Annotated in this window: 110 protein-coding genes and 2 riboswitches (2 of these 112 running past the window's edge); of the genes, 73 read left to right on the top strand and 37 right to left on the bottom strand. The window is 43.6% G+C overall.

What is annotated here, in order from left to right:
- From C4B60_RS14515 to C4B60_RS14495, 5 genes are all read right to left on the bottom strand, one after another.
- Positions 1 to 836, bottom strand: the 5' portion of a protein-coding gene (locus tag C4B60_RS14515; protein WP_104058741.1) for an ABC-F family ATP-binding cassette domain-containing protein. The gene continues 712 nt to the left of window position 1, outside the view; only the first 836 of its 1,548 coding nucleotides appear in the window; it begins with the start codon at positions 834 to 836; its stop codon lies off the left edge, out of view.
- Positions 837 to 935: 99 nt separating this feature from the next.
- On the bottom strand, positions 936 to 1,691 hold the full coding sequence (locus tag C4B60_RS14510; RefSeq protein WP_104058740.1) for an energy-coupling factor transporter transmembrane component T family protein: 756 nt from the start codon (positions 1,689 to 1,691) through the stop codon (positions 936 to 938).
- The gene (locus tag C4B60_RS14505) at positions 1,672 to 3,348 is read right to left on the bottom strand and encodes an ABC transporter ATP-binding protein (RefSeq protein WP_104058739.1); all 1,677 of its coding nucleotides are present in this window, start codon (positions 3,346 to 3,348) and stop codon (positions 1,672 to 1,674) included. The genes C4B60_RS14510 and C4B60_RS14505 overlap by 20 nt, the downstream gene beginning before the upstream one ends.
- Complete coding sequence (locus tag C4B60_RS14500) at positions 3,332 to 3,922, bottom strand: ECF transporter S component (RefSeq protein WP_104058738.1); 591 nt, start codon at positions 3,920 to 3,922, stop codon at positions 3,332 to 3,334. Before C4B60_RS14500 ends, C4B60_RS14505 begins: the two co-directional genes overlap by 17 nt.
- On the bottom strand, positions 3,923 to 4,561 hold the full coding sequence (locus C4B60_RS14495; protein WP_104058737.1) for a YkoF family thiamine/hydroxymethylpyrimidine-binding protein: 639 nt from the start codon (positions 4,559 to 4,561) through the stop codon (positions 3,923 to 3,925).
- Between the two features lie 107 nt (positions 4,562 to 4,668).
- A riboswitch (TPP riboswitch) is annotated at positions 4,669 to 4,776 on the bottom strand.
- A gap of 152 nt (positions 4,777 to 4,928) precedes the next feature.
- Here C4B60_RS14495 and C4B60_RS14490 point away from each other — a divergent pair.
- The 3 genes from C4B60_RS14490 to C4B60_RS14480 are packed head-to-tail and all read left to right on the top strand — an operon-like array spanning position 4,929 to position 7,182.
- Complete coding sequence (locus C4B60_RS14490) at positions 4,929 to 5,381, top strand: MarR family winged helix-turn-helix transcriptional regulator (protein ID WP_104058736.1); 453 nt, start codon at positions 4,929 to 4,931, stop codon at positions 5,379 to 5,381.
- A gap of 7 nt (positions 5,382 to 5,388) precedes the next feature.
- Positions 5,389 to 6,771, top strand: a complete 1,383-nt coding sequence (locus C4B60_RS14485) for an MATE family efflux transporter (protein WP_167578676.1) — start codon at positions 5,389 to 5,391, stop codon at positions 6,769 to 6,771.
- 12 nt (positions 6,772 to 6,783) lie between these two features.
- Positions 6,784 to 7,182 (top strand): VOC family protein, encoded by a 399-nt coding sequence (locus C4B60_RS14480; protein WP_104058735.1) that lies wholly within the window; start codon positions 6,784 to 6,786, stop codon positions 7,180 to 7,182.
- Positions 7,183 to 7,259: 77 nt separating this feature from the next.
- Here C4B60_RS14480 and C4B60_RS14475 read toward each other — a convergent pair whose 3' ends face one another.
- The 3 genes from C4B60_RS14475 to C4B60_RS21515 form a co-directional block, all read right to left on the bottom strand.
- Complete coding sequence (locus C4B60_RS14475; RefSeq protein ID WP_104058734.1) at positions 7,260 to 8,015, bottom strand: DUF695 domain-containing protein; 756 nt, start codon at positions 8,013 to 8,015, stop codon at positions 7,260 to 7,262.
- Positions 8,016 to 8,145: 130 nt separating this feature from the next.
- Positions 8,146 to 10,209: a cation:proton antiporter gene (locus C4B60_RS14470; RefSeq protein ID WP_104058733.1), complete on the bottom strand. Its 2,064-nt coding sequence runs from the start codon at positions 10,207 to 10,209 to the stop codon at positions 8,146 to 8,148.
- A gap of 399 nt (positions 10,210 to 10,608) precedes the next feature.
- A complete protein-coding gene (locus tag C4B60_RS21515; protein WP_167578675.1) occupies positions 10,609 to 10,782 on the bottom strand; it encodes an SE1832 family protein in 174 nt (57 codons plus the stop codon).
- A gap of 213 nt (positions 10,783 to 10,995) precedes the next feature.
- Here C4B60_RS21515 and C4B60_RS14465 point away from each other — a divergent pair, with 213 nt between their 5' ends.
- The 6 genes from C4B60_RS14465 (at position 10,996) to C4B60_RS14445 (ending at position 19,586) form a co-directional block, all read left to right on the top strand.
- Positions 10,996 to 12,441, top strand: a complete 1,446-nt coding sequence (locus tag C4B60_RS14465) for a circularly permuted type 2 ATP-grasp protein (RefSeq protein ID WP_104058732.1) — start codon at positions 10,996 to 10,998, stop codon at positions 12,439 to 12,441.
- Entirely contained in the window at positions 12,442 to 13,410 is a 969-nt protein-coding gene (locus tag C4B60_RS21735; RefSeq protein WP_245153991.1) for an alpha-E domain-containing protein, read from the top strand.
- A 60-nt stretch (positions 13,411 to 13,470) separates the two neighbouring features.
- Positions 13,471 to 14,322: a transglutaminase family protein gene (locus C4B60_RS21730; RefSeq protein WP_245153989.1), complete on the top strand. Its 852-nt coding sequence runs from the start codon at positions 13,471 to 13,473 to the stop codon at positions 14,320 to 14,322.
- Between the two features lie 112 nt (positions 14,323 to 14,434).
- On the top strand, positions 14,435 to 15,118 hold the full coding sequence (locus C4B60_RS14455) for an NAD(P)H-binding protein (RefSeq protein WP_104058731.1): 684 nt from the start codon (positions 14,435 to 14,437) through the stop codon (positions 15,116 to 15,118).
- Positions 15,119 to 15,200: 82 nt separating this feature from the next.
- On the top strand, positions 15,201 to 17,036 hold the full coding sequence (locus C4B60_RS14450; RefSeq protein ID WP_425331167.1) for a cation:proton antiporter: 1,836 nt from the start codon (positions 15,201 to 15,203) through the stop codon (positions 17,034 to 17,036).
- Positions 17,037 to 17,408: 372 nt separating this feature from the next.
- Positions 17,409 to 19,586: a DNA topoisomerase III gene (locus C4B60_RS14445; protein ID WP_104058730.1), complete on the top strand. Its 2,178-nt coding sequence runs from the start codon at positions 17,409 to 17,411 to the stop codon at positions 19,584 to 19,586.
- 26 nt (positions 19,587 to 19,612) lie between these two features.
- Here the strand turns inward: C4B60_RS14445 and C4B60_RS14440 are convergent, their stop codons facing one another.
- Complete coding sequence (locus C4B60_RS14440) at positions 19,613 to 21,001, bottom strand: MFS transporter (protein ID WP_104058729.1); 1,389 nt, start codon at positions 20,999 to 21,001, stop codon at positions 19,613 to 19,615.
- A 135-nt stretch (positions 21,002 to 21,136) separates the two neighbouring features.
- Here C4B60_RS14440 and ybaK point away from each other — a divergent pair, with 135 nt between their 5' ends.
- The 5 genes from ybaK to C4B60_RS14415 all read left to right on the top strand — a co-directional run bounded on the left by ybaK (position 21,137) and on the right by C4B60_RS14415 (position 25,487).
- Complete coding sequence (ybaK, locus tag C4B60_RS14435) at positions 21,137 to 21,616, top strand: Cys-tRNA(Pro) deacylase (RefSeq protein WP_104058728.1); 480 nt, start codon at positions 21,137 to 21,139, stop codon at positions 21,614 to 21,616.
- A 74-nt stretch (positions 21,617 to 21,690) separates the two neighbouring features.
- The gene (locus C4B60_RS14430) at positions 21,691 to 22,035 is read left to right on the top strand and encodes a YflT domain-containing protein (RefSeq protein WP_104058727.1); all 345 of its coding nucleotides are present in this window, start codon (positions 21,691 to 21,693) and stop codon (positions 22,033 to 22,035) included.
- Between the two features lie 349 nt (positions 22,036 to 22,384).
- Complete coding sequence (locus C4B60_RS14425; protein WP_104058726.1) at positions 22,385 to 23,038, top strand: YczE/YyaS/YitT family protein; 654 nt, start codon at positions 22,385 to 22,387, stop codon at positions 23,036 to 23,038.
- 98 nt (positions 23,039 to 23,136) lie between these two features.
- On the top strand, positions 23,137 to 24,288 hold the full coding sequence (locus C4B60_RS14420; protein ID WP_104058725.1) for an acyl-CoA dehydrogenase family protein: 1,152 nt from the start codon (positions 23,137 to 23,139) through the stop codon (positions 24,286 to 24,288).
- Between the two features lie 101 nt (positions 24,289 to 24,389).
- The gene (locus tag C4B60_RS14415; protein WP_104058724.1) at positions 24,390 to 25,487 is read left to right on the top strand and encodes a PRK06851 family protein; all 1,098 of its coding nucleotides are present in this window, start codon (positions 24,390 to 24,392) and stop codon (positions 25,485 to 25,487) included.
- Between the two features lie 94 nt (positions 25,488 to 25,581).
- Here C4B60_RS14415 and C4B60_RS14410 read toward each other — a convergent pair whose 3' ends face one another.
- A complete protein-coding gene (locus tag C4B60_RS14410) occupies positions 25,582 to 26,967 on the bottom strand; it encodes a tetratricopeptide repeat protein (protein ID WP_104058723.1) in 1,386 nt (461 codons plus the stop codon).
- Positions 26,968 to 27,231: 264 nt separating this feature from the next.
- Between C4B60_RS14410 and C4B60_RS14405 the strand changes: the two genes are divergently transcribed.
- Positions 27,232 to 28,422, top strand: coding sequence for a glycine C-acetyltransferase (locus tag C4B60_RS14405; RefSeq protein ID WP_104058722.1), 1,191 nt, complete (start codon positions 27,232 to 27,234; stop codon positions 28,420 to 28,422).
- A gap of 41 nt (positions 28,423 to 28,463) precedes the next feature.
- Here the strand turns inward: C4B60_RS14405 and C4B60_RS14400 are convergent, their stop codons facing one another.
- Together C4B60_RS14400 and C4B60_RS14395 are read right to left on the bottom strand one after the other, a co-directional pair.
- Positions 28,464 to 30,050, bottom strand: a complete 1,587-nt coding sequence (locus C4B60_RS14400; protein WP_342365044.1) for a glutathione ABC transporter substrate-binding protein — start codon at positions 30,048 to 30,050, stop codon at positions 28,464 to 28,466.
- 615 nt (positions 30,051 to 30,665) lie between these two features.
- Positions 30,666 to 32,288: a glutathione ABC transporter substrate-binding protein gene (locus tag C4B60_RS14395; protein WP_342365043.1), complete on the bottom strand. Its 1,623-nt coding sequence runs from the start codon at positions 32,286 to 32,288 to the stop codon at positions 30,666 to 30,668.
- Between the two features lie 453 nt (positions 32,289 to 32,741).
- On the opposite strand from C4B60_RS14395, the gene nikC reads away from it, so the two are divergent.
- The 6 genes from nikC to C4B60_RS14365 all read left to right on the top strand — a co-directional run bounded on the left by nikC (position 32,742) and on the right by C4B60_RS14365 (position 39,484).
- Positions 32,742 to 33,647: a nickel transporter permease gene (gene nikC, locus C4B60_RS14390; RefSeq protein ID WP_104058720.1), complete on the top strand. Its 906-nt coding sequence runs from the start codon at positions 32,742 to 32,744 to the stop codon at positions 33,645 to 33,647.
- Between the two features lie 15 nt (positions 33,648 to 33,662).
- Positions 33,663 to 34,610 (top strand): ABC transporter permease, encoded by a 948-nt coding sequence (locus C4B60_RS14385; protein WP_104058719.1) that lies wholly within the window; start codon positions 33,663 to 33,665, stop codon positions 34,608 to 34,610.
- Between the two features lie 34 nt (positions 34,611 to 34,644).
- Positions 34,645 to 35,676, top strand: coding sequence for an ABC transporter ATP-binding protein (locus C4B60_RS14380; protein ID WP_104058718.1), 1,032 nt, complete (start codon positions 34,645 to 34,647; stop codon positions 35,674 to 35,676).
- Entirely contained in the window at positions 35,648 to 36,688 is a 1,041-nt protein-coding gene (locus tag C4B60_RS14375; RefSeq protein ID WP_104058717.1) for an ABC transporter ATP-binding protein, read from the top strand. Before C4B60_RS14380 ends, C4B60_RS14375 begins: the two co-directional genes overlap by 29 nt.
- Before the next feature lie 386 nt (positions 36,689 to 37,074).
- A complete protein-coding gene (locus C4B60_RS14370; protein WP_104058716.1) occupies positions 37,075 to 38,025 on the top strand; it encodes an L-threonine 3-dehydrogenase in 951 nt (316 codons plus the stop codon).
- Positions 38,026 to 38,200: 175 nt separating this feature from the next.
- Positions 38,201 to 39,484 carry an ATP-binding protein gene (locus C4B60_RS14365; protein WP_104058715.1) on the top strand — a complete coding sequence of 428 codons (1,284 nt, stop codon included), beginning with the start codon at positions 38,201 to 38,203 and terminating at the stop codon, positions 39,482 to 39,484.
- Between the two features lie 64 nt (positions 39,485 to 39,548).
- Here C4B60_RS14365 and C4B60_RS14360 read toward each other — a convergent pair whose 3' ends face one another.
- Positions 39,549 to 40,928 carry a YjiH family protein gene (locus tag C4B60_RS14360; RefSeq protein ID WP_104058714.1) on the bottom strand — a complete coding sequence of 460 codons (1,380 nt, stop codon included), beginning with the start codon at positions 40,926 to 40,928 and terminating at the stop codon, positions 39,549 to 39,551.
- A 288-nt stretch (positions 40,929 to 41,216) separates the two neighbouring features.
- On the opposite strand from C4B60_RS14360, the gene sda reads away from it, so the two are divergent.
- On the top strand, positions 41,217 to 41,357 hold the full coding sequence (sda, locus tag C4B60_RS14355) for a sporulation histidine kinase inhibitor Sda (RefSeq protein WP_104058713.1): 141 nt from the start codon (positions 41,217 to 41,219) through the stop codon (positions 41,355 to 41,357).
- Between the two features lie 137 nt (positions 41,358 to 41,494).
- The gene (locus C4B60_RS14350; protein ID WP_104058712.1) at positions 41,495 to 42,364 is read left to right on the top strand and encodes a Cof-type HAD-IIB family hydrolase; all 870 of its coding nucleotides are present in this window, start codon (positions 41,495 to 41,497) and stop codon (positions 42,362 to 42,364) included.
- Positions 42,365 to 42,416: 52 nt separating this feature from the next.
- Here C4B60_RS14350 and C4B60_RS14345 read toward each other — a convergent pair whose 3' ends face one another.
- The 7 genes from C4B60_RS14345 to C4B60_RS14315 are packed head-to-tail and all read right to left on the bottom strand — an operon-like array spanning position 42,417 to position 48,200.
- On the bottom strand, positions 42,417 to 42,764 hold the full coding sequence (locus tag C4B60_RS14345; RefSeq protein ID WP_104058711.1) for a Na+/H+ antiporter subunit G: 348 nt from the start codon (positions 42,762 to 42,764) through the stop codon (positions 42,417 to 42,419).
- Positions 42,742 to 42,972 carry a Na(+)/H(+) antiporter subunit F1 gene (locus tag C4B60_RS14340; RefSeq protein WP_245154006.1) on the bottom strand — a complete coding sequence of 77 codons (231 nt, stop codon included), beginning with the start codon at positions 42,970 to 42,972 and terminating at the stop codon, positions 42,742 to 42,744. The genes C4B60_RS14345 and C4B60_RS14340 overlap by 23 nt, the downstream gene beginning before the upstream one ends.
- Positions 42,973 to 43,031: 59 nt before the next feature.
- Positions 43,032 to 43,517, bottom strand: a complete 486-nt coding sequence (locus C4B60_RS14335; RefSeq protein ID WP_104058709.1) for a Na+/H+ antiporter subunit E — start codon at positions 43,515 to 43,517, stop codon at positions 43,032 to 43,034.
- Between the two features lie 30 nt (positions 43,518 to 43,547).
- Positions 43,548 to 45,029 carry a Na+/H+ antiporter subunit D gene (locus C4B60_RS14330; protein ID WP_104058708.1) on the bottom strand — a complete coding sequence of 494 codons (1,482 nt, stop codon included), beginning with the start codon at positions 45,027 to 45,029 and terminating at the stop codon, positions 43,548 to 43,550.
- On the bottom strand, positions 45,022 to 45,360 hold the full coding sequence (locus tag C4B60_RS14325; RefSeq protein ID WP_104058707.1) for a Na(+)/H(+) antiporter subunit C: 339 nt from the start codon (positions 45,358 to 45,360) through the stop codon (positions 45,022 to 45,024). The genes C4B60_RS14330 and C4B60_RS14325 overlap by 8 nt, the downstream gene beginning before the upstream one ends.
- A gap of 1 nt (position 45,361) precedes the next feature.
- A complete protein-coding gene (locus C4B60_RS14320; RefSeq protein WP_104058706.1) occupies positions 45,362 to 45,799 on the bottom strand; it encodes a Na(+)/H(+) antiporter subunit B in 438 nt (145 codons plus the stop codon).
- Positions 45,786 to 48,200 carry a Na+/H+ antiporter subunit A gene (locus tag C4B60_RS14315; protein WP_104058705.1) on the bottom strand — a complete coding sequence of 805 codons (2,415 nt, stop codon included), beginning with the start codon at positions 48,198 to 48,200 and terminating at the stop codon, positions 45,786 to 45,788. The genes C4B60_RS14320 and C4B60_RS14315 overlap by 14 nt, the downstream gene beginning before the upstream one ends.
- A 234-nt stretch (positions 48,201 to 48,434) precedes the next feature.
- Here C4B60_RS14315 and C4B60_RS14310 point away from each other — a divergent pair, with 234 nt between their 5' ends.
- On the top strand, positions 48,435 to 49,115 hold the full coding sequence (locus C4B60_RS14310; protein ID WP_104058704.1) for a universal stress protein: 681 nt from the start codon (positions 48,435 to 48,437) through the stop codon (positions 49,113 to 49,115).
- A 63-nt stretch (positions 49,116 to 49,178) separates the two neighbouring features.
- Here the strand turns inward: C4B60_RS14310 and C4B60_RS14305 are convergent, their stop codons facing one another.
- Complete coding sequence (locus C4B60_RS14305) at positions 49,179 to 49,718, bottom strand: tyrosine-type recombinase/integrase (RefSeq protein WP_104058703.1); 540 nt, start codon at positions 49,716 to 49,718, stop codon at positions 49,179 to 49,181.
- Between the two features lie 173 nt (positions 49,719 to 49,891).
- Between C4B60_RS14305 and C4B60_RS14300 the strand changes: the two genes are divergently transcribed.
- Complete coding sequence (locus C4B60_RS14300) at positions 49,892 to 50,845, top strand: aminoimidazole riboside kinase (RefSeq protein WP_104058702.1); 954 nt, start codon at positions 49,892 to 49,894, stop codon at positions 50,843 to 50,845.
- Positions 50,846 to 51,212: 367 nt separating this feature from the next.
- Here the strand turns inward: C4B60_RS14300 and bshB2 are convergent, their stop codons facing one another.
- From bshB2 to pdxK, 4 genes are all read right to left on the bottom strand, one after another.
- The gene (gene bshB2 / locus C4B60_RS14295) at positions 51,213 to 51,896 is read right to left on the bottom strand and encodes a bacillithiol biosynthesis deacetylase BshB2 (protein ID WP_104058701.1); all 684 of its coding nucleotides are present in this window, start codon (positions 51,894 to 51,896) and stop codon (positions 51,213 to 51,215) included.
- A 26-nt stretch (positions 51,897 to 51,922) separates the two neighbouring features.
- Positions 51,923 to 52,270 (bottom strand): YojF family protein, encoded by a 348-nt coding sequence (locus tag C4B60_RS14290; RefSeq protein WP_104058700.1) that lies wholly within the window; start codon positions 52,268 to 52,270, stop codon positions 51,923 to 51,925.
- Between the two features lie 167 nt (positions 52,271 to 52,437).
- Positions 52,438 to 52,722 (bottom strand): APC family permease, encoded by a 285-nt coding sequence (locus C4B60_RS14285; RefSeq protein ID WP_104058699.1) that lies wholly within the window; start codon positions 52,720 to 52,722, stop codon positions 52,438 to 52,440.
- A gap of 90 nt (positions 52,723 to 52,812) precedes the next feature.
- Entirely contained in the window at positions 52,813 to 53,658 is an 846-nt protein-coding gene (gene pdxK / locus C4B60_RS14280) for a pyridoxine/pyridoxal/pyridoxamine kinase (RefSeq protein WP_104058698.1), read from the bottom strand.
- A 320-nt stretch (positions 53,659 to 53,978) separates the two neighbouring features.
- On the opposite strand from pdxK, the gene C4B60_RS14275 reads away from it, so the two are divergent.
- The 4 genes from C4B60_RS14275 to C4B60_RS14255 all read left to right on the top strand — a co-directional run bounded on the left by C4B60_RS14275 (position 53,979) and on the right by C4B60_RS14255 (position 56,249).
- Positions 53,979 to 54,620, top strand: a complete 642-nt coding sequence (locus tag C4B60_RS14275) for a DUF4230 domain-containing protein (RefSeq protein ID WP_104058697.1) — start codon at positions 53,979 to 53,981, stop codon at positions 54,618 to 54,620.
- A gap of 18 nt (positions 54,621 to 54,638) precedes the next feature.
- Positions 54,639 to 55,313, top strand: a complete 675-nt coding sequence (locus C4B60_RS14270; protein ID WP_104058696.1) for a uracil-DNA glycosylase — start codon at positions 54,639 to 54,641, stop codon at positions 55,311 to 55,313.
- Positions 55,314 to 55,564: 251 nt separating this feature from the next.
- The gene (locus C4B60_RS14260) at positions 55,565 to 55,861 is read left to right on the top strand and encodes a YwdI family protein (RefSeq protein ID WP_104058694.1); all 297 of its coding nucleotides are present in this window, start codon (positions 55,565 to 55,567) and stop codon (positions 55,859 to 55,861) included.
- A 16-nt stretch (positions 55,862 to 55,877) separates the two neighbouring features.
- Positions 55,878 to 56,249 carry a DUF423 domain-containing protein gene (locus C4B60_RS14255; RefSeq protein ID WP_104058693.1) on the top strand — a complete coding sequence of 124 codons (372 nt, stop codon included), beginning with the start codon at positions 55,878 to 55,880 and terminating at the stop codon, positions 56,247 to 56,249.
- Between the two features lie 76 nt (positions 56,250 to 56,325).
- Here C4B60_RS14255 and gerQ read toward each other — a convergent pair whose 3' ends face one another.
- The 3 genes from gerQ to hemQ all read right to left on the bottom strand — a co-directional run bounded on the left by gerQ (position 56,326) and on the right by hemQ (position 58,879).
- Entirely contained in the window at positions 56,326 to 56,787 is a 462-nt protein-coding gene (gene gerQ / locus C4B60_RS14250; RefSeq protein WP_104058692.1) for a spore coat protein GerQ, read from the bottom strand.
- 42 nt (positions 56,788 to 56,829) lie between these two features.
- Positions 56,830 to 57,252 (bottom strand): cell wall hydrolase, encoded by a 423-nt coding sequence (locus C4B60_RS14245; RefSeq protein WP_104058691.1) that lies wholly within the window; start codon positions 57,250 to 57,252, stop codon positions 56,830 to 56,832.
- An 877-nt stretch (positions 57,253 to 58,129) separates the two neighbouring features.
- Positions 58,130 to 58,879: a hydrogen peroxide-dependent heme synthase gene (gene hemQ, locus C4B60_RS14240; protein ID WP_104058690.1), complete on the bottom strand. Its 750-nt coding sequence runs from the start codon at positions 58,877 to 58,879 to the stop codon at positions 58,130 to 58,132.
- A 228-nt stretch (positions 58,880 to 59,107) separates the two neighbouring features.
- Between hemQ and pta the strand changes: the two genes are divergently transcribed.
- Together pta and lipL are read left to right on the top strand one after the other, a co-directional pair.
- On the top strand, positions 59,108 to 60,079 hold the full coding sequence (gene pta / locus C4B60_RS14235; RefSeq protein ID WP_104058689.1) for a phosphate acetyltransferase: 972 nt from the start codon (positions 59,108 to 59,110) through the stop codon (positions 60,077 to 60,079).
- 142 nt (positions 60,080 to 60,221) lie between these two features.
- The gene (gene lipL / locus C4B60_RS14230) at positions 60,222 to 61,061 is read left to right on the top strand and encodes an octanoyl-[GcvH]:protein N-octanoyltransferase (RefSeq protein ID WP_104058688.1); all 840 of its coding nucleotides are present in this window, start codon (positions 60,222 to 60,224) and stop codon (positions 61,059 to 61,061) included.
- A 54-nt stretch (positions 61,062 to 61,115) separates the two neighbouring features.
- Here lipL and C4B60_RS14225 read toward each other — a convergent pair whose 3' ends face one another.
- Positions 61,116 to 61,877: an RsfA family transcriptional regulator gene (locus C4B60_RS14225; RefSeq protein WP_104058687.1), complete on the bottom strand. Its 762-nt coding sequence runs from the start codon at positions 61,875 to 61,877 to the stop codon at positions 61,116 to 61,118.
- A 206-nt stretch (positions 61,878 to 62,083) separates the two neighbouring features.
- Here C4B60_RS14225 and C4B60_RS14220 point away from each other — a divergent pair, with 206 nt between their 5' ends.
- The 3 genes from C4B60_RS14220 to C4B60_RS14210 all read left to right on the top strand — a co-directional run bounded on the left by C4B60_RS14220 (position 62,084) and on the right by C4B60_RS14210 (position 64,636).
- Positions 62,084 to 62,308, top strand: coding sequence for a YuzB family protein (locus C4B60_RS14220; protein WP_104058686.1), 225 nt, complete (start codon positions 62,084 to 62,086; stop codon positions 62,306 to 62,308).
- A gap of 499 nt (positions 62,309 to 62,807) precedes the next feature.
- On the top strand, positions 62,808 to 64,115 hold the full coding sequence (locus C4B60_RS14215) for an HD domain-containing protein (protein WP_104058940.1): 1,308 nt from the start codon (positions 62,808 to 62,810) through the stop codon (positions 64,113 to 64,115).
- 17 nt (positions 64,116 to 64,132) lie between these two features.
- Entirely contained in the window at positions 64,133 to 64,636 is a 504-nt protein-coding gene (locus C4B60_RS14210) for a YwgA family protein (RefSeq protein WP_104058685.1), read from the top strand.
- A 67-nt stretch (positions 64,637 to 64,703) separates the two neighbouring features.
- On the opposite strand, the gene C4B60_RS14205 is transcribed toward C4B60_RS14210, so the two are convergent.
- The 3 genes from C4B60_RS14205 to C4B60_RS14195 all read right to left on the bottom strand — a co-directional run bounded on the left by C4B60_RS14205 (position 64,704) and on the right by C4B60_RS14195 (position 68,385).
- Positions 64,704 to 65,420, bottom strand: a complete 717-nt coding sequence (locus C4B60_RS14205) for an ABC transporter ATP-binding protein (protein WP_104058684.1) — start codon at positions 65,418 to 65,420, stop codon at positions 64,704 to 64,706.
- A 1-nt stretch (position 65,421) separates the two neighbouring features.
- Positions 65,422 to 67,008, bottom strand: a complete 1,587-nt coding sequence (locus C4B60_RS14200) for an ABC transporter permease (protein WP_104058939.1) — start codon at positions 67,006 to 67,008, stop codon at positions 65,422 to 65,424.
- Between the two features lie 297 nt (positions 67,009 to 67,305).
- A complete protein-coding gene (locus C4B60_RS14195; RefSeq protein ID WP_104058683.1) occupies positions 67,306 to 68,385 on the bottom strand; it encodes a Fe(3+) ABC transporter substrate-binding protein in 1,080 nt (359 codons plus the stop codon).
- Positions 68,386 to 68,819: 434 nt separating this feature from the next.
- Here C4B60_RS14195 and C4B60_RS14190 point away from each other — a divergent pair, with 434 nt between their 5' ends.
- Genes C4B60_RS14190 through C4B60_RS14180 form a run of 3 tightly spaced genes read left to right on the top strand, consistent with a single transcriptional unit; the run spans position 68,820 to position 72,414 of the window.
- Complete coding sequence (locus tag C4B60_RS14190) at positions 68,820 to 69,569, top strand: DeoR/GlpR family DNA-binding transcription regulator (RefSeq protein WP_104058682.1); 750 nt, start codon at positions 68,820 to 68,822, stop codon at positions 69,567 to 69,569.
- Positions 69,566 to 70,486: a 1-phosphofructokinase gene (pfkB, locus tag C4B60_RS14185; protein WP_104058681.1), complete on the top strand. Its 921-nt coding sequence runs from the start codon at positions 69,566 to 69,568 to the stop codon at positions 70,484 to 70,486. Before C4B60_RS14190 ends, pfkB begins: the two co-directional genes overlap by 4 nt.
- Positions 70,483 to 72,414 carry a PTS fructose transporter subunit IIABC gene (locus tag C4B60_RS14180; RefSeq protein WP_104058680.1) on the top strand — a complete coding sequence of 644 codons (1,932 nt, stop codon included), beginning with the start codon at positions 70,483 to 70,485 and terminating at the stop codon, positions 72,412 to 72,414. Before pfkB ends, C4B60_RS14180 begins: the two co-directional genes overlap by 4 nt.
- A 66-nt stretch (positions 72,415 to 72,480) precedes the next feature.
- On the opposite strand, the gene C4B60_RS14175 is transcribed toward C4B60_RS14180, so the two are convergent.
- Complete coding sequence (locus C4B60_RS14175; RefSeq protein ID WP_104058679.1) at positions 72,481 to 74,058, bottom strand: phosphodiester glycosidase family protein; 1,578 nt, start codon at positions 74,056 to 74,058, stop codon at positions 72,481 to 72,483.
- Between the two features lie 99 nt (positions 74,059 to 74,157).
- Positions 74,158 to 74,370, bottom strand: a complete 213-nt coding sequence (locus tag C4B60_RS14170) for a 2-hydroxymuconate tautomerase (protein ID WP_280632279.1) — start codon at positions 74,368 to 74,370, stop codon at positions 74,158 to 74,160.
- Between the two features lie 137 nt (positions 74,371 to 74,507).
- Between C4B60_RS14170 and C4B60_RS14165 the strand changes: the two genes are divergently transcribed.
- The gene (locus C4B60_RS14165) at positions 74,508 to 75,158 is read left to right on the top strand and encodes a site-2 protease family protein (RefSeq protein ID WP_104058677.1); all 651 of its coding nucleotides are present in this window, start codon (positions 74,508 to 74,510) and stop codon (positions 75,156 to 75,158) included.
- Positions 75,159 to 75,177: 19 nt separating this feature from the next.
- Positions 75,178 to 75,693, top strand: coding sequence for a YwhD family protein (locus tag C4B60_RS14160; RefSeq protein WP_104058676.1), 516 nt, complete (start codon positions 75,178 to 75,180; stop codon positions 75,691 to 75,693).
- 198 nt (positions 75,694 to 75,891) lie between these two features.
- On the opposite strand, the gene C4B60_RS14155 is transcribed toward C4B60_RS14160, so the two are convergent.
- On the bottom strand, positions 75,892 to 77,970 hold the full coding sequence (locus C4B60_RS14155; protein ID WP_104058675.1) for a transglycosylase domain-containing protein: 2,079 nt from the start codon (positions 77,968 to 77,970) through the stop codon (positions 75,892 to 75,894).
- Positions 77,971 to 78,252: 282 nt separating this feature from the next.
- On the opposite strand from C4B60_RS14155, the gene speE reads away from it, so the two are divergent.
- The 9 genes from speE to C4B60_RS14110 all read left to right on the top strand — a co-directional run bounded on the left by speE (position 78,253) and on the right by C4B60_RS14110 (position 87,359).
- Positions 78,253 to 79,083, top strand: a complete 831-nt coding sequence (gene speE, locus C4B60_RS14150) for a spermidine synthase (protein ID WP_104058674.1) — start codon at positions 78,253 to 78,255, stop codon at positions 79,081 to 79,083.
- Positions 79,084 to 79,094: 11 nt separating this feature from the next.
- A complete protein-coding gene (speB, locus tag C4B60_RS14145; protein WP_104058673.1) occupies positions 79,095 to 79,967 on the top strand; it encodes an agmatinase in 873 nt (290 codons plus the stop codon).
- A 153-nt stretch (positions 79,968 to 80,120) separates the two neighbouring features.
- A complete protein-coding gene (locus C4B60_RS14140) occupies positions 80,121 to 80,555 on the top strand; it encodes a YwiB family protein (RefSeq protein ID WP_167578674.1) in 435 nt (144 codons plus the stop codon).
- Positions 80,552 to 82,222, top strand: coding sequence for an arginine--tRNA ligase (argS, locus tag C4B60_RS14135; protein ID WP_104058671.1), 1,671 nt, complete (start codon positions 80,552 to 80,554; stop codon positions 82,220 to 82,222). The genes C4B60_RS14140 and argS overlap by 4 nt, the downstream gene beginning before the upstream one ends.
- A gap of 802 nt (positions 82,223 to 83,024) precedes the next feature.
- On the top strand, positions 83,025 to 83,945 hold the full coding sequence (locus tag C4B60_RS14130; RefSeq protein ID WP_104058670.1) for a hypothetical protein: 921 nt from the start codon (positions 83,025 to 83,027) through the stop codon (positions 83,943 to 83,945).
- Between the two features lie 135 nt (positions 83,946 to 84,080).
- Positions 84,081 to 84,722 carry a class I SAM-dependent methyltransferase gene (locus tag C4B60_RS14125; protein ID WP_104058669.1) on the top strand — a complete coding sequence of 214 codons (642 nt, stop codon included), beginning with the start codon at positions 84,081 to 84,083 and terminating at the stop codon, positions 84,720 to 84,722.
- 101 nt (positions 84,723 to 84,823) lie between these two features.
- Positions 84,824 to 85,297 (top strand): S-ribosylhomocysteine lyase, encoded by a 474-nt coding sequence (locus C4B60_RS14120; protein WP_104058668.1) that lies wholly within the window; start codon positions 84,824 to 84,826, stop codon positions 85,295 to 85,297.
- On the top strand, positions 85,298 to 86,221 hold the full coding sequence (locus C4B60_RS14115; RefSeq protein ID WP_104058667.1) for a PLP-dependent cysteine synthase family protein: 924 nt from the start codon (positions 85,298 to 85,300) through the stop codon (positions 86,219 to 86,221).
- A gap of 1 nt (position 86,222) precedes the next feature.
- On the top strand, positions 86,223 to 87,359 hold the full coding sequence (locus C4B60_RS14110) for a bifunctional cystathionine gamma-lyase/homocysteine desulfhydrase (RefSeq protein ID WP_104058666.1): 1,137 nt from the start codon (positions 86,223 to 86,225) through the stop codon (positions 87,357 to 87,359).
- 240 nt (positions 87,360 to 87,599) lie between these two features.
- On the opposite strand, the gene C4B60_RS14105 is transcribed toward C4B60_RS14110, so the two are convergent.
- Positions 87,600 to 88,211, bottom strand: coding sequence for a hypothetical protein (locus C4B60_RS14105; protein WP_104058665.1), 612 nt, complete (start codon positions 88,209 to 88,211; stop codon positions 87,600 to 87,602).
- Positions 88,212 to 88,421: 210 nt separating this feature from the next.
- Here C4B60_RS14105 and C4B60_RS14100 point away from each other — a divergent pair, with 210 nt between their 5' ends.
- From C4B60_RS14100 to C4B60_RS14025, 18 genes are all read left to right on the top strand, one after another.
- Positions 88,422 to 89,372: a type II toxin-antitoxin system SpoIISA family toxin gene (locus C4B60_RS14100; RefSeq protein WP_104058664.1), complete on the top strand. Its 951-nt coding sequence runs from the start codon at positions 88,422 to 88,424 to the stop codon at positions 89,370 to 89,372.
- Positions 89,373 to 89,453: 81 nt separating this feature from the next.
- Positions 89,454 to 89,687, top strand: a complete 234-nt coding sequence (locus tag C4B60_RS14095; RefSeq protein WP_104058663.1) for a hypothetical protein — start codon at positions 89,454 to 89,456, stop codon at positions 89,685 to 89,687.
- Between the two features lie 103 nt (positions 89,688 to 89,790).
- The gene (locus C4B60_RS21860; RefSeq protein ID WP_280632273.1) at positions 89,791 to 89,913 is read left to right on the top strand and encodes a hypothetical protein; all 123 of its coding nucleotides are present in this window, start codon (positions 89,791 to 89,793) and stop codon (positions 89,911 to 89,913) included.
- Between the two features lie 859 nt (positions 89,914 to 90,772).
- Positions 90,773 to 91,285: a hypothetical protein gene (locus C4B60_RS14090; RefSeq protein ID WP_104058662.1), complete on the top strand. Its 513-nt coding sequence runs from the start codon at positions 90,773 to 90,775 to the stop codon at positions 91,283 to 91,285.
- 131 nt (positions 91,286 to 91,416) lie between these two features.
- The gene (locus C4B60_RS14085) at positions 91,417 to 92,388 is read left to right on the top strand and encodes a ring-cleaving dioxygenase (RefSeq protein ID WP_104058938.1); all 972 of its coding nucleotides are present in this window, start codon (positions 91,417 to 91,419) and stop codon (positions 92,386 to 92,388) included.
- Between the two features lie 304 nt (positions 92,389 to 92,692).
- Positions 92,693 to 92,881, top strand: a riboswitch (cobalamin riboswitch).
- 244 nt (positions 92,882 to 93,125) lie between these two features.
- Positions 93,126 to 94,106 (top strand): ABC transporter substrate-binding protein, encoded by a 981-nt coding sequence (locus tag C4B60_RS14080; protein WP_104058661.1) that lies wholly within the window; start codon positions 93,126 to 93,128, stop codon positions 94,104 to 94,106.
- On the top strand, positions 94,069 to 95,124 hold the full coding sequence (locus C4B60_RS14075) for a FecCD family ABC transporter permease (RefSeq protein ID WP_104058660.1): 1,056 nt from the start codon (positions 94,069 to 94,071) through the stop codon (positions 95,122 to 95,124). The genes C4B60_RS14080 and C4B60_RS14075 overlap by 38 nt, the downstream gene beginning before the upstream one ends.
- A 2-nt stretch (positions 95,125 to 95,126) precedes the next feature.
- On the top strand, positions 95,127 to 96,593 hold the full coding sequence (locus C4B60_RS14070) for an adenosylcobinamide amidohydrolase (protein WP_104058659.1): 1,467 nt from the start codon (positions 95,127 to 95,129) through the stop codon (positions 96,591 to 96,593).
- A gap of 1 nt (position 96,594) precedes the next feature.
- A complete protein-coding gene (gene cbiB, locus C4B60_RS14065; protein WP_104058658.1) occupies positions 96,595 to 97,563 on the top strand; it encodes an adenosylcobinamide-phosphate synthase CbiB in 969 nt (322 codons plus the stop codon).
- Complete coding sequence (gene cobD / locus C4B60_RS14060) at positions 97,538 to 98,623, top strand: threonine-phosphate decarboxylase CobD (protein WP_104058657.1); 1,086 nt, start codon at positions 97,538 to 97,540, stop codon at positions 98,621 to 98,623. Before cbiB ends, cobD begins: the two co-directional genes overlap by 26 nt.
- Complete coding sequence (locus C4B60_RS14055) at positions 98,596 to 99,174, top strand: bifunctional adenosylcobinamide kinase/adenosylcobinamide-phosphate guanylyltransferase (RefSeq protein ID WP_104058656.1); 579 nt, start codon at positions 98,596 to 98,598, stop codon at positions 99,172 to 99,174. The genes cobD and C4B60_RS14055 overlap by 28 nt, the downstream gene beginning before the upstream one ends.
- Complete coding sequence (locus C4B60_RS21720; protein WP_245153988.1) at positions 99,171 to 99,689, top strand: nucleotide-binding protein; 519 nt, start codon at positions 99,171 to 99,173, stop codon at positions 99,687 to 99,689. The genes C4B60_RS14055 and C4B60_RS21720 overlap by 4 nt, the downstream gene beginning before the upstream one ends.
- Complete coding sequence (locus C4B60_RS21715) at positions 99,667 to 100,572, top strand: cobyric acid synthase (RefSeq protein ID WP_245153987.1); 906 nt, start codon at positions 99,667 to 99,669, stop codon at positions 100,570 to 100,572. Before C4B60_RS21720 ends, C4B60_RS21715 begins: the two co-directional genes overlap by 23 nt.
- Complete coding sequence (locus tag C4B60_RS14045) at positions 100,569 to 101,375, top strand: adenosylcobinamide-GDP ribazoletransferase (RefSeq protein WP_104058655.1); 807 nt, start codon at positions 100,569 to 100,571, stop codon at positions 101,373 to 101,375. The genes C4B60_RS21715 and C4B60_RS14045 overlap by 4 nt, the downstream gene beginning before the upstream one ends.
- Positions 101,327 to 101,962, top strand: coding sequence for a histidine phosphatase family protein (locus tag C4B60_RS14040; RefSeq protein ID WP_104058654.1), 636 nt, complete (start codon positions 101,327 to 101,329; stop codon positions 101,960 to 101,962). Before C4B60_RS14045 ends, C4B60_RS14040 begins: the two co-directional genes overlap by 49 nt.
- A complete protein-coding gene (locus C4B60_RS14035) occupies positions 101,914 to 102,333 on the top strand; it encodes a bifunctional adenosylcobinamide kinase/adenosylcobinamide-phosphate guanylyltransferase (protein WP_104058653.1) in 420 nt (139 codons plus the stop codon). Before C4B60_RS14040 ends, C4B60_RS14035 begins: the two co-directional genes overlap by 49 nt.
- A 16-nt stretch (positions 102,334 to 102,349) precedes the next feature.
- Entirely contained in the window at positions 102,350 to 102,940 is a 591-nt protein-coding gene (locus C4B60_RS14030; protein WP_104058652.1) for a cob(I)yrinic acid a,c-diamide adenosyltransferase, read from the top strand.
- Positions 102,937 to 103,602 carry an ATP-binding protein gene (locus C4B60_RS14025; protein ID WP_104058651.1) on the top strand — a complete coding sequence of 222 codons (666 nt, stop codon included), beginning with the start codon at positions 102,937 to 102,939 and terminating at the stop codon, positions 103,600 to 103,602. Before C4B60_RS14030 ends, C4B60_RS14025 begins: the two co-directional genes overlap by 4 nt.
- 65 nt (positions 103,603 to 103,667) lie before the next feature.
- On the opposite strand, the gene C4B60_RS14020 is transcribed toward C4B60_RS14025, so the two are convergent.
- The gene (locus tag C4B60_RS14020; RefSeq protein ID WP_167578673.1) at positions 103,668 to 104,864 is read right to left on the bottom strand and encodes a phospholipase D-like domain-containing protein; all 1,197 of its coding nucleotides are present in this window, start codon (positions 104,862 to 104,864) and stop codon (positions 103,668 to 103,670) included.
- Between the two features lie 161 nt (positions 104,865 to 105,025).
- Between C4B60_RS14020 and C4B60_RS14015 the strand changes: the two genes are divergently transcribed.
- The 7 genes from C4B60_RS14015 to icmF form a co-directional block, all read left to right on the top strand.
- Positions 105,026 to 107,134, top strand: a complete 2,109-nt coding sequence (locus C4B60_RS14015) for a (Fe-S)-binding protein (protein WP_104058937.1) — start codon at positions 105,026 to 105,028, stop codon at positions 107,132 to 107,134.
- Between the two features lie 676 nt (positions 107,135 to 107,810).
- Entirely contained in the window at positions 107,811 to 108,995 is a 1,185-nt protein-coding gene (locus C4B60_RS14010; protein WP_104058649.1) for an acetyl-CoA C-acetyltransferase, read from the top strand.
- Positions 108,996 to 109,037: 42 nt separating this feature from the next.
- Positions 109,038 to 109,889, top strand: coding sequence for a 3-hydroxybutyryl-CoA dehydrogenase (locus C4B60_RS14005; protein ID WP_104058648.1), 852 nt, complete (start codon positions 109,038 to 109,040; stop codon positions 109,887 to 109,889).
- Positions 109,890 to 109,968: 79 nt separating this feature from the next.
- Positions 109,969 to 111,105: an acyl-CoA dehydrogenase gene (locus C4B60_RS14000; RefSeq protein ID WP_104058647.1), complete on the top strand. Its 1,137-nt coding sequence runs from the start codon at positions 109,969 to 109,971 to the stop codon at positions 111,103 to 111,105.
- Positions 111,106 to 111,132: 27 nt separating this feature from the next.
- Positions 111,133 to 112,272, top strand: coding sequence for an acyl-CoA dehydrogenase (locus C4B60_RS13995; RefSeq protein ID WP_104058646.1), 1,140 nt, complete (start codon positions 111,133 to 111,135; stop codon positions 112,270 to 112,272).
- Between the two features lie 89 nt (positions 112,273 to 112,361).
- Positions 112,362 to 113,009, top strand: a complete 648-nt coding sequence (locus C4B60_RS13990; protein ID WP_104058936.1) for a TetR/AcrR family transcriptional regulator — start codon at positions 112,362 to 112,364, stop codon at positions 113,007 to 113,009.
- Positions 113,010 to 113,011: 2 nt separating this feature from the next.
- Positions 113,012 to 115,343, top strand: partial view of a fused isobutyryl-CoA mutase/GTPase IcmF gene (gene icmF / locus C4B60_RS13985; protein ID WP_104058645.1) — the 5' portion only. The gene runs 938 nt beyond the window's last position; the window shows 2,332 of its 3,270 coding nt (coding positions 1-2,332); its start codon is at positions 113,012 to 113,014; its stop codon lies beyond the right edge, outside the window.

Genomic DNA, 115,343 nt, shown 5'->3' with positions numbered 1-115,343 from the left:
TTTTTAGCGATAAAGCTTTCCTGCTTTTTAATGAACTCCTGCTGCTTTTCATAGGCATTGATATGCTGATTTTTATTCAGCTCAGCAAGCTCAAGAAATTTTTCATAGGTCGCTGTGTAGCGGTTCATTTTCGTAAATTCCAAATGCAAAATAATATCAACAACGCCGTTCATAAAAGAGGTATCATGCGAAATCAACAGAAAAGCATGAGGGTATTCTTTTAAATACATAGACAGCCAGTGGATGTGTTCAACGTCAAGGTAGTTGGTCGGCTCATCCAAAAGAAGAACCTTAGGCTTTTCAAGTAAAAGCTTTGCAAGCAGGACCTTTGTACGCTGGCCTCCGCTTAAGGCAGCTACATCCCGGTCAAGTCCTATAGCATCAAGACCCAGGCCTCTGGCTACTTCTTCAATTTTAATATCAAGTGTATAAAAATCACCTGCATCCAGGGCATCCTGAATTTCTGCCATATCCTCCAGGAGCTGCTCAAGTTCTTCTGGTGAGGCATCTGCCATTTTACCGGTAATGTCGTTTAACTCCTCTTCCTTTTTAAATAAAGGAAGAAAGGCATCCCGAAGCGTGTCACGCATTGTTCTTCCGGGAGTCAGTCTCGTATGCTGATCCAGGTAGCCGTAATGTGTGCCTGGAAGCCATTCTACTTTTCCTTCATCATGAATTAATTCACCAGTTAAAATGCTCATCAATGTAGATTTCCCTACACCGTTTGCTCCAACAAGTCCCATATGTTCACCGTCTAGTAGACGGAAAGATACATCTTTAAAAAGGGTTCGGTCACCAAATGTGTGCCCAACCTTTACTACGTTTAACAAACTCATGCTAGTCAATTCCTCCGATATCTCATACTCTCCTACCATCATACGGCAAAATGCAATAAAAAAACAGAGACTCTTACTGGGAAGAATCTCTGCTTTCTTCTATAAAACAGCTGAAGCTGCATAAGCGGTGAAAAATAATCCGGCAAGCAGGCAAACGAAAAGGCCGTCACGTTTTCGCAGCGGTATTTCTGTGTACCAATGAGTCCTGGCTTCACCTGTAAACCCTTTGGATTCCATCGCAATCGCCGTTCGCTCAGCTTTCCGGATGGCGCTTGCAAGTAATGGAATAATAAAGCTTTTCCATTGGCGCACCCGTTCTTTTAGCGTACGCGGCCTGCCGACACCGCGAATTTGCTGGGCGCGCTGCATAATTTGAAATTCTTCCTTAATAAGAGGAAGAAACTGATAGCCTGCCATGACACCATAGGCAAGTCTGGTGGGAACCTTTAGCTGCTGCATTAAGCTCAGCATAAAAAGGACAGGCTTAGTCGTCAGTACAAACAGGAGAGATAAAGCAGAAAAGACGATCACCCGCATCCCAAGCCCCGCGCTCCTTGCAAGCGACTCTTCTGTTAAGCGCAGCCAGCCCCATTCAAACAGCATTTGTTCATCGGCTAGCAGTGCTTCATTCGGAAAAAGCATGGCTGTCCAAACATAGCCGATCGCCATGAAAACAAAAGGAGCGGTTAAAAGAGCCCAAATTTTAAAGGATACCTTCGATAAGGTGAAAGTAATGGTGATAATCCCGAGCCAGAAAACAAGATAAAGAACCGGATCCAAAAACAGGGCTAATACAATAATGGTTAAAAGTATCGTGATCATTTTAACGGAAGGATTAATAGTATGAAGCCACATTCCGGCGCCCTCCTATCCATTGCTTAAGTTTTACAGAAGGGGGGAGGAGGAGCCCGTGATTTTTCAAAAATTCTTCTCCAAGCTCCCATAAACCAGAGGTGTGCCCCTGGTATTGAACCTCTCCCTTTGATAGAAGAAGGGTGCGGTCAGCAAGCCGATGAATCAATTCCATGTCGTGCGTGACGAGCAGGGTTGTTTTTTGTTTGTATTTTCTTTCCTCAAGCATGGCTATTAAGCTTTGCATAGACCTCGCATCCTGTCCATATGTCGGTTCATCCAAAAGGAGAACATCCAAGTCATCGATTGTCATACTCGCCACACTTAAGCGCCTTTTCTGTCCCTGGCTTAAGGAGAGGGGATGCCGATCCTCGTAGCCGTTCAGACCAATTGCCATAAGTGTGTTTTCAATTCGTTTTTTAATGTCATCCGCTGTAATCCGTTTGATCTTCAGCCCAAACCCAACATCCTCTGAAACAGTGTGCTCGACAAATTGGTGCTCGGGATTTTGAAACACGTACCCAATTTTGCTTCTGATTTCGGTCATGGATAAATGCTTGGCTGAGTGTCCGCCAAATAGAAGATCACCGCCGGAAGCAGGAAATAATCCTGCCAAAATCAGCGCCAATGTACTTTTTCCGGCTCCGTTATGACCGCAAAAGGCAACCGTTTCTCCTTTAAAAAGGGTAAAGTTGATATCGTTTAAAATCAGCTGTTGATCGATTGCGTATGAAAGGTCTTTTGTCTGAATAACAGGCGTCCCAGGGCTGGAAGGATTTTTTGTGTTCACTAAAGTCTGCTTAAATGCCTTTTCCTGTTCTTCAGTTAGCTGCTCCTTCCAGCTTTCTTCGTTCAGAAGAATCCGCTCGGTGTTCTTCTGGAGCTGGATAAATAGCGGGAGTGCAATCGTCAGCTGTTCGAATTGATCAAAGTGCTCAAAAAGGGCTTCTTCAAATGGTTCATTTACTTTAATGCTGCCCTTTGAATCAAGAAGAAGGACACGGGTTATCCAGTCAGTCCAATCATTTAAATCATGGTCGATAATAATCAGGGTCAACTGTAATAACTTTTTTAGCTCAGCTAAGCACTGTATAAGCTCCTGCCTCGATAAAGGATCGATATTCGCAAATGGTTCATCCAGGATCAGCACCTCTGTTTTCATCGCAAGCAGACAGGCAAGCGCGACCCGCTGCTTCTGACCACCTGACAGGCGCTGAATTGTTCGTTTTTCAAACCCCTCAAGTCCGGTCTGCTGTAGAGAAGAAGTGATGCGTCTTTTCATTTCTTCTTTTGGAATGTGCAGATTCTCAAGACCAAATGCGATTTCCTCTTCAACCGTTGTCATACAAAACTGACTTTCAGGATCCTGAAACATCATACCGATTTTTTTGGATACTTCTCCGCTCTCCCATTTGGAAGAATCTCTCCCAAACCAGCGGATTTCCCCTTCAAGTACCCCGTTTCCATTCGCAGGTAGAATGCCGTTCATCAGCATGGTCAGTGTGCTCTTTCCTGCTCCGCTTGGTCCAGCCAGGAGAATGCTGTCTCCCATATTAATCGAAAAGGATAAATCAGATAGTACTGGAGAAAGCTCTTCTGAATGTCTGTATGTAACACGGTCGAATTGAATTACCGCGTTCAAATCAGGATGCTTTTCCATAGGAAGCCTTCTTTTTGTCCCGCGCAATGGCGTAACTGTTTAATACTCCTGTCTGATAGAGTCCGTCTGTCAGCCATTTGCCAAGCAGGCCGGCAAGAAGTGCACCGCTCACGAGACGAATAGTGAACATGAGCGTAACATAGCCGGGATCAAGTGCCCCGTAGCCTGAGATAAAATAGCCCCAGATAAAGCTTGTGACAGCTGAACCCATTCCTGCGAGCATCAGTACCCACAGGCCCCAGCGTTTATACCGTGTTGCAGCAAATACAGCCTCAGCCCCGGCGCCCTGAATCATAGCGGACACGATCAGCATGGGGCCCATCGCGTTTCCAATTAATACTTCAATCGTTCCGGCAACGGTTTCAGATAAAAAGGCAGCCCCCGGCTTGCGGAGAATATAGGCAGCAATGATTGAAACAATAAACCAAATGCCAAAAATCCATTCATACCCAATCGGGCCCATCATTCCCGCCATCACATTTCCTACCTGAACAAAAGCCAGGTACACAACTGCAAAGACAACAGCCAGTACAGATAAAATGATAATCTCAGATAGCTTCCATTTAGATGTCATTTAGTGTGCTTCCTCCTGATGCGACGGGCTGTTAATGCTCATATTTACCGTCATCACAATATGGGAGCTTTTACCTTCCTGTGCCTGCTTAAAGGCTTCCTCCAGAGTTGTAAAAACATCATGAATATCTCCGTGAAGGCCGCTTGCATAATGAACCCCTTTTTTCAGTGTTCCGTGCTCTTCTGCGAGTCCAACCTGAGCCATTATGGTCGCCATATAATCAGGATCACCCATTGGATAAAGGGCGAATTGAGAGGAAACATATTGTCGCAGTTCGATACTGCCCGGCTCATTTAAACGGATATCGTCTTCAGCCATATACGTATCGCCCTCTGAATCTCCGGGACAGCCGATTGAAAATGTGGCATTGAACGCAACATGTGCCCCGGTTTTAGAGGTGTGAAGCACCATCGCTTTTACCACATCAAAGACATGTGCTTCGCGGCCGCGGACACAGGTGCTTACGTCATCTGTATACCGCCATACTTTGCTAGTGTCCACTGCTTCAATAGCACCCTTTATAAGAGACACAAAATCATTTGTCATCGGGTGAAGTGAAAAGCGGCAGCCGACAATTCTGCTCGTTCCGCAGGCTGCACTTGTTGCTGCCTGCTGAGGTACTGGTTGAGTGTTTGACATACTTAATTCCTCCTTATGATCGGTTTTTGACAAAACAAAAAGCTGCATCCCTGAAAGGAAAATGCAGCTTCGTCATCATCAAAAAGTAAGAAGTTCGTTTAAATGAGTGATGAGTCACCACACTTCCCCACGCCAGTATTACCTGGATCGGGTAATGAGGGATCGGAACGCAATTGTTCTCATCACAGCCCTTTCGAGCACCCCTAGTGTATCGACTTTCATATGCAGTTGATTTGTCACGTTCATCATAAGCCAATCTATGGATCTTGTAAAGATAAAACTATTTCGGAAGTTGGATAGTTGCATCTGCAACTACTTCTCTATATAATCAACTAAGGATGATAATTCGATAGAACTGAGGACAACAATGACAAAAAATCATGGGAACAAATCAGTAGGTAGAATGGTCTCAACTGTTCACCGCTATGGGTATATGCACTTGAGTAAAACCTTTGACCAGTTCGGCTTGGGCAGGGGACAGGTTAAATTTTTGATGGCTTTATTTGAACAAAATGATCAGACACAGGAGCAGATCGCCACTGTTCTTAAAATGGATAAAACGACAACGGCCAGGGCGGTAAGAAAGCTTGAGGATGAAGGATATGTAACCCGACGGCCTCACCCAACAGACCGCAGATCACAAATAGTGAGTCTGACAGAAAAAGCCTTTGAAATGGAGCCATTGATCCGGTCCATTCTAGAAGAATGGACCACAGCCTTAACAAAGGATTTTACTGAGGAAGAAAAAGAATTGGCATTAAATCTGCTCCGTCGGATGGCGGATAATGCTGTGAAGCAGATCCAAAAGAAAGAGGGGTGACGTCAGGTTGAAACAGCAAAGTACACAGATGGGCACTGAAAAAATATCAAAATTAATGGTCAAGTTTTCTGTCCCGGCCTTTATCGGAATGTTTGTTATGGCCTTTTATAATATTGCAGACACTTTTTATATTGCAAGAGGAGTAGGCACACTTGCCGTTGCTGCTCTTTCCATTGCTTTTCCGCTTCAGCTGATCATTACCGCTTTTGCGGCTGCTATCGGGATTGGCGGATCCTCTATTATTTCAAGAAGGCTTGGAGCCGGGAAGCTGAAAGAAGCCAATGAAGTCTTTGGCCATGTTGTGTGGCTTGTAGGTTTGTTAAGCATCATCATGGTGACGATTGCTCTTACATTTTTAGAGCCGATTTTGGTTGTGTTTGGTGCAACGGAGGATGTGCTGCCTTATGCGATGGATTACTTATCCATTATTCTTTATGGATCTTTATTTCAGGCGTTTGCGATGTCGAGTAACAATATCGTCCGCTCAGAAGGCAACGCGAAGGTAGCGATGCTGACAATGATCGTTTCTGCTGGGTTAAATATTATCTTAGATCCGATCTTTATATTTGTACTCGATATGGGGGTCAGCGGAGCAGCGATTGCAACTGTTATTTCCCAGGCAGTTGGAGCCGTTTGGATTCTCCTTTACTTTAAAACAGGAAAAAGCTCTCTTTCCTTTAGATGGATCGGTCTTCTTCCTGATATGAAAGTTGTGAAAGAAATTATCGGAATAGGCTCAGCAACCTTTGTGCGTCAGGTAGCGGGAAGCCTGATGTTTGTGGCCGTTAACTGGATGCTTGTCGTTCATGGAGGAGATACAGCAGTTGCGATTTTCGGGATTATTAACCGAATCATGATGTTTGCCATTATGCCGATGTTTGGCATAGTACAGGGTATGCAGCCGATTATTGGCTACAACTATGGAGCTCAGCTTTACCACCGTGTTAGTGATACCTTAAAGATCGGGATCCTCGTTTCAAGCGGAATCGCCACATTTGTGTGGACGGTTACGATGATTTTCCCTGGTGCAATGATGAGTGTGTTTTCTACAGATCCTGTTGTAATAGACGGAGGGGAGGAAGCGATGCGCTGGATTTTCCTTGTCGCGCCGATCATCGGATTTCAGATGGTCACTGGAGGACTTTATCAGGCGCTTGGAAAAGCAAAAATTTCTTTTATCCTTTCCATGTCAAGACAGCTGCTGTTTCTTATCCCGCTCGTGCTCATTCTTCCGTCCTACTTTGGACTGATGGGTGTGTGGCTTGCGTTTCCACTGGCTGATCTGATGGCTTTTCTGCTTTCACTTTATTTTGTGTGGAGAGACCGCAAGCAGCTATTTCAAAAAACACCTGCCCAGGCCAGGCTGCGTGAGGCCAAGGTCAATGGATGAAGGGGGAATAGGATGATTCATCATGTTGAACTATATGTTGCTGACTTAGCTAAGTCAAAGGACTATTGGGGGTGGCTGCTTTCTGAGCTTGGGTATGAAAAATTCCAGGAATGGGAGCAGGGAGTAAGCTTTAAAAAGGAAAAAGCTTATATTGTTTTTGTTCAGACCGAAGAAAAATACGTAGAAGCCGGCTATCACCGGAAAAGAATCGGCTTAAACCATCTCGCTTTTTGGGCAAAATCCATAGAACAGGTTGATAATTTAGCTGATCAGATGAGAAGCAGGGGAATGAGGCTGCTTTATGAAGATCGGTATCCTTTTGCAGGAGGACGGGATCACTACGCGTTATACGGGGAGGACCCTGATCGGATTAAAGTGGAAATCGTTGCTGAGCACTCTTTAAAGGAATAATTTCATTAATCCACATAAAAAAAGCGATCGTTTATGGCTGGCTGACAGCTTCATAAAACGATCGCTTTTTAAATGTGCTACTTCTGTTCAATAACCATAGTTTCCCAGCCATCGTAATCTCCTTCAAACTTTTCGGCTGTCTCCACTAAAAAATCGGTTATCTCATTAATTGAATCAATGTCCACTAAATCAGTTCTGGAAATCTGCAGCCTGTACCGCACATTTTCTTCCTCTTCCAGAGCTTCCTCTTCAACTTCAAAGCCTTCTTTTTTTATGGCTTTACTAAAGCGTTTCATCATTTTTTTGTCTTCAAAATAAATCCAGTGATCAACATGGCGCGGGTCATCAAGACTGTCCCCTGATTCCTCAAGCATCTCGACAATCTGCCAGTTCCCCATATGCTGCAGCTGGTAGGGGTCAGGATAAAGGAATGTAAAATAAAATGCCCAGGGCTCTTCTTCTTCAATCTCTGTGATTTCATACTCATAGCCTGCAGATTGGAAAAATTGAATGCAGGCTTTATTAATCAATTCAACTTCTTTTAAGCTTGAATACAAAATAATATCCCGGGAGCCATCGGAAGTAATTCGTCCTGCACAGAGAATCTTTTTTGTCTGGATATGCTCAGTAAACGCTTCTTCTATTCCATTCATCTTTTCATTTTCCGTTTCGGAGGGGAAGCCGTTCTCATTCGGCAATTTTATTGGCACACTTACTGCAAAAGCGTACGGGAAGTGCTCCGGATCTACTTCTTCACTGATTTCCATATCTAAAACGACCGAAGCCAGCTTGTCTTCAATATAGCCTGTATAAGTATCCCAATAATCAGACATTTTTTAGCCTCCTATAGTAAACTATGTAAATATTTGCAATCTTTTTAAATAATACCACGAAACACTGAATTAAAACGTAAAAAAGCAGTGCTGTAATGAATCAAATTCATTAAGCACTGCATAAAAATCGTCAGTCGTAATCGCGCCTGAACATTACTTCTTTTGGTACATCTGTTCCGCGTGCACCTCTCAAGTCCGTTTCCCCAATTTCTGTAGGGTAGAAAATAATAAAGCTTTCCGGGTTGGCTTTTGCAAGCTTACCGGGCACCCGTTCAAGTTCGGGGTGCCATGCAATGGTCCCTTTACGTGCACTCATCAAAACAACCAAATCATTTTTCCGAAGTGAACTGACAGGCTGCTTGTACATCTCGTCCCAGGATTCTAGACGATGGAGGAAGGTCGTAACACTCGGTTTAATAGACTTAAATAATTTGTCATACCGTTCAACAGAATCCTTAATGATTAAGCATTCAACCATACAATTTAACTGAGAAGCCATTCCTTTAATAATGCGGATCGCATCATGAATACCTGGCTTATAGTAAGAGCCTTTAGGCAGGATTAAAATAATCCGCTCTGTTGTATTTAAAGGGTGGCCAAGCTTCACAATCATTGCCCGTTCGTTTGTATGGTCAAGAAAATTATCTATAATACCTCCAAAAAGTACGGCCTTTGCCGGTCTGTCTCCATTCCAGCCGGCGATAATGGTTGTAATACGTTCCTCCGCAACTGCGCGTTCAATCCCCCTGCCAATATTCCTGTCGACCTTTATAAGAGATCGGGCAGGAACATTAGCACCTGAAGAATACGCAATAGCCTGCGTCAGCATTTTTTCGGCCATTGCTACTTTTCCTTCCACATATTTAACGTCCTTTTGCACAACCGTCAATGGGTAAAGCGGTTCGCTGGATTGCTTTGCACTTCTCACCACAAAGCCAAGATCCAAGAGGGTAGTGGTGGTGGACGGATTAGCAATTGGAATCAGTATCCGTTCAGGACGGTCATCTTCACCGCCTGCATCTACCGCTTCTGCCACTGCTAAACGGCGGCCGAATTTTTCCGTTAAATAAGGACCGAAAATACAGGTGAGTAAAATCATTACAATCACAGCATTTACAATTGCCTGGTCGAGAAGACCAAGCTCAAAGCCGACAAGCGTAGCTGCAAGTGTTGCAGCAGCCTGTGGAATGGTCAGTCCGATAATGACTTTATTTTCATCCGGTGTGTAATGATAAAGCCTGCTTGTGATCAGGCTGGCAGCACTTTTTCCAATTAAGACTGCACCGATAATGCAGCCCATGATCAGCCAGGCATCAGGGTTTGAGAAAAGAACCGTTAAATCCATCAGCATTCCGACAGAAAGTAAAAAGAACGGAATAAAAAGCGCATTGCCTGTAAACCGGATTCTGTTCATTAAAGGTCCATGATCATAAATATACCGGTTTAAAGCGAGCCCAGATAAAAACGCTCCAATAATCGGCTCCAGTCCTGCAAATAATGCAAGGCTCCCGGCAACAAATAAAATGGTAAGGACAAAATTAAATTCCAGCTGGCCTTCACTGTTGGAATTGCGGAAAAACCAGTTTGCAAGATATGGAGCCCCTACTAATACGATAAGAGCAAAAATCAGTGTAGAAACGATGAGGCGGACCCAAAAGGCGAAGCTGGCATCTCCGGACGCAAAGCCTGCTACAGCTGCGAGAATCAGCATAGCGAATGTGTCAGTGATGAGTGTTCCGCCAATTGCTGTCGTGACGGCTTTGTTTTTGGCAATTCCAAGCCTCGATGCGATCGGGTAGGCAAGCAGGGTGTGGGACCCGACAATTGAGCCGAGCAATATAGCAGCAGCCCAGCTGAAGTCCAAATAGACGGCAACAGACGTTCCGATAATCAGTGGGATAAAAAATGACAGCAGACCAAAGGAAATACTTCTTGTCCGGTATTTTTTAAAGCCGTCTATATCTAACTCAAGGCCTGCAATAAAAATGATAAATAAAAGGCCGACGGTCCCCAACAGCTGAATCGTTTCTCCTCTCTCAAGCAGCCCAAAGCCATTCGGTCCAACGATTACACCTGCAATAATCGGCCCGATAATCCCCGGGATCCGGAGTTTATTCATAAGGATGGGAGAAATTAAAAAAATAATAACCGCCAGCCCAAAAACTAAAACCGGCTCTTGAAATGGAATTGTCATAAAATTCACCTGCCTTAATATTAAAATGGTAGCTGACTTATCAACCTATTAACTCAGTCTTTGTTTTCTTAATGGTCGAATTGATTTCCGTTTCAGGGGAACGCTTTCCGCGGGGCGGGGCTTGAGCTAACTTGCTTTCAGCAAGTGGATCTCAAGCTCCCGCTTCATCCCGCAGGAGTCGTCCCCTTCCACTTCAATCAATACCAATGTAGCTAGTTTGGTGCTTCGGAATTTAAAAGTTACGATGCAATTCTACTAAAAATGAAGTGTTTACATTACTTCCCCGTGCTTCCACTGTAATCAATAAAAATATTTTTAGATTATATCACAGGGCTCCGTGAACTATTTATTAAAGCGTTTTCATTAAAAAAGGCGCCGCATGCTTAGCGGCACCGTGCGTTATTCATCCTGGCTATTCCTCAGTTCCGATAGCTCATTTTCAATCCTTGAAAGCCTCTTTTGGGCTGATGATGGATCAACTCCGACAGACTCCAGCTTCTCCAGGTCATCCTGCGCGCGGATATACTCCATTTTTAACTCACTGATCCGTTCTTCTGCTGCTTTAGAATCCATAAAGAGAACCTCCTCATCCTGATTTGATTTTATAATTTTACCGGGATTTTAAATTTATTGCAAAAATGAGCTGAAAATTATACATATTTTTCAAAGTGCAAGGGTATACAGTAATAATTAATTTTCAGAAAATTTAGAGGTTTATGTAGGGAAATTGTCGAATGAACGTTATAGAGCCTTAATTAACCAGGAAAAGAGGAGGGGTCCCAACGAATGTTTAAAACGTATCAATCACCGAAATTTTACGATGAAATGATGGAGCAGGATGGGTCTGTACGAGATCATTATAGGGAATTTCATAACATGATTAATCAATTTTCTTCTGAGGAATTAAGAGAAAAGCATGAAACCGCTCAGCTTAGTTTTCTTCGACAGGGAATTACCTTCACCGTTTACAATGATAATATTGGCACTGAGCGTACAATGCCGTTTGATTTCATTCCAATCATCATGCCTCCCGCCACATGGGACACAATTGAAAAAGGAATGATTCAGCGTGCGGAAGCTTTAAACTTATTTTTAGAGGACATTTATAACGAGCAGCATATTCTTAACGATGGTGTTATTCCGAGGGAACTAGTGGAACAAAACCCGAATTATTTTAGAGATCAGGTTGGAGGAGTAAAAATTCCTTTAAATAACCATATTTTTCTTGCAGGAATAGATTTAATTAAGGATCAGGAGGGAACCTATAGAGTATTGGAGGATAACCTTCGAAATCCTTCGGGTATGTCTTATGTGTATCAGAACCGGTATGTTATGAGGCAGGTGTACCCGGAGTTTTTTAATCGCCACAGCATTCATTCACTTGAAGAACAGCTTTCCAATATGCAGGAGGCAGTGCTGTCCCATGTTCCTAAACATTGCAGCAAAAAGGCAAGAGCCGTGCTGCTGACACCGGGAATGTTTAATTCCGCTTATTATGATCATGTGTTTTTAGCCCAGCAGATGGGGATCGAGCTGGTAGAGGGGCGCGATCTTAAGGTGCGGAACGGCATTGTTTATATGAAAACAATCAGAGGTCTGCAGAGGGTAGATATCATTTATAGAAGAATTGATGATGACTATCTGGACCCAAAAGCCTTCAAGCCCGACTCAGCGCTCGGGGTAGAGGGGCTGCTTGAGGCTTACAGAAAAGGAAATGTCGCGATTTTAAACGGGATCGGCAATGGTGTTGCTGACGACAAGGCCATGTATGCTTATGTACCGGAAATGATCCGCTATTACCTTGATGAAGAGCCTATTATTCCAAATGTAGATACCTATTTTATGAGAAACGAAGAGCAGCGGAACTGGGCGCTTGAACGCCTGGACGAGCTGGTCGTGAAAAATGTCGGGGCTTCCGGAGGATATGATATGCTGATCGGTCCCCATGCTTCAGAGCATGAAATTGCAGCGTTCAAATCAAAAATCCTGGAGGATCCAAACCAGTATATTGCTCAGCCTACGATCCAGCTTTCCCGTGCGCCTGTTTTTCAGGATGGTGATTTTTATCCCTGCCATGTCGACCTGCGCGTGTTCGTCATGAGAGGGGAGAAAACAAATGTCCTTCCCGGAGGACTTTCCAGGGTAGCGCTTAAAAAAGGCTCACTGGTCGTTAACTCCTCCCAGGGCGGCGGAGGGAAAGACACATGGGTGCTAAAAGGAGGCGAGGGGTAAATGCTTAGCAGAGTAGCAGATTCACTGTATTGGATGTCACGCAATATTGAACGGGCCGAAAACAATGCTAGAGTGCTTGGCGTTCAGCTGATTCAAATGCTTGAAGCTTCGTCAGAGGAATCGCTTGCCAACCACGATTGGGAGACTGTCATAGAAATTTGCGGCTCACTGCAGGAGTTTAATCAATTATATGACAGATTTACGGTCACAAATATCATCGATTATCTTGCTTTTTCCGAGGATAATTTAAGCTCAGTTTTAAACTGCATTAAATTTGCCCGGGAAAATGCGCGTACTACAAGAGACATTATTCCAAATGATTTATTTGAAGTGTGGAATGATCTATACCTCGAGAGCAGCCGGATGTTTATTCCCGAAGGCTCAATAAACGAAGTTCATTCCTTTTTAAAACAGGTAAAGATTGCTTCCCTCACCTCTCAGGGCGTTATCGAATCCTCCATGTCCCGGGGGGTGCCCTACCGATTTATTAAAATAGCCAAGTGGCTTGAAAGAGCAGAAAAAACGGCAAGAATCCTGAATGTTTTAAGCGAAAAATCAGAGAAGGATGCCGAGCGTGCAGACGGCACCAATTATTACTATTGGCGTTCAGCGCTACAGCTGTTAAATGGCTATGACGAGTATCTGAAAAAATATCCTCCAAGAATGAATGAAAAGGATGTTTTAACCTTCCTGCTATCTGATGAGGCATTTCCGAGGTCCATCCAGTACTGCATGGATCATGTGCGTGAAGCGATCATTGCCCTTGAAGGGGCGCGCGTCTCCCACTACTCCTGGAGGATGTATGCTGCTCTCGATCTGCTGATGGAGGAATTTAATGAAGAGCATATCAATAGCCTGCAAGTACATGAATTCAGTTCATTCCTCGATAACTTCCAGGATCGATGTAATGACATTAGTCTGATTTTTTCACAAACCTATTATTTAATCGAGCCCGCCAGTGTACCTTGAAAGAACCGGGCAAATATACTGCATGAAAAGCATGTAAATCAGCGAGGAAGTGACAACGGAATGAAATACGAAATTGAGCATACAAATACGTTTCACTACGAAACGGTAGTGGATCAAAGCATGAATGAAATACGTTTAAAACCTAGAACAGACGAGTGTCAGCGTCTATTACATTATCGGTCTGATATTACACCTGCCTCGTTAACAAAGGAATATATAGATTTATGGGGAAATAGTGTTGAATCATTTTTCATCGCAGATTTTCACCAGTCGCTTGAAGTAAAAACAACTTCAACAGTCAGCATTCAAAAGAGTCCTTTCATTGAAAGAATAGACTATTCACCTGAGATGCAGACGATCTTTCATTCTGATTTATTTAAACGGCATTATCTTGCGTCATTAAATCAAACTGCCTATACATTTGTGGAGCAGCATCAGGTAGACCGCATTCTTCAGGAAATCGGCGACACAGAAAATCCGGTCCGATTTTCACTGGATTTAATGAAATATGTTCATAATATGTTTGAATACAATGGGGAAGCCACAGACGTTAACACGAAAGCCAGTGAGTCCATCGAGGGTAAAAAAGGCGTTTGCCAGGATTACGCTCATGTGATGATTGGTGTCCTCAGAGCTAAAGGGATTCCTGCGAGATACATTAGCGGGTATCTGTATGTAGGAGAAAATTCAGCCCTGGTCGGTGATTCCGCCACACACGCATGGGTGGAGGTAATGGTTCCGGGTATTGGATGGGTCGGTCTTGATCCGACCAATAATGTAGAAGCGCTCGAAAACCATATACGCGTTGGAGCAGGACGTGACTACGCAGACGTAAGCCCTCTTCAGGGAGTCTACAGAGGCGGTAAGCACACACTGGATGTTAAAGTAAGTGTTAAATTAATTGATCAATAAACAAAAGACGCCGGAACGAATTTGTCCGGCGTCTTTTTGCTGTTAGAAAGATTGATTTAAGGGGAATTAAACCGATAGATAAGATAAATCCTATAGAGCGGGAGGGAAGAATATGAAAAAAAGAACAGCACTGGTGGCTGGAGCAACAGGATTAGTCGGGAAAGAAGTTGTAAAAGAGCTTTGCCGACGGGAAGAGTACAGCGAGATCATTGCGATTACAAGAAGCGAATTGAAGCTCGAGCACCCGAAGCTTACAAACAAAGTAATCGATTTTAACTATTTGGAGGGAGTGCATATCGGTCTGGCTGATGATATCTACTGTTGTCTTGGCACCACAATAAAAAAGGCTAAATCTAAGGAAGCTTTTCGTATGGTGGATTTAGATTATCCGTTACAGCTGGCCGTCCTGGCAAAAAAGAATAACGCGCAGCAATTTCTCGTTATTTCAGCAATGGGAGCAAGTCCCTCTTCACGATTTTTTTACAATAAAATTAAAGGGTTAATGGAGGAGCAGCTAAAGGGGCTTGGCCTAACACGTCTTCAGATCTTCAGGCCCTCACTTCTTATTGGAGACAGAGAAGAATTTCGTTTTGGCGAAACTCTTGGCGCTAAGGTAATGTCATTTGCAGGGTGGATGCTTGTGGGACCTTTAAAATCCTACAAAGCCATCCGGGCCGAGCAGGTAGCACTAGCCATGGTCGAAAAAGCACTCACTCCACCAGTTCAAAAAGTAGAGATTCACAAATCAGGGGCAATTGAGCAGGTAGAGAGAACAAAAACAGAAGCGATGGAGTAAAATCATAAGTCAAGAGGACTTATTCCTTCAAATCCTTAAATAGGGCTGAAAGTAAGGGATAGTTTTTTAATGCTGAAGGCAGGTGTTTGCAATTTTTGATTCACTTTTATTTACAATTATGCTGGTTGTTTTTTTAGGAGTTTTATCTCAATGGCTTTCCTGGAGAATTAAGCTCCCGGCTATTGTGGTGATGTCAGTGGCTGGCATTATTGTTGGGCCGGTTTTAGGGATCATTGATCCATCGCAGGAGTTCGGCGATTTATATGGACCAATTATTTCTATGGCTGTTGCGATTATTTTATTTGAAGGAAGCCTTCAGCTGGATTTTCGGGAAATCCGTGATCTTGGCAAGCCTGTTACCAGAATTGTGACCGTTGGTGCGTTTATCGCATGGATCTTGGGCTCACTTGCTGCTCATTATGTAGCAGGTTTATCTCTTCCTGTTGCGTTTGTTATTGGAGGCTTATTTATTGTAACGGGACCTACCGTTATCCTGCCGCTGCTCAGGCAGGCGAAATTAAAGCCCCGTCCATCGAAAATTTTAAAATGGGAAGGAATTATTGTTGATCCTATAGGAGTTTTGCTGGCGTTATTTGCTTTTCAAATTATTCTTTTCTTTATGGATGAGACAGTGTCGCTTGGAAGCCTGCTTATTTTCTTCGCGGCAGCCGGCTTTGCCACTTTGCTTGGCTGGGGCTGCGGGAGAGGCATGGGCTGGATGTTTGAGAAGGGGTATATCCCGGAATATTTAAAATCGCCTGTGCTTTTTTCAGTTGTATTGCTTTGCTTTACTCTTGCTGATGAAGTAATGCATGAGACAGGTCTATTGTCAGTTACAGCGATGGGGATCACTATGGCCAATATGCATATTGCATCCATAGGAAATATGAGGCATTTTAAAGAAAATATTTCTGTGCTTTTAATTTCCACAATATTTATCATGTTAACAGCGTCCCTGCACATTGAAACATTTTATGAGATTTTGAACCCTGCGATCATTGGGTATGTACTTTTAATGCTATTTGTCGTTCGACCGCTCTCTATATGGCTATCGACGATCGGGACAGATTTATCGCTTCAGGAAAAAGCGCTTGTCGGATGGATTGCGCCAAGAGGAATTGTGGCACTGACGGTATCGGGCTATTTTGCAAGTGTGTTAACGGATACCGGATTTGAAGATGCACAATTATTGACTGCACTTACCTTTGCATTGGTTTTTGCGACTGTATGTGCCCACGGCTTTTCCATTGGCTGGGCTGCCAGACGTTTAAAGCTTGCTAATGACCAGGGGCCCGGTGTCATTGTTGTAGGAGGAAATTCCTTTACAAATGCTTTAGTAGCAACACTGACAGAGATGAAGGTTCCGGCTGTGCTTGTGGATTCTTCATGGAGAAAAGTGGCTGCAGCAAGACAAAGCGGACTGCCTACCTTCCACGGGGAGGTGCTGTCAGAGCAAACGGAATATCAGCTCGATATGACACCATACGAATCAATTATTATGGCGTCAGAAAGCGACGCTTATAACTCATTAGTGTGTTCAAGCTTTACGCCAACCTTTGGAATCAAGCACCTTTATCAAACAGCGCCTGATATAGCGCGGGATGCCGATTTGGAAGGATTAACCCACTCAGTCGGCGGAAGAATATTGTTTAACAATGAAACACCTCTCCAAGCCCTGATCCAAAGGGTAGATGCAGGACAGGTTTTCAGAAAAACCCTCCTGACAAAGCAGTTTTCAGCAAAGGAATTTATGAATGAAATTAATGAAGAGGACATCCTCGTAGGCTTATTAAAAGCCTCAGGGCGATTTGACCCAATCGCCACTGACTCAGAGTTCTCTCTCGAACCTGGCGATACCGTCATCAGACTATCCTCTGCATTGAAAGAAAAAGAAAAAATAAAGCAGTCCAAAGAATAATTATTCGAAAAACCACTCTTTCCATTGGAAGAGTGGTTTTTCATGGGGAACCTTAGTTTAAATGATATAATTTCATATAAATGATACACTGTAGCAAGTGTCATTGCTTTCGGAAGACCAACTAGAACTGATGCTTTTAATGCATTTAAACGGATTTCACATAGAGTAAAATTTGAAGAGACAAATAATATTTCCGGAGTTGATTGAAGTGGAAGGGGACGACTCCAATGGGAGGAAGCGGGAGCTTGAGATCCACTTGTGTTAGCAAGTTAGCTCAAACCCCGCGGAAAGCATGCCCCTGCAACGGAAATCAGCATGCCTGATTAAAAGGTATTTATATACTTAAATCAACAAACAGAAAGGACTTTACCCATGAAAAAAACCGTCGTACTCGCAGAAAAACCCTCAGTCGGCCGCGACATCGCACGCGTCCTCAACTGTCACAAAAAAGGCAACGGCTTCATCGAAGGCGACCGCTACATCGTCACCTGGGCACTCGGCCACCTGGTGACCCATGCTGACCCTGAAGGCTACGGAAAAGAATTCCAATCCTGGCGCTTAGAGGACCTGCCCATCATCCCCAAGCCACTAAAACTCGTCGTCATCAAAAAAACCGGCAAGCAATTCCAGGCCGTTAAAAACCAACTCACAAGAGGAGATGTTGGAGACATCATCATCGCAACAGACGCTGGAAGAGAAGGTGAGCTTGTCGCGCGCTGGATCATTGAAAAAGCCAACGTCAAAAAGCCGATAAAACGTCTATGGATCTCTTCTGTAACCGACAAAGCCATACAGCAGGGATTCCGCAATCTCAAGGATGGTAAAAACTATGAAACCCTCTACCAATCCGCTGTTGCAAGAGCAGAAGCAGACTGGATCATGGGAATTAACGCCACCCGGGCACTCACCACAAAATACAATGCCCAGCTTTCAACCGGTCGTGTACAAACACCAACTCTTGCCATGATTGCCATGCGAGAAGAAGAAATCCAGACCTTCACCCCGCAAAGCTATTACGGTGTTCAGGCAAAGGCTGAAGCATTTACCCTTCAATGGCAGGAAGCAAAATCAAACCAGTCAAGAACATTTGATAAATCACAGGCAGAGATGGTCGTAAATGGAGCTAAAGGAAAAACGGCTCTCATAAAGGAAGTCAAGAAAACACCGAAAAAAACCTATGCACCAGCCCTTTATGATCTTACAGAGCTGCAGCGTGATGCGCATAAACGTTATCACTTTTCTGCAAAAGAAACTTTATCCATTCTTCAAAAATTATACGAGCAGCATAAGCTTGTGACGTATCCACGGACGGATTCACGCTATCTTACAAGCGATTTAGTAGAAACACTGCCAGACCGTTTAAAAGGGATGCAGGTGAAGCCTTACGCAGCTCATGCGGCTAAGCTTTTACAAAAGCCGATTAAAGCAAATTCACGATTTGTAAACGACCAGAAGGTATCAGATCACCATGCGATTATTCCAACTGAAGAACGTCTGCTGCCAGACACTTTAAACGATAAAGAGTGGAAGCTGTATGACTTAATCGCTACCCGATTTCTTTCCGTTCTGATGCCGGCTCACGAGTATGAGCAAACAATCATATCAGCTGATCTAAACGGTGAGATCTATACTGCTAAAGGAAACATTCCAACCGTTACAGGCTGGAAGGCGGTGTTTGATGGGGAAGAGGAGGAACCGGATCAGCAGGAAAAATCTCAAAAAATTCCGGACGTGAAAGAAGGAGAAAAGCTGAACCTGAGATCAGTGACGCTGACAACCGGCGCAACGAAGCCTCCTGGACGATTTACAGAAGGAACGCTCCTGTCTGCCATGGAAAATCCGAAGGCTTATATGAAAAACGAAAAAAAGGAGCTCTTAAAAACGCTTGGCGAAACAGGGGGACTCGGGACAGTTGCGACCCGTGCAGATATTATTGAAAAGTTATTCAACAGCTTTCTGATTGAAAAAAGAGGACAGGAAATTGTTTTAACCTCTAAGGGAAGACAGCTGTTGGACCTCGTTCCGCAGGAGTTAAAATCACCTGCTTTAACTGCACAATGGGAGCAAAAGCTCGCTGCTATTGCGAAAGGTTCGATGAAGCAGAGCTCGTTCCTGGCAGAGATGACCGGTTTTACAAAAGAAATTGTTCAGTCCATTAAATACAGTGATGCGAAGTTTAAGCATGATAATATGACTGGCACCCATTGCCCTGACTGTGGAAAGCTGATGCTTGAAGTGAAAGGGAAAAAAGGAAAAATGCTTGTCTGTCAGGACAGAGAATGCGGTCACCGTAAAAATGTGGCGAAGAAAACGAATGCAAGATGTCCGAATTGCCATAAAAAGCTTGAGCTCAGAGGAGAAGGAGAAGGGCAGACCTTCAGCTGCGTATGCGGTCACAGAGAAAAACTTTCCGCTTTTCAGAAACGCCGCAAGGAATCCTCCCAAAACAAAGCAGGGAAGCGTGACGTTTCAAACTATATGAAAAAGCAGAATAAAGATGAGCCGATCAACAGTGCTCTTGCTGATGCGTTAAAAAATCTAAAGCTCTAAAAAACCCCTCCGGCTGGAGGGGTTTTTTAATAGGCTTGAGCACTTCTATCCGCTCTCTTATAAAGAATAGAGAACATAATGACATTTAAAATCGCAAGAAGACTGAGAGAAATAAATAAATTACTGTAGATAACATTCAGCCCGCTGTCAGCCAGCAGGTTCCAGCGGAAGGTTACATCCTGGATTTCCAAAACAGCTCCGAAGATGGCGCTTGAAAAAGCTCCGCCCATAAAGTTCAATAAATTAAAGATACCGATTCCAACGCCGTTTTGCTCACTCGATAATGTAGTCGACAGCAAATCTGCTGTGGAACTTTGAATAAGCGGAAATCCTATATAAGCAACGAGCATACAGAGGGAAATAATCCACGCGCCGCTTCCGGCAAAGGTTGAAATTAACAGACAGCCTGCAGCAATCAGCACAAGCGCTGTTTTAACAACCGGAACGCCTCCCTTTTTATCAATAACCCGTCCCCCGTACTGCCCAAGAAAACCTGCCATAATAGCTCCCGGAAAAAGAACAAAGCCGATTCCGATCGTTGAAAGGGTGTTTAAATCCCTGAGCATAATCGGGATAACAAAGATAAGGCCAAATAAACAGGCTGTCCCAAAAAAGCTTGAGATGACCGTTACGGTATAGCGTCGATTTTTTAAAATAGCCGGCTGTATAAATGGGTCCTTTGCCTTTACTGTCCGCCAGATAAACAGGAGGGCAAAGAGTACAAAAAGTCCGATCAACCGATAATCAAAGGTCGTGATAAAAAATAACAGGCTGGCAGCTGTCAATGCGATAAGCGCAGCCCCAAGTAAATCGATTGATCCGCGCTTTCGTTCTTCCATTGGCAGCCATTTGCGAAAAAGAGGGATAGAAAATACTGCGAGCATGGAGAAGAAGAATAAAAACCGCCAGCTAAAGGCTCCTCCAATAATGCCTCCAAGAATGGGTCCTACCCCGGAAGCAAATGCTACGGTTGAAGCCACATACCCAAACACTCTTCCGCGGATGCTTGGCATAAAGCGGGAAGGAATAATAAAGGAGAGTGCTGGAATGCTTGCTCCTCCCATCGCTTGGAGAACTCTTGCCAAAATCAGGACTTCAAAGCTTGGGGAGAGAAGGCCAAGTAACGCGCCGAATGAAAATAAAGCGAGTCCGAACGTGAAAAGCGTTCTTATAGGAAATAAGTCAGCGAGCTTTCCATACATTAATGATCCGATAGCAAAAACAAGAATATAGCCGGTCATGACCCAGCTGACCTGAGAAGTGGATAGATTAAAATCAGAGGATATATCAGGAATTGCAACATTAAACATAGTGCTGTTCATAACTGTAAAAGCCAGGATTAAGCAAACTAAAAAAGTCAGCTTCTTTTTCTGATTGTCCGACACCTCCAAAAGGGTGGTTTGTGATGAATTCATTTTTATCCGTCCTTACTAATAAAATTAATATTATTTCGATTATCAAAATAATCATAAGCCTTAATCTGATTCTTGTAAAACGATAGTTGCCCATTAGGATATAATTAAATTATTCTAAAAACGAGGAGTGGAAGGATGGCCAAAAAAGGAAAAACAAATGCGATGAGACAGCTTGATGCCAATAAGATTCAGTACAAAATTCATGAGTATGATTTTGCTGATGGTTTAATCGACGGTATTTCAGCTGCCAGGAAAATCAGCCGCTCATCAAATGAGGTTTACAAAACACTAGTGACCCAATCCCAATCAAAAAACTATTATGTATTTTTAGTTCCTGTTGACCGGGAGCTTCACTTAAAAAAAGCCGCTGCCGCCGCAGGGGAAAAGAAGGTTGAGATGATCCCGGTTAAAGACCTCCAAACCATAACAGGATACATTAAAGGAGGTTGTTCTCCAATCGGAATGAAAAAGAAATTTCCCACCTATATTGCAAAGGAAGCGAAGGAGCTCTCGACTTTAATTGTCAGTGCAGGTCAGATTGGAAAACAGATCGAGCTGGAAACGGCTGATCTGCTAAGCGTGACAAATGCTTCAGCCGCCGATCTTATGGAATAGTCCGATATGAATGTTTACGAGATAGTATGAAGGGTAATATTTCTTCTGAAGACTACTTTAGGAGGAGATAACAAATGAGTTTATATTACAAAGAATTTTCAAATGATGAAGAAGTGGTAAACGCAGTTAACTCCATTAAAACAAGAGGCGTCAACGAGGATACAATTTATGTGGTAACACATGACGACGACCGCACAAAGCGTGTGGCAGATAACGCAGACGCCAATACAATCGGTGCTTCTGATATCGGCTTAGCTACTGCAACAAAAAATGTTTTCCGTAAAAAGGGAGACGAGCTTCGTGCCCAATTTGAAGAAATCGGCTTTACAACAGCTGAATCTGAAAACCTTGAGGACAAGCTTGATCAGGGGAAAATCCTTGTTATCGTGAAGGATGCACCTGCAGGCTTCACGATCTAAAAAGAAAAACTTAAAAGGGCGATTTGAAATCTGCCCATTAGATAATGAGGCTGGAACGATAATGCTAGAAACAATAGGTGAACGGAGCGGAAGGCGTCCGCCTGAAGTGCAGTGAACCGGACGAAGGAGGTTGAGACATAAACATTTGTCTCAACCTTTTTTGTGTTTTTTCAATAAAGAATAGCATTGGTTAACTTTTAGAAAACGGTCATCTACTCATGAATTTTTAGTAGATGAAAAGCAGAAAAAATTAAAAATTCTTTTAACTACTCTTTCATTCTGTGGTAAAGTGGGGAAATACAATTTAGATGAACGAAAGAACTTACCAGAATGAAAGAAGGAATAAATAATGATGCGAAACTACGTGATTAGATGGTCTTTTTTCATGATTGGCCTTGCCATAATGGCATTGGGCATCACCTTAACGATTAAGGGTCAAAAGCTTGGAATCAGCCCCTGGGATGTTCTGCACGTCGGGCTGTTTCAGCAGTTTGGCTTAACAGTGGGATCATGGTCAATTATTATGGGAATTCTCATTATTACAGTACTCGTTATCATGACTAAAAAGCCGCCAAGAGTTGGGGCTATTTTAAATATGGTGCTTGTAGGGGTTTTTATTGATTTTTTCAACTGGCTGCTGCCAGAGCCGGCTTCATGGACAGGAATTGTTGTAGTATTTCTCTTAGGGATCGTAGCCATGGGTTATGGGGTTGGCATTTACGTGAGCGCAGATATGGGAACAGGACCCCGGGATTCAGTGATGATGCTGCTGGTTGAAAAAACTGGGTGGAAGATCAGCCGGGTAAGAAGAGGCCTGGATATCGTTGTACTAGCAGCAGGCTTTGGATTAGGGGGCCCTGTTGGCATCGGTACTATTATTACGGCCCTTTTTGTAGGAACAATCGTTCATCTTTCTCTACCTCAAAGTACCATTGTGCTTAATAGACTGTTAGACCGTAAGCAAGTAATTGAAGGTGAGCATCTCGCCTCAAAAAAAGCGTAATTGTACTATTTGCCTCAATGTCCAAGCGAACAGCTTGGAATTATGAATATTAATAAGGTAAACTTTAAGAAATAGCATTGTAAGACAGGAGTGGTTGGATGTTCGACTTTGTCCGGAATAACGAGCAAAGGGAGCTTTTAAATAAATTAGAAGCATTGATTCCTGCATTTAAACAAAGAGAGCCTGATCTGACTCAACTAAATTCTTATCCGAAAGAAAATATAGAGGACTTAAAGCAAATCGACTATCAGACACTGACCATGCCCACGGAATACGGAGGACAGGGCATGGGACTGTACTCATTTGTTTTAGCTCAGGAATTAATTGCCAAGGGGAGCGGTTCAACAGCTCTGTCCATTGGCTGGCACGGCGGGAGCCTATTGGAATGGAGCGAAAATCGCAACTGGGATAAGGATATTGCAGAATGGCTGACGAAAAAAATTATAGACGGCGCGATTATCAACACGGCGGCAACTGAAAAAGGGGCAGGGAGTCCGACTAGAGGAGCGCTCCCTCAAACTACTGCTGTTGAAAAAGACGGCAGCTGGGTGATTACAGGAGAAAAATCCTACACTTCACTTGCTCCTTTGATTGATTACTTCTTTGTTACGGCTGCCATTGGGGATACTGATTCTGTAGCAGTCTTTGTTGTACCTAAAGAAACAAAAGGCGTTTCAATAAATGAAACCTGGGATAGTGTAGGAATGAGGGGAACAGCAAGCCACGATTTGGTTTTGAATGAGGCTGTTATTCCTAAGAGCTATTTGTTAAAACCGTTGAATGGTGAGCGGAAAATGAACCCACAGGCCTGGCTTCTCCACATTCCGGCATGCTATATCGGTATTGCTGGAGCAGCGAGGGATGAGGCTGTAGCTTTTGCCTCAAATTACACTCCTGTTTCTCTCGGGGAACCGATTGGAAGCCTTGTGAACATTCAGCAGCAAATAGGCGAAATGGATATTGAACTGATCAGTGCACGGCAGGCGCTTTACCATGCTGCGCTTGTTTACGAAGAAGCAGAAAATAAAGCGGCGGTAAAAGATCTGCTCCAGGCTGCAAAGGTAAACGTAACAAATGCAGCTATTTCGATCGTTGATCGTGCGATGAGGATTGTGGGTCCGTCTGCGATGTCAGCATCAAGTCCTATGCAGCGTTATTATAAGGACGTTCGAATGGGACTTCATAATCCTCCAATGGAAGACATGGTGAAAAAAGCACTTGGTGAAAAAGCCGTTGAACTAGATAACTAAAAGCATCCTCTCTTAGGGTGCTTTTTTGCTGTGAAAATATGAATGTTTACAAAAGTTTAACATATACATAGGCGAGCAAGACAGAAACGGGGGGATGTAGGATGGCTGGAAAGATCCGTCATTATTTCGCCGGGGGAAATACGGCAAAAGGATTCCACCACTTTTTTGAATCAAATCTTTCTTCACTATCCCGACTTTGGATTTTAAAGGGCGGTCCGGGAACAGGGAAATCAACCTTAATGAAGCAAATCGGTCATGCCTGGCTGGAAAAAGGATATGATGTTGAATGGATTCACTGCTCTTCTGATCCCGATTCACTGGACGGTCTTATTATCCCGTCCCTGCAAATCGGCTTAGTTGATGGAACTGCTCCGCATATTTTAGAACCGACAGCACCAGGAGCGAAAGAGGATTACGTCAACCTCGGGCAGGCCTGGGACCGAAAGAAGCTGGAAGGACAAATAGAAGAAGTAGCAAAATATAATAAGGAAATTGAAGAAAGCTATCAAAAAGCCTATAAAATATTTGCAGAAGCTCTCCTTATTCATGACGAATGGGAAAAAATTTATATAGAAAACCTGGACAGAGAAGCAGCCAATCAATTAGCAGAGAGCTATGTAAGCTCGCTTTTTGGGAATGTAAATTTGAATAAACAAGGGGAAGTGAAGCATCGTTATTTAGGCGCTGCAACCTCACAGGGCGCAGTTGATTATATCCCTAACCTCACCTATGAGCTGCCGCAAAGATATTTTATAAAGGGAAGGCCGGGAACAGGAAAGTCAACCTTGTTAAAAAAAGTGGCAAAAGCAGCAGAAGAACGAGGACTTGATGCTGAAATCTACCATTGTGGCTTTGACCCGGAAAGCCTCGATATGGTGATTGTACGTGAGCTGGGCTTTGCGATCTTTGACAGTACCGCTCCTCACGAATATTTTCCGGAGCGGGATGGCGACGAAATCCTCGATACCTACGAAAAAATAATAAAACCGGGAACAGATGAAGAAAATCTTCCCCAAATTCAAACCATTCAAAAGCGGTATACCGAAAAAATGAATGAAGCCACAGCCTGCCTGAAAAAAGCAAAATATATACATGACGACCTGGAATCGATTTACATTCAGGCGATGAATTTTGAGCGCGTAGAAAAAATCCAACAGGCAATTCATGCGGAGATTGAAGAAATAGCGCAAGGGACTTAAATTAAAAAAGGCCACCTTCATAGGGTGGCTTTTTGATGTTGCAGGAACTCCTGTCCAAAATAATGCAGTAAGCACTTCTAAAAGGCTGCACGTATTAGCTCATCGATTGAAGCAACTGTTTATAGGCAGAAGCCTCATCCAGATTTCCTGTTTCCCGGTAAAGGGTGAACAGCCATTTCACTGGAGAAGGATCATCCGGGTTTAGCTCCATTTCGTAGCTGAATGCCTCAATGGCTTCCCGTTTTAATCCTAGCTCATAATACAGGGCACCTGCCTTAGCCTGCTTATCTGGATCCTCGGCGTAGGCAACCAGCTTCTTGACCTTTTGATAAATAGGAAGGCTGCATTTGGAATCCTCAAGAGGCTTTAGCCAGTCAATGAGATAGGACAAGCCATGTGTTTTGCTGAGAGTAGGGATGCAGGCTGTTAAAAGACTGTCTAAATCCTTCTTTTCATCTTTCAATATAGGGATTAATACCATGCTTAGCTGCTCAATCGGAAGACGGTTATCCCATTTTACTTGAGGGATGATTTCTTTTAGACTTCTAATGTCCTGGGCAGCGAGAGAAAATGGATGGTTGATAAGTGTCGTAATGGCTTCATCAAATGCCTCTGTCCGTATGCATTGCCGGAAGGCTTCTCTTGAGATAACTTCCTGCCCAGAAGTGCTCATTTGCAGCAGAAGATCTTTTATTTCATGTGGTGAAAACTGCTTTCTTGCTTCGTTTAAAAATAGAGGAAATATCGTTTCGTCTGTTTCGCGCTGATGGTTTTCATAGAGAAAAGCAAAAGCTGCAGTTGAAAAAACTGGTTCCTGTGAGTAGCTATCCAACCATTTTTTTCGGGAAGATTCATTCTGACGATCCTTCCAAAGCATCCATTCACACGTTGTTGGGTCATTTTTGAGCAGTGAATCTGAAACTGTACTGTATTTTTTATGATAAGCCGTAAAGCTTGCATCATGCTTCGTGCTTGCTGTCCAATCGTGCGTTGGAAATGCTTCTTCTATCGTAAGCAGCACAGCGTATGCTTTTCCCCATTTTCCATCTCTTCTATATTCGTAATAAGCCTCGCGCATGACCTTAAACAATTTCTCAGCCTGAATAACCGAGTCCATACAGCGGAAAATCTGTGAAACCTCCAGCGGAGAAAAATGTTTTTTAGAGTATGAGTATAACTCGGTTAAGGAGCGGTTCTTCACTTTTTCATGACGGGTGATATACTGGCTTACAACAGGGTGAGGACATAAAAAAACAATTCCTTTTGTCATCGCCAGTTCAAGGTAACTGCCTCTCTTGGAGCGCGTTACTTTTTTGGCGGCAAGGAATTGTTGCCGGTGAAAATATAATTGATAAAGATTTCCTTCAGGTGAAGCAGCCTCCATAATCGAACAAGGAGAATGGACTGCCATTCTTATAGGGGTAAGGTGGACTTTACGGTTGCCTTTTTCCAACAATGTCATGGTGGTCAAATGGTTCATTCGTATCCCTCCTCTTAATTACCATAAGCATACCATACCTGAAGAGAAAAGGGCAGGGAATACAAAGTTAATGATAGAACTGCCATTTCTCACAGTTTAAGGATGAAGGATAATCCGTGGAAACAAACATCGTGAATTGTCCGTATCATGCAAACATGGTAAACTGGTAGTAATGAAAAAGCAGAATTAATAAGTGAAATATATCAAAAGTGTATTTGTCGAAAGGACATTTGTGCAATTCCATTTTATTCAGGAGGTATCACCATGGCGAAGATATTAGATCAATTTTTAAAAGAGAATCTTGATGATTTGAAGGAGCAGGGGCTCTATAATGAAATCGATCCTGTAGAGGGACCAAATGACGCAAAAATAAAAATTGCCGGGAAAGAACTAATCAATCTATCCTCCAATAATTACCTTGGGCTTGCGACAAACGATCATCTAAAGGAAATCGCAAAAAAAGCGATTGACCACTATGGCGTCGGAGCAGGAGCTGTCCGTACGATTAACGGGACATTAGATCTGCATGTAAAGCTGGAGGATAAAATTGCTGAATTTAAGGGAACAGAAGCTGCGATTGCTTTTCAGTCAGGCTTTAACTGCAACATGGCTGCAATTTCAGCGGTAATGGATAAAAATGATGCAATTCTGTCCGATTCGTTGAATCATGCTTCCATAATTGATGGCTGCCGTCTTTCTAAGGCTAAAATTATCCGCTTTGAACATTCGGATATGGAGGATTTGCGTGCAAAAGCAAAGGAAGCAACTGAATCCGGTCTATATAATAAAGTAATGGTTATAACGGATGGCGTATTTTCAATGGACGGAGACGTAGCGAAGCTTCCGCAAATCGTGGAAATTGCAAAAGAGTTTGACCTGATCACATATGTCGACGATGCCCACGGATCAGGCGTAATGGGTAAAGGCGCGGGAACTGTAAAGCATTTTGGGCTGGCAAAAGAAGTTGACTTCCAAATGGGAACTCTGTCAAAAGCAATCGGTGTTGTTGGAGGATACGTAGCAGGTACTCAGGAATTAATTGACTGGCTGAAGGTTCGTTCACGTCCATTCCTGTTTTCTACTGCACTTACCCCTGGAGATACAGCTGCTATCACAGAAGCGCTTCAAATGCTGATCGATAGCACAGAGCTTCACGACAAGCTATGGGAAAATGGCCGTTACCTGAAAGAGGGCCTTAAAAAGATTGGTTTTGATATTGGAGACAGCGAGACTCCTATTACCCCTTGTATCATTGGGGAAGAAAAGCTTACTCAGCAATTCAGCAAGCGCCTGAGCGAAGAGGGAGTATATGCAAAATCAATTGTATTCCCTACAGTTCCACGCGGGACGGGGCGTGTAAGAAATATGCCGACAGCTGCTCACACGAAGGATATGCTCGATGAAGCATTGGCTGTTTATGAAAAAGTAGGGAAAGAACTCAATATAATTCAATAAGAAATAACCCGATTCCCACAAAGGAGAATCGGGTTTTCTTGTTAATCGTTAATGACAACATCCTTTAGCTGATAAATTCCAGTAGGGCTGACACTAAAGCCTTCTACCGTATTTAAGTGACCGGACAGATATGTCTGATGCTGCAGATAAATCATCGGTGCAAGCTCAACGAGACGCTCCTGGGCTCCGCGATACAGTTCAAGCTGCTCATCCTCATCTGTTGTCTTACGGGCTTCTTCAAGGTAGCGGTCAATTTCATCATCTTCAAGCATGAAGCGATTCCCTGCATCGCCAACCTGTGAAGAGTGGAATAAAGAATAAAGCCCGTTATCAGCATTCGCATTTTGATTTGACCAGCCAAGGATGAACATATCATGCTCACCTTGTCCGGTTTGGGCAAGATAAGCTCCCCATTCAAGCTCTTCAACCTGAACATCTACACCAATGTCAGCAAGTGAGTTTTGAACAGCTACAGCAATATCTCTGCGCTGCGGGTTGTCGTTAGTCCAGATAATGGTCGAGAAGCCATCCTCGTATCCGGCTTCTGCAAGCAAAGCTTTTGCTTCCTCCACATCATACTCAAGGCCTGGAATATCATTTGCCGCTCCTACCACAGGCGGAGCAAGAGGGCCGGTTGCGATTGTTCCATATCCATCATAAATTCCGTTGATCATTTCCTCTTTATTAATAGCCATAGATATTGCTTGTCTTACACGAACATCGTCAAAAGGCTCTTTGTTTAAATTAAAGCCAATGTAGTTTATTCCCACGCTATCCTCTGTAGTGAGACTAGCATGCTCCATATTTTCCACGCGAGCTGCTTCATTAGGAGCGAGGGGGTCGATAATATGCGCGTATTCAGTCTCAAGATTTGCCAAACGTGTTGCACCTTCAGGGACTACCTGAAAGACAACAGATTCATATGAAACGGCGCCATCCCAATAATCTTCATTTTTAACAAGGGTCAGTTCATCCCCGGGAGTCCAGCTTTCAAATTGGAGAAAACCGGTACCCGAAGGATGTTCATTGATGTAAGTGCCTGGCTGCCCACCGTCCTCCATCGCTTCATAATCTGCTTCTATCGAGGCGGGGCTCATCATCGCTCCGCCAATATTCGAAAGATTTGCAAGAATCGGTGCATACGGATATTCCAGATGTATACGAACCGTGTATTCATCAACTACTTCAACCTCTGTGACCATTTCGTATTGTACTGCCCGGGGAGAAGCGATTTCTTCATCCAGAATGCGGTCAAAGTTTGCTTTTACAGCTTCAGCGTTGAAAGGAGTGCCATCATGGAAATTGATGCCTTCACGAAGCTGAAATTCCCAGGTAAGATCGTCAACAGGCTCCCAGGATTCTGCAAGTGCCGGTTGAATTTCTAGATTTTCGTCCTGTGTCACTAGATTTTCAAAGATTTGTGCCTGGATATTAGCCGAGGGCACATCATTTGTAATATGTACATCCATAGCAACAGCATCTGAAAGTGTAGCAATTACTACTTCACCACTTGAAGGATCTGAACCTTCTGCAGCATCAGAAGAACCCTCCTCATCACTTCCGCCGGCACATGCTGCAAGCAATAACACCATTAATAAAGCACTTACCAGGAACCAACTCTTCTTCAATACATAACCCCCTATAGTAATCTTAAAAATTAGAATAGTAAAACTATTAAAAGTATATCGTTAATTGTTCATGAAAATCAATAAAATTCTGCATAAAAATTGAGTAAGTAAATTTAATAGTTATTATTTAGAAATTACTAATAAATAAGAAGAAAAAGAATGAAAGCGCTATATTATTGAAATATAAATAATTTATTATTTTTCTTAAATATAATAATTTGGTATTCATCTGGAAAATTTTTGTTTAATTATACATTAGATAGCTTCTTCATTCAAAATATGTGAATTTAGGGTTTAAGAATTACTCAGCTAATTTAATAGAATAAAAAAATGATTCAGGAGTAGATTGAAGTGGAAGGGGCTGACTCCTGTGGGAAGCAGCGGGAAGGCTGAGATCCACTTGCGAAGCAAGTTAACTCAAGCCCCGTCCCGCGGAAAGCGTCCCCCTGAAGCGGAAATCAACACGCCTGTTAAAAGAGATTTACTCCTATCTGCAAATTTCAAAGAGGCGAATAATTTACTCCGTATTGATTGCAGCATTAGGAGCAACCCTTAAAAACAAACTTCAAATAAAACAAAAAAAGCCGCCGGAAACCCGGCAGCTTCATAAGCTCATTACTCAGAAATAGAAACCTCATGCAATTGGTAAATACCATTTGGAAGAGTTGAGAAGCCTGACACATTATTGCTTACTCCAGTCAGGTATTCCTGATGGTGGATGTAAACCATTGGTGCAAGCTCAACAAGTTTTTCCTGTACATCAAGATAGATCGCAGCACGTGCGTCCTGATCTGTCTCACGACGTCCTGCATCTAAAAGCTCATCAAGCTCAGGATCCTGAAGGAATGAACGGTTACCCGGCTGACCTACTTGAGAAGAGTGGAATAGTGCATACGTTGCATAATCCGCATCCGCAGTAGGAGTTGACCAGCCAAGAATAAACATATCATGCTCCCCGGCAGCAGTCTGCTCAAGGTATGCACCGAATTCCATTTGCTCAATCGTAACTGTGATATTAAGCTCAGCCAAAGCCTCTTGTACTACTGTAGCAGTATCAATACGCTGTGGATTGTCATTTGTCCAGATCGTTGTAGAGAAGCCATCTCCATAACCTGCTTCTTCAAGAAGAGCTTTCGCTTCATCCATGTTGTAGTCTAAAGGTTCAACTGAATCATCAAATCCAAATACGCCTGGAGGAATTGGACCTACAGCAGGAGTACCGTAGCCATCATAGATTCCTTCAATGATCGCTTGTTTGTCGATAGCATGAGAAATTGCCTGACGAACGCGAACGTCATTGAAAGGTTCTTTTTCAACATTAAATCCAAGGTAAGATAGGCTTGTTGACCCTTGAATACTCATGCCGGCGTTATCAAGAGCATCTACACGTGCTACTTCGTTTGGCTGTACAGGGTCGATAATGTGAGCAACTCCATTTTCAAGCTCAGCAATACGGGTTCCGGATTCAGGAACTACGCGGAATGTTACCGTATCTACGTTAGCAGGCTCTCCCCAGTACTCTTCGTTCTTTTCAAGAATAACTTCTTCGCCAGGAGTCCAGTCCTGGAATTTGAAAAAGCCGGTTCCAACTGGCCCTTGGGAAATAACAGAACCCGGCTCGTCGCCGCCTTCCATTGCTTCGTAATCAGCAGCAATTGCATCTGGGCTGATCATTCCGCCACCGCTGTGAGAAAGGTGAGCAAGAAGAGGTGCAAATGGATATTCTGTTACGATTTCCACTGTATACTCATCTACTACGTTAACTTCTGTAATCATTTCGTAAAGGAAACCACGAGGTGAAGCAACTGCTTCATCCAAAACGCGATCAAGATTTGCTTTAACAGCCTCGGCGTTAAATGCTGCGCCGTCATGGAAGGTTACATCTTCACGAAGCTTGAACTGCCAAGTAAGGTCGTCAATGTTTTCCCACTCTTCTGCTAGAAGCGGCTCAATCTCATTGTCTGCATTTTGGAAGACAAGAGTTTCATAAATGTTCGCCTGAACATTTGAAGAAGGTACGTCGTTTGATCCATGAGGATCGAGTGATGAAGCATCTGACAAGACCATTAGAAGAAGATCTCCGCCTTCAGCAGCGTCTCCTTCACCAGCGGTCTCACCGTCATTACCATTGCCATTCTCTGTGTCTCCGGCATCATCACTGCCGCCAGCACATGCAGCTAGGAACATAGCCAGTACAAGCGTGAGTAAAAAAGCCCAAAGTGTTTTTTTGTTTTTCAAAAAATTACCCCCCATTAATGGTATATAAATACGGTGCAAAAAGCACAATATTCAAAAAATAATATAGCTTAATATTTAGAAAATTACAAGTCTACTAAAAATTTTTAAAGCGTCTAAAGAGGGATTATTGCTAGTGTTTCCTTAATTTTACTGAAAATTAAGTTATATTTATATAATATATGCATATACCTAATTGCTCTCGAAAAGATAATAATTCATGTGTTTGTAATAAAATCGTAATAAACTTAACTTCTATTAAAAACTATATTAGTATGTGACTTTATACAAAATTATCCTCTCGCTAAAAAAAACAAAAAAAATTATGCAAAATCCTTCATAAAAAAAGATATTAGAATAGTTTCATTTTTAACAAAAATGAGATAAGATTGTGTGGTGTGTAAAGTACGAACGTGCTTTTACTCTGATATTAATTAATAGAGAGGGTGTTAAAAAATGAGTGAGAACACGGTTAATGAGCCGGTTACTGCAAAAAGGGTCAACCCAAGACTAGAAAACTATAAAATGATATGGAAAAGGCTTAAAAAAAATAAAGCTGCTCTTATTGGTGGATATTTAATCATTTTCTTTATTCTTGTAGCAGTATTCGGTCCGTACTTGCTTTCTCAGTTTGGTCAATATGGACCGTATCAACAGAATCTTCTGAATAAACTCCAGGGGCCAAGCGCTGAGCACTGGTTTGGAACAGATAATTTCGGACGTGATATTTTCACGAGGATCATTCATGGGATGGAACTCACCTTATGGATCGGTTTTTTATCCGTCCTGATCGGTATGATCATAGGTGTGCCGCTTGGAATTATTTCAGGATATTATGGAGGCAGGATAGATAATATCATTATGCGTGTGATGGATGTGCTTCTTGCATTCCCTGGAATCCTGCTTGCTCTTGCTATTGTCAGTGTGCTTGGAGGAAGTCTTCAAAATGTAATAATTGCTGTAGGGATCTTCTCTATTCCGGCATTTGCCAGAATTGTACGGGGATCGACTCTATCAGTAAGAAAGCTTGAATATATCGATGCAGTTCGCGCACTTGGTGCAAGTGATTTTAGAATTATTTTCAAGCATATTTTACCAAACGTTATGTCTCCGATCATTGTTCAAGCCACTCTTCGGATTGCGACTGCAGTCCTGACTGCAAGCGGTCTTTCCTTCCTGGGACTCGGAGCTCAGCCTCCAATGCCTGAATGGGGCGCAATGCTTTCGGCGGGACGTACTTATATGTATGAAGCGTGGCATGTAGCTTTTTTCCCGGGAGCCATGATTGTTCTTGTCGTATTGGCATTTAATATATTCGGTGATGGTATAAGAGATGCGCTGGATCCGAAGATGAAACAATAGAGGAGGTGCTTAACGTTGACTAAATTTATCATACGCCGTTTAATACAAACGATCCCGGTGCTTTTAGGGGTTACGATTCTTGTGTTCTCGCTGATGCACCTCATTCCGGGAGATCCTGCCCAGATAATAGCAGGTGAGTCAGCGCCTGAAAGACAGGTAGAGCAAATACGTGAAAGATTGGGTCTGAATGATCCTTTACACGTTCAATACGGAAAATTTTTAGGTAATATTGTAACAGGAGATCTTGGACAATCTGTCCGAAGCAGCCGTCCTGTAGCAGATGAAATAGGGACCAGGTTCTGGGTTACCGTAGAGCTTGCCGTCTATAGTACCATCGTCAGCGTATTTCTTGGATTAATTGCAGGAATCATCTCTGCTGTACGCCACTATACAGTGTTAGATGTAGTGATCATGATTGTTGCGCTGTTTGGACTTTCCATGCCGAACTTCTGGCTTGGCCTCATGCTCATACAGTACTTTTCAATTGGAAACTGGATGCCTGACTGGATGAGCTTTATGCAAATGAGAGCCTCGGGCTGGGGTGACAGCTGGAAACAGGTCGTTCTTCCGGTTATTACACTTGGAACGGCAGGGGCCGCGATTATCGCCCGTATGACAAGATCGAGTATGCTTGAAGTGATCGGGCAGGATTATATTCGTACCGCTCGCGCAAAAGGAGTTAAAGAACGAATTGTGATTTACCGTCATGCTCTTAAAAATGCGTTAATCCCTGTTGTTACAGTCGTTGGTCTTGAATTTGGTGCATTACTTGGGGGTACGGTATTAACAGAAACGATTTTTGCAATCAACGGCATGGGCCGATTGACCATTGACGCTATTCGTACAAGGGATTTCCCGGTTGTTCAGGGAACTGTTTTAGTTATTTCCCTGCTGTTTGTTTTCGTAAACTTACTTGTTGATATATCGTATCGCTTCTTAAATAAACGAATTGAACTTGATTAATAGAATAACTTTAAGAAAAGAGGTGTGTAGATAAATGAGCACTTACAAAAATATCTTGGAAGTTCGCAATTTGCAAACTTCATTTTTTACCGATGATGGAGAAGTGAAAGCTGTTGATGGTGTCAGCTTTGAACTGCCAAAAGGAAAGACGCTGGGAGTAGTAGGGGAGTCCGGATCGGGTAAAAGTATTACAGCCTTATCTCTTCTTCAGCTGCTATCAAAGCCGGGAAAAATAAAAGGGGGCGAAATCCTTTTTAAAGGAAAAAATCTCCTTGATTATACAGAGAAGCAAATGCGGGAGATTCGCGGAAATGATATTTCTATGATCTTTCAGGAGCCGATGACTTCGTTAAACCCTGTCTACACAGTAGGTTATCAAATTAGTGAGTCATTAATGATTCACCAGAACCTAAATAAACGTGAAGCAAAGCTGAAGTCAATTGAAATGTTAAAACTGGTTGGAATTCCATCACCAGAAAAACGGGTTGATCAATATCCGTTTGAACTGTCTGGAGGTATGAGGCAGCGTGTCATGATTGCGATGGCTCTTGCATGTAACCCGGATATGCTGATTGCTGATGAACCGACAACGGCTCTTGATGTAACCATTCAGGCACAGATACTGGATTTAATCAGAGAGCTCCAGGCCAAATTAGATATGTCCGTTATTATGATCACCCATGATCTTGGAGTTGTCGCTGAAACATGTGATTATGTAGCTGTTATGTATGCCGGACAGGTTGTGGAATTTTCAGATGTGCGTTCGCTGTTTAAAAAGCCAAAGCATCCATATACAGTGGGGCTTCTAAAATCACTGCCAAGACATGATATAGAGCAGGAGAAGCTGCAGCCGATTAAAGGAACAGTTCCAAGCCCAAAGGAAATGCCGGTGGGCTGCCGTTTCTCCCCACGCTGTCCAGCTGCAACTGATCTATGTCGTGGAAGAATGCCGGGCCTGATAACCGATGAACAAAAAAATGAGATTCGCTGTTGGATATACTCTGAAGAGTGGGATGGCGATCCGGAGGTGAACATCTATGGCGAAGAAAGAATTGCTGAAGGTTGAGAATTTAAAACAGTATTTCCCGATTAAGGGTGGGTTTTTAGGCCGTACCGTGAACTATGTTAAGGCTGTAGATGATATCAGCTTTACTGTTTACGAAGGAGAAACCGTCAGTATAGTAGGAGAATCCGGCTGTGGTAAATCAACCACAGGACGTGCAATCCTTCGTCTTGATGAACCTACTGAAGGCGTTGTTTCCTTTGAGGGGACGGACCTGACGACTCTTTCACGCAGTGAGATGCGCCGCAAGAGGAAGGATCTTCAGATCATTTTTCAGGATCCGTATGCTTCGATAAATCCACGGCAGATTGTATCAGCTGTCATCGAAGAAGCGATGCATATTCAAAACGCAGTGCCGAAGGAAAAACGCAGGGAGCGCATTGAAGAGCTTCTGCAAACCGTTGGACTCCAGCCGTATCAGGCAGACCGCTATCCGCATGAATTTTCAGGTGGACAGCGTCAGCGTATAGGAATTGCGCGAGCTTTATCGGTTAACCCTAAACTGATAATTTGTGACGAAGCAGTATCAGCACTCGATGTTTCCATTCAGGCGCAGGTTCTGAATCTGCTTGAAGAACTACAGGATGAATTTGGTCTTACGTATCTCTTCATCTCCCATGACCTAGGGGTAGTGCGTCATATTTCTGACCGTATTATCGTTATGTATCTGGGTAAGATTATGGAAATCTCGGATAAGAAATCATTATTTGAAAACCCGCAGCACCCATATACGAAAGCCTTGCTATCTGCTATCCCGGTGCCGGATCCGGATAAGAAAAAGGAACGGATCATGCTAAAAGGAGATGTACCGTCTCCAATCGATCCTCCAACAGGCTGCCGTTTCCACACGCGGTGCCCATACGCTACTGAAAAGTGCGTAACAGACGTCCCTGAGCTGCGCACCCTTCCTCATATGAAAGAAGGCCACCAGGCTTCCTGTCACTACATCGAGGAAATCCACTCAGGCGAAATGCAGCCAAGAGACTACTCGGAAAAAACGAAAATAAAGGCTTAAAAGCGTAATCGGGCGTTCAGCTCCGACAAGCATAAGACAACCCGCATCCATAGGCGCTTTTTGCCTATTGTGCGGGTTGTCTTATGACCTCGAGGGCCTAGCCGCTGAAGCTGGATAAAGTAAAAGCGTAAGCGGGCGTTCAGCGCCGAAAAGAATGAGAAGCAAGATTAGAAGGACCTCTTTATAGGGTCCTTTTTTTTATTTTTATCTTCTTCCAAAATTTAAAGTTATTTATTTGTCCTCCTGGTATAAACATTAGTAGAGGAATATGTTAAATTATTAGTATAAATAATAATTAATTGGACGAAGTGTATTTCGCTGATGGACACTTGTTCTTTTTATAAGAAGACAGGCATAAATAGAAAAGCAACAGGGAGGAACAGGAAATGAAAAGAATTTTAGTGACTGGAGCTCTTGGCCAAATCGGCTCAGAATTAATTACAAAGCTGCGCAGAGAATATGGGGCGGATGCCGTTATTGCTTCAGATATCCGTTCAACTGACAACGAGGTAGTCCATGGAGGTCCGTTTGAGCTCTTAGATGTAACAAATGCTGAACAAATGTATACTGTAGCCAAAAAGCATAATGTTGATACGATGATGCATATGGCTGCTCTTTTATCTGCAAGAGCTGAGCAAACTCCTCAGCTTGCCTGGAATTTAAATATGGGCGGACTGGTAAATGCACTTGAGGTTGCACGTGAGCAGCATCTTCAATTTTTCACACCAAGCTCAATCGGAGCATTTGGACCTGATACGCCTAAGTTAAATACACCTCAGGACACATTACAGCGTCCTACAACAATGTACGGCATTAATAAGGTAGCAGGGGAGCTTCTATGTGACTACTATCATAGCCGCTTTGGAGTTGATACCAGAGGCGTCCGATTCCCTGGTTTAATTTCCTACGTCACCCCTCCTGGCGGGGGAACAACGGATTATGCTGTAGAAATTTACTATGAGGCATTAAGAAGCGGCCGCTATACTTCATTCATTAAAGAAGGAACGTATATGGATATGATGTATATGCCAGATGCTCTTCAGGCCATTGTCGATTTAATGGAGGCGGATCCTGCAAGACTAAAGCATCGCAATGCGTTTAATGTTACCGCGATGAGCTTTGAGCCCCAACAGATTGCAGCAGAGATTAGAAAACATATGCCATCATTTGAGATGACTTATAATGTAGACCCGGTACGTCAGGCTATCGCTGACAGCTGGCCTAATGCGATTGATGCTTCTGCAGCCATGCAGGAATGGGGCTTTAAGGCAACCTATGATTTAGCAGCAATGACAGAAGATATGCTTTCCAAATTAAAAACAGCTATTCCCAGCTAAGGGGAATGAACCGCTTGAGTGAATTGCTTTCAAGCGGTTTTTTTCATTTTTCCGTGAAGGTAAAATAATTTAACGTTTTTTTACCTTTTCCTTTTGCTACAAAATTCGACATGGTATGATTATGAGAAGAATAAACGATGAATTAATTTAAAAATTGTAGGATGGGCAGGTGATTATGCTGTTACAGTCATATACAATTTCACAAATAAGAGCTCTAATAGGTCTGTTTCTTTTTCTTATAATCGTTGAAGTGATCTTTCTGTTTGCCGGTAGTCTGGGGTTGCTGCAGGGAGTTTTTTTGACGATAGCAGAGCTTTTAAATATAGGGCTTCTTGTAGCAGCAGCAATCATTATATATATAAGGTACCGGAAAATTAAAAAGTTCATCCAGGAGAAAGAAGACGAGGAACTGAAAATGACCGCTCTTATCCAGTCAATGCCTGATTTTGTCTGCTTTAAGGATGGGGAAGGACGCTGGATAAAAACGAATGATTTTGGTCTGGAGCTATATGGTCTGACCAATGATCAGTATGTGAATAAAACCGATATTGAGCTGGGATTAATTAATCCTTTCTTTAAGGATGCGTTTGATTACTGTACGATTTCTGACGAAGAAACGTGGCAAAAAGCCATTACTGTCCGCGCAGAGGAAGCGTTTTTCATTCCTTCCGGGGAGCTGAAAACCTTTGATGTGATTAAGGTTCCGCTCTTTTATGAGGATGGCTCACGCAAGGCCCTTATAACGATCGGACGTGATATTTCACAACAGAAGCTTGCTGAAGAGCAGCTTGTCAAACAGGAAAAGCTGGCAGTTGCAGGGGAGCTCGCTGCAGGTATTGCTCATGAAATAAAAAACCCATTAACAAGCTTAAAGGGATTTGTTCAGCTAATGAAGGAAGAAACCGGGGTTTCGCAGGAGAAAATGGATGTAATGACTTCTGAAATGAATCGAATTCAGTCAATTGTAGAGGAGTTATTGGTCCTTTCCAAGCCTCAGACCCGTCTAAAAGAATCATTATCTCTTCATTCGGCAATTGAATATGTTGTAAAGCTTCTAAAGCACCAGGCGCTTGAAAACGGGGTAACCCTTCACTTTGAAGAGATAAACGAAGGGCCGGACGACGTGCTTGGTGACCGTAATCAGCTTATACAGGTATTCATTAACCTTGTTAAAAATGGGATAGAATCGATGCAGGACGGGGGAGAACTGCACCTGCAGACAATCCGTCATAAGGAGTGGATCTGTGTCTGTGTCAAGGATCGGGGGCATGGCATCTCAGATGAGGGACTCACTAAACTCGGTCAGCCTTTCTTTACGACCAAATCAAAGGGAGTCGGGCTTGGCATTACGATCTGCCAAAAAATTATTCATGAACATAATGGACGGATTGTATTTAAAAATAATGAACATGCTGGAACGACCGTTTTAGTGAAATTGCCCTTATATAATGAGAACTAATTTTTCCTCAACATAAAAAGAGAGACAGCCGGCATATAGCCCGGCTGTCTCTTTGATGTACTGACTAAAACAAGAGATGAGCAACTCCTGCTATAATCGGCAGTGTAATTAAAGTTCTTAGCAAGAAAATTAGAATAAGATCAAGCAGCGATACAGGAATTTTAGATCCTAACAAAAGTCCGCCAACCTCTGACATGTAGATCAACTGGGTAACGGAAACGGCCGCAATGACAAATCGTGTCATCTCTGAAGGGATACTTTCACCGATAATAGCCGGTAAAAACATATCCGCAAATCCAACAACCATAGTTTGTGCTGCCTCTGCAGCATGCGGAATCTGAAGTAATTCAAGAATTGGAACAAACGGCGCTCCGAGAATAACAAAGGTGCTTGTTTCTTCTGCAAGAATTAAGGCAATCGTTCCAAAGGCCATAACAACGGGAGCTACGCCCAGCCACATATCTAAAATGTTTTTACCGCCATCGACAGCAAATTTTTTGGCGCTGTTATTTCGTTTAGCAGCAGCAAGCGCCATTTCTGTCCCGTGCTGTATACGGCTTTTGCCATGCGGTACTTCCTCCAGGTTGTCGTCTTCTTCTCTTTCAGTGATATACGTTTTCTTTTTCATTGAAAGAGGAGGGATTCTTGGCATAATAATTGCAGCCACAAACCCTGCCAGAGCAACTGTAAGATAAAACGGAACAAAATAGCTTCCGAGTCCAATTGTTTCAATAACTACGATACTGAATGTGATAGAGACAATAGAGAACGTGGTTCCAATTACCGCTGCCTCACGTTTTGAATAATGACCATCCTGATATTGTTTGTTGGTAAGCAAAACCCCGATAGTCCCGTCGCCAAGCCAGGAAGCAAGTGCATCAATAGAAGATCTCCCAGGGAGCTTAAACAGCGGGCGCATAATTTTCGCCATAAAGGTTCCAAACCATTCAAGTAAACCGAAATTTAACAATAAAGGCAAAAACATTCCTGCAAATAAGAAAACAGCAAACAAAAGAGTTAAAAGACCATCATTAGCAAGTAATAATCCACCTGTGTATTCTGACCAGATAGCCTCAGTGGCACTGCCGCCAATCTGGAAGAAGGTAATAAGGACAAATACGGCTGCAATAACACGTACCACTACCCAGAACCATGATACAAAAAATAAATTATGGGTAAAATCGTTTTTCATAACGAAACTAGGCTTTGCAAGCCTTGCGAATAAAGTTAAAACGGCTGTCAATACAATAATAAATGTCATAATAGCCGGAATAATGGAGCCCATAGTATCTAGCAGCCAATTAGACAAAATAGCAATAGGAATCGTTACTGAACGATCGCCTGTTTCCGGATCAGTCGTTGGAAAAGGTGTCATAAATAAGAAAATTCCTATTAGGGAAGGAATAATAAAACGTACATAATCTAGTGCTGTAGGGTTTTTCATTTGTACTCTCCTTTAAATGTAAAAACTAAGGTTCTAACGTAATAGACTGTATAAAAATCAGACTTACTCTATTTTAATTCACTCTCCTTTTAAAATCCATTGTTTTTTAATAAAAAACAATGGAAAATACTTGTGTAAAGCCTATCCTTACTATAACCATTGTCATAACAACTTTTCAATAAATGTCTGAAAAATGTAGAAATTTGCAATATTATTTATTTGAAAAAAGGGAGTAAAGTAATGAAAATCGGGAAATATTATAAAAAACTGTAATGGGGTGGAACCAGAATGAAATCGTTAAAAGGATTAACAGATGAAAAATTAATTGAGTCGTTTGAAATAGCAAAACAAAAAGAGCTTGCAAACGATTTTATCTTCATCCTTGAAAAGGAATTGAAGAACAGGGGATTAGTTAAACTAGTGAGCTAAACCTACAACATGGCGATTATATTGCCGTGTTTTTTATATGGTTTTATATCGTTTATGTAAAGAATAAACGCCGTAAACGCTTTCAAATCGGGAAGCATGATACAATAAAACAACTTTAGAAGAGGAAGGTGAGTCATATGATAAAATTATTGGCATCCGATATGGATGGAACCCTTTTGAATAAGGATCATGTGGTTGGTCCTGAAAATAGCAGAGCGATTAAGGAAGCCCAGGCACAAGGTGTAGAAGTCGTAGTAGCTACCGGCCGTTCCTATCTCGAAGCCATGCCGCCGCTAAAAGAGGCCGGCATTACCTGTCCTATTATTTCAGTAAACGGTGCTGAGATCAGGGACGCTAACGGAGAGCAGCTTCTAGTAAGGGGCATTGATAAGGAAACGGCAAAGGACGCTGCACAGCAGCTTGAAAACCTGGATATTTATTTTGAGGTCTATACGAATAAAGGAACCTTTACAAATGATAAAGAACAGGGAATTCAGCTGTTGATCGATATTTTTCTTACCACTAACCCTGATACACCGCTTCCTCATGTGGAAACGGAAGCCCAGAGCCGTTACGACGAAGGACATATTGAAGTGGTTGAAGGCTATGAACAGATCTTTAATGATGAGACACAAACCATTTATAAGTTTCTTGCTTTTTCCTCAAATCCGGAAGCGCTTGAGAAGGTGAATGCAATCCTTCAAAAAACCAACGGGCTTGCGATCAGCTCATCAGGCAGGGAAAACCTTGAGATTACAAGCTTGGACGCTCAAAAAGGAATCGCGCTGGAATGGTATTGCAATAAGAAAGGAATCTCACTGAAGGATGTTATGGCAATCGGAGACAATTATAACGATCTATCCATGATGAAAAAAGCAGGCTACTCTGTTGCAATGGGGAACGCCCCTGACGATATTAAGGAGCAATGTGCTCATATTACCGCTACAAACCGCGAAGATGGAGTAGCAAAAGCAATTGAACACTTAGTTACTGTTCAATCCGTTTAATTTTCTAAAATGAAAACCCCTGGCTTTATTGTGCCAGGGGTTTTTGTGTGCCTTACTTCAGATTCTCAGGAACTTTCTCTTTTTTAACGATCTTCTCTGTATCAATTCCGGTTACATAGGCTGCGCGGCAAATTAAATGCCCGGCTACCGGAGCGGTTAAATATAAAAAGACGATGCCAAGAACAAGACGTATACTAAAATAATGCTCTGTTGCCCAAAAGTAAATAAAGACACCGGAGAGGGTCAAGAGAACGGCAAGTGTGGTACTCTTTGTTCCGGCATGGGAACGTGTATACACATCGGGCAGTCTTAGAAGACCGTAAGCGCTGATAATAGCCATAATACTTCCGAGGAGCACCATGAGTGCAGCAATTAATTTAATAATCTCGCTTGCGATCAATGATAACCCCCCTCTCAATGTATTTTGAAAATGCAATTGTACTGATAAAAGCCAGGATGGCAATAATCAGAATAACCTCTAAATAAGCAGCGGTATTAAGGATAACCCCAATAACGGCAACAATAGAGATAAGGTTAACCCCAATAACATCAAATGAAACAACACGATCCGGCAGAGAAGGTCCTTTTATAATCCTTACAAGAGCCATTCCGATTGCCACACAAAAAAGGACAATAGCAATTAAAAAAATTGCATCTGTTAGCTGCGTCACGGGCGGGCCACCTCCAGGATAACTTTTTCATATAAGCGGATCGATTTTAAAACGGATGGTTTTGATTCTTTAATGTCCATTGCATGAATATAAAACGTGTCGCCTTCTGGTGATACTCTCAGGACCACAGAACCCGGAGTAAGCATCAGCAGGAGAGCCAGAGCGGTTATATGCCAGTCATTGTCCAGCTCTGTTTTATACGTAAAGATCCCCGGTTCTACTTCCTTGGAATGAGTTAGAATCTGTTTCATAATTAATAAACTGGACGTTATTAATTCATAATTAAAAATCGCCAAGAGCTTTATCATCGACAACACCCGTTTTAAATAAAAAGGGGTTCCAAAGAAACGGTGGAGCATAAAAATAATTCCGATTCCAATTAAAAACCCGCTTATAAAGGTTGGAATCTCAAAGGTGGATTCATCGTTTAAGAATACCCATAAAAGGGCGATAAGCAGATTTAAAAGAAACTGAATAGGCATCCGTATGCACCTCCCAAATTAAACGTATTCTTACTCATTCTCCAAAGCCCCCTCAATATAAATCTCAGGGTTCATTAACACATTTGACGCATCAGCAACATAAGGAGTTAAAGCATTCATCCCAAAGCCAAGGGCTGTGGTAATGACCGCTAAAAAAATCAGCGGCACCATCATGCCAAACGGGAGGTGCACCTGTTTTAGTTTGCCGACCATCGGCTGGCCCCAGAACATGTTTAAAAAGATCCGAATGACAGAATACAGTACAAACAAGCTGGATGCAAAAGCGGCAAACGCCAGGAAATACTGACCTGCAGTAATCGAGCCCTGGCCAACCATAAGCTTACCGACAAACCCGCTAAAGGGAGGAACCCCGCCAAGTGACAGAGCTGCTAGTAAGAATATCCACCCAAGCAGCGGATAGTTGGTAATTAATCCGCTCATACGGTCGAGCCGGTAAATGCCTGTTAAGTAAATAATGGTTCCGATTAGAAGAAAGATCAAGGCCTTAATCACGATATCGTGTACCAAATAGTAAATGGAGCCCTGTATACCGATTTCATTATTAGCGGCTAAGCCGACCAGAATAAAGCCAATCGCCACCACAACGTTATACGCAGCAACTTTCCTAATATCAACAAAAGCAATAACACCAATGCTTCCACCTACTAAGGTAATCAGCGCCATCCAGCCGATAATGGTATGGGTGATCCCGGGTTCATGATAAAAAAGTAAGGTAAAGGTTCTAATAAGAGCATATACCCCAACCTTCGTTAAAAGGGCTGCAAAGAGGGCAGAGATAGCTGTAGGGAGAACACTGTATGAGCCCGGCAGCCAAAAATACAGAACTAGTCCGGCTTTAAGTGAAAACACAACCAAAAACAAAATGCTGATAGTGGTGAGCATTGGCGGCTGACCCGCTTCTGCAATCCTTTGGGACAGCTGGGCAAGATTCAGCGTGCCAAGAGTGCCGTATATATAAGCAATGCCAAGCAGGAAAAACCAGGAGGATAAAATATTGATAAGAACATATTTGATTCCCTCTGTCAGCTGCTTTTTTTCACCTCCAAGCGTCATTAGCCCGTAGGAGGCAAGCAGCATGATTTCAAAGCAGACAAAAAGATTAAATAAATCTCCTGTTAGAAAGGCTCCGTTTACACCAGCAACCAATAATAGCATAAAGGGATACTGAAAAGCGCCTTCTCTTTTTTTATCACCTGCAAAAGCGGCATATAAAACACAAAGAGCAGAAACAAGAGAGGCAGTACTTACAAGCAGCATAGCAAATGAGTCGCCGACAAATGTAATCCCGTATGGAGGAGCCCATCCGCCGAAATCAAGCCTCATAATGCCGTTTCTTCGTATTGCTTCCAATGACCCGATGCTAATGAAAAAAACAACAAGTAAAGAGATAAAACTGCTCCATCTTTGAATGGAAGGGTAGGAGCGGAAAAAAAGTAATGAAACACCTGCAATGATCGGGATGACCATAGGGAAAACTAAAATATTATTCATCTTTTGATCCTCTCATTTCATTGAGATTATCTGTTCCTACACTCTGGTAGGTTCTATAGACAAGTACTAAGAAAAATGCTGTAACAGCAAAGCCGATTACAATTGCCGTTAAAATTAAGGCCTGAGGAAGGGCGTCCGTGTAGGTCTCGGTCCCATCATCTAAAATAGGGACGCTTCCTCCCTTTAAGCCTCCCATCGTCATGAGCAGCAAATGTACAGCATGAGAAAGGATGGCTGTGCCAAGGACAATCCGAATCAGATTTTTTGATAGGAGGAGATAGGTAGCTGTAGACACAAGCACTCCAACTAACAAAGTAATAAGTGTCTCCATATTACACATCCTCACTAATATTAATTAAAATAGTCACAACGACCCCGACAACGCCAAGAGCAACACCCGACTCGAACAAAACAACGGTCGTAAGCTCCGTTTCTCCTAAAAGAGGGAGGTCAAAGTAGGCAAAGGACTGGCTTAGGAAGTTGGCGCCAAAAAGAAGAGCACCTAATCCGCTTAATGTTGATAATAGAACACCTGCTGCTGCCACCATTTTAAAATCGATTGGAATGCCTTTATTAACCGTTTCAAGATCAAAGGTAATATAAAGCAGGATCACAGCAGAAGCGAGCGTCAGTCCTCCAATAAATCCTCCTCCGGGGTTGTGGTGGCCTGAGAGAAAGAGATACATGCCAAACGTTAAAATAATAAACACAGCGATTTTCGATACTGTTTGTAAAATAACATCATTTTCTCTTGTGTCATTTTCTCTCATCCGAATCGCCTCCATCCTGTGCTTTTACTTTAATCAATGTATAAACTCCTATCCCAGCTATAAACAGCACCACAACCTCAAGCATCGTATCAAGCGCCCTGAAATCCCCAAGAATCGTATTGACGATATTCCGTCCGCCTGCGAGTTCATAGGACTCTTCAAAATAGCTAGAAATGCTTTCGAATAACCGGTTGCCCTGTACCGAGAGCGCAATCAGAACCGTTAAAGCCCCGGTGCTGGCAGAGATAATAATTTTAGGTATTCGCACCTTTAGATTGCGGTCTTCTTTAGACCATTCAGGTAAATGGTAGAAACACAATAAGAATAGAACCGTTGTAACTGTTTCGACGACCAGTTGTGTTAACGCCAAATCCGGCGCCCGGAACAGCACGAAGAAAATGGCAATGCAGTAGCCGAGAACGCCATTTAAAAGTGTGGCCGTCATGCGTGATTTCGTAAAGAGAATGCTCACTGCCGCTGATCCCATAATAATGACAAGCAGGGCCTCGTAAATGCCAATCGGCGCATCATTTGCTGTATTAAGCACAAAGCTTCCTGTGATAAACAGGGTTCCGCCAACAACTGTGATAAGGAAGGCATAAATATAGAAAAGGTAATGGCGTAAAAATCCTGTCATATAAAAATTCGTGAAACGGTTAGAGGTTGATTCACTAATGCTTAAGATCTGTCTATATCCATTATCAAGGGAGATCCTTGAAGGGAATAAGTCGTATACTTCCTTCCAAAGATTATATTTTTTAAATAAAAGGAACCCTCCTGCCACAACGCCCAGTGTCATAAATAACTCAGTATTAAAGCCATGCCAAGCATAGATATGTGGAATGAAGTCCTCAGCTCCTGCATAGGAAGGCAGAATGCCATTCATCGCTGGGGCGAGAAGGAATCGGCTAAGTTGATTCGGGAAGAAAAACAGCAGAACAACCAACGAGCATAAAATAATTGGCGAGATCAAAAGACCAATAGACGCCTCGTGTGGCTCCTTCTCCAGCTTCTCTCTTTGATAGTTTCCAGTAAACGTTCTGAAAACAAGAATAGTAGAATAAGTAAATGTGAAAATACTCCCAATAAGAGCAAGTCCTGGAAAAACAACGCCCAACGTGTCCATATTAAAAATAGACAGCTCAGTAGCAGTCAAGGTGGCAGTAAAGAACATTTCCTTACTTAAAAAGCCATTAAACGGCGGCATGCCGGCCATTGAAAAGCTGCTGATAACAGCAAGGGTAAACGTAATTGGCATCAGGGTAATAAGGCCGCCAAGTTTACGAATATCACGTGTACCGACTCCATGGTCAATAATCCCGACAATCATGAATAACGCACCTTTAAATGTCGAATGATTTACTAGATGGAAAAGACCAACAAAAATAGCAGTCGTATAAACGACAGAATCAGTATCAGCGCCCCCATTAAGAGCAGCTGAACCGAGGCCGAACAAGGACATAATCAGTCCAAGCTGGCTGATGGTGGAGTAGGCAAGAAGCGCTTTTAAGTCTTTTTGCTTCATGGCAAACAGTGCACCCCAGAACATCGTAAAGATCCCTACTCCGCTGACCAGCCAAAACCAGGTAGCTTCCCCGCCAAAAACAGGTGTAAATCGTGCAACAAGAAACAGTCCGGCTTTTACCATGGTTGCAGAGTGCAGATAAGCACTTACAGGAGTAGGTGCTTCCATAGCATCAGGAAGCCAGATATGGAAAGGGAACTGAGCAGACTTAGTGAACGCGCCCAGTAAAATTAAAACCAACGCAGGAATAAACAGTTCGTGATCCTGAATGGAATTTCTCATTGATATAATTTCCTGTATACTCGTGGTACCACTCATTACCTGCAGCATGATAAACCCCATAAGCATTGCAATTCCGCCGCCGACAGTAATTAAAAATGACTTTTGAGCACCGTACTGCGATTTTCTTCTTCGATACCAAAAAGCGATTAATAAGAAGGAAGAAACACTGGTTAACTCCCAGAATAAGTACAACACCATAAGATTATCGGTTAAAACGACCCCTAACATCGCTCCCATAAAGAGCATAAGATAGGAATAAAAGTGCGGGAGCGATTCTCTTTCTTTAGACAAATAATAGATAGAGTAAAACACAACCAGACTTCCTACACCAGTGATCAGTAAAGCAAAGATTAAGCTGAGTCCGTCCAGGTAAACAGCAAAGTGAAGGTCCAGTGCCGGAATCCATGAAATTGCAGCGGCAATTGTTTCATTCGCCGATATTTGCGGTACAAAAGTAATAAAGGAAATAAAAAGAAAAATTGGTACGGCTAAGATCGCCCATCCTAAATGTAACCGGGGGACTGCTTTGGCAATGATCGGAATGATTGCCACTGCAAAAATAGGAAATACTATTAGCAAATGAAGAAAACTCATAAATCCAACTCCTTTAACCAGCCAACTTAGTAGTTATTATAATAGGTAATAGTGCTTTTTATCCTTTAAGTCCATAAAATAAGACAAATTCAAAAAAAAATCATCATTAGGGGTTGAATTTTAAAAACAAGCCCTATATTCTTATAGTCGTGACAAAATACTGAAAGATTTACGTGATAAAAAGAAAGACACATATAGATCGATTTTAAATAGCAGGAATTGAGGTGAGATGAATTGAAAAAATTAAGAGCACGAATGGACGAAAGCATCCTGGTTTGTGTTTATTACGGGCCTAACGGTGAAAGGCTGATTCGACGCGGATGTAAAATTGCGAATATGCTGGATTGCCCTTTATACGTATTAACTGTTGACCCAAACCCTTACGATGATATCAGTGCCGACAAGCAGGCGTATATCGAACAATGGAAAAAAGTAGCAGAAGAGCATGGGGCAGAGGATTTTATTATCCGCGACAATGAAAAGAGCCCGGTTGCAAAAGTCATTGCAGAGATTTCAAGAGAGCTTGATATTACTCAGATCATCTTAGGCCAGTCTCCGCAAAGCCGATGGGAAGAAATTAAAAAAGGTTCTTTCTTAAATCTGCTGTTACGCGAAATCTCCTTTGTCGATTTTCACATTGTTGCAATCGACCGTTCTGTCGAGGATGACGACAATTTATTCGATAGTGGAACAAGAGCTTACTTAGTAAAAAGAGAAGACGGTCACTACATCAGCTTCGTTTATAATGATGATGTTGTTGCTGAAGGTATTTTTTACAAGGAAACCGGTACTGATTTTAACAATGGCGTTTTTAAGTTTGCGCGTGATAACAAAACATGCCAGCTTCATGTTACAGATGACAAAATTACCGAACCAACAACGATTCATAAAGTAATAAAAGAAGAAGAATTATAAGCTTGAAAGCTTGCAGACCTGATCTGCAGGCTTTTTTATTTTAACTGCCTTCTTTTTGGGGTATTAAAGATTTACATCGATCTTTTGGAACGTATCATCAATACCAATATAACGCAGGGTTTCAGCAGGGGTGGCATGATGATAGCGCTCCTGAATAAGAGAGATGGCAATTCCTTTAATATACGCATGGTAGCCAAACGTTTTACGCAATGTATGAGTGCCGATCTGATAGTCGATTCCTACTTTTCTTGCTGTTTCATGAATGACTCTGTAGGCATGCTGACGGGTGATTGGCGTACCGCTTTTAGGAGATTGAAATAGGTATTGATCCTTAAGATGATCATTTTGATGAAGATGAAAGGCGAGAGCAGCCTTGACTTTATCATTCATATAGATCTTTTGGCCGTCAATATCAATAAAGGCAAGGATCTTTTTTTCTTCATCAATAACCTGTTTTGTTTCAAGCTGTAATAATACATTTATTCTTAATCCGGTATTGATCCCAAGGACAAAAAAACAATAATCCCTGCTTGAGTACATTTTCAATTCTTTTTTCATCATACTTATGTGCCGAATGTTCTTGATGGGATTAACAACTTCCATTTTTCTCACCTTCTTACATGTTACTTAACCTGACTATAACAACTATTTATGTAACATGCAAATATTATATCTCTGAATTATCTATATATATGAAGAAAAAGTTCTTAATAAAAGTCGAAACAACTTATGATACGATTAAGACATCTTAGAAAGAGCAGGGAGAGGGTACATTCATGAAAAATGGAATCATAAGTATGGGAGAAGCACTGATTGATTTTATCCCTTTAGATGAAACAAATAGCAGTTACCATAAAAGTCCAGGCGGTGCACCTGCAAATGTAGCAGTCGGAGCAGCAAGGCTTGGGGTGGAAACCTACTTTGCAGGAAAAGTCGGGGATGATGTTTTGGGTCATTTTCTGCAGGAAACACTGGCTCACTACGGTGTAAACACCGATCACTTGAAGTTAACAAAAGATGTTCGTACAGGAGTGGTGTTTGTCACACTCGGTGCAGGCGGGGAAAGAAGCTTTGATTTTTACATAGACCCAAGTGCGGATCGTTTTTACGAAGAAAGGGATCTGGATGAAGCGATTTTTGAGAAATCAAAGGTATTTCACTTTGGCTCTATTTCAATGATTAGCGAGCCATCAAAGAGCGCTACACAAAAAGCGGTTGAGCTGGCAAAAAAACATGGCTTACTAATATCCTATGACCCGAACTTGCGATTAAGCTTATGGAGAAACCCGGAAGAGGCTAGAAGAACCATTGCTTCCATGCTTGACCATGTGGATGTACTGAAAATTTCTGAGGAAGAGCTTGAGTTTCTTACAGGGACTTCAGATATCCAAAAGGGAACAGAAGTGCTTCAGCAGTTCCCGATTCCGCTTATTTTGGTAACGCTCGGAGCTGAGGGCAGCTATGTTTTTACCCGGGAAGGCCATGTTCATGTCCCGGCGAGGAAGGTTAATGCGATTGATACAACAGGGGCTGGAGATGCCTTTGTATCCGGCCTGCTTGCCCAGCTTCATTCGTTTGAAGAGGGATTGGAGACACTTACTTTAGATGAGGCAAAGAGGATGGTGGAGGTGGCGAGTGTTTCAGGTGCCCTTGCAGCATCAACAAAAGGCGCCATGACCGCTCTGCCGACACTTGAAGAAGTAAAGCGTTACTTGAGCGAAGAGGTTTAAATAGGGAAACGAATTTGGAAGTCTCTCCTAAATAGACGAAACGAAAATCAACCTGCCAATTTAGAGGTGCCAACTCATTACATTGAAACTTTGGAGGACCATATTCCTTTTGAGGGGTTGATTGAAGTGGAAGGAGGTGACTCCTGGGGGATTAAGCGGAAAGGCTGAGATCCACTTGCGAAGCAAGTTAGCTCAGCTTCCGCCCCCCGGAAAGCATCCCCCTGCAGCGGAAATCAACTTGCTAATTTCAGAAAGCATACTCATAACTTTTAATTTTTGAAAACACCTGCTTCTTATTAACAGGTTGATTTCAAGCTCAGAACATAAAAAATCCCGGAGGCTTTTTAAGCTTCCGGGATTTTTTGAGTTAGTTATAACCCTGATCGAAACGGTAGGTGTAGAACCGTTCTTCCGTGACCCACTTAATGGCTTCAGGGTCTTGATCTGCCAATCTTTTTTCAAGGTCTTTCAGCATCCATGCAGTCTGGGACAGATGGGCGCGCATCGTATTTAATTTTATATCCTGTACAGCCTCCACATGATGAATCGTATCAGGCGGGCCGAGTTCTGTTTGTGTATTATTTGCAAAGGCTACACAATGCAGCTTCGGACGTTCAGCTTCAGGCATCCGTCCGACCGCCCGTACAACTGCTCTTGCAGTAGCCTCATGATCAGGATGTACGCAATAGTCAGGATAAAAAGTAATCACCAACGAAGGGGAGACATCATCAATTAAATCCTTGATCATATCGACCATTTTTTCATCGTCTTCAAATTCAATCGTTTTATCTCTAAGACCCATCATTCGAAGGTCCGTTAACCCCATCGCGTGAGCAGCCCCGCGCAGTTCTCTTTTTCTAATCTCAGGCAGAGACTCTCGTGTAGCAAATGGGGGATTTCCTAAATTACGTCCCATTTCTCCGAGTGTGAGGCAGGCATATGTAACACCGGTTCCCATTTGAATATGCGTAGCAATGGTTCCGGATACCCCAAATGCTTCATCATCAGGATGTGGAAAAACCACGAGGACATGTTTTTCTTTAGCAATCATTCTTACGGTCTCCTTTCAGTCATCGCTTATTCAAAAGGTGTTTCACTTATTTGCAGTGCTACAGCAAGCTTGCCCTGATGGTCATGACCAGCCATAAGCAAACGTTTGTTTGAATCAAGTTCATAATGTGTAATCCCTTGAGCATAAATCCAGCCGAGTTCAAGCTTAAGGCCAACACGGGAAGGGGCATCCCCAATAATCTTGCCGAGCTCATAGCGCACTTTTGCATTTCGTATGAATGCGCCTGCGTTAAAAAAAGCTTCATCCACATGGGTTGCGTATGAACCGTTCGTTGTTTCTAAGTGAATATATACATCCTTATTTGCAAATTGATCAATTAATGATTGAATCTCATTAAGATTGACAGGCTGCATAATAAACCTCCTTGTCGACTATCATTGTTCTTCTATAGTACTCGAAAATAAGAAAGAAAGCGAAAAAATGAATTTGGATTTTATTTGAAAAATTGTTTAGGGGAGTATTGAAAAATGTCCTGAAAAATAAAAGCCCGCTGCCCATAAGCTTGAGCAGCGGATTAAATCTATTTTCTAACATCCTCGATACGTTTTTCGTTTTCACTATCCGGGTCATACTCATGTTTGTTTGTCTCGGCATTTTCAGGTGTTCTCTCTTTATTAAGAGGAACCTCTTCGCCTTTACTGATTTGCTCCTTACGCTGGCCTGTGTATAAGGCTACACCGATTACGGCAATGATTGCAGCAATTACACCAATTAAAGCAGAGATCCCAGCGGAACCGGAGATTAGAAAAATCCCAATAAATACCCCGACACCTACAGCCAGAGCGATTACAAAATTAATAAGCATCACGTCACCTCTTTATATACGGTTTTAGTTCGTATATTCCTTTAACCCGAGGTGTTTAAACGCATATAGCTGTAAATAAGCGTAAAAGGATTAATTTGTCGCTTTAACTGCTTGCTCTTTAATCGTTTTTTTCTCAAATCGGCTAAATGCTCCGTGCATGACAGGACCTACATACTGATTCAGCTTCCAGCCATGATGAATGGCAGAAGTAACAAATTGTTTAGCATTTTCCACCGCATCCTTTAGCTCTTCACCATTTGCAAGATTGGCAGTGATAGCAGCAGCGAATGTACAGCCCGCACCGTGGGTGTAGGTAGTATCCGCTTTTTCCGCTTCTAAAATGAAGAAGGTGCTGCCATCGTAGAATAAATCCAGCGCCTCATCATGCGTTAATTGTTTCCCGCCTTTAATAACAACAGACTTTGCTCCAAGATCGATAATTTTTTGGGCTGCAGCTTTCATATCAGCCACCGTACGAATTGGACGGGTTCCGGCTAACTGGGCTGCTTCAAACAAATTCGGTGTGACAACAGTAGCTCGTGGAAGCAGGTATTCCTGCATAGCTCCAACCGTTTCAGGGTGAAGGACTTCATCCTCCCCCTTACATACCATAACCGGGTCAATGACAATGTTTTTAACACCCGAGCGGTCAATAGCAGCAGCTGCTGTTTCAATTATTTCTACAGAGCCGAGCATACCTGTTTTAATAGCATCTACTCCTGTAGATAAGGCAGTATCCAGCTGCGCTTTGAGCGTGTCAATTGGCAGGGGATGCACATTATGATGCCAGTTGTTCTCAGGATCCATTGTTACAACTGTCGTCAGTGCTGTCATTCCATAAGTGCCGTGCTCCTGGAAAGTTTTTAAATCGGCTTGAATTCCTGCGCCTCCGCTTGTATCTGAACCGGCTATCGTTAACGTTTTTTTCAAAGTCATGATTATTTCCTCCTTAGAGACAATTAATTATGGTCTATCATAGCACGTAAGGAGATGCATTTAAACGATACCGGCTTGAAAATGGAAAGGTGAAATTTCCTGGGAAATATACCGTCGAAAATAATGAAAAGGCAGAGGATATGACGGAAGTTTGACGATTGAGTGGAAGGAGAAATTAGAAGGGTGGCAGTGCTTTCCAATATACGACTAGATCTCGTATAATAATATAATAGTTATTTTATAGAGAGGGGTGGGAAAAGAATGGTGTTGTTTTTTGCTAAGTGTCTAATTGAACATGCTGAATTTCCCTTTATACGAATATGATGAAGCTTGGAAGAACGTTGTATTTCTTTTGGCGGTTAAAATATATTGTTCTCTTTGTAATTATCTTTCTTTCTGTCGCGGCAGCGTTTATGGTTACTCAATCCTGGCTGTCGGGCGACAATACAGAGCAGGAGTCAGAGGCATTTGTGGAGCATATCCGTGATATGAATGCTCTTGCTACCTCACAGGCTTTTGTTAAAGCAGTAGTTGAGCAAACAGATAATCAGTTGTTTGGACAGAATATCTCGATCAATTTGCCGGGAACCCAGCGCAGTCTTCTTTTAATTGTACCGGGAACAGTACTTGCAGGGGTTGATCTTGATTCAATAGAAGAAGAGGATATCGTACTGGATGAGGAAGCAAAAACGATTGAAATAACCATACCGAGAGCAGATTTTTTACAGGAGCCCGCAATTGATATGGAAAATGTTCAGGCGTTTTCGGTTGAAGGAGTTTTCAGAAGCAACGTGAACTGGGAGGAAGGCTTTGAAATTGCATCTGAAGCCCAAAAGATCATTAAAGAAGAGGCGGAGACCCAGGGAATTCTTGTGCAGGCAGAAAACAACGCAGAACGTGCGCTGCAGCAGTTCTTTGAATATGCAGGCTATAAAGCGACCATTACCTTCGAAGAGTCATAAAAGGAAGAGGGGATATAGATGACACATACGATACTTGAAAATGATTGGCAGCCACTTCTTAAGGAGGAATTTTCAAAGCCGTATTATCAAAATCTGAGAGAGTTTTTAAAGGAAGAGTACGCAGAGAAGACCATTTTTCCTGAAATGAATTCAATCTATCAGGCACTTCATAACACTCCCTTTTCTAAAGTGAAGGTTGTCATTCTGGGCCAGGACCCCTATCATGGAAAAGGGCAGGCTCAAGGCTTAAGCTTCTCTGTTCAGCCGGGAGTGAAAATCCCTCCGTCTTTACGAAATATATTTAAAGAGCTATCAGAGGATACAGGAGCGTCCATTCCTCAATCGGGAAATCTGGAGAAATGGAGCAGGCAGGGTGTGCTGCTCTTAAATACTGTGCTGACTGTTCAAGAGGGAAAAGCGAACTCTCACCAAAACAAAGGGTGGGAAACCCTTACGAATGAAATCATCCGATTGTTGGGGGAAAGGGAGCAGCCGACCGTGTTTATTCTTTGGGGAAAACCTGCGGCCTCCAAACGGTCATTAATCAATGAGGATAATCACTGTGTCATTGTTTCACCGCATCCAAGTCCTTTCGCTGCCCGAAAAGGATTTTTTGGAAGTAGACCCTTTACAAGAGCGAATTCCTTTTTAAAGGAAAACGGGATTGAAGAAGTGGACTGGACATTAGAATAATCGTTTCTTTAATCAAGCAAAGTATTAAGGAGTAGGGATGGATCATGGAGAACAAGCGAATAAACTGCCACCTCTGCAGGCATTACTATGTAACATGGGACCCAAGCTTCCCGAGAGGATGCAGGGCGCACCAATTTAAAACAAGGGAGCTTCCGTCCTTACAAGTTTTTCGTGCTTCAGGCCACCCTTGCTATGCCTTTGAAAAAAAGCCTTCTAAAGGAAATAACGATCATGGAAGGAGAGTGTAATCCTTGAGTATTTCAGAGGAAAAGCTGCTCTTAAAAATAGAACAGCAGATCGGACACGCAAAGCAGGCGTCTGCATCTCAGAGAAGAGAGCATCTGCATGCCATTCGAACCTTATGTGATTTGATGCTTGATAATGGCACCGGAACATCTACGCAAACCGCTGTAAGCATGCAGCAGCCTGTTCAACCAGTTCCGCAGCCTGTATTTCAGCCTCAGTCTCAACCGTCTGTATCGATTCCAAAGGAAAAACCGATGCAAATGGACGATGGTTCTAATGGAGATTCATTATTTGATTTTTAGAAGGAGTGCTTAAGAAATGAAATTATTTATTATTATCGGGGCTATAAATGCTCTTCTTTCAGTTGGTCTTGGTGCATTTGGTGCACACGCCCTGGAAAACAGGGTAGAACCTAAGTATTTGGAAACATGGAATACAGCAGTACAATACCAGATGTTTCATGCAACGGGGATTCTGATTATCGGCATCCTGATGGGCACACTGCCTCCAACAGGTCTTTTAAGCTGGGCTGGCTGGCTGATGGTGGCCGGAATTATTTTCTTCTCAGGAAGCCTCTATATTTTGAGCCTGACAGGAGTTAGTATTCTTGGTGCGATAACGCCGATTGGCGGGGTGGCTTTTCTTGCCGCCTGGATCTGTCTGATTATTGCAGCTATACGTGTTCTTTAAACGGCTGAAACAAAAAATAACTGCTCTCCGTAAAAAACGGAGGGCAGTTTTTATATTGAAGAGGGGAAGGATTCAATTACCGGGGGGAGTAATGAGTCATTGAATACGGATATGAGTACTGAATTTCTTCATCAAAGGTAATATAGTCCAGATAAATCATAGGCAAGATGTAGCGCAGACCTGATTTAGGGTCACTTAAAATAATATGGTCCCGTCCTGCTGCTTCTACGATTCCTTTAAAGATTTTAGCGTTCCACTCCCGGTTGTTCTCAAACGTCATATACACCGTTGCCACTTTTCCACGGTTTAAACGCAGAATATTTTCAATATACGATTCCTCATTTGGCAGCATAGACTGACCGCCTGTCGATTGTGGAATCGTAGGTGTCTGATAGTTTTGTGTCGGGTAGGTATAGCTTGGGTACGTCTGGGGCTGGTAGTAAGGCTGAGAATAAGTATGGCCTGCCTGACCCTGCTGACCTCCTTGACCTCCCTGTGCAGGCTGCTGTGGCTTTTGGTTTCCAGATGGGTTATTCATAATTCCGCCTCCTTAGCATTTTTGCGAAAGGATGATCTGACTTTAATAAACCTCGGGACAATCCTCCTGGGTAGGGGCGAAGAAGCAATGCGACTTAAAACGCCCGGTATTCCACTGATCATACCACTGGGCAGGACAATCGCCCTCTGGACGGAAAAACCATAATGTATTGGTTGCCGGGTGAAAACGTTCACCCCGTAACACTCTTCGTGCGAGTTGTTTGTCTCTTTCTCTCGCGCGCTGATAAAAGTACCCTTTTAATGTGGCTTCAAATCCGCCTGGGCGCTGAAATACCATTTGTTCAATGGTTCGGATGTCGGTGAAATCCATACATCCTACCCGTGCCCGATTGACACCTACGTTCCCAACCATCAGCATTCCAAGCTCTCCATCAGCCTCAGCTTCAGCTCTCATCAAACGCGCAAGCAGGTCAACCTCCTTTTCATTATGTGCAACCACCGCCATCTATTTCACTCCTCCCCCATCGCTTTCAACTATATGCAGCTTGACCGAAGGATATGCTAAGTTGAAAGCTGAATGCCTTTTCGAATTAGCGTGCTGATTTCCACTGCAGGGGCATGCTTTCCGCGGGGAGGGGCTTGAGCTAACTTGCTAGCGCAAGTGGATCTCAAGCTCCCTCTTCATCCCGGAGGAGTCAGCCCCTTCCGCTGCAATCAGCATCTGGGTAATACGTTTTCGTCTTTGAAATTAGAGTGTCAGGGGTGAATTTTTTTTTGAATAAGCGTGCTGATTTCCGCTGCAGGGGCATGCTTTCCGCGGGACGGGGCTTGAGCTAACTTGCTAGCGCAAGTGGATCTCAAGCGCCCGCTTCCTCCCGCAGGAGTCAGCCCCTTCCGCTGGAATCAGCTTTTTGGTAATCTGTTTTTTCTTTGGAATTAGGGTGTAATGGGTGAATGTCTTTTGGAATTAACATCAGATCCTAGAAACCCAATCCGCTAGTACTCTAAATTCAGATAATCTCCCTAGCTGAAAAGGTGGTGTGAAGATAGTAGATGTTAATAACGGAAACAATTTTTGGACTCAAAAAGACACACTCCTAGCATTAAATCTTCGAAGCACCGAAAAAGTGATCACCGAGTTGATTGGAGCGGAAGGCGGGGACTCCTGCGGGCTAAAGCGGGAAGGCTGAGATCCACTTGCGTAGCAAGTTAGCTCAGCTCCCGCCCCGCGGAAAGCCTCCGCCTGCAGTGAAAATCAACATGCATCATTCGAACACTTAACTCTTATCTTTAGAACTCCGAAGAACTTCGCAAGGTCATCAGTACAAAAAAAGGAACGCTCGGGCAGCCAAATCGCCAAAGCATTCCTTTTAAAAAATTAATTATACATGCAAAAACTTCGGAAGCTCCTCATCCTCGAGCAAATTCCCTACATAAAACGATCCAAACTCGCCGTAGCGTGCACTCACTTCATCAAAACGCATTTCATACACGATCTTCTTAAACTGCAGTACATCATCAGAATAAAGCGTCACGCCCCATTCCCAATCATCAAAGCCTACAGAACCGGAAATAATCTGCTTGATCTTTCCTGCATATCCGCGGCCAATCATCCCGTGATCGTACATAAGCTGCTTGCGTTTTTCCATCGGAAGCATGTACCAGTTATCGTCGCCCTCACGCTTCTTATCCATTGGATAAAAACAAATATGCTTTGTTTTAGGCAGCTGCGGGTACAAACGTGCGCGCACATAAGGGTTTTGAAATGGATCTTCATCTGAATCCTTAGAGCCGTAGCTTCCAAGCTCAACAACTGACACATAAGAGTAGGTCGGGATCGTATACTCTGCAATCGTCAATTTATTAAATTCATTTTCCAGCTCGTTTAGCTCTTCCATAGTAGGGCGCAAAATAAACAGCATGAAATCTGCTTTTTGGCCAACGATGGAATAAAAAGAATGACTGCCTTGTTCCTCATCCTGAACAATATGCAGTTTTTTTAGAAATTGTTGAAACTCCGTTATCGCAAGTGAACGGTCGTCGGAAGAAAGACGCTTCCAGGAGGTCCAGTCCATTTTCCGAAAATCATGAAGGCCATACCAGCCATCAAGTGTAGTTGCTGCTTCATTCATCTAAAGTCACTCCTTGAAAATTACTTCAATAGTCTAGAGCTATCATATCATAAAACAATTAAATACAAGTAAAACGCGGGCTTCGTTCATGAAATAGCCACCGTATTACAAGTGAATTTTCCGAAAAAATAAACATCTAAGGTGTAAACGCTGACATAGGGGCTTGTTCTTGAATTCTTACTCTAATGGGGTATGCTAACGGTATAGACGTTTTAAGGAGGTCGCAAAATGAGCGATTTATTTACAACAGTAACGGAAAAAATTAAGGGTAAGGATCTGCGAATTGTATTTCCTGAAGGCAAGGATGAGCGTATTCTTCGTGCGGCAAGCCGCCTTGCAGCTGAAGGCGTGTTAACACCGGTATTAATTGGAAATAAAAATGAAGTCGAAGAAACTGCACAAGGTATGAACGTGACGTTAAACGGGACTGAAATTCTTGATCCTTCCACTTACGAAAACATGGATCAGCTAGTGGCAGAATTCGTTGAGCGGCGCAAAGGAAAAGCGACAGAAGAAGATGCCCGTAAGATTTTGTTAGACGAGAACTATTTTGGAACGATGCTTGTTTATACAAATCAGGCGCATGGCTTAGTAAGCGGAGCAGCACATTCAACTGCTGACACGGTTCGCCCGGCGCTTCAAATTATTAAAACCAAGCCTGGCATTAAAAAGACATCAGGTGTTTTCATTATGGTTCGCGGCGAAGAGAAATATGTGTTTGCAGACTGTGCAATCAATATTTCACCGGACAGCCAGGATCTAGCCGAAATTGCGCTTGAAAGTGCAAAAACAGCTCAAATGTTTGATATCGATCCGCGCGTTGCCATGCTAAGCTTCTCAACAGCAGGTTCAGCTAAATCCCCTGAGACAGAAAAGGTGACAGACGCGGTTAAAATCGCTAAAGAGCAGTCTCCTGAGCTGGCTCTTGATGGGGAATTCCAATTTGATGCTGCATTTGTACCGTCAGTGGCAAAAAGCAAAGCGCCAAACGCTGAAATTCAAGGAAATGCTAATGTATTTGTATTCCCAAGTCTTGAAGCAGGCAATATCGGATACAAAATCGCGCAGCGCTTAGGTAATTTTGAAGCGGTGGGACCGATTCTTCAAGGATTAAATGCACCGGTAAATGACCTTTCACGAGGCTGTAATGAAGAAGACGTATACAAGCTTGCTCTTATCACTGCAGGACAGGCTATATAAGAACCAATAAGTTTAAATAGCCTCGCAGCTGGAAACACTATCAGCTGCGGGGCATTTTTTAATTGGATTAATTCTGTACAGCACAAAAGCTCTTATTATATGGTATACTTTTTTCAGTTTGCAGTAGAGGAGATCGATTTGCATGACAAAATTATCACTGGAGCTCCTGCAGCAGCCGATCTGGCGGATTATTGATCAGTCGAGCCTTGGTCCGATGTTCGAAGGGCTTCAATCGTTTGCCATGGATGATACACTATGCACGTCAGTAGGGGCTGGTGAAGCACCTGCAACCGCAAGAGCATGGGTTCATCATGATACGATCGTGCTGGGAATTCAGGATACCCGTACGCCTTATTTGAAGGATGGACTTTCTGTTATTGAACAGGCGGGGTTTCGCTCAATTGTCCGAAATTCAGGCGGTTTAGCAGTGGTTTTGGATGAAGGTGTTTTAAATATTTCACTTATTTTCCCTGAAACGGAAAAGGGGATCGATATAAATAGAGGCTATGATGCAATGGTTGAGCTTGTTAAAATGATGTTTTCAGATTTTGATGCAAAAATTGAAGCATATGAAGTGATCGGCTCCTATTGTCCTGGCAGTTATGATTTGAGCATAGAAGGCCGGAAGTTTGCAGGCATTTCACAGCGTCGTATTCGCGGAGGGGTGGCTGTTCAAATCTACTTATGTATGTCCGGGAGCGGAAGCGATAGAGCCAAGCTAATTGGAGAATTTTACAGACAGTCGATTAAAAGAGAACAGACAAAGCACGTCTACCCTGAGATTCAGCCTGCGGTTATGGCTTCGCTGTCAGAGCTTTTGCAAGCGTCGTTGACCGTCCAGGATGGCATGCTGCGCTTCTTGCAATCTCTTAAGAGTGTAAGCGGGTCAATACAAGCCGGCAGTCTGAATGAACGGGAAGCGCTCCTTTATGACGGATACTTTTCAAGAGTCACTGAACGAAGTGAAAAAGCGCTGAAATAAAACGCCCCGCTGGTGACTGATATCACCGGCAGGGCGTTTTTTACTACTTTATACTTAATTTTCTACGACCTTTTCTAAATTGCCGTTGCGGTCCATTTTAAAGGTGTTTGAAGGCATTTCTTCTTCATCAAACAAAATTAGTTTTCTCGCACGGTTCATAATTTTCATAAGGGTCTCGTAGTCTTCCTGCATAGTTGTTTCTTGGTCTTCCAGTTTTTGAACCTGTAATTCAAGCTCTCTGCACTGGTCGCGAAGAACGCGATTTTCATTTAAAAGGCGTTCCACCTGGCGTCTTGCCTGGGCATCCTGTCCTCTTGTCTGGCCAAGCTGCTGCAAGTAAGCAATGACTACTTCAAGCGATAGCGAGGAAATAGGCGTTTGTCTGGCAGCATTATACTCTCTGACCGGCGTGAAGACATCCTCCACCACTGTCTCCTTAGCAGTCTCCTGATAATAATTCGTCTCTTCAGCAGGCTCAGCCACTGGCGGATCCGAAAATGGCAGATCAATTGATTGAAATTCTTCAATAGTTGGCAGCTGCGGCTGATATAAAATTTTCTTCTTCCCGCTTTGCTCTTTCCCAAGCAGACGATGACGCTGCTTTCGTTGTTTCTTTGCAAGATCAAGGGCTTTTTCATATTGCTGGCGTACTACCGCATTCCATCTGAATCCACATGCCGCAGAAGTGCGGTTTAGTTTATCTCCAACTTCTTCAAAGGCATTTAATTGAGTGCTTCCTTCGCGTACATGACGTAACACAGTGTCAGCTAAAATCAAATCGTCTTCTTCCATCCAAGCATCTTGTCTTTGTTTCATTCTATTCACTCCTGTTCCATGAATCTTTCATATGGATAACGATCCATACCGATATTTTCACCGGATTAGAAGAATTTCATACATGGATGTTAATAGAAAAGTAAAACTATTGCTGTTTTTTGGATTAACCTTGAAAAGAAAGCGCCAAATCGGTACAATGACTGATAGTGAATAAACGAGACTCACAAAGAAAGGGTTGTAGACAAATGGCAAACGAATTCCGTGTTTGCGATGATTGTCAAGCCGTTGATGTAAAGACTTTGATTCCAAAGCTCAAGGAAATGGATCCTGAGGCTACAGTTGATATAGGGTGCCAGTCCTACTGCGGTCCAGGCCGCAAAAAGACATTTACCTTCGTAAATAATCGCCCGGTCGCGGCATTGACAGAAGAAGAGCTCATGGACAAAGTACGCACCAAGCTCAAAAAATAACGCAATTCACATCCAGATCCCACATGCTGCAAAGAAATCCCGCGCATGGGAACTGGTTTTTTTATCGTCCAACCTCTTAAAGTTAGATAATTTTCACCGTAAATCAACACGCCTCATAAAAGGACATTTACTTCTAACATACTAATTTAAAACAGTAACTAGATTGTTCAGAGGTTGATTGAAGTGGAAGGGGCTGACTCCTGCGGGAAGAAACGGGAAGGCTGAGATCCACTTGCGAAGCAAGTTAGCTCAAGCCCCGCCCCGTGGAAACATCTCCCTGCAGCGTAAATCAACACGTTTTGTTAAAAGGTTTTTACCTATTACACCATGAAATAAAGAGGTTCATTTTTACTCCAAAAGGGTACTAAAGAAACAAATTCCCATCTCAAAAATTGAGACCCCGGGGCTCGAGCATAGTGTCAAATTGTCAAGTAGTGTAAGAAAAAAATAACCCGTTATAATGAATACATGACGAGTAGGAAGAAGGAAAACGATGACAATGAAGTATTCCAATCAGAAACTTCAAGAAGAAAAGGTATTTAAAGACCCTGTTCATCGCTACATCCATGTCAGAGATCAGGTAATCTGGGATTTAATAGGTACAAAGGAATTTCAGCGCCTGCGAAGAATCCGCCAGCTTGGGACCACTTATTTGACCTTTCACGGAGCTGAACACAGCCGCTTGAATCACTCGCTTGGTGTATATGAAATTATCCGCCGGATTGTAGATGATGTATTTGCCAACCGTCCGGAATGGGATGAGAGCGAACGCCTTCTTTCCCTATGTGCTGCCCTGCTGCATGATTTAGGACATGGCCCTTATTCACATTCATTTGAAAAGGTGTTCGACCTTGATCATGAAGTGTTTACCCAGGCGATTATATTAGGAGATACAGAGGTAAATCAGGTTCTTAAAAGGGTCTCCCGTTCATTTCCTCAGAAGGTTTCAGATGTTATAGCCAAAACCTATGATAACAATCAAATAATCAGCTTGATTTCCAGCCAAATTGATGCTGACCGCATGGATTATTTACAAAGAGATGCGTATTTTACCGGCGTAAGCTATGGGCATTTTGATATGGAGCGGATCCTCCGGGTTCTGCGCCCAAGAGAGGATCAGGTTGTGATCAAATCCAGCGGAATGCATGCGGTGGAGGATTACATCATGAGCCGCTATCAGATGTATTGGCAGGTTTATTTTCATCCGGTTACGAGAAGCTCTGAGGTCATTTTGACAAAAATTCTTCACCGTGCAAAAGAGCTGAGCGAGATGAATTATGAATTTGCTTATGAGCCCATGCATTTTGTTTCAATGTTTGAAGGGAAGGTCACTCTAAAGGATTATTTAAAGCTGGATGAGTCAGTGATTATGTACTATTTCCAAATGTGGGAGGACGAAAAGGATCCTATTTTACGAGATTTGTGCAGCCGCTTTATAAATCGTAATCTATTTAAATATGTTGAATTTGATCCATCCAAAGAATACAAAAAACTGAATAAGCTTGAACAGCTGTTCAGTGAGGCGGATCTTGATCCGGAATACTATCTTGTGGTGGATTCATCGTCAGATCTTCCGTACGATTTTTACCGGCCGGGTGAAGAAGAGGAGAGGGTTCCGATTCATCTTCTAATGCCAAGTGGAGAACTGCGGGAACTATCTCGCCAATCTGAGATTGTGGACGCGATTTCAGGGAAAAGAAGAACAGACCATAAACTTTATTATCCAAAGGACCTTCTGATGGATGATTCAACTCATAAAGAAACGAAAGAAAAAATCTTAGCTATTTTAGGGGTTAGTGAGCATTAAAAAGGAGAGAACCAGCCATGATGAAGGATCACGCAAGACTGATGCAGGCGTTTTCTGCCCTGGGGGAGATTGTCGGCAGAAAGAAACTGCAGAAAATCATTTTTATTGCCAAAAAGCACAATTATGCTTTTCATGAAAAATATCAGTTTCATTTTTTTGGACCTTATTCAGAAGAATTGACACTGAGGGTAGAAGAGCTTTGCAATATGGGCTTTATCAATGAATATAACGAGAAGAAAAGCGGTTATTATCAGTACCGTTATGAAGTAACAGAGGAGGGGCAGGCGTTTTTAGATGCGCAAAATGAGGCGGTGTCTGAGAAGCTTGAACCGTTCCTGAAAAACCTGAATGAACAATCCTCCCGTTTTCTTGAGCTTGTTTCCACACTTCTCTATTTCGATTCTCTTGAAGGAGATTCACAAATTGAAAAAGTGAAGAAGGTAAAGGCAAAGCAGAATTATACGGATAAAGAGTTAGATGAAGCATTGACCTACATAAAGCAGTTAAATCAACTTGTTTAATGCATAGGTAAATTATATGAAAAAGGCATGGCCATCGGCGCCATGCCTTTTTCTATTTTCTATATTTTTATTTAGACTCTACCAGATGAAGTGCAGGCTTTTCTTTTCGTGTCGTTGTACAAATTGATTCCCAGTTATGGGCGGCGCCATCGCGCATTGTCACGATTCTGTCAGCAATGGCTTTGGAATCCTCAAGATCGTGCGAAACGAAAATGGAGGTGATGCCTGTCTTTTTAATGATTTCTCTCAGCTCACTCCGTATCTTAATCTGAAGACCGGCATCCAGGTTACTGAACGGCTCGTCCAATAGCAGAAGTGAAGGTTTTGGAGCCAAAGACCGTGCCAAAGCAATACGCTGCTGCTGTCCACCGCTGAGCTCGTGCGGGTAACGTTTTGCAAACGACATCATGTTGACAAGTTCCAGCACTTCCTCAGCACGCTGCTTTTTCGCTTTCCGGCTGTATTTCTTCAGGCCAAACTGAATATTTTCAAGTACCGTCATATGAGGAAATAGTGCATAATCCTGAAAGACCATACCGATTCCGCGCTTTTCGGGTAACACAAAATGGCGGTCATCCGTCATTACTTCACCATCAATCGTAATGGTTCCTTTGCTAGGGACCTCAAGTCCGCAAAGAAGCCGAAGAACCGTACTTTTCCCGCTCCCGCTGTCTCCTTGTATTGAAATGATCTCACCCTGCTGAATTTCAAGGTGAAACTGATTAATCGTATTTTGTTTTGTATTTCCGTAACAGAAGCATAGGTCTTTGATTTGTACGAACATATTATTTCGGCTCCTTTTCTAAAACTTGATGAAATACATAGATCGCAATGGCGCTGATGACAACGATGATGATCGAAGCTAAGGAAGCTTCCTGTATTTGTTCATCATTTGCATACTGATATGCTTTAGTGGCTAAGGTGTCAAAGTTAAATGGACGTAAAATTAAGGTTAATGGCAGCTCTTTTAAAATATCAATAAAAGCGAGGATAAACCCGCTGATAATCGGCACCTTGATCATGCGTAAATCGACTTTGAAAAAGGTTTTTGTCAGATTCAACCCAAGCATACGGGAAGCTTCTGTGTATTTATTGCCAATCTTATCAAAGCCGGCTTCCACGGAATTGTATCCGATGGCGAGAAACCGGATGATATAGGCAGAAATTAGAATAAACAGGCTTGTACTTAAAAAGAGTGATGCTTCCATGCCCATCGTTTCGTAAAATTTAAACAGGAAATTATCAATATCAATAAATACTGTGCTGATTCCAACCGCAATGACGGCTCCCGGAATGGAGTACCCGAGTATAGTCACCCGGGCGGCCGATTTAGAAAAGAAACTCTGATGCATGCGTGAGAAGTTTGCGATGATGACAGCAAACACCATGACGAGTGACGCTCCAACAAAGGAGACAAGCAGAGAATTCATCATTAACTGAGTAAAAACAGGAGATGCAATTTTCTCAAACGTTAGAATCGTCCAATCGATCATCTGTATAAAAGGGATTAAAAATCCGAGCATGAAAATAAAAAAACAATAGCTGAATGCTGTCCAGGCTTTTGCCCCTCGAAGCTTAATGGGAGTAAGCGGCCGGACTTTGGCTGTCGTCGCACTGTACTTTTTACGTCCGCGCAGCAATTTTTCGATAATTAAAAGCGCAAAAACGATAAACATTAGTGTCGCGGAAAGTTTAATGGCAGAATTAAGATCATTCATGCCGAACCAGGTCTGGAATATCGCTGTACTGAAAGTTGGAACCCCGAAATAGGAAACGAGGCCATAATCATTCAGTACTTCAAGCAGGACCAGACTGACGCCGCCGACAATTGCTCCCCGCGAAATAGGGATCACAACACGGAAATAAATTTCCCATGCATTCCGGCCAAGCAGTCGCGCATTTTCGACGAGCGCTGCAGACTGATGAGACAAAAAGGCACGTGTAATCGTATAGACATAAGGAAATAAAAATAGTGTAAAAATAAAAATGGCACCGGGCATGTTCAGGATATTGAAGTAACTTTGATTGACTGTAATATCCCAATTGTTTCGCAAGGTCGTCTGAATTACACCGGTATAGTTCAAAATCCCATTATACGTGTAGCCTGCAATATAAGGAGGGATCGCCAGCGGCAGAATTAATGCCCACTTGAAAAACCGCTTCATTGGAAAATCATACGCTGACACAAGCCAGGCAAGACTCGTTCCGATAAAAATGGCAAAAAATCCGGTGAAAACCAATATTAAACTTGTATTTTTAAGTAGATTTGGCAGGATAAATTCCTGGATGTGCTCCCAGTTTTCTGCACGTTCCGTAAAGAAATTAATGAGAATTGATAAGTTCGGAAGCAGGATCAGGATGACAATGATCATACTGAGAACGGTCCATATATTTAAATAGCCAGGCAATTTACGAAACAGCTTCACAAGGGACACGTCCTTAAAACAATTCAAATCTTCGGCTTAACACATAAACCGTTCCCGATAATGATAACAGTTCTCATTTAATTTGTATAGATGAAAAGGCTTAATTTAAGTTGGCTGGCGGGGGTGAATATGTTAAATTGAGCAGATTTAAAGCGGATTATGTCTTTTCTATGAATAATATGTGTCAAGCGCAGCCTTAACATATCAAAAACCCTGCCGGTGTACGGCAGGGTTTTGATCATCTTATTTCCAGCCAACCTCATTCATAATCTGGATGGCACGGTTGTTGTTTTCACCAAGTTCACTCAGGTTAATGTCCTGCTCTTTGAACTCGCCCCAGCTTTGAAGAAGTTCAGATGCTTCTACATTAGGGTTTGCAGGGTATTCGTAGTTTGTTTCTGCGAATTGTTCCTGGGCAGATTCGGATGAAAGGAACTCGATGAATTTCTGAGCATTTTCAACGTTTTTACTGCTTGAAGTGATTCCGGCACCACTGATGTTAATATGTGTACCTGTTGTGTCCTGATTAGGGAATACAACTTCAAGCTGTTCTGCTACTTTTACTTCTTCTTCGTCTTCAGAATTAAGCATTTGACCAAGGTAGTACGTGTTCATAACAGCTACATCACCTTCACCGGAAGCAATGCCTTTTGCCTGGTCACGATCTCCGCCTTCAGGGTCGCGTGCCATATTGTTTACAATTCCCTGTGCCCATTCTTTTGCAGCTTCTTCACCATCAATGGCAATCATAGAGGCAACAAGAGACTGGTTATATATGTTGTCTGATGAACGAATCAATACACGTCCGGCCATATCTTCGCTTGTAAGATCTGAGTAATCTTGAATTTCTTCAGGGTTAACGCGGTCCGGATGGTAAGCGATAATACGGGCACGCTTTGTAAGGCCATACCACTGGTTATCAGTTTCACGCAGGTTTTCCGGGATGTTCTCATTTAAAACGTCACTTTCAAAAGATTGAAGTAACTCAAGATCTTCTGCACGATGAAGTCGGCCAGCATCAGCAGTCATAAATACATCAGCTTCAGAAGCCTGTCCTTCACGTTCAAGACGGGCGATTAACTCATCATCTTTACCCTGGATGACATTGACTTTAATGCCGGTCTCTTCTGTGAATTGATCGTATAATGCCTGATCTGTGTCATAGTGACGACCAGTATATAAATTTACTTCGCCAGCGGATTCTTCAGATTCGTCTGTAGAACCGCTTTCATTTGAAGTCGATTCTTCTTCACCTGAATTGCCGCACGCAGTCAGGATCGCAAGGATCAATGCTAAACAGAATAAATTCCAAGTGTTTTTCATATGGTGCACTCCTTATGTAGTGATTTAATTGATAATAGTTATCATCACTACTCAAATTATAATGATAATCATTCTCAAGTCAAGGGGTATTTGCACATTTAACAATTTTTTTGTTTTTTTCAGGAAGCAGCGGGAAGCTGAAATTAGATTTAATAAGGAGAATAGCATTAGTTTGAGGAACCGTAATTCTCTCTGGTCTTCGTTCCAATAAAGTTCATAAAAATTAAAAAAGTTAACCGGACTAAATAGAAATGAATTGAAGTCAGGACATGCAACCGCTGATCAAAACGTGAAATTTGTTTACTATTAATACATTAAACAGGCAGGCTATGATTATTTTGACCGTTTTTGATTGTTTTTGGTTATTTATGATTGATTTTTGTAAGCGTTCTCTTTATAATGAACATATAGTTAGTTGGAAAAGGAGAATGGATATGCTGACCGAAGAACGGTATTCCATCATTTTAGATAAAGTGAAGTCGAGGGAAACGGTGAAGATTCAGGACTTGATTGAAGCAACTGGAGCTTCTGAATCCACCATTAGACGTGATCTGACGGAGCTTGAAAAAAAGAAGTTTATTAAGCGGATTCACGGTGGAGCAAGATTAATGGAAAAAAAAACAGATGAGCCGAGCATGGATGAGAAATCAGCCAAAAACCTTCATCAAAAAAGAGAGATTGCCCGTTTAGCGGCGTCCTTTATTGAGAAAGGAGACTGTATCTTTCTTGATGCGGGCACGACGACGAAACAGCTTATCGAATTTTTACCGGATGAAGACCTGATTGTTGTCACAAATGGGCTTATGCATGTGGATGAATTGATGAAAAAAGGCATCCGAACCTACTTAACAGGCGGTGTGATCAAGCCGAAGACCAATGCAGTGATTGGAAGAGGAGCCATTGATTCGTTAAGAGCCTATCGTTTTGATAAAGCATTTATGGGAACGAACGGTGTTCACTATGAATCAGGCTATACGACACCGGACCCGGAAGAAGCGCAGGTGAAAGCCGAAGCAATGAGCCTTTCAAGAGAAGTGTTTGTTCTGGCAGATGCTGAAAAAATTGGAGAGATTGCTTTTGCCCGGTTTGGTGAACTTCAAGAAGCGTTCTTGATCACAGAGGCTATTGAGGAAAATGCATCGCTTTACTATAAACAAACAAGTGTAAAAGAGGTGAAACAATGATTTTAACTGTAACGTTAAATCCTTCAGTTGATTATGTTGTAAGAGTGGACAAGCTCAATGAAGGCGGATTAAACCGAACGAATGATACCGCATTTTTCGCTGGTGGTAAGGGGATTAATGTATCCCAGGTGTTAAAGGAGCTTGGAATCCACAGCACAGCTACCGGTTTTACCGGGGGTTTCAGCGGACATTTTATTGAACAGTCGCTTGATGATAAAGAGATTACGGCTGACTTCATTCATGTGGAAGAGCCTTCAAGGATTAATATTAAGTTAAAAACAGAACAGGAAACGGAAATTAATGCTGCAGGTCCTGCGATCAGTGAAACCGATGTTGAGGCTTTGTTTGAACTCATTGGCCGCTACGGAGAAGGAGATATCCTTGTGCTCGCGGGCAGCATTCCGGAAAGCGTTCCAAAAAAACTTTACGGGCTCCTTGCTAAAAAGGCTCACGACCTTGGAATGAAGATAGTCATTGATGCAGAGAAATCCCTGCTGGAGCCGGCCCTTACTACACCTCTTCATTTCATTAAGCCTAATCATAAGGAATTGAGCGGCTATGTTGGTGAGAAAATCAACACGATCGAAGAAGCGGTAAAGCATGGCCGTCAATTTTACAATCACCATGATATTGAGTATCTGATGATTTCGATGGCTGAAAAAGGGGCTATATTGATTCATAGAGATGAAGTTTATGTGGCTGAACCACCTGCAGGCAACCTTGTAAATAGTGTAGGAGCAGGTGATTCATCTGTCGCAGGCTTTTTAGCAGGACTGGAAAGAGACTTAACAATCAACGACGCATTGGCTCTCAGTATGGCGTGCGGAGCGTCTACCGCCTTTTCAGAGGGGCTTGCAACGATAAATGATATTCAGCACTATCAGCCACTGGTAAATATAAGGAGGTCAGAAAAATGAAAATAACCGAACTTTTGACAAAACAAACCATTGAACTGTCATTAACGTCAACTGAAAAGCAGGGAACCATTAACGAAATGGTCAGCCTGCTTGACCGTGCAGGAAAGCTAAATGATGCGAAGGCTTATCGTGAGGCAATTCAGGCAAGGGAGGATCAGACAACTACTGGAATTGGTGAAGGGATAGCGATACCTCACGCAAAAACGGATGCCGTAAAGGAACCGGCGATTGCGTTCGGACGCTCTAAAGCGGGTCTGGACTATGAATCGCTTGACGGTCAACCGGCCCACCTGGTATTTATGATTGCTGCAACAGCGGGAGCTAATGATACTCACCTTCAAGCGTTAAGTCGTTTATCCGTTTTGCTCTTAAAAGAAGAAGTAAAGCAGGGACTCCTTGATGCCAAATCACCTGATGAAGTCATTTCGCTCATTTCTTATTTTGAAGATGAAAAAGAGAAAGAAGAAGCGGCTGAAAACGAAGCAGAAAACGTTAAATCAGGCGCGGATCAGGAAACAGATGTGAATGCAGCGATTGCTCCTACAGGAAAAGTGCTTGCAGTAACAGGCTGTCCAACAGGAATTGCCCATACGTATATGGCTGCAGATGCTTTAAAGAACAAAGCGAAGGAAATGAATGTTGAGATAAAAGTAGAAACAAACGGTTCAGACGGGGCTAAAAATGTTCTGACAGCTGCTGATATTGAGCAAGCAGTTGCGATCATCGTAGCAGCGGATACAAAGGTAGAAATGGACCGCTTTAAAGGGAAGCATGTCATTGAAGTGCCGGTAACCGACGGAATCCGTAAAACAGAACAGCTGATCAGCCGTGCAGTAAAACAGGATGCACCTGTTTATAGGGGATCAGGCTCTTCAAAATCAGAGGATGGGGAAGAGTCAGGCGGTGGAAAAGGACGTTCAGGTGTCTATAAGCATCTAATGAACGGGGTTTCCAATATGCTTCCATTCATTGTTGGTGGAGGGATTTTAATTGCAGCATCCTTTGCATTTGAAGACCAGCTAACAGGTGAACGATCTCCATTTGGTGATATTTTAAGCTACATCGGCGGAGAAAACGCGTTCTTCTTAATTGTACCGGTATTGGCAGCATTTATTGCCATGAGTATTGCGGACCGTCCGGGATTTGCACCGGGTATGGTCGGCGGTTTGATGGCTGCAACAGGGGGCGGCGGCTTCCTTGGAGGGATTATTGCCGGTTTCTTAGCAGGGTATATCGTAGTCGGCTTGAAGGCATTGTTTAAGAATTTACCTGCTGTATTTAATGGATTAAAGCCGGTATTGATTTATCCATTACTCGGAATTTTAGCGACAGGGTTAATCATGTATTGGGCCGTTCAGCCGCTTAGCGCCATTAATCAGGGTGTTATTAACTGGCTTGGCGGACTCGGAACAGGAAATCTGGCTCTTCTTGGAATTCTCTTAGGTGGAATGATGGCTATCGACATGGGTGGGCCGATCAATAAAGCGGCGTACGCATTTGCACTTGCTGTAGCTGCAGACGGACAATTCGGGCCACAGGCTGCCGTAATGGCAGGCGGTATGGTGCCGCCACTCGGTTTGGCACTGGCAACGACCTTCTTTAAACGTAAATTCAATGAACAGGAACGAAAAACCGGGGTATCTGCTTATTTCCTTGGTGCGTTCTTTATCACTGAGGGAGCGATCCCATTTGCTGCAGCGGATCCATTACGCGTCATCCCATCCGCAGTAGTGGGTTCTGCTATAGCGGGGGGAATGACTCTCTGGTTTGACCTTGCCCTTCGCGCACCGCATGGAGGAATCTTCGTATTTGCCACGCTTGAGGATGGGTTGATCAGCATCCTGCTGTACACGCTGGCAATCGCCATTGGTGCAATCGTGACAGCGATTATGGTAGGCCTATTGAAAAAACCGATTACTCAAAAATAATAGACTAAAAAAGGCTGGTCTCAGGAAGCAAGTACCCTGAGCCAGCCTTTTTCTAGTTAATTACTATTATTGAGGCAGGTTTGTAGTTTCGTTATCTGAAAAAATGAGTGCATCTCCTATAGGTCTTTCTCCTGATTCGTCTGAAGGAGAGTTAACAAGCTGTTGGTCGATCACCAACGATGTTGAGCCGCCTCCATCAAGATTTATTCCATCAACAGCCCCCAGCGCCTGAAGTAACTGCGCACTTTCAACAAAATTCAGCCCAATACTTCGTTCAGGGTTTCTTCCATCCACTGTTACAAAAAGCAGGTTTCCGTTCTCCTTAATTCCAACAATCGTGCGGGGGTGTCGGTGAAGAGCGAAATAGTAGTAGAACTCAGAACTCCAGCGGAAGCCTTCTTTATGGGCTGGTACCGTGATGACCCCGTTTTTGAGTAGCTCCGGTGCCCCGTTTATAGTAAACATATCCTCGCCTCTGTCCATTTCTAAATCATTCGTGAAAACAGCGGAATGTATGAAAAAGGCAGAGCCTACTTTTGCGTGAGATTTCAGCCATTTTGCCTCTTCGCCTATTGCAGAAACGACTCTCCCTTTATCAGGAATGGGATTGCCGCGCGTTTGATAAACATCAGTAACAATCCCTTCTTCATCAAGAATCGCCTCAACACCATTTCCTTCCGGAGTTGAATCTCCGAATACCCGGTTAAAAAGGATTAATTCATCTTCAGCTGTACAGGTAACATCATGTTTTGGTTCAGTTAAGTTATCATCATGCCATCCACCGCAATTCCGAATAAGCCCAGGGGAGCGGTTAATGCCATGGACTATTTTAGATTCACCATGCTGGTTCTCAAGCTTTATATTTGTTCTGGCTGCAGCTATTTCTACTGTGCTTTCTCTGAAATGAAGGCTTGTTCTTTCACCTGCTGCCTCACTAACAATCTCTCCATTTAGAATTGTCAGACCAGCTGGCGTGCCGGGAACCCCATCTTCTTCCTCCACCACAAAATAACCTCCATTTATACCGGCAATTGCGTCTGTTCGAGCAGACATAGCAGTCAGCTTTTCGCGTCCGGTTATAGAATCATGAGCAAGCATACTTTTAATTTCTCCTTTAAAGACTGTAGGATCAAGCTCCAGAATGTTAATCTCTAAAGGGCCGGCCAGTTCTTTTGTTCCATCATAGGAGGTATTGGTAATTTGAGCGGAGGTATAACCAAAGTCCTGAAGGTCTTTTTGCAGTTCATCAGCGAGACTGCGCTCGGTTAATTCACCGCTTTGTACTACATAGCCAACGCTTTTACCGTCGTTAGGCATGGAGTCGACGACATGGTGCACCCTGGCATCAAAATTGTTGTCAATAAGCTCATTTTTTTTCGCTTCAGCATCCGCTTTCTCCGTATAAAAACCAATGTCTACTGTAAAATAAGCACTGTCAGAGGAAGAAGGAATACTGATAGAATGGTGAGTAAGACCTTCAGTAAGCAGGATTTTATCACTGGTTGTAAAAGAGTCTGAAGAAAAAAATGGAGTAGTGTCGTTCTTATGTTCTTTGGGGGCCGGGTTGGATTGACCCGTGCAGCCTGATAGGAGAAAAAATAATAAAATTAAAGATAAAATTCCTGAGGGTAAGGTGCTCTGCATGTTTGTCCCCTTTCTTACTCATTTTTTAAATCTTTCAATAGTCAAAAAGAAATAAGGAAACCGGAATTTCGTCATTAAGAAATTCCGGTTCAGTTCTAATTAGCTTTCGTCACTCAAACGCTTGCCGCCAACTGCATAATGGCTTTTAGTCATTTCTTCAATAAAAACGACGACTTTTTCAGCAGGAGCACCAGTTGTTTCAACAACCGCATCCGTCACCTTCTCTACTAAGGCCTTCTTTTGATCCTCAGAACGGCCTTCAATCATTTTAACTGTTACATATGGCATAAAAAAACTCCTTTCCTTTACCAGTCTTCAGCGTCGTGTACAGGAACGAAAATGTGATACAATCGAAACTATATAGCCGCTGCTTCTTTAAGTGTAAACGACCTTCACGATAACACAAGTAAGATGCGCGACAAAATGGTCGGATGAAAGGAAGTTGAAGCGTGTTTTCCCTTTTTAATAACCCTGAACAGCTTGTTTATATCATTATTACGCTTTTGATTGCGTTTACCCTGCACGAATTTGCCCATGCTTATGTGGCCTATAAATTTGGTGATCCTACCGCTAAAAATCAGGGAAGGCTGACGTTTAATCCAATTAAGCACCTTGATCCCATTGGAACAATTTTAATTTTTATTATCGGGTTTGGATGGGCGAAGCCGGTGCCGGTAAATCGTTTTTATTTTAAGAATCCGCGCTTGGCAGGAGTGCTTGTGTCCCTGGCTGGTCCTTTAACCAATCTCGTGCTTGCCTTCATCGCACAGACAGCGTACATAGCTCTTGTAATTGCAGGAATTCAGGTGCCATTATTTTTAACCGGACTTTTGATGACGATGATCAGCTTAAATATTTTGCTGTTTGTCTTTAATTTAATTCCACTGCCTCCACTGGACGGCTACCGGATTATTTCAGATCTTGTTCCGAACCGGATCCGGCCAAAGCTTACTCAATATGAGCAATACGGCGGCCTGCTTTTTCTGGTAATAGCGATTACGCCGCTTAGCAACTACACGATCACCCCATTATTTAATACAACGATTCCCGCGATACAGCAATTTTTCGGTGTCATTATCGGGACGTTATTTGGATTATAAGGAATAGGAGTGAAGGAATTTGACTGAAAAAAAGAAGAAAAATATAGGGTTTAATATTATTAAAAGTGATCCGACTGACGGTCACGGAGGATTTGGAATAGGGGCTCTCAGCCTTGATAATGTTTCCCCTGTCATTATCGATGTAGATGAGGGAGAGGCTGAAATTGATATTGGCGCAATGCATGCGCGGTCAAAAGCGGAAAAAGGAGTCAAGTTTACGCAAAATCGCGAGGATTCTGCTGGGGGCAAGCCGTACTGGCTAGTCTGGGTAACAATTGACCGCAAGCCTGAAGGACCTTATTATGCAGGGGTAACCGCCTGTGAAATGGTGGTTAACCGCGAGAAAAGAAGAGGCTATAAGCTGCTGCCTGAGCACGTGAATTTAATGGATAAATCAATGAAGCGAAAAATCGTCGTTGATAAAATGGATGATAAGTCAAAAGGGATTCTTGCAGCCTTTTTGAAAAACCATAATGAGGACATGTGGAAGCACTCTGAGTCTGCTTTGCATGAGGCTTTAGACACAGTTAACTAATATAAGTTAAAGCGTGAACAAATTGTGAAGTTTTGCGTAAACTTGTCATCCAATATTGCTCAATTTGTCGAAACGGAGTACACTACTATTACAGTTGCATAAATGTGTAACTAGGACAAAAAAGCCCCGAGGCCGCACACCTCGGGGCTTTTTATTATTGTATGAAGTAGGTGCATTTTTTAAATTAAAGCCGCTTAATTAAAACCAGCGGTCCAGCCATCTGCCGCCTTCTGAATCAATCTCTTCAGGCTCTTCAGGGGGAGTCATAACCGGTTCGCCGGGCGGTTCAAAATCAACGTCGCCTGAGCATGCCTCAATAGGCTCTGTTTTGTTCACAAAATAAGCGGTTCGTTCACCCTCGCACTGATCGGAAGAAAGCATACCGGTATGCGGATCCATATTGACCGCAACGACTCCATCCGGCGGAACGAGCCATTCCTCTTTCGATCCTTCAAGCGCTCTTTCCATAAAGCGGATCCACATCAGCTTAGAAACCGCCTTATCCTCGCTTAACGTGATCTCCTGACCATTATCATAGCCCGTCCAGATTCCAGCTGTTAGAGAAGGGGAGAAGCCGATCATCCACTGGTCTGAATTAGTCGTGCCGGATTTTGCTCCGTATTCCCGTGTTTTTTCATTTAGAAGTGTAATCCCTGTAACGGTTGAATAATCGTTAAGAGCGGGATCAAAGGTTCCTGTAAGCATATGTGCCATGACAAACGCAATCTTTGGGTCTACAACATTAACGGGCTTTTCCTTATTCTCATAGATCACTTTTCCATCAGAGGTTTCCACCCGTCTAACGAGTACAGGCTCTGTACGGTTGCCTCCGTTAGCAAACAGATTATAGGAATTAACCATCTGGATCGGAACAACCTCAGAGGTTCCAAGAGCTGCGGCCGGGCGGTGGTCAATTTTAGTCGTTAAACCAAATCTTTTGCCGATTTCTCCAAGTGTCTTTTCCCCTAAAAACTGATGGGTCTTTACAGCAAAGATATTATCTGAAATCGCGATTGCCTGAGCGAGTGTAATCGCATCATTGGCAAACTTATGGTTAAAGTTTTCCGGTGAATATTCACCTCTGCCATTATCATAGGAAAAAGTCGTTTGCTCGCTGACCATCGTTGTCGCCGGGGTGAATCCATGCTCCAATGCTGCAGTATAGAGGATGGGCTTTAACGTGGATCCCGGCTGGCGCACAGCCTGCGTCATGCGGTTAAAGGGGCTTGCTTCATAATCACGTCCCCCAATCAGCGCTTCCACGTACCCATTGGAAGGATTTAATGCAGCAAATCCCACCTCAATATCTGACGTCTCAGGAACAACCTCAGCCATTACTTCTTCAGCAATTTTTTGCTTTTTCGGGTCAAGTGTTGTGTAGATTTTTAAGCCGCCGTATTTTAAATAATGCGGCTCAAGCCCAAGCTTTCCTTCCAGCTCAGCCCAGACGGCATCCTGAAAATAAGGAGCAATATCCTCTGCCGTATGAGGATGAGTGGCTGCAATTTCAAGCTTCTCACTTATCGCTCTTGATTCATCCGCCTGAGAAATTACGCCATTCTTGACCATTTCACTTAAAATAAGCTCCTGTCTTTCCTTTGCTTTTTCAAAATGATCAACAGGTGAATAGCCGGACGGTGATTTAGGCACACCGGCAAGCATGGCTGCCTGTGCAAGTGTAAGCTCCTTCGCCGGTATACCGAAATAAAACTGGCTCGCGGCTTCAATTCCATAAGCACCGTGGCCATAATAAATCGTATTTAAGTAGCCTTCTAAAATTTTATCTTTATCATAATTCCATTCAAGTCGTACGGTGTATAAAGCCTCGTTAAATTTTCTTGTCCAGGTTTTCTCATGGGACAGATGAAGATTTCGTGCGTATTGCTGGGAAATCGTACTCGCTCCTTGAACCTTTGCCATGGCTTTTACATCCGCCACAATCGCCCCGGCAATCCTCTTATAGTCAAAGCCGCTGTGTTTATAAAATTTTCTGTCCTCAATGGCGATCGTCGCATCAATCACATCAGGAGCAATGTTTTCTAGAGACTGCCAATATCTTTTTTCTCCAAAGTTCCGTTCGCCAATTGGCTTGTCCTCAATCGAGTAAATCAGGTTTGATTGGCTGACGGCAACAGAAGGAGGACCCGTTGTCTTAGCGTAAAAGTACAGCCCGACGGTCATGAAGGTAAAGACGCCGATAATCAGAATGATAGACAGTAAACTGTAGCGAAGCGCCCGCGTCCATTTGCGGTGCTTTCTCCTTTCGATTCTTCCCATTTCCGTTCCAACTCCCAGTTGTCTTTTAATGGTTAGTATGAGCGGATTAAACCATTTTTAAACGCTCTGCCTGCAGGGAGGTGTTCTCTCAGCTGCAGCCTATTTACAAGCAGAAAAAAATCCCTTTATTTTTTCTTATATATCTCTTGTATTTCTGCTGTTTATCTCTATAATTTTGTCATGTGCGTTTTTTATTTTGTTAGTGTGGAAAACAACTCATAAAGCTGCTCTTAATAATGACGATAAACATTCAACTATAGTTTCAATAAAGGAGAAATGAATATGGCTGGACTTTGGTTTACAGAAAAGCAGACAGAGAACTTTGGGATTACAATGAAGATTAATAAAACGCTTCATACAGAAACAACAGATTTTCAGCATCTTGAAATGGCTGAAACCGCTGAATGGGGAAATATGCTTTTCCTTGATGGCATGGTCATGACCTCACAGCGCGATGAATTTGTTTATCACGAAATGGTGGCGCATGTGCCGCTTTTCACTCATCCAAAACCTGAGAATGTCCTCGTAGTAGGGGGAGGAGACGGAGGAGTGATTCGTGAAGTACTCAAGCATCCGTCTGTTAAAAAAGCCACGCTCGTTGAAATCGACGGCAAGGTAATCGAGTACTCAAAAAAATACCTTCCTGAAATTGCAGGAGAGCTTGAAAACGAGCGGGTAGAAGTAATCGTTGGTGATGGCTTCATGCATATTGCTGAAAGCGAAAACGTATATGACGTCATTATGGTTGATTCAACTGAGCCTGTTGGCCCTGCAGTCAATCTGTTTACAAAAGGCTTTTACTCAGGCATTTCAAAGGCGCTTAAAGAAGATGGAATCTTTGTTGCACAGTCAGACAACCCTTGGTTTAAAGGTGACCTAATTAAGCAGGTGATGAGCGACGTTAAGGAAATTTTCCCGATTACGCGTCTTTACACAGCCAACATCCCAACTTATCCAAGCGGACTTTGGGCATTCACACTTGGCTCAAAAAAGCATGATCCATTGAAGGTTGAAGAAGAACGCTTCCATGATATTGAGACGAAATACTATACAAAAGAGCTTCATAACGCAGCCTTTGTTCTTCCGAAATTCGTGAAAGACTTAACGGAATAGGAGGCAACACTATGCGTTTTGATGAAGCTTACTCAGGAAATGTGTTTATTAAAAGCCATCCGAGCTATGAGGATGCACAGGCAGTATTGTACGGCATGCCGATGGACTGGACGGTCAGCTACCGCCCGGGCTCAAGATTCGGCCCATCCCGCATCCGCGAGGTGTCCATCGGTCTTGAGGAATACAGCCCTTACCTTGACCGGGAGCTTGAGGATGTTAAGTATTTTGATGCGGGAGATATTCCATTGCCATTTGGAAATCCATACAAAAGCATCGACTTAATTGAAGAGTATATCGACAGCCTGATGAAGGATAATAAATTTCCGCTTGGAATGGGCGGGGAGCATCTTGTATCATGGCCGGTGATGAAGGCTGTAGCCAAAAAATATCCGGACCTTGCGATCATTCATATGGACGCTCATACAGATCTTCGGACAGATTATGAAGGCGAAGAGCTTTCTCATTCAACACCGATCCGTAAAATTGCTGAGCATATCGGGCCGAAAAATGTGTATTCGTTTGGCATCCGTTCGGGTATGAAGGAGGAATTTGAGTGGGCAAAGGAAAACGGCATGCACATCTCAAAGTTTGAAGTGCTTGAGCCGCTTAAAGAAATTCTGCCGACTCTTGCAGGGCGTCCGGTGTATGTAACCATTGATATTGATGTGTTAGATCCGGCGCATGCCCCAGGGACAGGCACGGTGGATGCTGGCGGCATTACGTCCCGCGAGCTTTTAGCCTCCATTCATGCCATTGCCGGTTCAAATGTACATGTTGTTGGTGCTGACCTTGTAGAGGTCGCTCCGATTTACGATTCTTCCGAACAGACAGCAAACACAGCAAGCAAGCTTTTGCGTGAAATGCTTCTCGGCTGGGTAAAATAAGAAAACGATGCTGCCGGGTGCATATCCGGCAGTTTTTGTGTTGAGCCGATTGCATTTCATATAAAACATTCTTATAATGGAAAGGTTAGAAAAAAAGAGTTTAAAGCGCTGAAGCGTTACCCTACATAAGGCTTGATTAAAGGAGTGAAAAAAGTGGAAAACTCAACTCCAGTAAGTATCCAATTAAACACCGTCATTTCACAGGCAGACGGCACAAAAGAAGAGTTCACACTTACTTCTACTGGCGAATGGATTACAAAAAATAATATAGATTATTTAAAATATGAAGAAACGCAAGAGGCCGGAACGGTTCGCACCATTATAAAAATGGAAGAGCACCAGGCTGTTATTCTCAGAAGCGGAGCGTTGAAAATGAGGCTGGCATTTCGGGACGGGGAGAGTATGATGAGCTCCTATGACAGTGAATATGGCACTCTTTCGCTCATTACCGAAACAAAGAAATATACCCACAGAATCCCTCAGGAAAAGCCTGGACGCTTTTATGTAAACTATAACCTCGAAATGGCCGGGAGTCCGGTTGGAAACTATACAATGACGATTGATTATAAGGAGGTAACACCACGATGACAATTGTGATGAATGTACAGGAAAACGTGAAAAAGGAAATTAAAGCCGCGGTCGTAAAAGCCGGTCTTGCCTCAGAAGACCAGATTCCGGAGGTAGTACTTGAAACGCCAAAGGACAAGGTAAACGGTGATTTTTCTACCAATATGGCTATGCAGCTTGCTAGAATCGCTAAAAAAGCACCCCGTGCAATAGCTGAAGGAATTGTAGAAAACTTTGATGCAACAAAGGCTTCTATCGAAAAAATCGATATTGCAGGGCCGGGCTTTATTAATTTCTATATGGACAATGCCTATTTGACGGAGCTGATTCCATCGATCCTGTCAGCTGGAGCAACTTACGGAGAAACGACTGTCGGAGCCGGCCAAAAGGTGCAGGTTGAGTTTGTCTCAGCTAACCCGACAGGCGATCTTCACTTAGGACATGCCCGCGGAGCAGCAGTAGGCGACTCCCTGTGTAATGTATTAACAAAGGCAGGCTACGAAGTGACACGCGAGTATTATATAAATGATGCCGGAAACCAGATTCACAATCTCGCTCTTTCAGTAGAAGCCCGGTACTTTCAGGCTCTAGGCCAAGATAAAGAAATGCCCGAAGACGGCTACCACGGTGCTGATATTATTGGCATCGCCAATACCCTCGCTGAGGAATTCGGCGATCAGTATATTAATGCCACTGATGAAGAACGCTACGACTTTTTCCGTGAATACGGTTTGAAATTCGAGTTGAAAAAGCTTCAGGATGACCTTGAAGCCTTCCGCGTACCATTCCATATCTGGTTCTCAGAAACGTCATTATACAAAAGCGGTAAAATTGAAGAGGCGCTTAACGTATTAAAAGAGCGCGGTCATGTATACGAAGAAGACGGCGCAACCTGGTTCCGTTCAACAGAGCTCGGGGACGATAAAGACCGTGTGCTGATTAAAAATGACGGCTCTTATACGTATCTGACACCGGACCTTGCTTATCACCGTGATAAATTTGAGCGCGGCTTTAATAAAGTAATCAATATTTGGGGAGCAGACCACCACGGCTACATCCCACGTATGAAAGCAGCGGTTGAGGCTTTGGGCTATAACCGGGACGATCTTGAAGTAGCCGTTATCCAAATGGTTCAGCTTTACAAGGACGGCGAAAAAATGAAAATGAGCAAGCGTACCGGTAAAGCAGTAACGATGCGTGAGCTTGTCGATGAAGTTGGCCTTGATGCGGTACGTTACTTCTTTGCCATGCGAAGCGGCGACTCCCATATGGACTTTGACCTTGATTTGGCCGTGTCCCAATCAAACGAAAATCCTGTCTATTACGCACAATACGCCCACGCCCGTATTTGCAGCATCCTGCGTCAGGCAGAGGAACAGGGCATTGATCTCTCAGCAGAAGCGGACCTTTCCCTGATCGGCACCGAAAAAGAAATTGATCTTCTGAAAAAGCTGGGCGACTTCCCGCAGCTCGTGAGCGACTCCGCACAACTGCGCACGCCTCACAGAGTAGCAACCTATATTAACGAAACAGCTGCAGCCTTCCACAGCTTTTACAATGCAAACAAAGTACTGGACACAGAAGAACCGGAACGCACACTGGCCCGCCTCCAGCTAATCCGCTCCGTCCGCCAAACACTCGAAAACGCACTAAAACTAATCGGCGTAGAAGCACCGGAGAAAATGTAATTCACATCAGCAATGAATCCTTACAGGGGATTCATTGCTGATTTTTTTATGAAATATTTATTATTTTGATCAAAGAGATAAGTGGAAATCAACACGCGCTGGTTAATAGGAATTTACACTTAACACTCTACTTTTAAAGGAATAAATAAATTCCTCAGAGGTTGATTGGAGCGGAAGAGGCTGACTCCTGCGGGAAGAAGAGGGAGCTTGAGATCCACTTGCGCTAGCAAGTTAGCTCAAGCCCCTCCCCGCGGAAAGCATGCCCCTGAAGCGGAAATCAACACGCGTTGTTAATAGGGATTTACACTCAACACACTACTTTTAAAGGAATAAATAAATTCCTCAGAAGTTGATTGAAACGGAAGGGGACGACTCCGAGGGGAAAGAAGCGGGGAGGCTGAGATCCATTGGCGAAGCCAATTAGCTCAGCCCCGCTCCCCGGAAAGCGTTCCCCTGCAGTGTAAATCAACACGCGCTGTTAATAGGAATTTACACTTAACACTCTACTTTTAAAGGAATAAATAAATTCCTCAGAGGTTGATTGGAGTGGAAGGGGCTGACTCCTGCGGGAAGAAGCGGGAGCTTGAGATCCACTTGTAGCAGCAAGTTAGCTCAAGCCCCGTCCCGCGGAAAGCATGCCCCTGCAGCGGAAATCAACACGCAAAATTAAAAGGTATTCACTCATCACATCCTAATTTCGAAGAAGTAACCCAAGCTTGAATCGAAGTAAAATACTCATTCCACCCAATTAAAAAAGGATTTCCCCCTTCTCAAGCGAACTACTTAAAAGGGAGGGATAACAATGAACATCTTATCAAAACACCTGTCAAAAAATCAGATCATCGCCATCAACCTATTCATTCAGCGCGAAGCAAGACCCGTAGATCGCGCCTTTCACCTCTTTCGCCAGGGAGAAGCATCTTACGAAGAAGTCGTCCGCTGCCTCGAACTCTACCAAAACCAAGACGGAGGATTTGGTCATGCCCTTGAACCTGATAGCAGACTAATTGACTCCTCTGTACTAAACACAACCGTTGCCCTGCAATACCTGACACAGCTGCCAATTAAAGAAGACCATCCAATGATTCAGCGGGCTCTTAGCTATTTAATCAAGCATTTCGATGAAACCCACCAAAGATGGCCAATCGTCCCGGTAACCATTAACCATGTTCCAAGAGCGCCATGGTGGAATGTGAATGAGGAAACAGGTGAAACCGGATTTGAAAAAACGCCTGGAAATCCGGCTGCTGAAATTCTTGGTTATTTTCAATACTACAGGGAAGCAGTACCCGCTGATCTTATTGAAAAGACTGAAGCTCTCGTCATGCAGCGCTTTGACGAAATACAGGATGAATGGGATATGCATGAAGTCCAGTGCTATTATCGTTTAGCTCAGCTGACTGATCAAGAGGAAATCAAAACAAGAATCCTTTCAAAAATGGAACAAAGCCTTCATGATATTTTCGCGCTCTCTAAAGAAGAATGGTCTAGCTACGGGCTTCAGCCGATTTCATTAATTCAGCAAACCGACTCACCTTTTTATCCCGAGCTTGAAGAAGTTGTGGAAGAAAACGCCCACTATCTGGCAGAACAGCTGACAAGTGACGGCTGCTTTGAGCCGTCCTGGGAATGGGGCCAGTATCCAATTGAATGGGAGCAGGCAAAAAAGGAATGGTGCAGCTTCCTGACCGTAATGGCATGCCATCCTCCAAAGGTTTACTAACTGGCAAATATTGAGTACGACAGACCCTTGCAAAAAGAGTGACAGGGTCTGTTTTTTTTGCTAAAATAAGCACCGACCCTTCTTATCCCGAGTATATTGGTAAGAATACTTTAATTTGAATGGAGCGTGCCTATAGTGGGTCGTGAATTTGTAGATATTTTTGATGAGTGGATTGACAGCTACGATGATTCCGTAAGCGGCAAAGATGAGGAATACCGCGAAGTATTTGCCGGCTACGATGATATATTACAAAAGGTTGCCGATGAAGCGAAAGGCTTTACAGTCGAGTTTGGCGTAGGCACAGGCAACCTGACAGAAAAACTCTTAGCAAATGGATTATCTGTTTTAGGCATTGAGCCAAATGCAGCAATGAGAGGAAGAACGCAGGAGCGTTTTCCGGAAGTGAATATTGAAGATGGCGACTTTACAAGCTTTCCTTTGCCAGAGGAGCCCATTGATACAGTGGTCAGCACCTATGCCTTTCATCATTTAACCGATGAAGAAAAAAGCGAAGCTGCTCGGCATTATGCAAAAGTATTAGCACCGGATGGGCAGGTAGTCTTTGCCGATACGATGTTCAGCAGTGACGAAGCGCGTCTGGCTCAATGGAAGAAGGTTGAAAAGCAGGGGTTTATTCATCTTCTGGAAGATCTGAAGCGTGAATATTATACAACCCTTCCGAAAATGAAAGCCATTTTTAGGGAAGCAGGGTTTGCTGTATCGTTTTCGCAGCTAAATGATTATGTGTGGCTGATTCACGCAAAAAAGCAGTCATAATCGAAGCTGTTGAAAAACAAAAACCCTATCTCTGTACACTTAATAAATGAACCAGTAAGATAAAGATAACGTACTAAATTTCTACAAAGGGGAGAATACGCATGACAAAGAAAATGAATGTAGAAAGCTTTAACCTTGACCATACAAAAGTAGCAGCTCCTTATGTAAGACTTGTAGGTGTTACCTCAGGCCACAACGGAGATGAAATTCATAAGTACGACGTGCGCTTTAAACAGCCAAATAAAGAACATATGAAAATGGATGGTCTTCATTCCATTGAGCATCTAATGGCTGAAAACATCCGCAACCATATGACGAATGTAATCGACATTGGACCAATGGGCTGTCAAACAGGATTTTATCTATCTGTGATTAACCATGATAATTATGACGAAGTGCTTGATGTTTTGGAAAAAACGTTAAATGATGTGTTAGAAGCGACAGAAGTGCCTGCCTGCAACGAGGTTCAGTGCGGATGGGCAGCTAACCACAGCCTTGAAGGGGCAAAAGAAATTGCTCGCGACATGCTGGCTAAGCGTGACGAGTGGAAAGATGTTTTTGGTGTGGAAGCATAAATGAACGTAGCAAAAAACGTACAGGCATTGATTGGCAATACGCCAATCGTGGAAATTTCCTCGATTCCCATTCCAAATGGAGCACGCATTTTTGCTAAACTGGAATTTTTTAATCCGGGCGGCAGCGTGAAAGACCGGCTGGGATTGGAATTGATCGAAGATGCAATCAAAAGCGGAAAGCTGCAGCCTGGCGGTACCATTATTGAGCCAACAGCCGGCAATACAGGGATTGGTCTTGCCCTGGCAGCTGTTGGACGGGGGTTTAAAGTGCAATTCGTTGTTCCTGAGAAGTTCAGCGTTGAAAAACAAACCCTGATGCGTGCACTGGGGGCAACGGTGGTGAACACACCGACTGCCCTTGGCATGAAGGGGGCAATAGCAAAGGCAGAAGAGCTTGTAAAGGAAACTGAAGGCTCTTTTTCGCCTGCACAATTTGGCAATCCTGCTAATCCAATGACCTATTATAAAACAATCGGTCCGGAAATCTGGCGGGACATGGACGGCAAAGTGGATGTATTTGTCGCAGGGGCAGGAACAGGCGGAACCTTTATGGGAACTTCACGTTATTTAAAGGATCAAAATAACGCCATCAAAACTGTTATCGTAGAGCCCGAGGGTTCAACCATTAACGGAGGCGAATCCGGCCCGCATAAAACAGAAGGGATCGGTATGGAATTTTTACCGGACTACATGGACCGAAGCTATTTCGATGCTATTCATACCGTTTTGGATACGGATGCTTTTAAATGGGTGAAGGAGCTTGCTGCAAAAGAAGGGCTTCTTGTAGGAAGCTCCTCAGGTGCAGCGTTTCATGCAGCGATGAAGGAAGCAGAAGCATCTTCACCGGGAGCGCATATTGTAACCGTATTTGCAGATAGCAGTGAACGCTACCTAAGTCAGAATATATATGAAGGTGGAAAATAGAATGAAACCAAAAACGAAACTGATCCACGGCGGCATCTTCGGCGATGAAGCAACAGGCGCCGTATCAACACCAATCTATCAGGTCAGCACCTATAAGCAGGACGCTGTCGGCGAGCTGCGCAAGGGCTATGAATATTCACGCACAGGCAACCCGACCCGCCATGCGCTTGAAGAGCTTATTAGAGATCTTGAAAACGGAGTAGCCGGGTTTGCATTTGGCTCAGGAATGGCAGCAATTTCTTCAGTCATGTTAATGTTTGGCTCAGGCTCTCACATCATCATGACAGATGATGTCTACGGAGGCTCCTTCCGGGTAATGACGAAGGTAATGGATCAGCTTGGCATAACGTCAACCTTTGTTGACACAAGCAATCCTGAAAATGTCCGTGCTGCTGTTCAGGAAAATACAAAAGCAGTATTTATTGAAACACCGACAAACCCACTGCTGAAAGTAACGGACATTGGCGCAGTTTCAGCAGTAGCAAAAGAATTCGGGCTGCTGACGATTGTCGACAATACCTTTACAACTCCTTACTGGCAGACTCCGCTTGATCACGGCGCAGACATTGTGGTTCACAGCGCAACAAAATATATTGGAGGCCACAGTGACGTTGTAGCAGGACTTGTCGTGGTTAATTCAACAGAGCTTGCTGAGCGCGTACACTTTGTGCAAAATTCAGTAGGAGGCATTCTTGGACCGCAGGATTCATGGCTGTTAATCAGAGGGCTTAAAACACTTGGCATCCGTATGGAAGAGCATGAAGTGAATGCAAAAGAAATCGTTGCCTTCCTTGAAAAGCACGATGGCGTTTCAACGATTCATTATCCTGGTCTTGTTTCACACCCGGGACATGAAACGGCAAAGAAACAGTCACGCGGCTTTGGCGGAATGATTTCCTTTGACGTTGGAAGCGCTGAAAAAGCAGATGAAGTACTGAAAAAGGTACGTTACTTCACACTTGCAGAAAGCCTTGGCGCAGTGGAAAGCCTGATTTCAATCCCAGCTCGCATGACACACGCCTCTATTCCGGCAGAAAGACGTGCAGAACTTGGCATTACAGATGGACTCGTACGTATTTCAGTCGGCATCGAAGACATTGAAGATCTTCTTGCTGATTTAGAACAGGCATTGGATTAAACTTAAAGCTTGGGTCATAACGATAAGTGAAGAAGTATATACTTCATGTTTACTCGTTTAAGAAACGTGAGGTGAACGGAGCGGAAGGTGGCGACTCCTGCGGGATGAAGCGGGAGCTTGAGATCCACTTGCGTTAGCAAGTTAGCTCAAGCCCCGCCCCGCGGAAAGCGTCCGCCTGAAGCGCAGTGAACCGGATAAAAGGGATTGAGACACCCATTTGTCTCAATCCCTTTTATTATTTTAGTAAGCAGATTTCAATTTTTCCTGAAGGCCATCCTTATCCCTAAACTCAATCGTGCCAATCTTGCCTTCCTCAGGAACATTTGCCTTCCCTTCAAACTGGTATTCACCAGTTACTCCCTCTTCACCTTCAGCATTCACAATGAAAGAGAAGCTATACAAAGCAGGACTGCTATCGCTGCTCTGCTCAATTTTGATATCAGAAGGACTTAGCGAAAAGTCACCCTCGATCGTACTATACGAGAAAGCAAAACCAGTGTTGATAAAAGCGTCATAGCCATTTTCATTAAAGTAGGGTGCGTAAGTATCCTCCATATAGTTTACATACTCCTGGTAAACAGGTGTTTCCCTCAGCTCAGCATACTCTTCCTCATCCTCAGCTTCCATTACGGACATCATTGCCTCTTCACTCAATGCCCGGTACTCCTCATCTGGAGCATTAAACTCTTTTTCAATAACTGCCTCAATCGCTTCAACACTCTTATCCAATTCTTCGTTGGCTTCATTATTCGCTGTTCCGGTCCCGGAGCAGCCTGCTGCCATTAAACTAAAAAGAAGCAAAAGAGAAAGATGCATTATTCTTGTCGCAGAATTATAACCACTTAACATCATCAAAATCTCCTCCTCTAGTGTAAAATGGTCTTCCTTAATTGGTAATACGATTAAAATTTTAAAAAGTTTCAATTTTATTCCATTATAAATAAAAAGTAAATTCGGTAAGGAATTCATTTACATTGAATATTTGTTATCAAAAGTTATTATAAAAGGATTTTAATGGTAAAATGGAAGTATTAGTATTGTAGAAATGCTGGGAGGGAAGGTATGGAGAAAGAAGGGCTAGTTAAATTAATTGCTAAACATGCATTCATGCTGATAGTAACTTGTTTTTTTGTGACTACGCTGGTTATCAATTTGCTTTACTATTGGACAGCCATTCCTTTTATGGGTATCTTCTTCGTTGTATTAGGAATTTACGTAATCGCGATTGCTTTGTACTATTTTTACAATAGCAGAGGCTATTACAATAATTTAGGACGAATCAGAAGGTTTTGGTATGTGCTGTTTATTTACTTGCTCTTTTTAGGCTATATCTTCTCAGTGGTGGATATTGAAAACTGGCAGCTGGTTTTACAATTAGCAGCTATTATCTTATTCGTTGACCTGGCAATCTTTCAAAACCCAAATATCCTTAAATTCTGGAATGCGGAATTTCAATACGATGATCACCTAAGAGAATCTCTTAAAGATCTAGAGGACGAGGCGATTAAGATTGAAAAGAAAATAGAAAGCTTTTCAACCCTTGTGTCTAAATCATTTAATTACTTTCAGTCAAATGACTTCGGAAAAGAATTAGGATTTGAGACCTACAAAAAAGAATTAGCTCAATTTCTTAGTGAATATACTAAAGTTTATGAGCATAAACTGGCTTTTTTTGAATTGCATATTGACCGCTTTCAGGGAGAGGATGAGGAAACCGTTATCAACCTGGAGGAAGTAGTAGATATGATCAGTCAGCGTCATGCGATCAGGTGGGAGAAAAATGAAAATTTTGATCAGGAAAGCTTTGCTGCAGAGTCAATAGATCGGAATAGTAACTTTTCCATCATTAATAAAAAGCTGCTTGCGATCCCTTACTACGGCCTGTACCATCAATTTGTTTTAACTCTGCACTCAGAAGATTCCGAGGTAACCTTAATTGATGCCTCAAATATTGCAAATCTTATCTATGTCTTTGATTTTCTCGTCCTTAGTTCATACATGGAACAACATTGATTTACCTAGGAAGACAGAAATAGGACAAGCAGACTTGATGATGCTATAATTAAGATAGATAGATCCAAGGAGGGTTCTCTGATGAGTAATATGACAAGCAGTGATATGGGTCGTTCCAAACCTAAACCAAAGTCAACTCGGGCGGGAACTAAGCATGCTCGTACTCATTTCCGAAAGCAGGAAAGTTCCGAACAGCCTTGGGTGAAACCCCTGGCAATAAAAGTGAAACAATATGACAACCTATCACAATCAGTTGAAATTGCACGCCTGCGGGAAGGTGCAGACGAAGCTTTAAGAAAAAGCTATAATCGATAAATGAATGACTACAGAAAAACAGAGGTAAAATGCTCTCTGTTTTTTTTCGTCTAAAAACACTTGCCTTGGACTACAATGATAGTCAAGGAGGTGAGTCGCCAGTATGACGAAGCTTATAAAGACCCAAAGAATGAAGCCTAGAAAAAATGAGCGGGTAATGGACGGACTTATTTCCAAAATTAATGAATGTATTTCTATATTGGACAAGAGAAACAAGAAAATGTAATTAACTTTTTTAGTACTTATTCTTAACTCTCCTGATTAATTGAATTGACAGGCTGTAACTCAACTCATAACCCACTAACTTCGAAGAAACAAATAAATTCCCCAGAAGTTGATTGCAGCGGAAGGGGCTGACTCCTGCGGGAAGAAGCGGGAGCCTGAGATCCGCTTGCGTTAGCAAGTTAGCTCAGGCCCCTCCCCGCGGAAAGCATGCCCCTGCAGCGTAAATCAACACGTCCCATTAAGAGGTATTCACTTCAAAATAGTTTGTCTGCGTAATTAATTGAAAAAATCATCACGCTAAAATAAGAGGCATTAACTCATAACCCACTAACTTCGAAGAAACAAATAAATTCCCCAGGAGTTGATTGAAGTGGAAGGGGGCGACTCCTGCAGGAAGAAGCGGGAGCTTGAGATCCACTTGCGAAGCAAGTTAGCTCAAGCCCCGCCCTGCGGAAAGCGTCCCCCTGAAACGGAAATCAACATGTTTCATTAAGAACTATTTACTTCAAAAAGGTTTCTGCATTATTGATTGAGAAAATCATCACGCTAAAATAAGAGGCATTAACTCATAACCCACTAACTTCGAAGAACCAAATAAATTCTCCAGAAGTTGATTGCAGCGGAAGGGGCTGACTCCTGCGGGATGAAGAGGGAGCCTGAGATCCACTTGCGTTAGCAAGTTAGCTCAGGCCCCTCCCCGCGGAAAGCATGCCCCTGCAGCGTAAATCAACACGTCCCATTTAAAGACATTAATTCCTAACACTCCAAAATAATTTTACTAAAAACCATCCTCCCTGATATTTTTATCCCCTTCATGGCTATCCTAGCTACTAAATACAATCCTGACAGGGGGAAAACCAATGTTAACCAAACGCAGAGCCATGATCATCCGAATCGTTATTTTCTTTGCCATCTTTTACGCACTCAATGCCGTAATCGAAACAAGAGCAACCTCCTTTAAAACTCCGGCTGAAGCGCTGTCCCTTGAATTCCCTGAGCAAACCGCCTACAGCCTCATCTATAACAAAGACCGCACACTCGCTGTAGCCGTGACCGGAGACAAGCTTGTCACACTAAGAGAAGGGCTGTTTGGCTGGAAAACCACCTTCTCGGCAGAAGATATAGACTCCTCCATGATGGTCATCGATGACGGGGGAGATCAGAAAACCCTCCTTGGTAAAATTGACAAAACCGTTTCTCAAGTGCAAGTGGACGACCAAAAAACAGAAATGATCTCGACCAAAGACGGTGCTTTCTACTGGCTGCTTTTTAACCCTTCCGAAGAAATTCTGGAAACTGAGTCTCTGAACGTATCTTATCTAAATAAAAAAGGAGAAAAAACTAAAGAAACCGTCTTTAACGGTATTGAATAACAGCCTTGCTGCATACCTGAAAGGGAGTGCAGCATTTTTTCGGGAGTAAAGCAGTTGCATTTCCTATAAAAGTAATCTATAATGAAATCAAATATCTCGAATTCAAGATAATTTTTAAGGGAGTGAATGAAATGAATGTAACAGGAATTCATCATGTATCAGCAATTACAGGACAGGCAGAGGAAAATTTTGATTTCTTCACACGTGTACTTGGTATGCGTTTAGTTAAAAAAACAGTTAATCAGGATAGCACGTCATCATATCACCTATTTTATGCAGATGCTGTAGGTAGTGCAGGGACGGATATGACGTACTTTGATATCCCGATGGCCGGCCGCACATACCCGGGAGTTTCAAGTATTTCAAATACTGCTTTCCGCGTGCCGACAACCGATTCATTGAAATACTGGAAAAAACGCTTTGAAGAGCTCCAAGTAAAGCATGAAGACATCCAAAAACGCGCAAATCGTGACACACTTTATTTCGAAGACAATGAAGGCTCACGTTTGATGCTTGTAGCTGACAACGGGGAACAAGGCGTAGCACCTGGTGTACCTTGGACAGGAGCAGGGATCCCCGAAGAACATGCAATTGTTGGGCTTGGCCCCGTAACACTAACTGTGCGTTATGCTGACCGTACAATTGAGGTGCTTGAGAAAGTACTTGGATTTAAAAAGGTTGGAGAATATCCGTCAAACGCTGGAGACTTCCCGGCTATTCAAGTGATGTCAGTAGCAGAAGGCGGTACAGGAGCTGAGGTTCATATTGAGGAGCGTCCTGACCTTCCGCCTGAACGTCCGGGTAGAGGAAGTGTGCACCATGTTGCATTCCGTATTCCAACCTACGAGGACTATGATAAATGGGATGACAGACTGAGAAGCTTTGGGCTGCAGACATCAGGTGAAGTAGACCGTTTCTATTTCCGCTCCATCTACTTCAGAGAAGCAAACGGCATTTTGTTTGAGCTTGCAACAGACCAGCCTGGGTTTGCAACGGATGAGGATATGGATCACCTTGGTGAATCGCTTGCCCTTCCGCCATTCCTTGAGCCGCGCCGCAAAGAAATCGAAGCATCGCTGCGCCCGCTTAAAATTAAAGCATAATATATCGTTAATTTGCCATAGTGAGATACATGAAGAGAACCGGGTTTAAGAAGGCCTGCGACATAACGATGATTTTAGAAACATGAGGTGAACGGAGCGGAAGGTGGCGACTCCAGCGGGAAGAAGCGGGTACTTGAGATCCACTTGCGAAGCAAGTTAGTTCTAGCCCCGCCCCGCGGAAAGCGTCCCCCTGAAGCGCAGTCAACCGGCTGAAGGAGGTTGAGACACATATTTGTCTCAGCCTCCTTTTTTATTTTCGTGCGTATTTGTCGAACTTTCGTTATAATGAGAATGGAAAAACATTTTAATATGGACGGATGCAGGTGCTCTTTATAAAAAAAGAGTTAAAAGGGAAGCTGGTGAAATTCCAGCGCGGTCCCGCCACTGTAAAATGGAAAGCAGATTGCCAGTACCACTGTAGCGCTGAGCTATGGGAAGGGGGAGCATGCGAAAACCATTAAGCCAGGAAACCTGCCTGCATTCCCGCACCTTTACATGCCTACGAGGATAGGCCGGTGTTGCAGACTTCGTTCATAAGCCATTGCTTATGATTTTCGATTCGTTTTGCAGCCCAGCATCTCCTATTGGTGAGATGTTTTTTTATTTTCTAGCCGCAGTTAAAAAGCGGCAGGCAGCCGTTTAAGTTCCCCCCGAATTTACATAGACCGGGACAGAGTATGCTTCCCGGTCCCCGGCTGCTTTAGGTTGAAAGATATTCAGTTTAGGAGGAAAAGGAAATGAAAAGCTGGAAGTGGATGAGTAGCTTATTGGCCGTATTAATGCTGCTGGGAGCATGCAGTGACACGGAGCCTGCAACAGAAGAGGGTACAGAAACGAACGATCCAAATCAGGGTGAGGAAATCGCTTCAGACGGTGAGTTTCCTGTCACAGTAAGGGATGCGACAGGTGAAGATATCACAATTGAAGAACAGCCGGAGCAGATTGTTTCAATGATTCCGAGCAACACGGAAATAGCCTATGCACTCGGACTTAATGAAGAAATTGTTGGAGTGTCTGATTATGATAATTATCCAGAGGAAGTAAACGATAAAGAAAAAATCGGCGGACTGGAGTTTAATGTGGAGAAAATTATTTCTCTTCAGCCTGATGTTGTGCTTGCACATGATTCAAATGCAATGCAGGAGGATGGTCTCCAGCAAATCAGAGATGCCGGTATTACAGTAGTTGTCATTGAAAATGCGGTATCATTCGAACAGGTTTACGATACGATTGAAATGATCGGTCAAATTACCGGGAAAACAGGTGAAGCTGAAGAAGTCGTAGCGGATATGCAGGAAGGCTTTGCTGAAATAGAGCAAAAAGCAGCTGCGATTGAGGAAGAGGACCGTAAAGATGTATTGGTTGATGTGTCTGGTCTTCCGGAAATTTATGTGGCAGGAAGCAATACCTTTATGCAGGAAATGCTTGATCTGATCCAGGCCGATAATGTAGCAGGGGATCAGGAAGGGTTCTTCCTTCTGTCTGAAGAGGAAATTGTCAGCCGTAATCCTGAAGCGGTTGTACTGACGTACGGAGAATTTGTAGAGGATCCAATCGCACAATGGATGGGTCATGGCGGCTTTAGTGAAGTAGCGGCTGTTCAAAACGAAGAAGTCCATGTTGTATCCTCAGATCCGGTTAATCGTTCTGGCCCGAGATTAGTAGAAGGAACACAAGAGCTTGCTGAAGCTATCTACCCGGACATTTTCAGCGAGTAAGGTCTGGCTTGGCTATTCACTTTCACTGATCCTATTGGCTGTCTCATTTACACTCGCCATTACACTAGGATCGGTGCAGGTGCCGTTCAAGGAGATGCTCCACATTTTTTGGGGCACTCTTTTTGGCACGAACGGGGAAATGGATGGAATGTTAAGAACAATTGTAATTGATATCCGTTTTCCCCGGGTAGTGCTTGCGGCTTTAGTAGGAGCGTCGTTGGCGATTGCGGGTGCTTCCTTTCAGGGGCTGTTGAAAAACCCTTTAGCAGATCCTTATACATTAGGTGTTTCCTCCGGTGCGTCTGTAGGGGCCGTAACGACCATCTTTTTTGGCTTGACGATTCCGGGACTGGGAAGCTTTACACTGCCAGTGATCAGCATATTGGCAGCGCTCATCACATTGATTATTGTTTTAACCTTCGCACGCTTTGTTGAGCGTTCGATGAAAATGGAGACGATTATTCTTACCGGAATTATTTTCAGTTCATTTTTGGGATCTATCCTGTCGCTTATGATTGCGTTAACCGGTGAAGAGCTTCGCCAGATTATTAACTGGCTGCTCGGCAGTGTATCGATGCGCGGCTGGGATTATATTAAACTCATTGCTCCGTTTTTTATCATTGGTGCACTTTTGCTCATGTGGAATGCCCGGGAGCTGAATGCGATGGCGTTTGGCGAAGAGCGTGCACAGCATTTAGGTGTGAATGTTCAGCTGAGAAAATATGTTGTCCTTGCCTCTGGCTCACTTCTGACAGGCGCAGCTGTAGCTGTATCCGGAACAATTGGCTTTGTCGGACTTGTTGTTCCGCATATGGTCAGAATGGCGTGGGGGGCGGATCATCGCCATGTGCTGCCATTATCTATTTTAAATGGTGCCAGTCTTTTAATTGTTTGTGATTTAGTGGCGAGAACCATCATTTCTCCAACAGAGCTGCCGATCGGAGTCATTACAGCGTTGATCGGGGCGCCGGTATTTGGGTTAATTCTGATTAAAAAACGACAGGAAAGTAGAGGGTAGCCATGCTGAAGGTAGAAAATGCAAGCGGCGGGTACGGTGACAATACAGTAGTTAATGGAGTATCCTTTGAAGTTCAAAAGCAGGAGATCCTTGGCATTCTTGGTCCAAACGGCAGCGGGAAAACCACGCTGATGAAAATGATCAGCGGGCTGATTCCATTATCAGAAGGTTTTATTTCCTTTAAGGAAAAGAGCCTGAAAAGTTATTCAGCCAAGCAGCTGGCAAAAGAAATTGCCGTACTGCCTCAGCTGCACAGCCATGCCTTTGACTACACTGTACGGGAAACCGTATCAATGGGAAGGTACCCTCATCAAAAAGGGATGTTTGCTCCCTGGACCGAAAAGGATGAAGCGGCAGTGACAGCTGCTATGAAGCAGACAGGTGTCCTTGTGTATGAAAATCAGTCAATTCAGGAGCTATCAGGAGGAGAGCGGCAGCGGGTATTTCTGGCACAGGCTCTGGCACAGGAACCAAAGCTTTTGCTGCTCGATGAACCGACTAATCATTTGGATCTTTCCTACCAAAAACAGCTGCTCGACTTATTGAAGGAATGGACAAGAACCCATGAATTGACCGTTGTTTCGATTTTTCATGATTTAAATGCAGCTTCCCTTTACTGTGACAGACTTTTATTACTGCATGAGGGGCAAATGGTAAGCCTGGCGGCGCCTGGTGATGTGCTTAAAAAAGAAACAGTAGAACGTGTTTATCGAGCATCGGTTCACACACAGGCGCATCCGGAGCTCCCAAAGCCCCAGGTAACGATTTTGCCTGACTACCGTCAACAAGAGCAGAAAGGGATTACTAAGGAACTGTTTCAAATTACCTCTGATCATATTTTACTTACTGCTCCTCAGCCGCTGAAAACACTGTCTTCTGCCGTAATTGGCGCGGGGCTTGGCTGGTACCGTTATTTTATAAACCGCCACGTGCCAATGGATTATGAGTGCGAGGACAGCTACCGCGACATGAGCGACTACGCAGAGCGCTATGGCTGGAACGTAGCAGATTCAGTCGGAATGATGACAGCTGTGAAAGTGGAGGATGTAGTCATCAAGGAGCTTTATGATGGTGAGCTCTCAGCTGTTATTGCGGTAACAGCAGGGGTAGGTAATGCTGTGGATGTGTCACTTGCTCATGAACGGAACAAGGAAGCTGCCATAGGAACAATTAATATCTGGATTTTTGTTAATGGAAAGCTTTCCGATGAAGCGTTTATTCAGGCCATCATGACTGGAACGGAAGCGAAGGTCAAAGCGCTGCAGCATGCTGAAATTAAAGATCCTGATACGAATACACTGGCAACCGGAACGTCAACAGACAGCCTCCTTGTTGCGGCGGTTCAGTCAGGTTCTGAAGTTCAGTACGCAGGACCGATTACCCCGCTTGGCAAGCTGATTGGCAAGGGTGTATTTGATTGTACAACTGAAGCAATCAAAATTTATTTAGAACGAAAGAAAAAATACTAAGGTGCTTACTCATCTTTTAGCCGCAACTATAGCGCTTTTACTGGACCGGCTGATTGGCGATCCGCCGCATTGGCCTCATCCAGTCAGGTGGATTGGGGCCTTTAGTTTATTTTTGGAAAAGCGCTTTAATAAAGGATCGAATAGGAAAGCGATGGGAGTGCTTCACCTCTTAATAATTCTGTGTGCAGTTGGGCTTATAGCCTTTGGAATCATGTGGGCAGGCTATTCTCTTCACTGGGCGGCAGGTTTTTCGCTGGAGGTTCTTTTCATGACAAGTGCTCTTGCGAAAAAAAGTCTTCAGGAGGCGGCAAGAGAGGTGTTAATCCCTTTAGAAAAAGGAAATCTGATTGATGCGCGAATGAAGCTTTCGTGGATTGTCGGCCGTGATACAGAAGACCTTGATGAAGCAGAGATTACAAGAGGCACCGTTGAAACGATCGCGGAGAATACGAGTGACGGCATTACGGCTCCTTTATTTTGGGCCATTATACTGGGCGCTCCTGGAATTTGGCTTTATAAGGCCATCAATACATGTGATTCAATGGTAGGCTACCGAAATGAACGATTTGAATACTATGGATTTGCCTCAGCTAAAATGGATGACTTCGTAAACTGGGTTCCAAGCAGAATCACCGGCCTGCTCATGCTTTTTACGAGGAAACCGGAAGCAGCTGCCAAAAGAATGACGCTTATTCGAATGCTTCCTTCTGAAAGCAAAAAGCACCCAAGCCCAAACAGCGGATGGGGAGAAGCAGCTGTTGCGCTGCTATTATCCATTCAGCTGGGCGGGCGAAATACATACAAGGGTGTTCCTTCTTTTCGTCCTAAAATCGGACATGGGAGGCTGAAGGTAAATAAGCTGCACATCGACCAGACATTATCGATCATGAACCGCACTGTACTGCTTTTTATCGTGCTTTTTTGGATAGGAGGAGGAATCATTTATGGCATTACCGCCGCATGGAGCTAATCCGCGTGCCTTGTATGAATCGATGAATCTTGAGCGTCCAAATGAGATTATTGATTTTAGTGAAAATACTAATCCACTTGGACCCCCTGAGGCATTAAGGAAAAGTTGGGACGGCTGGTTTTCGTCCATCTTTTCCTATCCAGATCCTGAAGGTCTAAGGCTAAGAAAAGAAATAGCCCTCTTTCATCACGTCTCCCGGCATCAGGTTCTTTTGGGAAATGGTACTGCAGAACTAATGATGGCAGCTGCAAGACTTTTTCAGGGAAAGAAAGTTGGGATTATTCATCCGGCCTTCAGTGAATACGAGCGTGTGTTAAAAGCAAATGACTGCGGGATTCACCATTTTTACACGCAAGAAGAAAACGGCTGGGAACCCGATGATGAGGAGCTGATGAGCTTTCTTGCACAGGGACATGCCCTCTTTGTTTGTAACCCGGTCAATCCGACCGGACTACCGTATTCAAGAGCTTCCCTGGAAAAATGGATCTGCCAGGCAGAGACAGCCGGGGGAATGATTTTACTGGACGAAGCGTTTATTGATATGGTTGGAGAAGAGCGTTCAATGAGCGGTTGGACGGGAAACAGAGGTCTCTTGATCTTTCGCTCGATGACCAAGATGTTCTCTATAGCAGGACTCAGGTTAGGGTATCTACTTGGCAGTAAAGAACGCGTTGAACAGATGAAGCGCTGGCTCCCTCATTGGAACGTAAACGCCCTTGCTTTAGAAGCAGGAGAGCTTTGCATTAGCGACAGGAAGTTTCAAGAGGAGACAAGACAGTTTATACATACTGAAAGAACAAGGCTCTTTTCTTTTTATAAAGAGCTTGGCTTTAAAACCTCCGCAAGTCAGGCAAATTATTATTTGCTTCAGCCGCCTGACCCCAGCGACACATCGGAGCTTTTTGAGTATTTGCTAAAAAAGGGCCTGGTTTTGCGCCACACAGAAAATTATCGGGGTATTGAAGGACGATTTTTGCGGGCAGGTATTAAAACGAAAAAACAAAACGACCGATTAATGCAGGCGGTGAAGGAATGGCAAAGGAATGCATTCTTATTGTAATTGGCGGAGTAAGAAGCGGTAAGACAAGCTGGAGCGAAGAGCAATCGATCAGACTTGCTAAAAAGGAAAATCAGCGGATGGTCTATTTGGCATCAGGCGTTGCATTTGATCAGGAAATGAAGAATCGGATCAGCCGACATCAGCTTGACCGCAGCAGTGAGCAATGGATCACGATCGAGCAGCCGGTTCAAATTATGGAGTCTGTTTCAGGCTTTGAGGAGGGGGATGTCGTTCTCTGGGACTGCCTGACCACCTGGCTTGCTAATGAATGGATGGAGAGCGGCATTTTTTCAGGAGGAGACGCAAATGAAGCGACTTCCCGCCTCACACGCGAGCTCATCTCCTTTATTGACTGGGCAAGGGATCACCTGACCGCGCTGATCATCGTTTCAAATGAGGTTTTAAGCGAGCCTGTTTCAAAAAATAAAGCAACCGCAGCTTATCAAAAAGCGATTGGAGAGCTCCACCAGACTCTTGTGGGGATGGCTGACACTGCGGTTGAAATGGAAGCTGGAATTCCGATCGTTCGAAAAGGGGAGTGGGGGATGTGAAAGGAGTCATGCTTCAGGGCACGTCTTCAGATGTCGGTAAAAGCCTGGTTGCCACTCTTTTTTGCCGACTGCTTTTTCAGGATGGCATCAAAACGACTCCGTTTAAATCGCAAAACATGTCCAATAATTCCTATGTAACAAAGGACGGACGGGAAATGGGAAGAGCGCAGGGAGTGCAGGCAGAGGCGGCGGGAATCGAACCGAGCGTTCAGATGAACCCAATTTTATTAAAGCCGCAAAATGACCGTGCTTCTGAGGTCGTTTTATTCGGAGAAAGAATCGCTTCACTTGACGGCATGGCCTACCGCCACGAATTTTATGAAAAAGGAAGAGCGGCAATAGAAGAATCACTTGCAGCCCTTTCAAAAGAATTCGAAGCAGTGATCATTGAAGGAGCAGGCAGCCCCGTGGAAATGAATCTTCAAAAACGGGAGCTTGTGAATATGACGATCGCTAAAATGGCAGATGTACCGGTAATTCTAATCGCCGATATTGAAAAAGGAGGCGCTTTTTGAAGACGGGGTTAAATGGATAGAAGAACATACGTCGCTGCCGGTCCTTGGCGTACTGCCTCATGTTGAAAATCATGGCATTGAACAGGAGGATTCACTGGGAGTCAGGGCGGTTTCTTCTCCAATTTCTGAGGATAAAAAGAGCTCACTTCAGGTTGCTGTCATCGAGCTTCCGTATGTATCTAATTTTACAGATATTGAAGCGTTGGTTCATGAGCCGGGCATTTCCCTCAAGTGGGTAAGGCGTCCGGAGGAGTTGACCGCAACACCTGATCTCATCATTCTTCCGGGAACAAAAAGTACGATTAACAGCCTTCGTGAACTTAAGCAACATGGGTGGGAGAAACATCTGCGTCACCTGCAGAAGGAAGGAGTCTGGATCATGGGGATTTGTGGAGGACTTCAGCTGCTTGGTGATGGAATAGAGGATCCTCATGGCATCGACTCAGGAATAAGAGGAATTTCTGAAAATGGCTTTGGCTTTATTCCTTCTTCTACAGTGATGAAAGAAAGAAAAACGGTTACGAGACAATCCGGCTTTTTTTATGCGCAGGATTGTCATTCTCCAGTGCGTGCTGAAGGCTTTGAGATCCATCTTGGCGTAACACAAATTGGGAAGCAGGAAGATGCTCATCCTTTTTTAATGCTGGATGACGGTCAGACAGAAGGGTACTGGTCGGATTCCAAACGGGTCTTTGGAACGTATCTGCATGATATTTTTCGTGAGCCCGCTGCCAGGCATTTTCTCATAAACCGGATTAAAAATTCACTCGGCAAGGAAGAAACAATCGAAGCTCGCCTAAAACGTAATGTGTATGATGAGCTTGCCGCCAGTCTTAAACCTCATCTTGACTGGGAGAAAATACGGGGAATAATGGGTCTATGAAAAAAAATATCTTCAAGGATAGTATTCACGGTCTAATGCTGGCTTTTCAGTTTTTCACCGTGCTGCCTATAAAGAAGGAAATCAAAATGAACAGCCGCACAATGTTTTGGATGACAGGAAGCCTGCCTGTTGCCGGGCTTGTGATCGGCTCATCAATACTGGCAGCAGTTCATGGAATTGAACTTCTTTTTTCACCCACACCTTTTATCCTTGCACTTGTGATTTGGCTGGGCTTTATCGTGTGGACAGGGGGTCTTCATTTAGACGGCTGGACGGATGCAAGTGATGCTTTTTTCTCGTATGGAGATCATAAAAAACGCCATACGGTATTAAAGGATCCGAGGACAGGGGCCCTTGGTGTGCTGTCCCTTATTGTACTTCTTGGGATTAAAGGTGTACTGCTGGCAGATATTAGTTGGCGTTTTGGGCTGCCTGGCGTCTGGCTGATCTGGATCCCCATCCTATCGAGACTGATGATGATGCTTTATTTAATCAAGGCTCCTTTAGCAAAAAAAGAGGGAATCGCCTATTACATGAGAAATTTACTTAGTGGGAACGTGATTTATTTTCCAGCTGTAGTGACAGTTATTTTGCTGCTGCTGACTCCTCTGATGATGCCGGTTGATTGGCAGCTGCTTTTCGTCTTACTTTCTGGCTGGATAGTATTTTATATTGGATTTAAACGATTTGCAGAAAAGGAATTTGGCGGCATGAACGGTGATTTACTTGGTGCAGGTCTGGAAGGAGGAGAAGGATGGAGTCTCATACTAGTGTGGTGTTATCTCTCTATCGCCATGGGGTGACCCGGGAAAACCAGGAGAAAATTTATATAGGATGGACAGACGTTCCGGTTGCAGAAGAAGGAATCGACCTTTTAATGAAAACAAAAGCTAACAGACCTGAAGCTGAGCGGGTGATTTCAAGTGATTTAAAGCGATGCGTGCAATCAGCTGATTATTTATTCCCTGAAGAGAAAAAGATCTACCATAAGGGATTAAGAGAAATACATTTTGGTGATTGGGAAGGGAAAAAAGCAGATGAGCTGTCCAAAAGGAAGGATTTTGCCACCTGGCTTGAAGACCCTGAGAACATGCGCCCTGAAAACGGAGAATCCTTTGAAGAATTTTCAACCCGCATTCAGGAGTCCTGGGAAATGATCCGGGAGTGGTGCTTTCAGGATGGCGTAAAAAAAATTGCGATCGTTTCTCACGGAGGTCCGATCAGACAGCTTTTAACCCTGCTTGCACCTGCTGAAAAGCCATTTTGGGAATGGAAGCCGCTTCACGGGCAGGGCATCACTCTTTATTGGCAGGATGCTGAAGCATTCAGGAGGGGAGAAAGATGCACTTCGTTATCGGCGGTGCCTATAATGGAAAAAGAGAATGGGTAAAAAAACAGCTAACAGAAAACCAAATTCTCATGCTGAATAAACCTTTGGGAAATGAGCCGCTGTCATCGTTTAAAGTGATCGTAAAAAGTGACCTTGAATGCTGGATTTTGGATGAATGCGATAAAGGAAAAGGTGAAGAAACGCTGCTCCAATTATGGGAAAATGAATTGAAGAACCTCCTTGAGTGGGAGCAGCAGGATAAAGATCGGAGCCTCTTTATTATTGGAACCGACCAATCAAAAGGGATCGTTCCGATGGATCGGGCAGAAAGAAAAGCGCGGGATCTTCTCGGCTGGTGCCATCAGCATACAGCCAAAAAAGCAGAACACGTGACAAGGATTTGGTATGGAATAGCCCAAGAGCTTAAATAAAGGGAGGATGAGTAAGATGAAAATCTACACAAGAACAGGAGATAAGGGTCAAACAAGCCTGATTGGCGGACGGGTTGATAAGGATGATGTTCGTGTTGAGGCTTACGGGACCATTGATGAAGCAAACAGCTTTGTAGGAAAAGCAGTAACAGAGCTTAATCCTGATAAATTTGCGGATATTTTAGAGGACCTTGAATCGATTCAGCATGAGCTGTTTGATGCAGGAGGAGACCTTGCAAATGTTTCCTCAAGACGGGAATGGAAGCTTGAAGCAAAAGCCGTGGAGCAGCTTGAACTGCGCATCGACCAATTGATGGACGAAGCTCCAGAACTGGAACGTTTTGTTCTGCCAGGAGGATCAAGTGCCTCAGCGACTCTTCATATTGCAAGAACGGTTACAAGAAGAGCGGAGCGGCAGGTCGTTTCTCTTTCAAAGCTCGATCCGGATCTCCCATCGCTTCCTCAAGCATATTTAAACCGCCTGTCGGATTATTTATTTGCCTGTGCCAGAGCAGTGAACGCAAGGGATGGAATAGCAGACGTTGAATACATCCGGAGTGCAAAGGTATTTCGTACAGGCAAACGTGCTCCTAAAGAAGACCAGTGAAAAAAGTTAGTACAGGGCGTAATGCCCTAACGCTTCAGGCCGGTCCGGCCGAATGGATCATGGCAACAGATAATAGCGGTGCTATCGGGGAAAAAGAATACGATGAGATTAAAACGCCTTATCACGTCGTTTCTTACTTTTCGTTTCGCTCTGCAGTTTTAGATTGCCTGTCAGCAGGAGCCTTGCCTAAAGCTGTTTTGCTTCATAATTTTTGCGGGAACAATGCCTGGAATTCATTAGTTGAAGGAATACAAAATGGAGTGAGGGAGCTAGGGCTTTCTTCCATCACTATCACCGGGAGCACAGAGTCGAATATTGTGCTGAGCCAGTCAGCCATTGCTGTAACGGTCATGGGGGAGCGGGTGCGTGAGTTTTCAATAAAGCCTGAGGACAGCCTTAAGTGGACACTTATCGGAGAGCCGCTCGTAGGCATGGAAGTACTTATGTATCCTGAACGCATAGCGCCGCTCCAAACTGCAATTGATACATTTAAAGACGATCAAACCGCTATTCTCTGGCCGGTTGGCTCAAATGGCATCAGGCAGGAGTGGAAGAATCTGTGTGCGCAGCAGGGTCTTCCGGAAAGCGACCCTCCTTTTTCTGCAAACCTTGATCAATCAGCAGGTCCGTCTACATGTTTTATTGCAGGAAAAAGAAGCTGATAAAGCGTTGATTTTCATCCAGCCCAGATTAATGGACTCGATCAACAGCTTTTCAGCTTCTTACTTTAAAGTAAATGGGAAATGGAGCGGGCAAGCAGCTCTGCTGAAGCATCAACAGGTCCGTTTGGCTGAATGTCTTTTTTCTGAACCCGTACAGCGTGATGTAAATCATTATTGATACTTGTTATCACTTTCCCAATGATCTCTTTATCCGAGGTCAGCACATTGATCTCATCATTGATGACAAGGCTGCGCTGATCAAAGTTGGTGGTGCCAATATCGCAAAGCTTATCATCAATCAGGATAACCTTCGCATGGTAAAATCCATGCTCAAATTGATGTACCTCAGCACCAAGATCAATCAGTTCCCGCAAAAAATGATAGGAAGCCGGCTGAACAAGTGCATGATCTGGAGTGCCTGGCACCATGATGGTTACCTTTATGTTTTCACGTATTTTTTGTTTTAAGCTGTTAAACAATGTACCGGTAGGAATGAAATAAGGCGTCCCGATAAAAATGGATTCCTCCGCCTGATCAAATAAATCAAGGATAAATCCTTCCATATTCACCGGCTCAGAGGGAATGATCTGATGCTTTTGATGTCCTTTAAAGGTATTTTGGCGGGGGGAGGATGCTTGCTCTGAAATGTTAAACTCCCGGTTCCAGTCAATTTCAAATTCCTTCAGGGCATCCCCGACACTTTCTCCTTCGATCCGTAAATGATAGTCACGCCACGGGGAAAGGACAGGGTCAAGATTGACGTATTCCCTCCCGATGTTAAAGCCGCCTATATGTGAAACGCGCTCATCAAAAACGGCAATTTTACGGTGGTTACGCCGCTGAATTGAAAACAGTGATCCTTTAAAAAGTACAGGTCGGCTGAGCTCAATTTCAATTCCTGCTTCCTTTAAATGCTTAAGCCACGGCTTCATTTTACGACTTCCAAGCGCATCGCAAAGTACCCGTACCCTTACACCATCCTTCACGCGGTCCTTTAACAGCGTAAAGATTCTTCTGCCAACCTCATCCGGTTCAATAATATAAAATAAAAGGCAAATGGATTCTTCAGCCTCCGTAATGTCCAGCTCAAGCGATTTCATCCATGCAACGCCATCGTCGAAAAAGTCAATTTTTCCTTTTCGCCAAGGGTAGACGGAGGCAGTGCGCTGGCGCTTTAATGAGCGCAAGCCTAAAAGCCAGTCTATACGGAGCCAAACAGCGACCATCAACAATATACTTAAAATCCTTACTACCGACTTCATCACATAACCTCCTAATGCCCTTAGCATACCCATTAATAAATTTAAATAGCATAGGATAGAGAAAATCCTCTAAAAACCATTGACTGAATGCTCATTCATTATATAATAAAGATAGACAGAATTTTGTAGTTCGACAACAAAGGGGAGGGAGAACATTGGATATCGGGAACTGGCTGCTTGTTATCAACTGGATTGCATTCTTTATTGTAACCGCTTACGCTATTTACTTATTTGGATATCTGGTCAAAACACGTTATGAGTTCATCAAGCTTGGAAAGAAAACCGAGTTTGACAACAACGTCAAAATAAGACTGAAAAAATTTATGGTTCAGGTGTTCGGCCAGAAAAAGCTCTTGAAGGATAAGAAGAGCGGCATTATTCACGTAATGTTCTTCTATGGCTTTTTATTAGTCCAGCTTGGAGCAATTGATTTTATTTATAAAGGACTCGTTCCGGGCGCTCATTTGCCGCTGGGTATTTTTTATCCAGGATTCACCTTCTTCCAGGAGCTTGTAACACTAATGATTTTAGTGGCAGTTGCCTGGGCGTTTTACCGCAGATATATGGAAAAGCTTGTCCGTTTGAAAAGGGGATTTAAATCGGGCCTTGTCCTGATTTTTATTGGCGGATTAATGGTTTCTGTTTTAATTGGAAACGGGGCAGGCATGGTCTGGCAAGGTCATGAAATGGTTTGGACAGAGCCTGTAGCATCCGCTATTGCAGCAGCAACTGGCTGGCTTGGACAGGGATTTGCAGTTGTTCTGTTTTATGTATCCTGGTGGGTGCATCTGCTATTCCTCTTAGGATTTTTAGTGTATGTTCCTCAGTCAAAGCACGCGCATTTAATTGCAGGCCCTGCCAATGTCTACTTTAACCGAATTGATAACCCGGGCAGACTGCAAAAAATTGATTTTGAAGATGAAACTCAGGAAACGTACGGAGTTGGGAAGGTACAGGATTTTACCCAGCTTCAATTAATTGATTTATACGCCTGTGTGGAATGCGGACGCTGTACGAATATGTGTCCTGCAACAGGCACAGGGAAAATGCTTTCTCCTATGGATCTGATTACAAAAATCCGCGACAACCTTACCTTAACCGGCGCAGCCATTACTTCTCAGTCACCATGGGTTCCCGTACCGGCATTTACCAATACGAAGGGCAACCAGGTTGCTGCCGCTGCTGAAAAAGGCGGAACGGAAGCAGCGATCGATATGTATCACCCAAGCCTGATTGGTGATGTTATCACTGAAGAAGAAATTTGGGCTTGCACAACCTGCCGTAACTGTGAGGATCAGTGCCCGGTAATGAATGAGCATGTTGATAAAATTATCGACCTTCGCCGCTACCTTGTTCTAACAGAAGGGAAAATGGAGCCGGATGCTCAGCGTGCGATGCAAAATATCGAGCGTCAAAGCAATCCTTGGGGCTTGAACCGGAAAGAACGTGAAAACTGGCGTGAAGCAAGAGAAGATGTCACGATTCCAACCGTGAAGGAAATGAAAAAAGCAGGAGAAGATTTTGAATACTTGTTCTGGGTTGGCTCCATGGGCTCCTTTGACAGCCGCAGTCAAAAAATCGCTCTTTCCTTTGCAAAGCTGTTAAATGAGGCAGGCGTAAAATTTGCCATCCTTGGAAACAAGGAAAAGAACTCAGGTGACACACCAAGACGTCTTGGAAATGAATTCTTATTCCAGGAGCTTGCCACTGCCAATATTGCGGAATTCGAAAAAAATGACATCAAGAAAATCATTACCATCGATCCGCATGCTTATAATATCTTTAAAAATGAATACCCTGATTTCGGCTTAAAAGCTGAAGTCTATCACCACACCGAACTACTGGCTGATCTGGTGAAAAAAGGGCGCTTGAAGCCGGTTCACGCTGTAAACGAAAAAATTACCTTCCACGATTCCTGCTACCTGGGAAGATACAACGAGGTATACGATCCGCCGCGTGAAATCCTAAAAGCCATTCCTGGCGTAAAGCTGATTGAAATGAAGCGTAATCGCGAAAACGGCATGTGCTGCGGAGCAGGCGGCGGGCTGATGTGGATGGAAGAAGATAAGGGGCACCGTGTAAACGTAGCCCGGACCGAGCAGGCACTCGAGGTCCAGCCATCCGTCATCTCATCCGGCTGTCCATACTGCCTCACCATGCTATCAGATGGAACAAAAGCAAAAGAAGTAGAAGAAAAAGTCGGCACCTACGACGTAGCCGAACTTCTCGAAAAAAGCATCATCGGAACCAATAAGGAAAACATTGCCTAAACAAAAGGTTAAGCGACTAAAATCGCTTAACCTACTTGTTTGTTAACTATGAAATCGCTTACAATAAATAAAAGCGGAAGGCGCTCGTTCAGCTCCGACCAGCATAAGACGCGGTGGCCAAGTGGATGCTCTTTGTCCACTGGGACAGCGTGACTTATGACTCGAGGAGCTAGCGCCTGGAGCTGGATAGAATAAAAGCGGAAACAGGCGTTTAGGGGCGACAAGCATAAGGCAAGTGCGAACAGAAGGCTGAACTTTGCCTTCCTTTCGTGCTTGACTTGTGACCTCGAGCCCCTGCCTGTTGGAGCTGGATAACGTAAAAGCATAAGACGCTCGCTAAGTTTGCCCATCACTTCAAATCTATCAATCTACAAACAAGTAATGGAAATGCATTAACTGGTTATTGGGAACTTATCTTAAACACCCTAATTACGAAGAACCAAACAAATTACCCAGAAGCTGATTGGAGCGGAAGGCGGGGACTCCTGCGGGAAGAAGCAAGTTAGCTCAAGCCCCGCCCCGCGGAAAGCGTCCCCTGAAGCGGAAATCAACACGCTTCATTTAAGAGAAATCACCCAGGGACCAACACCGTCCCTATTTCTTTACAACACCCTTGAGCGAACGCTCAGTCAATAAACAATACTAAAACCAAAACGAACAAAAGGGGAGAAACACAATGGGAAAAACAGTCATTCTAGATGGAGCAAGAACACCTTTCGGAAAATTCAATGGCAGCCTCGCATCTTTCACAGCTTCTGACTTAGGCGGAGTCGCCATCAAAGAAGCCCTCAAACGAGCTGACGTCTCTCCAGCAGACATAGACGAAGTGATCATGGGTACCGTCCTGCAGGGAGGACAGGGGCAGATCCCTTCAAGACAGGCTGCACAAAAAGCAGGCATCCCTTGGGAAGTCAAAACAGAAACCATCAACAAGGTCTGCGCATCCGGTATGAGAAGCGTCACACTTGGCGATCAGCTCATCCGTCTTGGCGATGAATCCCTAATCGTTGCAGGCGGCATGGAATCAATGACAAACGCTCCTTACTTCATGGATAAAGCAAGAGGCGGTCTGCGAATGGGCGACGCATCCATTAAGGACCTCATGCTTCACGACGGGCTAACATGTGCCTTTAACGGCGTTCACATGGGAACCTATGGCAACTCAACAGCAGCTGAATTTGAACTTTCAAGAGAGCAGCAGGACGACTGGGCACTCAGAAGTCACCAAAAAGCAGGAGCTGCGATTGAAAAAGGCATCTTTGCAGAAGAAATTGTTCCGCTCGAAGTCCCTCAGCGCAAAAAAGATCCGATTAAGGTAGAAAACGATGAATCACCACGTAAAGACACCTCCATTGAAAAGCTGTCCGGGCTTCGTCCTGCATTTGATAAGGATGGAACCATTACAGCCGGAAACGCACCTGGAATTAATGACGGCGCATGTGCAATGGTTTTAATGAGTGAAGAGCGGGCTGAAAAAGAAGGAAAAACACCGCTTGCCTATATTCTTGGCCATGCGGAAGTAGCAGTTGAAGCGAAGGATTTCCCGCAGACGCCTGGACTTGTCATTAATCGTCTGCTTGAAAAAACGGGACGTTCGATTGAGGAAATTGATCTGTTTGAAATTAATGAAGCCTTTTCGGCTGTAGCGCTCGCAAGCTCTAAAATAGCAAATCTTGATCCTGAAAAAGTAAATGTAAACGGTGGAGCAGTAGCACTTGGACATCCGATCGGCGCAAGCGGTGCACGCATTATTCTTACACTTGCCTACGAGCTGAAGCGCAGAGGCGGAGGTCTTGGAATTGCCTCAATCTGCAGCGGCGGCGGTCAGGGAGATGCTGTTTTAATCGAAGTAAAAGGATAAGAAGCTTAGCAAATTAGACATTTTGCAAAAGGAGCGGTTTAAGTGAGCATAAAAAAAGTGATGGTAATCGGCGCAGGACAGATGGGCGGAGGAATTGCCCAGGTTTGTGCACAGGCAGGATATGAAGTGTATCTTAATGATCTCCGGGAGGAATTTGTAGACCGAGGCATTGAGACAATAGCAAAAAATCTTTCCCGTTCGGTGGAAAAGGGACGCATGACAGAGGAAGAAAAAGAAGCAGCGCTCGAAAGAATTATACGCTCTAAGGATCTGCAGGATGCAGCTCACGCTGACATCGTTATTGAAGCGGCAGTTGAAAACATGACGATAAAAACTGATATTTTTAAAAAGCTTGATCAGGCAGCTCCGGCACATGCCATTCTGGCGACCAATACATCTTCACTCCCAATCACAGAAATTGCTGCTGCAACAGAGCGGCCTGAACAGGTAATCGGAATGCATTTCATGAATCCGGTGCCAGTTATGAAGCTCGTTGAAATCATCCGCGGTCTTGCGACGACCGATGAGGTTTACCAGGCAGTTGAAGAAATGACGTTGAAACTTAATAAAGCACCTGTCGAGGTAAACGACTTTCCGGGATTCGTTTCCAACCGGATTCTCATGCCGATGATCAATGAAGCCATTTACACGCTGTTTGAGGGTGTAGCGACGAAAGAAGCGATTGATGACGTTATGAAAATGGGCATGAACCACCCGATGGGGCCGCTTGAACTGGCTGATTTTATCGGACTTGATACGTGCCTGTACATTATGGAAATCCTTCATGAGGGCTTTGGCGACAGTAAGTATCGTCCGTGTCCACTGCTTAGAAAATACGTTAAGGCCGGATGGCTCGGAAAGAAATCCGGTCGCGGTTTCTACATCTATGAATAACTTCAAACGATAAGCCGAAGGTGCCAGTAGCCGAACTGGTAAAGGCTGGCACCAGAGCAAGAACAAGGGGGAGCAGGTCATGGAGCTGCGCTTTACAGAAGAACAAAAAATGATGAGAAAAATGGTCAGGGATTTTGCCCGTGAAGAAATTACACCTTTTATTCCGAAAATGGAGCAAGGAGAATTTCCCCGTGACATTATAAAGAAAATGGGAGAGCTCGGATTAATGGGAATCTCCGTTCCTGAAAAATACGGCGGCTCTGAAATGGATTTTATTTCGTATATTATCGCGGTTCATGAGCTCTCAAAAGTAAGCGCTGTCGTTGGGGTTATTTTATCAGTGCATACATCAGTCGGGACGAATCCGATTCTTTATTACGGAACAGAGGAGCAGAAACAAAAATATGTGCCGAAGCTTGCCTCAGGTGAGCACTTAGGAGCATTTTGTCTCACTGAGCCTGGTGCAGGTTCAGATGCAGGGGCATTAAAAACAAAAGCGGTCAAAAAAGACGATCATTATATCATCAATGGGTCAAAAATCTTCATCACAAACGGGGGAGAAGCAGACATTTATATTGTCTTTGCACGTACAAACCCGGAGGCAGGAAGAAAGGGGATTTCAGCCTTTATTGTGGAGAAGGAAACACCTGGCTTTATCGTAGGCAAGGATGAGGAGAAAATGGGTCTTCATGGCTCACGAACCGTGCAGCTGACCTTTGAGGATATGAAGGTGCCGGCAGAAAATCTGCTTGGAGAAGAAGGGGCAGGTTTTAGCATCGCGCTTGGAAATCTTGATACAGGAAGAATCGGCATTGCGGCAAAATCACTCGGGCTAGCTGAAGCAGCGTACGAGGCAGCGGTTGAGTATGCAAAGGAAAGAGTTCAATTTGGAAAGCCAATCTCACAGCAGCAGGGTATCGGCTTTAAGCTGGCAGATATGGCAACAGCAACAGAAGCTTCACGTCTGCTTGTGTACCAGGCAGCCTCTCTGCGTTCAGAGGGCAAGCCTTGCGGCAAGGAAGCATCGATGGCAAAGCTGTTCGCTTCGACAACTGCGATGAATAACGCGATTGAAGCGGTTCAGGTATTTGGAGGGAACGGTTACACAGAGGATTATCCTGTTGAGCGTTATTTCCGCGATGCGAAGATCAGTGAAATTTATGAAGGTACAAGTGAAATTCAACGAATCGTTATCAGTAAACACGTAACAAAATAACCTGTGAGATTGCTAGGAGGAACGAAGATGAATTTTAAATTAACTGAAGAGCATGAAATGATTCGAAAAATGGTCCGTGATTTTGCTGAAAAGGAAGTAGCGCCAACAGCTGCTGAGCGTGATGAGGAAGAACGGTTTGACCGTGGGATTTTCGATAAGATGGCGGAGCTTGGACTGACAGGGATCCCTTGGCCTGAAGAGTACGGCGGAATTGGAAGCGACTATCTGGCGTATGTAATTGCTGTGGAAGAGCTGTCCCGTGTATGCGCCTCTACAGGTGTAACGCTTTCCGCGCATTTATCGCTTGCAAGCTGGCCGATTTTTAAATTTGGAACAGAGGAGCAAAAAAGGCATTATCTGAGCGCGTTAGCCCAGGGGGAAATGCTAGGGGCATACGGTCTTTCAGAGCCGGGAGCAGGCTCTGATGTTTCCTCAATGAAAACAAGAGCGGTAAAAGACGGAGAAGATTATATTTTGAACGGCTCCAAGGTGTGGATTACAAACGGCGGAGTGGCCGATCTTTATATTATTTTCGCTATAACAGATCCATCCCAGGGAACCCGCGGAATGAGCGCTTTTATCGTTGAAGCAGGATTTGAAGGCTTTTCAGTCGGCAAAAAAGAGAAAAAGCTTGGCATTCGTTCTTCTCCGACAACAGAGCTTATTTTTGACAATGTAAGAATTCCTGGAGCGAACCTTCTCGGCAAAGAAGGAGAAGGCTTTAAAATTGCCATGATGACGCTTGACGGCGGACGGAACGGGATTGCAGCGCAGGCAGTCGGTATTGCACAGGGTGCTATGGATGCAGCCATTGAATACGCAAAGGGTCGGGAGCAGTTTGGTAAAACGATTTTAGCCAACCAGGGTGTTTCGTTTAAAATCGCTGATATGGCAACCTCAATTGAAGCTTCACGTCTTTTAACCTACCAGGCTGCGTGGCTCGAATCAGAAGGGCTTCCATACGGAAAAGAATCAGCTATGTCTAAGCTCTTTGCAGGAGATACAGCCATGAAAGTAACTGTGGAAGCAGTACAGGTATTTGGCGGCTACGGCTACACGAAAGACTACCCGGTTGAGCGTTTTATGCGCGATGCCAAAATTACACAGATTTATGAAGGCACACAGGAAATCCAGCGCCTTGTGATCGGGCGTATGGTAACAAAATAAAGACGCTGAAGCAGAGCCAAAAGACTCCAGATCGAGTAGTAACAGTTTTCTCCAGCTTAAATCTTATCAACAGAAGGGCAGGGATGCTTATGGTTAAAAGGCGTGAGGTACAGTCGTCTGTGAAGGATGAACGGCTTGTGGAAATGCGCCGTGATCAAATGATTAAAGGGGCCGTAGCGCTTTTTAAACAAAAGGGATTTCACCGGACCACGACACGGGAAATTGCCCGGGAATCCGGCTTTAGCATAGGGACTCTTTATGAATACATCCGGACAAAAGAAGACGTGCTGTATCTTGTATGCGACCGGATTTATGATGAAGTAAGAGGTCAGCTGCATGGCATGAATTTAAATGCGGGCACGGTTTCAAACCTCGCAATCGGCATCGCCCATTATTTTAAAGTGGTGGACGAAATGCAGGATGAGGTGCTTGTCATGTATCAGGAAGCGAAATCCCTTTCAAAGGATGCCCTGCCTTATGTGCTGAAAAAAGAGCTTGAAATGGTGAAAATGTTTGAAACGCTCGTTCAAAAATGCGTGGAGCAGGGAGAGCTTCAAATGGATGAAGAGCAGGTGCATCTTCTCGCTCAAAACATTTTTGTTCAGGGGCAGATGTGGGGCTTTAGAAGATGGGCGCTGCACCATGTCTACACAATCGACGAATACATTGAACGGCAAACAAAGCTGCTGCTGACAGGTATTGAAGGATACAAAACAGCAGCGTACAAGGGGGAATAAGCATGGCGGTTAGTGAACCGGTTATTTATAAGCCGACTCATCCAGTTCGATTTGTAACAGCATCCAGTTTATTTGATGGACACGATGCTTCGATCAATATCATGCGGCGGATTTTACAGGCAAGCGGTGCTGAGGTCATTCATTTAGGACATAACCGCTCTGTGGAAGAAGTGGTGAATGCAGCGATTCAGGAGGATGTACAGGGAATTGCCATCTCCTCTTACCAGGGAGGCCACGTAGAATACTTTAAGTATATGTACGATTTGCTTAATGAGCGCGGCGCCCCGCATATCAGGGTTTATGGAGGAGGCGGGGGAGTCATTATCCCGCGTGAGATTAAAGAGCTTCATGAATATGGAATCGCCCGCATCTTTTCTCCGGAGGACGGCCGCCTGCATGGTCTGCAGGGAATGATCAATCAAATGCTTGAGGAATGTGATTTTTCAACCGTCGACAGCGGGATGACAAATCAATTGGAAGAGCTCAAAGCAGGGAAGACACCTGTCATCTCAAAATTCATATCATTAGCTGAATACCGCATGAAGGAATCCGGAGAGGACAACAAGTGGCAAGCCATCCTGGATGAAGTAAAGGCGGAAGAGACAAAAGCTCCTGTAATTGGGATTACCGGTACAGGCGGCGCAGGGAAAAGCTCGTTAACGGATGAATTAATCCGTCGATTTATAAATGAAATTCCGGATAAAAAGGTAGCGATCCTGTCGATTGATCCAACAAAACAAAAAACAGGCGGCGCGCTGCTTGGGGACCGTATTCGCATGAATGCCATTTTTTCTGACCGCGTTTATATGAGAAGCCTTGCAACCCGCGGATCAAAAAGCGAGCTGTCTCTTGCTATACGCGACGCAATTTCAGTGGCAAAAGCAGCACAATTTGATCTAATCATCGTTGAAACAAGTGGAATTGGCCAGGGGGATGCTGAAATTGCAGAGATTGCAGACGTCTCCATGTATGTCATGACGAGTGAATTCGGTGCTCCGTCCCAGCTTGAAAAAATCGACATGATCGATTATGCCGACCTGATTGTTATTAATAAATTTGAGCGCAAGGGATCAGAGGATGCCAGACGCCAGGTTCAAAAGCAATATCAGAGAAGCCGCATGCTGTTTGATCGAGAGCTTGATGACATGCCTGTTTTCGGCACGATTGCCTCCCAGTTCAACGATGCAGGCACTAACGCGCTTTTTGCAGCATTGATCGGTGTAATTAATGACAAAACGAAGCTTTCATGGGCAACAGAGTTTACGACAAAAGCTGATGTAGAAAAACAAAATGTCATTATTCCTAACGACCGACGCTACTATTTGAGAGAAATCTCTGAGACCGTCCGCCGCTATCACGCCACTGCCACTCAGCAGGTGAAGCTTTCACGCCGGTTCTTCCAGCTTGAGGGCGCCATTTCAGCGCTGCAGGAGCAGGACCCGGAGGAAGCGGCAATTGCTCCTCTTCAAAAATTAAAGGCATCGGTTTTAGATCAGCTGTCCGCCCAATCAAAAACGATTCTTGAAGGCTGGCAGGCGCAAAAGGAATTATATAGTAAAGATCAATTCACCACGGTTATCCGGGACAAGGAAATTGTGACAGAGCTTACTGTAAAAAGTTTATCCGGGCTTTCTATTCCGAAGGTTGCTCTGCCGAAATACGAGGATTACGGCGAAATTTTAAAATGGGTGTACAAGGAAAATGTGCCAGGATCTTTCCCATACACAGCAGGCGTATTTCCATTTAAGCGCAAAGGGGAAGACCCTAAGCGGCAATTTGCCGGTGAAGGCACACCTGAACGGACAAACCGCAGATTCCACTACCTGTCTAAGGACGACGAGGCCAAACGGTTAAGCACGGCCTTTGATTCAGTAACACTATACGGAGAGGACCCGGATCACCGTCCGGACATTTATGGAAAAGTGGGCGAATCAGGGGTGAGCATTTGTACGCTTGAGGATATGAAAAAGCTTTATGCTGGCTTTGACCTCTGTGCCCCAAGCACGTCTGTTTCCATGACCATTAATGGGCCGGCTCCGATTATTTTAGCAATGTTTATGAATACCGCTATTGATCAGCAGGTAAAACGTAAAGAGGAAGACCTCGGCCGCACACTGTCGATTGAGGAATTTACAGAGGTTCGTGAAAAAACGCTTCAGGTTGTCCGCGGGACGGTGCAGGCGGATATTTTGAAAGAGGACCAGGGACAGAACACATGTATTTTCTCAACTGAATTTGCCCTGCGCATGATGGGGGACATTCAGCAGTACTTTATAGACCATAAGGTGAGAAACTACTACTCTGTTTCTATTTCCGGCTACCATATTGCAGAAG

Origin of the sequence: Jeotgalibacillus proteolyticus (assembly GCF_002926065.1) — a bacterium.
Taxonomy (GTDB): Bacteria; Bacillota; Bacilli; order Bacillales; family Jeotgalibacillaceae; genus Jeotgalibacillus; species Jeotgalibacillus proteolyticus.
This window is presented reverse-complemented; position numbering and strand designations above follow the sequence as displayed.

What these genes read in the sequence shown, in the direction of transcription:
- pdxK (WP_104058698.1), bottom strand. Translation starts at nt 53,658, where the DNA reads ATGACTTTGAAAAAAACGTTAACGATAGCCGGTTCAGATACAAGCGGA.
- C4B60_RS14380 (WP_104058718.1), top strand. Translation starts at nt 34,645, where the DNA reads ATGAGCACTTACAAAAATATCTTGGAAGTTCGCAATTTGCAAACTTCA.
- C4B60_RS14330 (WP_104058708.1), bottom strand. Translation starts at nt 45,029, where the DNA reads ATGAATAATATTTTAGTTTTCCCTATGGTCATCCCGATCATTGCAGGT.
- C4B60_RS14040 (WP_104058654.1), top strand. Translation starts at nt 101,327, where the DNA reads ATGGAGTCTCATACTAGTGTGGTGTTATCTCTCTATCGCCATGGGGTG.
- C4B60_RS14030 (WP_104058652.1), top strand. Translation starts at nt 102,350, where the DNA reads ATGAAAATCTACACAAGAACAGGAGATAAGGGTCAAACAAGCCTGATT.
- C4B60_RS14045 (WP_104058655.1), top strand. Translation starts at nt 100,569, where the DNA reads ATGAAAAAAAATATCTTCAAGGATAGTATTCACGGTCTAATGCTGGCT.
- C4B60_RS14440 (WP_104058729.1), bottom strand. Translation starts at nt 21,001, where the DNA reads ATGAATTCATCACAAACCACCCTTTTGGAGGTGTCGGACAATCAGAAA.
- C4B60_RS14335 (WP_104058709.1), bottom strand. Translation starts at nt 43,517, where the DNA reads ATGCCTATTCAGTTTCTTTTAAATCTGCTTATCGCCCTTTTATGGGTA.
- C4B60_RS14470 (WP_104058733.1), bottom strand. Translation starts at nt 10,209, where the DNA reads ATGACAATTCCATTTCAAGAGCCGGTTTTAGTTTTTGGGCTGGCGGTT.
- C4B60_RS14465 (WP_104058732.1), top strand. Translation starts at nt 10,996, where the DNA reads ATGTTTAAAACGTATCAATCACCGAAATTTTACGATGAAATGATGGAG.
- C4B60_RS14055 (WP_104058656.1), top strand. Translation starts at nt 98,596, where the DNA reads ATGGCAAAGGAATGCATTCTTATTGTAATTGGCGGAGTAAGAAGCGGT.
- C4B60_RS14500 (WP_104058738.1), bottom strand. Translation starts at nt 3,922, where the DNA reads ATGACATCTAAATGGAAGCTATCTGAGATTATCATTTTATCTGTACTG.
- C4B60_RS14175 (WP_104058679.1), bottom strand. Translation starts at nt 74,058, where the DNA reads ATGCAGAGCACCTTACCCTCAGGAATTTTATCTTTAATTTTATTATTT.
- ybaK (WP_104058728.1), top strand. Translation starts at nt 21,137, where the DNA reads ATGGCCAAAAAAGGAAAAACAAATGCGATGAGACAGCTTGATGCCAAT.
- C4B60_RS14070 (WP_104058659.1), top strand. Translation starts at nt 95,127, where the DNA reads ATGCTGAAGGTAGAAAATGCAAGCGGCGGGTACGGTGACAATACAGTA.
- C4B60_RS14495 (WP_104058737.1), bottom strand. Translation starts at nt 4,561, where the DNA reads ATGTCAAACACTCAACCAGTACCTCAGCAGGCAGCAACAAGTGCAGCC.
- C4B60_RS14105 (WP_104058665.1), bottom strand. Translation starts at nt 88,211, where the DNA reads ATGATGTTAAGTGGTTATAATTCTGCGACAAGAATAATGCATCTTTCT.
- C4B60_RS14225 (WP_104058687.1), bottom strand. Translation starts at nt 61,877, where the DNA reads ATGAAACAAAGACAAGATGCTTGGATGGAAGAAGACGATTTGATTTTA.
- C4B60_RS14090 (WP_104058662.1), top strand. Translation starts at nt 90,773, where the DNA reads ATGTTAACCAAACGCAGAGCCATGATCATCCGAATCGTTATTTTCTTT.
- C4B60_RS14415 (WP_104058724.1), top strand. Translation starts at nt 24,390, where the DNA reads ATGGCTGGAAAGATCCGTCATTATTTCGCCGGGGGAAATACGGCAAAA.
- C4B60_RS14475 (WP_104058734.1), bottom strand. Translation starts at nt 8,015, where the DNA reads ATGTCTGATTATTGGGATACTTATACAGGCTATATTGAAGACAAGCTG.
- C4B60_RS21730 (WP_245153989.1), top strand. Translation starts at nt 13,471, where the DNA reads ATGAAATACGAAATTGAGCATACAAATACGTTTCACTACGAAACGGTA.
- C4B60_RS14020 (WP_167578673.1), bottom strand. Translation starts at nt 104,864, where the DNA reads ATGAAGTCGGTAGTAAGGATTTTAAGTATATTGTTGATGGTCGCTGTT.
- C4B60_RS21515 (WP_167578675.1), bottom strand. Translation starts at nt 10,782, where the DNA reads ATGGATTCTAAAGCAGCAGAAGAACGGATCAGTGAGTTAAAAATGGAG.
- gerQ (WP_104058692.1), bottom strand. Translation starts at nt 56,787, where the DNA reads ATGAATAACCCATCTGGAAACCAAAAGCCACAGCAGCCTGCACAGGGA.
- lipL (WP_104058688.1), top strand. Translation starts at nt 60,222, where the DNA reads ATGACAAAATTATCACTGGAGCTCCTGCAGCAGCCGATCTGGCGGATT.
- C4B60_RS14085 (WP_104058938.1), top strand. Translation starts at nt 91,417, where the DNA reads ATGAATGTAACAGGAATTCATCATGTATCAGCAATTACAGGACAGGCA.
- C4B60_RS14455 (WP_104058731.1), top strand. Translation starts at nt 14,435, where the DNA reads ATGAAAAAAAGAACAGCACTGGTGGCTGGAGCAACAGGATTAGTCGGG.
- cobD (WP_104058657.1), top strand. Translation starts at nt 97,538, where the DNA reads ATGGCATTACCGCCGCATGGAGCTAATCCGCGTGCCTTGTATGAATCG.
- pfkB (WP_104058681.1), top strand. Translation starts at nt 69,566, where the DNA reads ATGATTTTAACTGTAACGTTAAATCCTTCAGTTGATTATGTTGTAAGA.
- speE (WP_104058674.1), top strand. Translation starts at nt 78,253, where the DNA reads ATGGCTGGACTTTGGTTTACAGAAAAGCAGACAGAGAACTTTGGGATT.
- C4B60_RS14510 (WP_104058740.1), bottom strand. Translation starts at nt 1,691, where the DNA reads ATGTGGCTTCATACTATTAATCCTTCCGTTAAAATGATCACGATACTT.
- hemQ (WP_104058690.1), bottom strand. Translation starts at nt 58,879, where the DNA reads ATGAATGAAGCAGCAACTACACTTGATGGCTGGTATGGCCTTCATGAT.
- C4B60_RS14490 (WP_104058736.1), top strand. Translation starts at nt 4,929, where the DNA reads ATGACAAAAAATCATGGGAACAAATCAGTAGGTAGAATGGTCTCAACT.
- C4B60_RS14000 (WP_104058647.1), top strand. Translation starts at nt 109,969, where the DNA reads ATGGAGCTGCGCTTTACAGAAGAACAAAAAATGATGAGAAAAATGGTC.
- C4B60_RS14080 (WP_104058661.1), top strand. Translation starts at nt 93,126, where the DNA reads ATGAAAAGCTGGAAGTGGATGAGTAGCTTATTGGCCGTATTAATGCTG.
- C4B60_RS14130 (WP_104058670.1), top strand. Translation starts at nt 83,025, where the DNA reads ATGAACATCTTATCAAAACACCTGTCAAAAAATCAGATCATCGCCATC.
- C4B60_RS14420 (WP_104058725.1), top strand. Translation starts at nt 23,137, where the DNA reads ATGTTCGACTTTGTCCGGAATAACGAGCAAAGGGAGCTTTTAAATAAA.
- C4B60_RS14410 (WP_104058723.1), bottom strand. Translation starts at nt 26,967, where the DNA reads ATGAACCATTTGACCACCATGACATTGTTGGAAAAAGGCAACCGTAAA.
- nikC (WP_104058720.1), top strand. Translation starts at nt 32,742, where the DNA reads ATGAGTGAGAACACGGTTAATGAGCCGGTTACTGCAAAAAGGGTCAAC.
- C4B60_RS14430 (WP_104058727.1), top strand. Translation starts at nt 21,691, where the DNA reads ATGAGTTTATATTACAAAGAATTTTCAAATGATGAAGAAGTGGTAAAC.
- C4B60_RS14505 (WP_104058739.1), bottom strand. Translation starts at nt 3,348, where the DNA reads ATGGAAAAGCATCCTGATTTGAACGCGGTAATTCAATTCGACCGTGTT.
- C4B60_RS14200 (WP_104058939.1), bottom strand. Translation starts at nt 67,008, where the DNA reads ATGATCATTGTCATCCTGATCCTGCTTCCGAACTTATCAATTCTCATT.
- C4B60_RS14180 (WP_104058680.1), top strand. Translation starts at nt 70,483, where the DNA reads ATGAAAATAACCGAACTTTTGACAAAACAAACCATTGAACTGTCATTA.
- C4B60_RS14350 (WP_104058712.1), top strand. Translation starts at nt 41,495, where the DNA reads ATGATAAAATTATTGGCATCCGATATGGATGGAACCCTTTTGAATAAG.
- C4B60_RS14320 (WP_104058706.1), bottom strand. Translation starts at nt 45,799, where the DNA reads ATGAGAGAAAATGACACAAGAGAAAATGATGTTATTTTACAAACAGTA.
- C4B60_RS14305 (WP_104058703.1), bottom strand. Translation starts at nt 49,718, where the DNA reads ATGGAAGTTGTTAATCCCATCAAGAACATTCGGCACATAAGTATGATG.
- C4B60_RS14325 (WP_104058707.1), bottom strand. Translation starts at nt 45,360, where the DNA reads ATGGAGACACTTATTACTTTGTTAGTTGGAGTGCTTGTGTCTACAGCT.
- C4B60_RS14480 (WP_104058735.1), top strand. Translation starts at nt 6,784, where the DNA reads ATGATTCATCATGTTGAACTATATGTTGCTGACTTAGCTAAGTCAAAG.
- C4B60_RS14405 (WP_104058722.1), top strand. Translation starts at nt 27,232, where the DNA reads ATGGCGAAGATATTAGATCAATTTTTAAAAGAGAATCTTGATGATTTG.
- bshB2 (WP_104058701.1), bottom strand. Translation starts at nt 51,896, where the DNA reads ATGATTGCTAAAGAAAAACATGTCCTCGTGGTTTTTCCACATCCTGAT.
- C4B60_RS14205 (WP_104058684.1), bottom strand. Translation starts at nt 65,420, where the DNA reads ATGTTCGTACAAATCAAAGACCTATGCTTCTGTTACGGAAATACAAAA.
- C4B60_RS14370 (WP_104058716.1), top strand. Translation starts at nt 37,075, where the DNA reads ATGAAAAGAATTTTAGTGACTGGAGCTCTTGGCCAAATCGGCTCAGAA.
- C4B60_RS14220 (WP_104058686.1), top strand. Translation starts at nt 62,084, where the DNA reads ATGGCAAACGAATTCCGTGTTTGCGATGATTGTCAAGCCGTTGATGTA.
- C4B60_RS14445 (WP_104058730.1), top strand. Translation starts at nt 17,409, where the DNA reads ATGAAAAAAACCGTCGTACTCGCAGAAAAACCCTCAGTCGGCCGCGAC.
- C4B60_RS14365 (WP_104058715.1), top strand. Translation starts at nt 38,201, where the DNA reads ATGCTGTTACAGTCATATACAATTTCACAAATAAGAGCTCTAATAGGT.
- pta (WP_104058689.1), top strand. Translation starts at nt 59,108, where the DNA reads ATGAGCGATTTATTTACAACAGTAACGGAAAAAATTAAGGGTAAGGAT.
- C4B60_RS14300 (WP_104058702.1), top strand. Translation starts at nt 49,892, where the DNA reads ATGAAAAATGGAATCATAAGTATGGGAGAAGCACTGATTGATTTTATC.
- C4B60_RS14010 (WP_104058649.1), top strand. Translation starts at nt 107,811, where the DNA reads ATGGGAAAAACAGTCATTCTAGATGGAGCAAGAACACCTTTCGGAAAA.
- C4B60_RS14270 (WP_104058696.1), top strand. Translation starts at nt 54,639, where the DNA reads ATGACACATACGATACTTGAAAATGATTGGCAGCCACTTCTTAAGGAG.
- C4B60_RS14195 (WP_104058683.1), bottom strand. Translation starts at nt 68,385, where the DNA reads ATGAAAAACACTTGGAATTTATTCTGTTTAGCATTGATCCTTGCGATC.
- sda (WP_104058713.1), top strand. Translation starts at nt 41,217, where the DNA reads ATGAAATCGTTAAAAGGATTAACAGATGAAAAATTAATTGAGTCGTTT.
- C4B60_RS14340 (WP_245154006.1), bottom strand. Translation starts at nt 42,972, where the DNA reads ATGGCTCTTGTAAGGATTATAAAAGGACCTTCTCTGCCGGATCGTGTT.
- C4B60_RS14115 (WP_104058667.1), top strand. Translation starts at nt 85,298, where the DNA reads ATGAACGTAGCAAAAAACGTACAGGCATTGATTGGCAATACGCCAATC.
- C4B60_RS14375 (WP_104058717.1), top strand. Translation starts at nt 35,648, where the DNA reads ATGGCGAAGAAAGAATTGCTGAAGGTTGAGAATTTAAAACAGTATTTC.
- C4B60_RS14315 (WP_104058705.1), bottom strand. Translation starts at nt 48,200, where the DNA reads ATGAGTTTTCTTCATTTGCTAATAGTATTTCCTATTTTTGCAGTGGCA.
- C4B60_RS21860 (WP_280632273.1), top strand. Translation starts at nt 89,791, where the DNA reads ATGACGAAGCTTATAAAGACCCAAAGAATGAAGCCTAGAAAAAATGAG.
- C4B60_RS14275 (WP_104058697.1), top strand. Translation starts at nt 53,979, where the DNA reads ATGATGAAGCTTGGAAGAACGTTGTATTTCTTTTGGCGGTTAAAATAT.
- C4B60_RS14360 (WP_104058714.1), bottom strand. Translation starts at nt 40,928, where the DNA reads ATGAAAAACCCTACAGCACTAGATTATGTACGTTTTATTATTCCTTCC.
- C4B60_RS14425 (WP_104058726.1), top strand. Translation starts at nt 22,385, where the DNA reads ATGATGCGAAACTACGTGATTAGATGGTCTTTTTTCATGATTGGCCTT.
- argS (WP_104058671.1), top strand. Translation starts at nt 80,552, where the DNA reads ATGACAATTGTGATGAATGTACAGGAAAACGTGAAAAAGGAAATTAAA.
- C4B60_RS14035 (WP_104058653.1), top strand. Translation starts at nt 101,914, where the DNA reads ATGCACTTCGTTATCGGCGGTGCCTATAATGGAAAAAGAGAATGGGTA.
- C4B60_RS21735 (WP_245153991.1), top strand. Translation starts at nt 12,442, where the DNA reads ATGCTTAGCAGAGTAGCAGATTCACTGTATTGGATGTCACGCAATATT.
- C4B60_RS13990 (WP_104058936.1), top strand. Translation starts at nt 112,362, where the DNA reads ATGGTTAAAAGGCGTGAGGTACAGTCGTCTGTGAAGGATGAACGGCTT.
- C4B60_RS13995 (WP_104058646.1), top strand. Translation starts at nt 111,133, where the DNA reads ATGAATTTTAAATTAACTGAAGAGCATGAAATGATTCGAAAAATGGTC.
- C4B60_RS14215 (WP_104058940.1), top strand. Translation starts at nt 62,808, where the DNA reads ATGAAGTATTCCAATCAGAAACTTCAAGAAGAAAAGGTATTTAAAGAC.
- C4B60_RS14100 (WP_104058664.1), top strand. Translation starts at nt 88,422, where the DNA reads ATGGAGAAAGAAGGGCTAGTTAAATTAATTGCTAAACATGCATTCATG.
- C4B60_RS14290 (WP_104058700.1), bottom strand. Translation starts at nt 52,270, where the DNA reads ATGCAGCCTGTCAATCTTAATGAGATTCAATCATTAATTGATCAATTT.
- C4B60_RS14245 (WP_104058691.1), bottom strand. Translation starts at nt 57,252, where the DNA reads ATGGCGGTGGTTGCACATAATGAAAAGGAGGTTGACCTGCTTGCGCGT.
- C4B60_RS14110 (WP_104058666.1), top strand. Translation starts at nt 86,223, where the DNA reads ATGAAACCAAAAACGAAACTGATCCACGGCGGCATCTTCGGCGATGAA.
- C4B60_RS14120 (WP_104058668.1), top strand. Translation starts at nt 84,824, where the DNA reads ATGACAAAGAAAATGAATGTAGAAAGCTTTAACCTTGACCATACAAAA.
- C4B60_RS14190 (WP_104058682.1), top strand. Translation starts at nt 68,820, where the DNA reads ATGCTGACCGAAGAACGGTATTCCATCATTTTAGATAAAGTGAAGTCG.
- C4B60_RS14285 (WP_104058699.1), bottom strand. Translation starts at nt 52,722, where the DNA reads ATGCTTATTAATTTTGTAATCGCTCTGGCTGTAGGTGTCGGGGTATTT.
- C4B60_RS14255 (WP_104058693.1), top strand. Translation starts at nt 55,878, where the DNA reads ATGAAATTATTTATTATTATCGGGGCTATAAATGCTCTTCTTTCAGTT.
- C4B60_RS14095 (WP_104058663.1), top strand. Translation starts at nt 89,454, where the DNA reads ATGAGTAATATGACAAGCAGTGATATGGGTCGTTCCAAACCTAAACCA.
- C4B60_RS14210 (WP_104058685.1), top strand. Translation starts at nt 64,133, where the DNA reads ATGATGAAGGATCACGCAAGACTGATGCAGGCGTTTTCTGCCCTGGGG.
- speB (WP_104058673.1), top strand. Translation starts at nt 79,095, where the DNA reads ATGCGTTTTGATGAAGCTTACTCAGGAAATGTGTTTATTAAAAGCCAT.
- C4B60_RS14155 (WP_104058675.1), bottom strand. Translation starts at nt 77,970, where the DNA reads ATGGGAAGAATCGAAAGGAGAAAGCACCGCAAATGGACGCGGGCGCTT.